This window comes from Stieleria maiorica (assembly GCF_008035925.1).
Taxonomy (GTDB): domain Bacteria; phylum Planctomycetota; class Planctomycetia; order Pirellulales; family Pirellulaceae; genus Stieleria; species Stieleria maiorica.
This window is the reverse complement of the sequence record NZ_CP036264.1, coordinates 7,258,739-7,374,081: the sequence shown is the minus strand read 5'-3', so window position 1 is coordinate 7,374,081 and position 115,343 is coordinate 7,258,739. Positions and strand designations below refer to the sequence as shown.

Genomic DNA, 115,343 nt, shown 5'->3' with positions numbered 1-115,343 from the left:
CGATCGGTTCACTCAGTGCACGCATGAACCAGGACAGATCCGATAGTCGATGTCGAATCTCTGCCAGCCTTTCCTTGTCACGTGCCAAAGTGGCGACATCGTTTTCGGTCGGTTCGGCGAGGTGTTCTTCCAGTCGCCGCCCGGGAAAGACTCTTAGCCAGCGAATCGCGACCTCCTGATCCGACCAGGCTTGAACGACGTCGGGGCGGTTGCGAAGGATCAGGTGCATGTGATTGGAGAGGATGGCGTAGGTCAGCACATCGACGCCAAAAACCGAAGCGAGGGCCTCCATCCGCCGCCGGATCCATTCACGGCGAAAGCCGTAATCCTTTCCGGTCTGCGGATCCACACCGGCCAGATAGGCCCTTCGCACGCACCGCTGCACGCAGTGCATCATCGAAATCTCCGCCGGATCAAACTGCTCCGACCGCAATGCACGCCCCATGGTTGTCCCCCCCCAAAAGTGAGTCCGGAAATTCTAGCACTCACCCCCCGGCAGTCAATCCACAGGTGGATTAGCGCACACCACCTGGGTGAAGCATGCTAGGTAGACGGCACCATTTGATCATCAATGGATGCGGTTAATCGGTGGGTGTCAGCACCTTGAAGCTTTTGGGCAAGTGGCACCATTTGGGCATCGGCGGAGGGTTTGGTGGGTGGCACCATTTAGTGGTTGGTGGGTGGCACCATTTAGTGGTTGGTGGGTGGCACCATTTATTGGTTGGTGGGTGGCACCATTTAGTGGTTGGTGGGTGGCACTATTTGGGCGGGGGGGTTATCCGGCGACGAGTTGGCCGTCGACGAGCTCTTTGCGCTGGTCCATTGCTGCGGCTAAGGCGTCGCTGTGGGTGACGCAAATCAGAATCGCGTCGTTCTCTTTCTGCAGTGCCTGCAAAACCGCGGTGACGGACTCGGCGGTCCTCCGATCAAGGTTCCCGGTCGGTTCATCCGCCAACACCAGCCCCGGGCGCATCAGCAAGGCCCGCGCGATCGCCACCCGCTCTCGCTCGCCGCCAGAAAGCTCGCCGGGCAAATGCGTCGTCCGCCCGCTGAGCCCCACCGCATCGAGCAACTCGTTCGCTCGGTCGACATGCTCCGCCGAAGCTCGCCCCACCGCCAACGATGGCACCAACACGTTCTCGATTACGGACAACTGCGGCAACAGGTGATGGTCTTGAAAAATGAAGCCCACCCGCCGATTTCGCCAATGGGCCAACCGCGTGTCGTCGAGCTCGAACGGATCCTCTCCGTCCAGCCGGACGCTGCCGCCATCCGGGCGATCAAGTGTCCCCAGAATCTGCAATAGCGTGCTCTTGCCGCTGCCGCTGGGACCCACAATCGCCAACGACTGACCGCCGGCAAGCTCCAACGTCACCCCGCGCAAAACTTCCAACGGATCCCCCGCGGTCGCAAACGATTTGGAGATGTCTTGGACAGAAAGAATCGTCATGGTGCTCAGGTCAACCGTCTTGAATAAATGGCAATCTTCACAGCAGTCTAACCGCTGCTGCAGTCTCGGTTCGCACCCTGCCTGCCCCGCAGCGCACGCACCCCATCCGTCACCCCAACCCTCAAACCGTCAACGCTAACGTCGCCAAACCATAAAACGTGTATTCGACGTCGGCAATGTGATCGAGCGCAAACCCGGTGAACCCGCCGCCGTCGGCTTGCATCGATTCGGCATATCGACGCACCGCCTCCCGATCCACCGCATCACTGGCATCCAAATCCTCCAGCGTGATCATGCCGGTGCAACTGCTGAGCAAGTCGGCGAACGGAATCCGCGTGTTGGCCGTCAAACCTCCTTCATCGGACTGCATCTCGGCCAAGAAGTCGATCGTCGTCGCACGGTCCACCCGATCCATTGCCCCGAGTGTCTTCAACGTCCCGATCGCCGCCGCCGTCGGATTCACTCCCGCCCGCTTCGCCGCACGAATCTCCAAGTACCCGCCTTCGGGATGCGCCTGCGAATCCAAAAACTCGAGCACTGTTTCAGACCGTCGCGGTTGTCGCCCCATCAATTCCAAACACAGCACCGACAGGAACGTCTGGTACGTGCTCCCCGCACGCCCCTCGGGACTCTTGGCATAACCACCGTCATCGGTCCGCAGCGATTCAAGCAACTCGGCGACGTTATCCACCCAGCCGCCATCTTCCTCTCCGATCACCTCTGCGTCGACCGCCATCTCGCAAATCGCCGCGCCAAAAATCAACGAGATCAGATCCACAATGCCTTCGCGCTGGTCCAGCCGGCCACGCAAGAACCCAGCCGCCGCCTGTCCGATCTCCGGCGTCAGCGCATCAAGAATCCACAACCCGCGCAGGGCAAACGCGGTGTAGTAGGGATCGCTGCCGCCTTCGCGCCCGGCGAACCCTCCGTCGGCACGCTGCTGCCCGGCCAACCAAGCACCATGCGTCTGACGAACCGAATCGTCCAAACGCATCGCTCCGGCGGCCAACCGCAACGTCAGATCCTGCAGATAAGTCAGCACTCAGCTGGCACCCGCAGCATTGAAGTAGTCGGGCTCGTTGCCGGACTTCCACTTGATGTTGCAGCCCAACGACGGACGCTGCTCGCTGCTCGGAGCCTGGCCGGCAAGCACCGCGTCCAACGCCGCGCGCAAGTCTTCCCCCGTGACCGGGATGTCACTGCCCGGTCGCGATGAATCCAGCTGCCCCCGATAAACCAGTTTCTGGTCGGCGTCGAACAGAAAGAAATCAGGCGTGCAGGCCGCCGCGTAGGCTCGGGCAACCGATTGATCGGCATCGTACAGGTACTCAAACGCATACCCACGCTGCACCTTCTCCCGCGACATCGCCTCCGGAGAATCATCGGGATACTCGTCCGCGTCGTTACTGCTGATCGCGACCACTGCGACTCCCTTGGCCATGTAGTCGTCGCTGAGTGATTTCAGCTGATCGGCGACATGCTTGACGTACGGGCAGTGATTGCACATGAACATCACCAGCAACGCCTTCTTGCCCGCCAAATCCGACAAACTGACGGTCCCGCCGTCACATTCGGGAAGCGAAAAATCAGGTGCCTTCGTGCCCAGCGGCAACATCGTGCTTGCGGTTCGGACCATGGAATCTCTTGCGTTGGTAGAAAAAAACAAATGGAAGAAGGAAACGGTTCTACGATTTCAAATCATCCAGCAAACGGCCGGGGCTGCCCATCGCGTTGTAGCCGCCATCGACATGCAGAATCTCACCGGTGATCCCCTGGCTCAGGTCGCTCAACAGGAATGCCCCCGTCCGCCCGACCTCCTCGTGGGTGATGTTTCGCCCCAGCGGCGCCATTCTATCGTACAGCTTCAACATGTCTTCGACGCCCGCCGCACGGCCGGCCAGCGTCCGCACCGGGCCGGCCGAAAGCGCGTTGACACGGATGTCCGACGGCCCAAGGTCATACGCGGCGTAGCGGACCGCAGCCTCCAAGGCCGCTTTGCAAATCCCCATCACGTTGTACCCCGGGACGCACTTCTCGCCACCGAAATATGTCATCGCCGCGATCGCGCCCCCCGGATTCATGATCGGTTTGGCGGCGTTGGCACAGGCCAGCAACGTGTACACGCTGACATCCATCGCCAAGGCAAATCCCGCACGGCTGGTCTCAATCGTGTCACGGGCCAAGTCCTGACGGTCGGCAAACGCGATCGAATGGAGGACAAAGTCGATTTTTCCAAATTTTTCTGTCGTCTGTTCGAATACGCTGCGGATGTCGTCATCTTTCTGCGCGTCCATGGGTAGCAGAAAAGCTGCGTTTTCATACTTGTCGGTCAACTGGGACACACGGCGTCGATTTCGCTGTCGATCATCGTCCGGCCGATCCGGCAGGTGGGTGAATCCGCACACTCCGCCGGCGTTCATGATTTCTTGAGCAATCGCCCAAGCAATCGAGTTTTCGTTGGCGACCCCTAAAATCAGCCCCTTCTTACCCTGAAATTGCATCTCGATTTGTATTCCTAATGAAAAGGGAAAAGTCACGCGCCTCGGTCGCACGCATTTGTTGCGGGGCGAACAGGATAGCGTGAAGTAGGCGACTTCGTCTATTTGCCAACGGCGATCCGGCGGCACTTGTCCTCATGAAACGTTTTTTTGGTCTGCCCGTCGACCGTCCGCCCCAATGGCGAAACATGGACACCATGACACAACACTCCTCTTCCTTTCACGCGCACGCCCCCTCCAATCCGCCTGACGAACTCGCTTTTGCCGGCGACGTCGCTCGGGCACTGAGGGCTCAGATCAGCCGCCCCGCACTGGTCAAACAACTGCTACCGAGTTTCACCGCCCTGCTGGGCCTGGAAACGGCCACCCTGGTGACCCAGCAAAAAGGCCGCTGGCACGTTGATGCCTGGTCCGATTCGTCCGGCGACACCTCCCATCGCCCGCCTCCATCCGCACTGCCGCTGGACCTGATCAGTGACGCGATCGACCACGGCGACAGCCGCAATGCCGGACGCTGGTGGGTGGTCCCCTGCCAGGTCGACATCAACGAAAACGGTACGATCGTCGCCTCGCCCATGGTCGGTTGCCTGGTGTTGGAGTCGGAAATCCAGCCCCAGGACCGCAATCGCCTGGAGCGGATCTCGCAATTGCTGGTCACGGCGATCACCCGGACCGAGCTCGACGGACGTCATCGCCATCGCATTGCCCAGCTGACCAGTGTGCTGGAGGCCGCCGCCAAGTGGCAACAAACGCAGCTGCAAGAATCGAGCAACGAGAACACGCTGCTGCGACAGATCGCCGACACCGCGACCGACTTGATCGGATGCGAACGCGCCAGCATTTTCCTGTGGGACAAGCGACGAAAAAAACTGATCGGTCGGCCGGCCCTGGGCATCGACGACCGGCCCTTGATCGTTCCGGACAATGCGGGAATCGTCGGCGAGGTGTTGGCCACCAAAGAGCCTCAGATCTGGAACGCCAACAGCGATGACGAAGCACGGATCAATCGCGACGTCGATCGGTCTCTGGAATTCCGCACCCGATCGCTGGTCGCCGTCCCGCTGATCGGCCCACGCGGTGAAACGATCGGCGTCTTCGAAGCGATCAACCATCTGGAAAACCACTTCGACAACTCCGATGTGCTGCTGCTGTCCGACTTGGCGACCCACGCCGCGGTCGCGATCCAAGCCCAGCGGGCACAACAATCGTTGACCGAGTCGCGTGACCGCCTGGTCCGCGACGCCGCGCGGAGCACACCGCTGATCGGTGAGCACCCGGCCGTCGCCGCGGTGCGAGAAAGCGGTACCAAGGTCGCCAAAACCGATTTGACGGTCATGATCCTGGGCAGCAATGGAACCGGAAAGGAAGTCGTCGCACGCCACATCCACTACGAAAGCGACCGTAAAAACGGCCCCTTCATCGCGGTCAATTGCGCGGCATTGGTTGAATCGCTACTGGAAAGCGAATTGTTCGGACACGAACGCGGCTCCTTTACCGACGCCAATGCCACACGGGTCGGAAAGTTTGAACTCGCCAACGGCGGCACGCTGTTCCTGGACGAAGTCGGCGACATGAGCCCCGGCGGCCAAGCAAAACTGTTGCGCGTGTTGGAACAGCGCGAAGTCGTGCGGGTCGGCGGCAGCGTGCCGATCCCCGTCGACGTCCGTGTGATCGCAGCGACCAATCAACCGCTGGAACAATTGATCGCCCAAAAACGGTTTCGCGAAGACCTGTTCTTTCGACTTAATGTCGTCTCGTTGACGCTGCCCGATTTGGCGGCCCGTGGTCGCGACGTGCTGCTGTTGGCCAACCACTTCCTAAATCACTTCTGTTACGAGATCGGCCGCAAAGTCCCCGCCCTGTCCGACTCCGCGCAAACCGCATTGCTGTCCCACCGCTGGCCCGGCAACGTCCGCGAGCTTCGCAACACGATCGAACGTGTTTGTTACCTGTCCACCGGTGACATGATCCATGCTCCCGACCTGGAACTGCGGCAACCACCGACGTCGCCCGAAAACGATCGCGACTCCAACCAACGCACTCTGCGCATCGATCTGCCGACATCGCTGGCCGAGTCGACGCGGCTGTTCCAAATCGATCACATCCGTCACGCGATCCACCAATGCGGCGGCAACATGACCGAAGCGGCCTCGAAGCTGGATCTGCATCGATCAAATCTGTATCGAAAGATGAAGCAACTGGGGATGCGGACCGGCGAAGAGGAAGAACCGGCGTAGTGTAGTGCCGCAGGCTGATCGGCCACGTAGCGGAACCCGCCAAGAGTTTCGTTCCCCCGGCGATTCGCCGAAAGCCTTGGCGGCTTCCGCTACCGTCCCGTGGCGGCAACGATGCGACGCCTACAGCGTTGCGACCAGCCGCCGAAGCCGGGGCAGGAAGTGCCGCAGTGCGCGGGAGCGGTGGCTGAGGGCTCGTTTGACGGTCAGGTCCAGCTCCGCGAACGTCTTGTGATACTCGCGGATTTCGAACAATGGGTCGTAGCCGAAGCCGCCGTCGCCGGACGGCTCGGTACGAATCACCCCGCCGCAAACGCCGCCGGCGGTGATTCGCACATTGCCTTGGGGATCCGACAAACAGACTTCGCAGTGGTAGCGCGCGGTGCGTTTCTCCGCCGGGACACCGGCCAATTCGGCGAGCAGTTTTGCGTTGTTGGCTTCGTCGTCGCCGTGCCGACCGGCATACCGAGCCGAATAGACACCGGGGGCGCCGCCGAGCGCGTCCACCGAAAGGCCGCTATCTTCACCGAGCACCCAACGGCCCAGATGCTTGGCTTGCTCGGTCGCCTTGAGCGCCGCGTTTTCACGAAATGTTTCCCCGGTTTCGTCGACGTCGATCGACTCGGGAATCTCCGCCAGGGAGTGCAAACTGTAATGCTCTGCCGGAAGCATCAGTCGCAATTCGACCAGCTTTTTTGCGTTGTTGGTACCGAGGACGAGATCGAACATCTGCAAGACTATGACTTTTCGACGGTTTTAGCGAGCGCGTAAATTTCGTCCGCGTTGAGCACTTGATCGTTGGATTTAAACAAGGATTGAATCGCCGCACGGTGGGTTTTCATTTTTAAACCGCCGACACCGATCGCGCCGTAACCCACGGCGTCTGAACCATCACCGATCGGCTTGGCTTTGTCCATCACGGCGATCCCACCCAGACCGGCCGGCGGGACGGCGTTCAGGTCGATCGCCACCGCCAGATCTTTGGCAGCAACCAAGTCCGACTTCTCGGCCAGTTGGATTCCCGCCGCGCCGCAGGCGATCACGATGTTGGTTTCGGACAACACGCTGCGAACCTTCGCGGGCGAATCCAATTCGGCGGCCGACAATCGGTCGGCGATCTCACCTTCGGCCTGACCGGCAACCTGGTCGCAGGCCTCCTGGGCACGGCTCAACGACCGACTGGTCAACGTGACCGACGCACCGTCACCAGCCAACAACCGTGCGACCCGCTGGCCGACCGGTCCGGTCCCGCCGAGCACCACTGCGCGAGCCCCGGGCAAATCGACATGCCGAGCGGCAGCCACAACGGCCGCCGCGGCGGTCGTATTGCAACCGTTGGCGTCCATCATCACCGAGACGCGAACGGGACCGAAAAACGCATCCGTGACGCACTGAAGTAGTTTCTCTGCGGCTGCAACATCACTGCCGCCCAAAAAGATCGCGGTGTTTTTCAGATCGTCGCCGCCGCGTGTGAACATCGCGCCGTGAACCAACGGCTCGATCGATGTCGGCTGAACACCGGCGTAGGGAACCAGATGATCCACGCCCGAATCGACCGCGACGACCGCGTCAAACGAGCTGGCTTGGGGGTCGCAATCGAACTGAAACAGAATGCGTTTGGTCATGGGAACGCCGGGAGTTGTTGTTGTCGGTGCGGGTCATCGGTAGTGGACGGCGCGAGGAGTCCTCGCAGCTGGCAAGCCGAAAGGACTCGTCGCCTCGTCCACTACCTGAAAACCAAGCTGAGATGGACCACGAACGCATCACACGAAGACACCCTCCCTGCCGGGGAGGGTGTTGTCAGGCGCTCCTTCTTCGACACGAAGGCGCGTCGTTCTAGAAGTTGCCCTTGCTAGAAGTTGCCCTTGAACGGGTGCGCCGCCGAGTCCTTTTGGGCGATCATTTCTTGCGCGGTCGGTTTGCCACCCATCGCGTTGACCAACGATTGCTTGACGGCTTCGTAGTTGTAGTTGTAGATCTTTTCGTCGTCGTCGGCTTCGGGGTGAATGAACACACCGCAAACGCACACCAAGTCTTCGGCTTGGTCGGCGGGGATCACGCCTTCGGCGACCGAATCGGCGACGGCTTTTGCGACCGCCGCTTGGGCCGGGCCGAACATTTGCACGACTTGCTTCATGCCTTTCAGCGTGACCTTGGTGATCATCACCGTCGACGGTTTAACCGCGACGTTGGGCGCCAGAACAGCCAGCAAGTTCGTGTGGCCTTCGCTTTGCGTTGACAACGCGTTGGCGAATGCCGTGCCGACCGGACCGTCTTTGCTGCCGATCATCAAGTCGATGTGTGCAACCTCGTTGCCATCGCCCACCAGGGCCTCACCAATGTAAAACTTCATTTCAGTGACCTGTTCAAAAGAAAGTTTGGCTAGAAGACCGGTGGGGAAACACATGTCCGTTGCCCCGCACGACGCCCTTCCATCGGGACGGTGAGCGCCTGGGGTGGGTCTGGAGTCGGGGAAAAGCTAACAAACCATGGCGCCGATGCAAACACCCGGTCGATTTCAAAAATCCGCGACCGCCACGCCCCCCAAATCAGGAGGCCGTGACCGCGGCCCGATCGTGCTGGTAGGTGCATCGGCCCGGGCGGCGGCGGAGTCGGCACAAATCGCCGGCTTTTCCCCGATCGTGATCGACCAGTTCGGTGATCGCGAAACCGTCGCCTCGGCACACCAGTGGCATTCGCTGGACGAAATCCGCGTTTCAGACACAACCGCGATGCTTGACCGAATCGTCGGCGACACCCCGATCGCCATCGTCGGCGGACTGCAAGGCGGTTACCAGTGGCTGGCCCCGTCTGGGCTGGCCCCGTCTGGGCTGGCCCCGTCTGGGCTGGCCCCGTCTGGGCTGGCCCGGTCTGGGCTGGCCCCGTCTGGGCGTCGTTTCTTGGGGGCCTCTCCCGCACAATTTACCAACTGTGACGATGTCGTTTTTTTGCGGGAATTGGCTGCCCGCGCGGCCGTCCGATTCCCGGAATCCCGGCGAAACGGAGGTACCAAACCGGGTTGGCTGGTCAAACACCGTGCCAGTTCCGGCGGGTTGGGCGTGTCTTACTGCGAGAGCGGCGGGCCGATTCCCGACGGCGCGATTCTGCAGCAACCGGTTCGGGGACCGATTTGCGGGGCGAGCTTTTTCGGCCTGGGAGATCGAGCGTTGCTGTTGGGGGTCTGCCGCCTGCTGAAAAAACGCATCGGCCCCTACCCGTTCGTATTCGCGGGAGCGCTCGGCCCGATTCCGATCAGCATCGAGGTGTGCAACTCGTTGCGTCGACTCGGCACGGCCTTCTGCAGCGCCGCGCCGATCTTCGGTCCGTTCAACATCGACGTCGCGATCCAACACGACTCGGTGACATTGCTGGAAGTTAATCCGCGTTGGAGTGCGTCGATGGAGCTGGTAGAGAGAGCGTGGAGCGAAGCGTCGGACGAGCCCTGTTCGATGTTCGACCGACCGGCGGACTGGGAGCGTCGCGTCGGGCAATCCTCGCAAGACCCCGGGGAATCGTTCTGCGTGGGCAAGACGACGTTTCTGAAACGTGTTCTGTTCGCACGGGCCGACCGCACGATTTCACCAGCCGACTTTGATCGCCAGACGCGATCGGGCCGTTGGGAATGGAAAGATGTCCCGCGCCGGCCGACCCAGTTGAATCGCCACGAACCGTTGGCGACGTTGATCACGCGGCTCGACCGCATGTCGCTTCGGTCCGCGTTTCGCGTTATCGTTTGAGCCATGACATCCGCGACGACCGACATGACCGATGAACCGTTAGACGTGATCGCCGTGGGCTCCCATCCCGATGACGTCGAAGTCGCCTGTGGGGGAACATTGGCGAAACTGGCCGCATCGGGATACCGCGTCGGAATCGTCGACCTGACTGACGGAGAACCGACGCCGTTTAGCGATGGTCCGGAGGCGCGGATGAAGGAAGCCCAAGCGGCCGCCGACGTGCTGGGCGTGGCCGAGCGGATTCAACTGGACCTTCCCAATCGTCGACTGTTCGATTGTTTCGAACACCGAGTCGAATTGGCCAAGGTGTTCCGCCGCTACCGGCCTCGGATCGTGATCGGATTCGGCGACAAGACGCCGATGGCATCGCCGGATCATTTCCAATCGATGCTGATCACCGATGCCGCCGTCTTCTACAGTCGACTCTCCAAGTGGGATGCGTACTTTGACGGATTGCCGGTTCATAAGATCGAGCGTCAGCTGTACTTCCGGCTGGCGATCGAACCGATGACACTGGCGGGCAATCCGTATCACTTCTTGATCGACATCAGCGAAACGTTGGACCAGAAGATCGCCTCGATGCAGTGCTACCACAGCCAATTCGCGCACAAGCATGCGATGGACGATCGGATTCGTGCCGCGGCGGTGATGACCGGTTCGATCGCCGGCATCGCCGCGGCAGAAGTTTTTGCGGCGGCGCGTCCGTTCGCGGCCGGAGACCTGTTCAGCGCCGTGGGGCTGTAACGGATCGCGCGTCCGCTTTTTCTTGGGGTAGCGGAACTCGCCAAGAGTTTCGCTCTCGGCACCCCGCCGGGCGATCGCGGTACGACAGCCCGGAACGATCGTCGGACAACAATGCGCGCGACGGCCCGGAAGGGCCATCGTACATAAGTCGCGGGACGGCCCGGAGAATCAATGCGGCGGATCGCCCTGCTATCGGTCACGCCGTGTGGATGGCGCGTTTGTCGACGGCCAAGGCGGCTTCGTGCATCGCTTCGGCCAGGGTCGGGTGGGCGTGACAGGTCCGCGCGATGTCTTCGCTGCTGGCCCCGAACTCCATCGCCGCGGCGGCTTCGGCGATCATGTCGCCGGCGCGGGCACCGATGATGTGGACACCCAACACGCGATCGGTTTTGGCGTCGGCCAAAATCTTCACGCGGCCGTCGGGTTCGCCCAGCGTCCGGGCGCGTCCGTTAGCGCCGAACGGGCAGACGCCCTTGTTGTAGGCGATCCCGGCTTCCTTCAATTCGTCTTCCATCTTTCCGACGCTGGCGATTTCCGGGTGTGTGTAAACGATCGCCGGGATGACGTCATAGTTCATATGCGTGTGCATGCCGGCCATCCGCTCGACACACACGACGGCTTCTTCCATCGCTTTGTGCGCCAGCATCGCGCCGCCGATACAATCGCCGGTGGCGAACACGTTCTCGACGGAGGTCTCATAGTTCGCGTCGACGGGGATGAATCCGTGACGGTCGGTTTCCAATCCGATCGCTTCCAACCCGATCGAATCGGTTGCCGGACGTCGGCCGGTCGCAAGCAGTACTCGATCGCAAGTGATCGGATCGCCGTCTTTGACCTCGACGACGCACTGATCGCCTTTGACGCGTGCCGATTCGACGAAGGTTTTCAGATGAAACTTGAAGCCTTGCTTTTTGAAGGTGCGCAGCGCGATGTTCGCCAGCTCCGCATCAATGCCGGGGAAGATCCGGTCAAACGCTTCCAGCACGGTGACCTCGCTGCCGAGTCGATTCCAGACGCTGCCGAGTTCCATGCCGATGTAGCCGCCGCCGATCACGACCAATCGTTCGGGCACGCTGGGAAAGCTGAGTGCGGTGGTGCTGTTACCGATCCGATCCCCGTCCTCTTCAACACCCCGCAGGGTCGCCGGAACGCTACCGGTGCACAACAGAATTCGGTCGGCTTCGATCACGACCGGCTCGTCACCTTCGACGACGATCGAATGGACATCACGCAGCTTGCCACGACCGCAGTAGGGTGTGACCTTCTGTTTCTTGAACAGCATGTCGATCCCGCCGGTCAACGTGTCGACGATCTTCGTCTTGCGATTCATCATCGCCGAGAGATCTAGATCCAGCGACCCGATTTTCAGCCCGTGCTCGCCGAATCGCTGCTTGGCCTCTTCGTACAAGTGGCTCGATTCGAGCAACGCTTTGCTGGGAATACACCCGACCCGCACGCAGGTACCGCCGTATTGAGCGTTTTCGTCGATGCACGCGGTATCGAATCCCAGTTGTGCGGCGCGAATGGCAGCCACGTAGCCGGCGGGACCACCGCCGAGGACAACTAATTCGTGTCGGACCGTCTTCATGAGCTTGCGTTTTAAAAGGGTTGCTGAGCGAACAGGATGCTTGTCGACCACTACCATAGGCCGCCGGTGATTCTTGGTAAATCACGGGGTTGCCCTCAAGCGGCCGGCGGGGACAATCTGGTTTCGACCTCAATGCCCGGCCCTCACCGCAAACCCGACGCGGCGAGGTCCATCGCACTCCCCCCGTGGCGCCGCTGCCTTGCCGAAAAAACGCATCCGAAAATATGCCGGACCGGTACTCGCGATTGCGTTATTCGCATTGGCGGTGCGATTGCTGATCCGCGAAGCCCATCAAATCACGTGGGAAGAATTCGTGCGTGGGCTGACCGGCGTACCCGCCAGCCAGATCGCCATCGCGGCGTTTTTGATCGCGCTAAACTATGGCTTGCTGATCGCCTATGACATCCTGGCGCTGCGCTATGTCGCACGTTCATTGCCGTTGCGGCGCGTCGCCTTGGTCTCGATCGCCGGCTTCTCGCTGGGCAACAACCTGGGGACGTTGCTGGCGGCGGCGCCGATTCGGTTTCGATTTTATTCCCAATGGGGGCTTTCACCGGGTCAGATCGTCGCATTGATTTCCGTGGTGGGGCTGACGTTCTGGAGCGGTTGGTGGTTTCTCGGCGGGATGGTGCTGATCTGGGTGCCGATCCAGCTGCCCCCCGACGTTTCGCTTCCCGTTGGCACGCAGACCTTCGGCATCGTGCTGATCTCGCTGGCCATAATCTATTCGCTGGTCTGTTTTTTGTGGCGCAAACCTTGGCCGATCGGCGAACTGCACCTGCGCCCCCCGCGGCCGGGATTGATGTTCGTCCAGGCGTCCGTGGCGGCGGTGGACCTGCTGATTTCCGCGACGGCGTTGTATCTGGTTTTGCCCGGCGATTCGGTGGTACCGTTTGCTCAGGTCCTGGCCGCCTACCTGGTCGCGATCGGCGTCGCCATGATGACCCAGGTCCCTGGGGGCCTGGGCGTGTTGGAGGTCATTCTGCTGACGCTACTGAAGGGAACCGTTGGCGATACGGTCCTGGCATCGGTCTTGATCTTCCGCGTGCTTTATTATTGGCTGCCGTTGTTGGCCGGAATGATCGCGCTGGTCGGTTACGAGATCGCCAGCGGTGCGGCGGCGGCCAAGCAAGCATCGGGCATCGCGGTCGCTTCTGCGGGCCCGATTGACTCTGCGCGCCCGGTCGACATCGCAGTGACAAGCGACACACGGGACGCGGTGGATCCAGCGACCCCCGCCGGAGAGGAGATCCTGCTGCCGGAGTTTCAAGAGGACCAAATGCCGAGGGAAGATTGAGCCCCGATCGGCTATAGTGGGAGGGCGACCTTCATCCCACCTCCTACCGCCCGTCATGCCTCTTACGATCCAACGTCTTTGCATCCCGTCGTTGATGCGGCACCTCCTTGCGGTGCTACTGGTTGCCGGCACCTCGAATGCCAGCACACTTGCGACCGACGACTCGCGTCCGCCCGGCTCACCCGATTCGCCCGATTCGGCGGGTCCGGATTTCAACCGCCTGGACTTCAATCGGGACGTTCGGCCGATCCTTGCCAAGCACTGCTTCACCTGCCACGGGCCGGACGAAGACGCACGCGAAGCGGGTTTGCGATTGGACACCCAATCGGGATCACGCCAAGATTTGGGTGGTTACCAAGCGGTCCAACCCGGTGCCGCCGACGAGAGCGAGCTGTTCCTCCGCGTGACCAGCGACGACGAGGACCTGCGGATGCCGCCATCGGAGGGACATCCGCCGCTAAGCGAGAGTGACATCGCAACCCTGCGCCGCTGGATCGACTCCGGCGGCCGATACGAAGTCCACTGGGCTTTCCAAGCCGCGACCGAACCGCCGCTGCCGGCCGTGGAACACCCGGATTGGTGTCGTGGTGCGATCGACCGTTTCGTGCTTCACCGGATGGAACAGCACGGACTTTCCCCCGGCGGCGATGCCGAACCGGTCGCGCTGATCCGCCGCGTCTACATGGACTTGCTGGGCACCACGCCTTCCCCGGAGGAAGTCCGGCGGTTTGTGTCCGACACACGCCCCGACGCTTACGAGGCCCTGGTCGACAGGTTGCTGTCTGCACCGGAATACGGCGAACGATTTGCCCGCCCGTGGTTGGACTTGGCCCGATACAGCGACACCAATGGCTATGAAAAAGATCGCCCCCGTACGATATGGCCGTATCGAGATTGGGTGATCGATGCGATCAATGCCGACAAACCGTTCGATGAGTTTTCGGTCGAACAACTGGCCGGCGACATGCTTCCCGACGCCACGCGATTCCAACGCATCGCCACGGGATTTCACCGCAATACGATGCTTAATGAAGAAGGCGGCATCGACCCGCTGGAATTCCGTTTCTATGCCATGGTCGATCGCGTCGCGACGACCGGCACCGTTTGGATGGGATTGACGACCGGCTGCGCCCAATGCCACACGCACAAGTACGATCCGCTGACCCACACGGATTACTACGCGATGATGGCGTTGATGGACAATGCCGATGAACCGGAGCTGAATGCGGATCCCCAAGCGGTGATCGAGCAGCGTGAATCGCTGCAACAACAGATCGAGAAAAGGGAGCAGGAGATTGTCGACGGTGTGCTGCTTTGCGACGACGCCGACGCGGCCCTACGGGGAGCGTTGGAAACGTGGCTGACCGAACGCTCGGACCGAGTTTCCAACTGGACGACGGTCGCTCCCGATCAATTGGAATCAACCATGCCCACGTTGACGGTGCTCGGCGATGGGGCGGTGCTGGCTTCGGGCGATGCGACTAAACGCGATGTGTATACATTGACGATGCCGGCGATCGACTCGGACCGGCCGGTCACGGCGATCCGAATCGAGGCACTTGCGCACCCGACGCTGCCCGCCAAAGGTCCGGGGCTGGCGTTTTATGAAGGTCGGCGCGGTGATTTCTTCCTCAGCGAACTGGACGTGTCGGTCGGCGAAACCCCGATCGCGATCGCCGCCGGGACCACCTCCGTGCCGGGCGCCAAACCGGGCAACGGAAAAACGTATCCGGGCAACGTCTTTGACGGCGACGGATCCACCGGTTGGTCGATCCCCGGCGATGCCGGCCAAACCCATCGCCTGGTCATCCCGCTCGATCCGCCGACACGACTGGACCAGACGTGGACGCTGGAAATGTTGTTCGAACGTCATTACGTCGCCGGCTTGGGGCACTTCCGCATTGATGTGACGACCGACGCCAATCCCCAGGCGATGCAGATTTCCAGCGACTTGCAACGCGAGTTGGTTCAGTCCAAAACCTCGGCCGCGATGTCACCGGATCTGAAGCGAGCATTGGCCCTGGAATTCATGCGCGGCGCGCCGGAAATGGCCGCGCATCGCAAGCCCATCGAAGCCTTGCGCAAGCAGATCCCCGACGACATTCGGACCTTGGTGATGCAGGAGCGCCCGGCAACCAACCCGCGCATCACACGGCGTCGCCACCGCGGCGAGTACCTCCAATCCAAGGAGGTGGTCCAAGGGGCAGTGCCAGAGTTTCTCGGAACCGGGGCGTACGATGCCCCGACCGATCGCTTGGAACTGGCACGTTGGTTGGTCAGCGACGCGAACCCGCTGGTCGGACGGGTGACGGCGAACCGTGCGTGGCGTGAATTTTTCGGCACCGGCATCGTGCGGACCGCGGGCGATTTCGGCACGCAAAGCGAATCGCCCTCGCACCCCGACCTGATCGACTATCTGGACGCCCGCCTGCGAGACAATTCGGCCGATGGCAACCGCTGGTCGATCAAACGATTGCACCGTGAAATCGTCCTCTCGTCGACCTACCGCCAAGCGATCGGCACCCCACCGGCGACCGACCCCGACAACCGGCTGCTGTCCGTGTTTCCCTATCGCCGCTATGACGCCGAACGGATCCGCGACGCGTTTCTGTCGGCATCGGGATTGCTGAGCCGGAAAGTCGGCGGGCCCAGCGTGTACCCGCCGCAACCCTTGGCGGTCGTTCAAATGGCCTATGGAAACGCCGCCTGGCCGACGTCCACCGGGGCAGACCGATTCCGCCGCTCGCTGTACACATACAGCAAACGCACTGCACCGTTCGCCGCGATGACGACCTTTGACGCGCCGTCGGGCGAGCTGTGCATCGCCAGGCGTGATTCCAGCACGACACCGCTGCAAGCGTTGACGCTGCTGAATGACGAGATGTACCTGGAAATCGCCGCCGGGCTGGCCGAACAAGCCGTCCGTGATGCCAACGAAAACAACGCGAACCCCACGCCTGGGCAGATCGCCAAACAATTGTTCCGTCGCATCCTGGTCCGGTCGCCCAGCGACGGAGAACTGGATGCGATCGTTGCGTTTTACCGCAGCCAAACCGAACACGGTCAACCTTGGATGTTGGTCGCCCGGGCGTTGATGAATACCGACGAAGCAATCACCACACCATGAATTTGAAAGAAGTCACACGCCGACAATTGTTCGCCGCCTGTGGAATCGGGCTGGGCAAGATCTCGCTGGCATCGCTGCTGGCGGGCGACACCGCAGCCGCATCCCCCATCGCATCCGGCAGCGCATCCGGCAGTGCAACGTCGTTGAACGGCGGCTTGCATCATCGAGCGAAGATCAAGCGGGTGATTTACCTGTTCATGGCCGGTGCCCCCAGCCAATTGGACCTGTTCGACCACAAGCCCAAGCTGGTCGAACTGGAAGGAAAACCGATCCCGCCGTCGGTGATCGCCGGCCAGCGCTACGCGTTCATCCAACCGGGCGCGGCCGTCTTGTCGCCCCGTTTCAAGTTCAATCGCTATGGTCAGTCGGGGGCAGAGATCGCTGATCCGTTGCCGCATCTGGCGGAGATTGCCGATGACGTCGCGTTCATTCGCAGCGTTCACACCGACCAGTTCAATCACGCGCCGGCACAGATCTTCGTCAACACCGGCAGTCCGATCCCGGGACGGCCGGCGATGGGATCTTGGTTGACGTATGGCCTGGGCAGCGAGGCGGATGACCTGCCCGGTTTTGTGGTTCTGAAAAGCGGCGGCAACCTGTCCGGCGGCGCGGCGATGTGGAACAACGGATTCCTGCCCGGCCAGCACCAGGGCGTTCCATTTCGCAGCAGTGGAGACCCGATCTTGCACGTCGCCAACCCGCCGGGAATCAGCCGAGAAACCCAACGGGCGACGTTGGACCTGCTGACCGATCTGAACCGCCGCCGCGAAGCCTCACTCGCCGTCGATGGAATCAATTCCCGGATCGAGTCCTACGAGATGGCGTACCGGATGCAGACGCGGGCACCAGAACTGATGGATTTCTCTGGTGAATCGGACGAAACGCTTTCGATGTACGGCACCAAACGCGACGACGCCGGATCGTTCGCCAAGAACTGCTTGCTTGCGCGACGACTGGCCGAGCGGGGTGTTCGCTTTATCCAGCTGTACCACAGCGGTTGGGACCACCACAGCAACGTCGAAGGCGGGTTGAAGTCCCAGTGCAAAGCCACCGACCAAGGCTGCGCGGCGCTCGTGAAAGACCTCAAGCAACGTGGGATGCTCGACGAAACGTTGGTGGTCTGGGGCGGCGAGTTCGGCCGCACGCCGATGGTGGAAGCCAGCGCGGCGCTGGGGCGTTCACTCGGCCGCGATCATCACCCCCAAGCCTTCACGATGTGGATGGCCGGTGGCGGCGTGCGCGCCGGGCAAACGATCGGCAAGACAGACGACCTGGGGTTCCACCCCGTCGAGGATGCCGTGCACGTCCACGACATCCAGGCGACGATTCTGCACCAATTGGGCATCGATCACGAACGATTGACGTTCACCTTCGCCGGCCGACCGTTCCGATTGACCGACGTGCATGGCCACGTGATCGAGAAGCTGGTCGGGTAGTGGGTGTATGACGTCCTTTCCAGGCCGTCGCATTGAGTCCCACGGACGACGGCCCGGAAGGGCCATCGTACACTTGGGGCAGCGACGGCCCGGAAGGGCCATCGCACACGGAAATTGAATCGATCGAGTCCGCGTGAGGCCATAAAAAAACCCGATGCTGCAGTGATGCAGCACCGGGCTTGAACCTTCTAACTCGTTATTGTCGAGCTTAGATGTTGGTGTCGGCGTCCGGAGTCGGAGCCGGCGGTGCGTCGCTTGCGCTAGCTTCGGCTTCTGCCGGGGCTGCTTCGGCTGCGGGTGCAGCTTCGACAACGACGCCGCCATCGCATGCGGCACAAGGTGCCGGTGCGGCAGCACAGCAGGGAGCCGGTGCGGCAGCACAGCAGGGAGCCGGTGCCGGCTCGCAGCAGGGAGCCGGTGCGGGCTCGCAGCAAGGTGCCGGTGCCGGTTCGCAGCAAACCGGTGCGGGTTCGCAGCAGACGGGCTCGGGAGCACAGCAGCTCTTACGGGCCTTCAACTTTGCACACAGACGTGCGAACAACTTCGGACGGCTGCTGCCACAGCATGCCGGCTCGGGTGCACAGCATGACGGTGCAGGTTCGCAACAGACAGGTTCCGGCTCGCAGCAAACGGGCTCCGGAGCACAGCAGTCGTTGCTTGCCTTCAGCTTGGCGAACAGTCCACCGCCACATGCTTTCTTTGCATGCAGCTTCGAGAACAATCCACCACCACAGTTGCCAGCGTAAGCCGACGATTCATTCATGGCGAGAGCCGCACCCACCAAAAGTGCAAACGCGGCGATCCCGCTGACCACATTCCGATTCATTGTTTTCTCCCAAGTGTTTCGGAGTTTCTGGTGCGATCCTCTACGCACACTTTGTCAAATCAGAAGCCATCTCCAGGCTCCCCCGTAGGTTCCAGCATCGGTGACCATCACCGAAACTTCCGAACACGCAAGATAGGTGCTTTACGGAATGTTTGCGGACCACGTGATTTCGTGGATAAAGTAACTTTGGCTAGAGGCGTGTCAATCGCACCAAGGCCCGAAACGAGACAGAAATTCTTGGCCGTCGTTCGTGCACCCAGATCGTTCCGGTTTTCGGCCCGCCGCCGCGTCAATCTCCGAAAACCCAGCAAAACCCAATATATCTTTCACTTAATCGCGACCTACAGAGCCCGCCCGAGCCACCCCAAGGAGTGGCGGGTAGGACAGTTTGTCACGGGCTGGGTTTGGAGAAAGCAGGCAAATAATCGCAAGAAAAGATTGCCTATTTTTCCAAAATCATGCGGACGCGGTTCGGGTTTTGCGCGTCGGACGGTGCGGTTTATCGATTGACGGAGCCTTCGGCCCCTTCCAAAGCTGCGAGCCGTGCGGCCATTTCGTCGCCATTTTCGAAGTCAAACTCCAACGGCTCCATCCCGTCACCCTGATCGATGGCGAACCCGCTGACGCGCCAGCCCTCGGATTCTTTGCGAAGCGTCCAAACGACTTCATACTGGAAGTTTTGGCCCGAGTCGCCCGGTTCGACCAAATAAGTGTGTACCCAAACGGCATCGTCCTGGTCCGGCACCGGGAACGCTTGACGCACCTCGAACACGGTGTCCGGCGACCCGGGAAACTCGAACGGACGACCGATCCGAGTCAGTTCCTGTTGGGCGAGTTTGGTCAGCAACTCGCTGGAACTGGCTTCCTGCCCGCCGCGACGCACACGATCGAGAAACTGACTGACGACCTCCGTCGGCTGCAATTGCCCCGATTCATCGGGCCCGACCGTGGCGGAATCCGAGGTCTGAGCCGCCGAGGTCTGAGCCGCCGAGGTCTGAGCCGCCGAGGTCTGGGCGACGGTGTCACTGTCGGTTTGGCTTCCGCAGCCGGTCAGCAAACAGGCGACGGCCAACACCGCCAAGAACCGCAACGATTGGACGAACAGACCGTAATCGCAGCTCGAATCAATCCGTCGCCAGGTTTTTGCGTATCCGCAGCAGATGGAGGGGGTCGAAAGGCGTGTTTTCAATACGGTCGGGTTTGAGGCTTCCATAGCGTGGTTTTACAATCCAATAGAAAACAGGGATGTTGCCAGTTCGGCATGTCGGGGAGGTGGGCGTCGTGGCGGCGTTCACTCTGGGCGAGACTGTCCTGCGGAACGCCGAGTGAAGTTGTCGTTACCACCGGACGGCCCAACGCGTCAACCTTGAATTACGTCGTGACCGACTCGGCTATCGCTGGGAAAGACTTTCCCGCAAAATGCAGCACCCAGCGAACCTCCCTTCCCACGCAAACGCAAACAATCCATGGCCGATAGCGAAAATGTGATCCAAGTCGACTCCCAACGCATCGACTTGAAGAACCGATCACTCGCGGCACTGCTCGCTTGGCTGCTTCCCGGTGCGGGGCACTTTTATCAGGGCCGGCACACCAAGGGCAGTCTGTACCTGGTCTGCATCCTGACGACCTGGATGCTTGGATTCGCGCTCGGCGGTGGGCACGTGGTCTATGCGTCCTGGCAACCCGGCGACCGACGCTGGCACTACATCTTGCAAGCCGGCGTGGGTGCGGCCGCGTTGCCGGCGCTGATCCAAGGCAACCACATGCGCAAGAATACGAACAAAGGGATCACGTCAAAGAATTACGAACCGCGTTGGGGCGGTTTCATGGCGCCGCCCCATCGACCCGTCATCGAAGACAACACGGACGAGGTTTCTGCGTGGTATGCGACCTACGGCGCCGGGTATGAAATGGGCACCTGGTACACCATGATCGCGGGGCTGCTCAACATCCTGGTGATCTACGATGCCTACGCCGGTCCATTGGCCGTACCGATCAGCGGACGGAAAAAGAAAGACGACGATTCTGACGACGACACCGATGCCCCCGAGGCGGCAGCAACCGGGGATTCAGCGACCGCCGGTTCAGTCACCACCGGCGAAACCTATCAGGAGGCAAACCAATGATTTCGATTTCACCGACCTACCTGATGTACTATATCCCGCTGATCATCTCGATCTCTTTGGTCTTCGGTGCGACACGCCACGAAGACACGCAAACGATCCTCAAGCATGCCTTTTACACCGCTCGTTGGATCACCGGTTTCATGGCGATCATTTTCGTCATCCTCTTGCTGATTAACTGGATGGTTTAGTGCGAGTATTGACGTTGGGTGCGGGAACGGTCGGACACTGGATCGCCGACATGCTGTGTCGCCGCCGGCATGACGTGACGGTCATCGACATCGATCCAGAGCGTGTCCGTCAGATCAACAGCGAATTGGACGTCCGAGCGATCCAGGGCAGTGCGTCGCAAAGCACGATTCTGTTCCAAGCCGACGTTTGCAGCGCCGACATCTGCTTGGCCGTGACCGGGGACGACGAAGCCAACGTGGTTGCCGCCAGCATGGCCAAAGCCCTCGGCGCGCGTCGCGCTCTGGCCCGCGTCTACGCTCCGGCGTTCCGTGACGCGAGTACGTTTGATTACCAAAGCCATTTCGGGATCGACGCGCTGCTTAGCCTGGAACAGCTAAGCGCGTTCGAATTGGCCCGTGCGATCCGCAATCCCGATGCGATCCCGCTGGAACACTTTGCCCGCGGGCATCTGGAAGTCTATGAAACGGAAGTCGAAGCGAAATCGCAAGCGACCGATCAGCGACTGCGCGACTTGAAAATGCCCGGATCGGTTCGAATCGGATCGATCGAACGTGACGGCGACCTGTGGTTGGCCAGCGGCGAAGATGAATTGCAAGTCGGCGACCGCGTCAGTCTGATCGGCATGCCGTCGGACGTGAACAAGAGCCGGGCGTTGTTCGCCGCGTCAACCAAACGCAGCAAACGGCGCAGCGTGCTGATCGCCGGGGGCGGTGAAATCGGGTTCCACATCGCACGGGCGCTGCCCAGCAGTGATTACCGCATCACCTTGCTGGAGTTCGACGAAGATCGTTGCGAACAGCTTGCCAAACTGTTGCCCAACTGCACCGTCGTGCACGCCAACGCCAATCGACGTAGCGTGCTGGAAGACGAAGGCGGGGGTTCGGCAGACTATTTCGTCGCCTGCACCGGCAGCGACGAAAGCAACATCATGGCCTGTGTCGAGGCCCGCGAACTGGGATCACGACGCGTGATGGCGGTGGTCGGACGTCCCGATTACGCCAACGTGGTCGGCAAGCTGGGGATCGATCACGTCGTCAGCGAACGCGACGTCGGGGCACGTCAAATCCTCGGGTTTCTCAACCAGGGTGCCGTGATCAGCCAGAGCCGATTGCCCAACGGCAAGATCGCGGTCTATGAGTTGGAAATCGTCGAAGGGGCTCGCGTGACCGAAGGCACCCTCGCCGATTTGCCGCTGGCCGGACGCTGTCTGATCACCGCGATCCAGCGTGACAGCTATATCCGCATGCCGACCGCCAGCGATCAATTGAAACCCGGTGACATCGTCGTCGCACTGGTCGACCAGCAACACATCACCGACTGCCTGGCCCTGTTTAACCGCTGATCTCTCATGTCACTCGACACGCTTTCGGTTTGCGCCGATGTCGGTGGAACGTTTACGGATTGTTTGGCCGTTTGGACCGACTCATCCGGATCGTCTCATTCCGGTTGTATCAAAGTGCTTTCGACAGGGCTGATCCGATGCCGCGTTGTCGACGTGCCGGATCGCACGACGGTCCGAATCCGAATCCCCGACGAACTTCTGGGCGGACTGTCCGGTCGCCGATTGCCCGATCAGTTTTTTCGCACGGCCAAACTTGAATGGCTGGTCGAAGGTATCAATCACTTCGTCGGCCAGATCGCCGGCCATGACTCGGACACGTCCACACTCTCGCTGGTCGACGTAGACGCCGAAGTCGCCGGACAACTCTCCGCCGGCGACATCGTTGAAATCGATTGTCGGCGTGAAGCCCCGGTCCTGGCGACGCATCTGCTGACCGGCATTCCGATCGACGCACCGATGCCGCCGATGACCGCTCGCATCGGAACCACACGCGGCACCAACGCCTTGTTGACTCGGTCCGGGGCGGCGGCCGGACTGGTGGTCACCCATGGCTTCGGCGATGTGCTGCGGATCGGCGAACAAGACCGCCCGGAACTGTTCGACCTGGCCTTGGTCAAATCACCTCCGCTGGCCGAAAGCACGCTGGAGATCCGAGCCCGGATGGACGCCGACGGCCGGGAACGGATCGCGATCGATGAAGCCGAAATCGAATCCGGTCTGCAAATCCTGCGCGATGCCGGCGTCGAAACACTGTCGATCTGTCTGATGCACGCGCACATGAATCCCGCCCATGAGATCGCGGTGGAGCAGATCGCGCGGCGCGTCGGATTCGCCGAAATCAGCCGCAGCAGCGAAGTGGCACCGCTGATCAAGCTGGTTTCGCGCGCCGAAACCACCACGCTGGACGCCTATCTGAATCCGATCCTGTCGGCCTATGTGGGCCGCGTGCGACGCCAGTTCGGCGGCGAAACGTGCCAATTACAGCTGATGACCAGCGGCGGTAATCTGGTCGGGCACGATGAGTTCCGCGGCCGAGACAGTGTGCTTTCGGGGCCGGCCGGCGGTGTGGTGGGGCTGCGTCACGTCGCCCAGCAGCATCGCTGCGTCTTGGCGATCGGCTTGGACATGGGTGGGACCAGCACGGACGTCAGCCGTTTCGACGGACAGGTCGGGCGGCGCTACTCGACCCGCATCGCCGACCTGCGGGTGATGACACCGATGATGGACATTCACACGGTGGCCGCCGGCGGGGGATCAATCTGTGAATTCGTCGGCGGACGTCTGGTCGTCGGACCGACCAGCGCCGGCGCCGCTCCCGGACCGGCCTGCTACGGACGCGGCGGGCCATTGACGGTGACCGACGCCAACCTGCTGTTGGGCCGGCTGCGCGTCGATCGGTTTCCGTTCCCGCTGCTCCCAACGGCCTCACGACAGCGGATCGACCACGTCGCTTCGCGGATGCCGTCGCCACCGGAAAGTATTGAATCGCTGGCCGAAGGCTTCTTGGACATCGCGGTCACCCACATGGCCGAAGCGGTCCGCGCGATCACCACCGCTCGCGGGGTCGACGTCCGCGATCACGCCCTGGTCGGGTTCGGCGGTGCGGCAGCCCAACTGATCTGTCGCGTCGCCGATGCGTTGGGCATTCGGCAAGTCGTCGATCATCCCCGCGCCAGCGTGCTGAGCGCCGTGGGCATGGGCGTTGCATCAAGCGGACGGATCGAAACGGTCGGCATCTATCGCCGGCTTGATCAGGTCTCGGCAGAAGAATTCCAAGCGTCGGCTGACCAGTTGACCCGCCAAACGATCGACTTGCTTCGACAGGATCAACACGGAGCGGTGAGCACACGTTTGGAATGTGACTGTCGCTACGTCGGTACCGATTCTTCGATTCCGCTGGTCGTTGACGATTCGCCCCAGCCATTTTTGAAAGCGTTGGCCGAGCGGTTTCATCGCGGACATCAAAACCGCTTCGGCTACCGCCGCGACGGTCACGGCATCGAACTGGTCTCGCTGCGCTGTGAAGCGACCGGCGATGTCTCCCCGGCGGACGGGCCTTGGCTGGAGGGGGCTCGGCTGCTGGGGGCTCGTTTGGGCGACCGATCCGGTGGCCCTGAGACGACCGAGGTGTTTCACCGCGGTCGATGGCGCTCGTTCAATCTGCTCGATCGCGATCAACTGTCCGCCGGTGATTCGATTCCACCGGGCAGCATCGTCGTCAGTGACCAGTCCACCTTGATCGTCGAACCGAACTGGCAGGGTGTCGTTTGTGACGACGGAACGATCACGCTCTCGCCAGCCGCCTTGTCTGATGGCGCCGAAACGGCCAACGAGGAACTCGGCGGCAGCGACGAAGCGGTGCAGATGGAAATCGTCGCCCGCCGGTTGCAGAGCATCGCCGATGCGATGGGCGAAGTGTTGCGCCGCACGGCGGTCAGCGTGAACGTCAAAGAACGACTCGATTTCAGCTGTGCCGTGTTCCGCGGCGACGGGACGTTGATCGCCAACGCGCCGCACGTGCCCGTGCATTTAGGTGCGATGGGACACACCGTCCGCGCCATCGCCGACGCTTTTCCCGAAATGTCCCCCGGTGATTGCTACGTCTCCAACGATCCCTATGCCGGCGGGTCTCATTTGCCCGACGTCACCGTCGTGACACCGGTCTTTTGCGAAATGGAACGTGATTCCCAACCGTCGTTCTTTGTCGCCAGCCGCGCCCACCACGCCGAAATCGGCGGTAAGACTCCCGGATCGATGCCTCCGCTGGCCCATTCGCTGGCCGAAGAAGGGGTTTTGATTCGCGGATTCGCACTCGTTCGAAACGGCGTCTCCTATGAAGACGAACTCGGCCAACTGCTTTCCAGCGGTCCCTATCCCTCACGCAACGTGGGCGAGAATCTTGCGGATATTCACGCCCAGATCGCGGCGGGTCAGGAAGGCGCACGGTCACTCAAACAGATGTCTGCGGAGCTCTCGTTGCGTCATGTGCAAAACATGATGGATCGTTTGCTGGACGTCGCGGCAGAATCCGTCGTCCGTTGGATCGACAGCTTGCCGACGTCGGAAATGCACTTTAAAGACACGTTGGATGACGGGACGGTGATCGCGGTTCAGCTGATGCGCCAGGGCGATCGGTTGGTCATCGATTTTGAAGGCACCAGCGGTGTGCATCCCAATGGTTTCAACGCGACACCATCGATCGTCAGCTCTGCCGTGCTGTATGTGATGCGTTGTTTTTGCGATTCGAATCTTCCGCTGTGTGACGGTGCCTTGCGCCCGATCGATTTGAAATTGCCGCCCGGGCTATTGTCGCCGCCGCACTCGGCTGACCCTGCCACATGTCCAGCCGTCGTCGCGGGGAACGTAGAAACCAGCCAGAGGATCGTCGACGTGTTGCTCGGCGCAATCGGTTCGGCCGACCAGAACACGCCGGTGTTTCGATCCGTGGCGGCGAGCCAGGGGACGATGAACAACGTCCTGATCGGCGATGCGTCGTTTGGTTATTACGAAACGATCGGCGGTGGCAGCGGTGCAACGGTCTTCGGCCCCGGTGCCGACGGCGTGCACACGCACATGACCAACACCCGGATCACCGATCCGGAGGTGTTGGAGTCACGGCTGCCGATCCGATTGGTGGAGTTTTCGATCCGTCGCGGCAGCGGAGGAACCGGCAAGCATCGAGGCGGCGATGGGCTGGTCCGCGAGTTTGAGTTCCTGCGTCCACTGACCGTTTCGTTGATCACCAGTCGCCGAACGACCTCGCCCTACGGTGTGTTTGGTGGCGGGGCCGGATTGCCCGGTCGCAACCGATTGATCCCGGCCGGCAAGGCCGCGGTCGATCTGCCCTCCGCAGCGACGATCGAAGTCGGCCCGGGCGATCGTCTGCGGATCGAGACGCCCGGCGGAGGCGGCTGGGGTGATCCGAAACAGTCGCACGGCAACGCCGCAGGATGATTCGGGGCAGAATGATGAAACGCCCGTAGGCTGGCGCCCAATGGCCGATCGCATGAGGGTTCAGCGGAATCGAAAACGCGAACGAGTTTGTGCAGCCCAAGCAGAGCCTGGGAACCAGTGTCAACAAGCTACTGGGCGGAACCGGCGATCGTCGGCTGACCGGTCGGGTGGCTTCCCGCCGCGTTGATCACCGCACCCATCGCCGAGGACGCGGTGATCGCGACGCAGTTGTTGCGTCCTTTGCGTTTCGCTTCGTACAAACTTTCGTCTGCTTTTTCGAACAGTGCGTTGAAGCTGTCGTGGCGTCCGCGGTCGACCCAACAGACGCCCAGACTGGTCGTCACACACAAGCTGTTGCCGCCGAAATCCACCTGCAACGTCTCGACCGCGTTTCTCAGGCGTTCGGCGACTTTCAGCGTCGCCTCGTAGTCACAATTGCCGACCAGCACAACGAATTCTTCGCCACCGAACCGATACACGCGATCGTATTGCCGGCAGTTCCGTTTCAAACAGGCCGCGACTTCGCGCAGGACGCTGTCCCCGGCCGCGTGCCCGTAAGTGTCGTTGAAAATCTTGAAGTGATCGATGTCGGCAATGATCAGCCCGAACGACTGGCATTCACGACGAAACTGGTTGGACAGCTGAAAGACTTCGGCGTCGAACGCGGAGCGGTTTTTTAGTTGCGTCAAAGAGTCCAACAACGCCATTTGACGCAGCTCATGCTGTTGCTCGGACATCTCGCGAATCGTGCGTTCCATGCTCAGCGAAATTCGGACCATCGATTCTTTGGCCCGCGTTTCCAACTCCTTGATCGAATCGAACGCGATCGATTCGAATTTGAACAGCGGCTCATAACCCTTCCATTCATTGATCATTGCATCGAACAACGTATCAAACTGATCATCGTCGATGCCCAACAACTCGTTGGCGGACTTTCGAACGCCAAAGATTTCTCGCTCGTCCGGTTCGGCCGACAGCAGCAATTTGCCGACCTGCTGGCTGACGCAAAACAGTTTGGACGGCATGACGGTGGATTCGGGATCGTAGTTCTCCAACACCTGAATCATCGCAGGCGGGAAATTCCATTTGTCCAGCAAGCACGCGCCCACTTCATATCGGCCGGCCCCGCAGATTTCACGTTCGACGTTCGTGCTGAGTTTATCCAGCAGTTCTTCGGGCTCGAACCGGCTGGCCAATTCATCGGGATAGGCGCTGCCGATGCCCATCGCACCGATGTTGAACACCAATCCCAGCAAGAAGGATTCATCCGCGTTTTGTTCGGCGCACTTGGCGATCAGCTTGGCGGCGATGGCGGTCGCCAACGACCGGCGCCAGAATTCCTGGTAGGGAAACCCCGCGTGCCCTTGAGTATCCATCACCGAGAAGGACAACGACAACAATCGAAGTGTCCTCATCCCGAGCAGCGGGATGGCTTGCTGGAGGCTGCCGACGGTTCGCGCCGAGGCGACGATCGGCGAATTGCAATAATCGATCAACTTGGCAGACAGCTTCGGATCGGCGCTGATCACTTTCGTGATGTCGGCGATCCTCGCGTCGGGCTGGTTGACCAGATCGAGAAGTTTCGCAGCGATGGTGGGCGGCGACGGCATGTTCTCGCCGTTTACGATCTTCGCTATGTCTGGATTCATCGTGCTTCTTGTTCTTTGGATCGTGATCCGTCCAGGATCAGGCTCGTCGCAACGCGTTCGATTCCACCGGCCGCCTTGGTTTTGCGGTTGTCCGCAACACAACAGGTTCTGCGAGAAACTGTGGGACGCAATCGATAGGGGGGAGTCGCTGCGGCGAGGCGAATGAGGGGAATCCGACAAACCTGCGGTCTTGGCGGGCCCCCCATCATGCACGACCGCAACCTGAAAGAGGGGGGCGCCAGTCGCCCCCAAGTTTTAGAATAGACGAAGCAGTATCCCACTGAAGACTTGATCTTCACGGCAAATCCATGGTTGAATTTGTCGGCTGGAGTCACACTTGCAATCGTTGTCGTGGGCCGAAGAGCGCCGTGTTGACTGGCACGGTAGATTGCAAAATGAACATTGCAAATTTCAAATTGTTTTGAACCCGGCCAATCAATTGTGAATCGAAGGTGCACCATGAGACCCGATGATCTGTCCGGGCGGTTGCTTGACTTGACGCTGTCAGTTGACGGCGCCTCGTTGCCATCAACACCAGCCCAAAGCGCACGCGAGTGACGTGCTCCCAGGCACGCACGCTAGCGCTGCGTGCTCGTATTCGATTCCATGCCGGACGAACGGTCGTTGCCCAACTCGGCAAGCATACTGCGGGGCAATCGCAATAACCAATTCGCAATGTTCATTTTGCAATCCCTCCCATCAGGAATGGGCGGGTGGGACTCCAGATCAACGTCGGTGATGCGCTGCATTAGACGATCTCCTCGGTCTCGATCGTCACATCGCCCAAATCATCACGCAGTGCCTCGGCGACCGCTTCGACGCTGCGGCCGACGCGGACGTAGAAGTTCATGCGGGGCACAGGCCAATCGCGTGTCCCATCACGAACGATCGATTCGATGCTGGCCCCAGCCCGTTCGGACAGCAAACGGCTGACGGCGTAGCGAGTGCCCTGATTGGACTGCGGCGAGTTGCACGAGAACTTGATGCGTCCATCCCCCAGATCGGTCAACGACGGACAGAGCGTTTCCAGGACCGGTTTCAAAATCTCCGCGGTTTGGTCGGCCAATGGTTCATTCGGGTTTTCCAGCCGCCGCTGGATCCGCCGTCGGACCTCATCTTCCCACGCTTCATTGGACACCTCGGTGGCGTCAAAGGTCAGCACGTCGACGATCAAATGTCGCTCGCCGGGCATCAACGACTCACCGTCCGTCGCCCTGCCGCTGGGGTCGGGGACTTCGTAAAGGTCGGTCGAACGGATGGCGCATCCCATTTCGTAGAGTGCTCCGGCGACCCGCCAAAACAGGCCCGGGAAATCCCATGAATAAAGCGTCAACCGATAGAAGTCGCCGTCGCGTTTCAGCTCGACTTTCGGACGCCCGGTTTGAACGACGGCGGTCAAGGCAAAGATGATGCGGTGGGCACGTTGCGGATCAAGTGTTTCGGTGCCTTCGTATGTCTGTCGAAGCGAGTTGTCGACGTGCGGGCTGGCCAACAACCGGTGCGGCAACAACGCCCCGATCCGCTGGCCCGTCGGATCAAAGTAGTGGTCTTCGAAGGGTCGGCCGCCGACGCCCAACTCGCCGTGCAGCAGATTCTGCGTCAAATTCTGAATCTTTTGCCACTGCTCGGGTTCCAGCCGAATCCGGGGCACGCCCTCGGGATTGTGATAGTCGAACGCCGCGTAAGCAAACAGCGCGAGCGCCCGGATCGTGTCGGCCGAATCACGCGAATGGAGTTGATCGATTTCGCGTCGCCAACTTTCCAACACCTGAGGACGACTTCCCGCTTCGGCCCACTTGAGCAGCTCGCGTTTCTTCAGCAACAGAAACTCGATCGTGCGCAGCGTCGGTCCGGAAAGTCCCGGGACGTCGCTCAGATACTCGCTGACGTAACGTCGGACGCTGTCGCCATAGGTCTGGGCGTCGTAGCCGGAGGGGTCAGGCGGGGCGTTGGTCGGGTACAGCGTTTGCGGAATCTCATCGGTCAGGAGCGCCAATCGCAACGCCCCGCGTCCGGAATCCCCGATGTCTTGGTACTGCCGCAAGAAATACGCTTCGTCACTGGACGTGATCTCGGACCGTTTTAACGTATCCAGGTACTCCAAGCCCTGGATCCGCTGGACCGCTCGCGCCGCACGTGTCAGCGTTGCCGCTCGGTGCCCCGGTTGATAGAGCTGGTGAAAGAGTTCGCCGAAACCGGGCACCAGTTTTTCCAGGACTCCGAATTCGAACCAATCTTTGATCGCCGGGTACACCGGTCCCGGCGAAATCATCAACTTGATCAACGCGGGATCGGGACGCAACGATTCGGAAATGTTCTTGCGGGCCGCCCGTTTGACGGCGCGATCGATGGGCAACAGAAACCGCTGTTGGGCATGGTACAGACTGAAGAACATCTCGGTCGCGTCTTTGAACAACGCGTCCGCAGAGATCCGCAACCCGTCCGATCCCCAGACGACCAAGCCGTCGGTGTCGGGAACGACCACGCCACGTTCGAGCAGCCGGTCCATGGTTTCATGGCGATACGAATCGATCACGTCGCGGGCGTTGCGCAGTTGCGTTAATCCGCCGGCGCCGAAGCGATGCAAGAACGCCTCCATATCGGAAACGTCCATGAACAGCGGCGGGGGAAGTTTCTCGCCTCCGCTGTGTTCGGCCGTCTGAGCGGCACGTCGCTGCTCGATCCAACAACGCGTCGAAAACAGCACTCCGACGGCTTCCAACACATTCGCCGACGGCGCCCCTTCGCGATCAAAGCGTCGGGTGCTTCGAACTTGCTGGTACACCTGCAGCGACGGAATCCAGCGTTCGAACGAATACAACCACATCGCCATTTGAAAGCCGCGCAATCCCCCTTTGCCGTTCTTGACGTGGAACCCGCCGATGTCGCCGGGCGACTGGGGATACAGCTGATCGAACCGGCGGAAGTCCTGGTTGATCGCGAAAATAAAATCCAGCCCCAACTCGGCCGCCCGCCCACGACACACCCGCCGAATCCGGTGGTCCAATTCCGAATCGCCGATCAACAAGTCACTATCCAGCAGCGCGACCAGCGACTTCAGGTCAAAGTGCTCGCGGTCTTTCAGGTCGGGAAAGGCGTTCGCTTTGACCACGCTTCGCAGCCCCGGCACACGACGGGCGAACGATCGCAGTCGACTGGAGAGGTGTCGCAGAAAGTGCTGGTTGTCTTCGATGTTTTCGACGATGATCCCAATATCGACATCCGATCCCGGACAGATTTCCCGTCGACCGGTGCCCCCCAGGCCATAGACGACGATCGATCCTCGCGGCGGTGCCTCGGCGATCACACGTTCATAAAAGCACTTCATCGCTTCGCGAATCACGCGTCCGCGATAATTGACCAGTGCCCACCCGTCGGCCAAACCGGCCAACCGCATGCGCTGATCACTTTGTTGCAGCCCCTCACGCAACGCCCTGACCCAAGCCAATCCTTGGAAGCCGTCGTTTTCGTTGGTGGGCGTGTTCACTGGGTCACCTTCACGGGAGCATCGCCTGGTTCGGCTAGGGGCGTCGGTCCGCCGTCTGAGGGAGATTCTATCTGCAAGCAGCCTTTTCCACCATCGCGGACCCGGCGGCGAGCGATGCCGGTTAGAATCTGTTTCCGCCGTCGGAGATTCGCGCGCGAAACACCGACAACGCCCTCCCGCCTTTTGAATCCCCGCCATGGAACTCGCCAAACTCTCTTGGCCCCAGGTCGATGCGCTCGACCGCGACACGCCGGTCATCATTCCCGTCGCCGCGCTGGAACAACACGGCCGCCACATGCCCGTCTTTACCGACAGCATGCTGCTGGGCGAAATCGTCCGCCGCGCCCACGAATCCTTCGACGGCGACACGTTACTGGCCCCGTTGATGTGGCTGGGCAATTCGCATCACCACATGGATTTTCCCGGCACGCTTTCGGCTGATCCCCGCGTCTACTTGGACCTGCTGACCGGGCTGATGGACAACTTCATCCGCCACGGGTTCCGTCGGATCCTGATCTTAAACGGACATGGCGGCAACGATGTCCCGGCGCGACAGGTCGTGTTCGAATTGCGGCAGCGCTATCGCGACCGCAAGGACCTGTTGCTGCTGGCGGCAACCTACTGGCACCTGGCCGACCCGGCGGACCGGTTGGACGAATTGCGTCAGCAGGAAATGGGGCATGCCTGTGAGTGGGAAACGTCGATGATCTTGGCGTTGACGCCGGAATTGGTCCACGACCACACCGCCGTCGATCCGGTCGAATTCGGCAATCCGTTCTTGCCGGCGTCGCGAGGTTGGACGATGAGCGACCGTTCCGGCCCCGGACACGTCGGTGACGCCGCGGCCGCGTCGGCCGACAAAGGCGAACAACTACTGCAAGTCTTTGCCGACGGTGTCGTCGCTCTGCTTGAACGTGTCACGCGATGGGACGGCCGATCCTGGGAGGGATGAATTGATTCACATGCAAGACGCAGCCCCCAACGACGAAAACACACCGACCGTCAGCCGGACCCGAATCGGGCTGATTTGTGCGCTGCTGTTACTCGCCTCGGCACTCAATTACCTCGATCGCCAAACACTGGCCAGTGCGTCGGCCCGGATCAAAGGCGAATTTGATCTGGTCAATGAACAATACGGTGATATCGAAGCGGTCTTCGGTTACGGCTTTGTGCTCGGGTCGATCGTCTTCGGCATTCTCGCCGACATCATGCCCGTCCGTTGGCTGTACCCCGTGGTTGTGATTTCATGGTCGACGGTGACCGCCGCAACGGCGCTGGCCACCGGTTATCAAGACCTGCTTTGGCTGCGGCTGTTGTTGGGGATGTTCGAAGCGGGGCATTGGCCGTGCGGCGTGCGTGTCGTCCGCAGCCTGACGCGGGCCCGCGGTCGCACGATGGGCAACGGCTTGCTGCAAAGCGGAACGTCGATCGGAGCCGTGCTCGCGCCGTTGATCATGCTGGCGTTGTTGACCGATGACATCGGCAGCTGGCGTCCGGCATTTGCGATCGTCGGCGGAATCGGTGTCTTTTGGGTGATCGCCTGGTTTTCGATCGCACGGTCGGCCGATCTGGCTGGCGATACGTTGCAACGCAAACAGGCGACGCCCTGGAGCGTGCTGCTGCAACGACGAATGATCGTGGTGCTGATCATTGTCTGTCTGATCAACACGACGTGGCAATTGTTTCGCGCCTGGCTGCACTTGTTCTTGGAAGAAGGCCGCGGCTATAGCGAAACGCAAACCTTGCTGTTCAATTCCGCCTGGTTCGCCGCCACCGATGTCGGTTGCCTCGGTGTCGGCGCCGTCGTCCTGTGGTTGTGCTCGAAAGGATTGTCGGCGACCCGTGCACGACAAATCATGTTCACCGCCTGTGCCGCACTCTGCCTGACGATGCTGTCGTTGCCCTGGTTGCCCAAGGGCTGGATCCTGTTGGCCGTGCTGCTCTTTGGCGGCGCCGGCGCACTGGGGATGTTTCCGCTGTACCACGCGTTCACACAAGACATCTCGGGCAAACACCAAGGCAAGATCACCGGGATCGCGGGGGTGACGGCCTGGTTCTTGGTCCCGCCGACGCAGAAATTGTTCGGCCGACTCGTCGATGTGACCGGGTCCTATGACCTGGGGCTGGCCGCCGCAGCGTGCTTGCCCGCCCTTGCGGCCATCATTCTTTGGATTTTTTGGAGAGACCAGCCTGATGAAACCTCACTCAGTGAAGCCTGAGCCAGTGAAACCTAAGCCAGTGCAGCTTGATCGTCGTCGTTTCTTGGCCCGATCGGGTCGGCAGACGTTGTTCGGATTGGGCGCGTTCCACTGCGCCGCCGGATTGGCACCACAGCACCGGGCCGCTGCGGATGAATCGGTCGCCGCACCCGGCAAACGTCCCAAGATCGCCTTTCTGGGCACGGTGGTTCGACGCCATTCACATGCCCAACACTTCCTCGATCGCCACACGCTGGGCTACAGCTGGAACGGCCGCTGGCAGCAACCACGGATCGACGTCGCTTCGGTCTTCATCGACCAGTTTCCCGACGATGACCTTGCCCGCGGGCGTGTCAAGCGTCACGGATTGAAGCTCTTTCCGACGATCGAAGAAGCGCTGACGCTGGGCGGGGAAACGTTAGCCGTTGATGGCGTCGTGGTCATCGGTGAACACGGCGACTACCCCCGCAACGAAAAAGGGCAGTACCTCTATCCACGCTACGACTGGTTCAAGCGAATCGTCAACGTCTTTGAACGCAGCGGACGGAGCGTGCCGGTGTTCAACGACAAACATCTGTCAACCGACTGGAACGAGTGTGTGGAGATGGTCGACGATGCCCGGCGGTTGGGGTTCCCCTTCCTGGCCGGATCGTCGCTGCCGGTGACGCGGCGGATGCCCGCGATCGAAATGCCCTATGACGCCCCGCTGCAAGAAAGCGTGTGCGTGGCCTATGGCGGTATCGACAGCTACGACATTCACGCCCTGGAAACCGCCCAGTGCATGTCCGAACGACGCGCCGGAGGCGAACGCGGCGTCAGACGGATTCACGCACTGCGAGGTGACAACCTTTGGAAACGGCTGGAATCGGAGGATTGCAAAATCACCCGACAACTGGTCGCCGCCGCGCTTTCGCGCAGTCACAATCTGCCTGTGGAAACCGGGTTCCCGACCGATGTGCCTTCGATCGACTGGATGCGTCAAACCATGCCACAGACGACCGGTTACTTGATCGAACACCTGGACGGGCTGAAGACGACCATGCTGCTGACGGGAATTCGCGACTTCAACTATGCCGGGATGCTGGCCGATGGTAGCCGGGTGTCCTGCCAAATGTACTTGCCCATGCCCGGTCACGGTTCGACCACGGCTGACTTTTTCAACCCGCTGGTCCGGCACATCGAGACGATGATCCTGGACGGTAAAGCTCCCTATCCCGTCCAACGGACCCTGCTCACCTCGGGAATGGTCATCGGAGGCGTCGACAGTCTTCACGCGGGCGAAAAACCGATTGACACCCCGCATCTGGACATCGCCTACACCGCCCCGAAGGCGTCGACGTTTTGGAGCGAGTAACGCGACCGAATTGCCTCGCGCAGGAAACAGCATCGAACGTAGCGACCGGCGTTAGAAGGTGGTCAAAAAATGAGTGGGTCAAAACATAATGCCCTCGAATCGTGCACCACACACAGCTCCCATTTTTTGACCAGCAAATTTTTTGACCACAGCCCTTTCCGCCCGCCCACGCCTATCCAGCGTGGTTCGGCACGACACGGTGCTGATCGTGTATTCTGGACAACGAAAGCTCCCTCGTCGTCCTTGTTTAGGATCTCGATTCATGCAAACACCTCTCTCCACACACTGTTTTTTTTCCGCCGCACTCACCCTCTCTCTGGCACTGGTTTCTTCACCGTCGGTCGCCGATGAACCACGGGTCTGGACGGATTCGACCGGCAAGTTTCGCGTCACGGCGAGCTTGATCGAGGTTCAAGACGACGTCGTGTTTCTGAAAACCGACGCGGGAAAAACACTCAAGATTCCGCTGACGCGACTCAGTCAGGCCGACCAAGATTTCTTGGAAGCCGGCGAGAACCCGTTCGAAATGGTCGATGCAGCCCCGCAGCCTCGCACCACGGTTCCCGCCACTGTTCCCGCCGCACAGTCAAGTGGCGCCAGCCCATCACGCTCGGCATGGGACAACCCGCCGGTGGTCAATTGGAACAACGTGCCGACGATCGACAGGGGATTCGGGGAGAGCCCATGGACTTACACGCCGCCGGCCAGCAACACGTTAGCCTTTGAACCCAAATCCGCCTCGCTGCCCGGGAAGGCCAACTTTTTCGAAGGCATGCGACGATTGAAGGTCAACCCGTTGGCGGCGCGCTGCGTGGCAGGTTACACGTGGACATTCAGCACACCGAAGCCGCTCAGCCGAATCTCATTGGTGGATCTGCCGTCGGGTAAAGCGATCAACTCCGAACCGGTCGAGTGCAACATGTGCCCGCTGGCGGTCCTGAATGACGGCCAGACGGTGTTGATGCAAGGAACCGGCGGCGACCGCGACGGGTTTGAAACCGGCGACCAGCTTCAACTCTGGAATTTGACGGGCACCAAGGTCACGCGTTCGGGAATCTGGGTGCCTTTCAAAGACGACAAAAAGGCATTCGGAAAAACCAGCAACGCCCATCCGGTCCAGGCCATCCCGATCGACGGCGACCTGCTCGTGATGCTCGGCGATAACGGCCACCTTGCCTGTTTCGACTTGGCAAGCCTCACCCCGGTTTGGCATGCCCGCCTGTCACGCAACTTTGAAGTCACGTTGACGACCGATCGAAAGCAGATGTTTGTGCTGGACGAACAAACGCTGATGTTGGTCGATCCCGCGAGCGGACAATCCAAAGGCAGCATGCAACTGGAAGGTAAACCGCGTCTCGGCTGGACCAAAATGCGGCTCAACGAAAGCGGCGACAAGATGCTGCTCTCGTTTATCAACACGCTTCGTGTCATGGACCTGACGACCGGAGAAACGATCGACGAGTATTCACGCGAAGGCGGAGCCCCGATTGCACCCAATGGGCTCAGCTATCCCGCGCCCGACTTTGCGCTGTTGAACAACCACTTGCTGTTGCACATCCCGTCACGGATCACCGTCTGTGATTACAAGGATGCGGCGGCGATCACTTCGGTCGGCGGAACGGAGTTCGTCGGACTGCTGTCCGACAAAGGCGGTTTGATCGTTCCGACTTCGATCCCGCATCCCAAGGCGACTGAGATTCTGAAGCAAGCCGTGGATGATCCCAGTGTGTTTTTGATCCACCCGGGCGTCAGCGTCGCACTTGATGTTTCAGGCGTCCCGGGGAATGACCGTGCTGAAGTCGAACAGAAACTAAAAGTAGCGATCGCCAAGGCCGGATACAATCTCAACAACAGCGCCGCGATCAAGATCAAGGCGGGGATCACGGGTCCGAAACAGGAAGCGATCTCATACATCGCCCGAGGCGCTTATATTGCCAACGTCTACAATTCGACGATCACAATCGAAAGCGGAGGTACGAAGGCGTGGTCGCGTTCGGCAGGCAACATTCCGATGATGTTACAAACCGAGCGGGGACAGTCGATTCAGGAAAAACTGGATGAACTCGGGAAACGTCCCAATCTCTCGTTCTTCGAAACCGTCGCGCTGCCCAAATTGCTGCAAGCACCAACGCAGTCGTCGGCAGGCAACACGCAAAACGCGCTGCTGGTTTCCAAGTTCACGTTGCGAGGTTTGGTCGATTCGAAATGAGAAGCGAAGCGATCATCGATCGCTTCGGCGAGATAGATTTCGTTGATCGGCTCGTCAGACCGGGAAGATCCACTCCGCGAGCAGTGAGCTCACAAACTCCGACCGCGTGGCCGATACAATCCGCTATCGAGCATGGGTTGTTCAAGCGAAGGATCCAAGTGTTCCAGGGGGTCCCGATCCTTCATCAGCGTGTCGACCGCGTCGTGCCAAGCTGCAACCGGCGGTGTGTACCTCGGGGCCGAGCCCGCAGACGGACCTGTCGAACGCGCCAGTGCGTTGATGACCTGAAGGGCGTCGAGCAACGTCACGCGTCCATCCAGGTTGACATCGTAGATACCTGTCTCGGACGCAGCCCCGTCGGCTTCGCCCTTGGCACGGTGAGTCATCGATAGACGGTTGATGATCAACAATGCGTCGAGCGCGGTTGATTCACCGTTGCCGTCAACATCGACCCACCAGATCCAGGGCTGATCGCTCGCTCCCTCGATGAACTCGTTGGCCCCTTTGCGATCGTGCAGCCGATCGTCGTCCCCGTCGTCGATGATGCCAGAAAGAGCACTCACGGCGCCGCCTGGATCCGCGGCGGCGGCCCACGACTGCAGTGCCGCATCCAAATGCCCGACCGTTGTCACCGCACTTTCGTCGGCACCGATTGCATCACCGATCAACAGGTCATCCCCATGATCGCCGTGGATCTTGTCTTCGCCGTGACCGCCGATCAGCAGGTCGTTACCGCCGTGGCCCCTGATGTCATCTTTCCCCGCCCCGCCCAGTAGCGCATCTTCGGTATCGCCGCCCTGCAAGTGGTCCAGTCCAACACCACCGAAGACGATTTGACGAATCGAGATTGATGATCCCTTCTTGCCATCGATTTTTCCGTGGTAGTGATCATCGCCACCACATAAGAATGCGACGATTCGCTGAATCGACGATGCCTGAAACGTCGCTTTGACGTGGTCTTGACCGGCGCCCTGGTTGAATTTCACATTGAGATCGAGTTCGTCCTTTTTCTCCTTGTAGTCCAACTTGACATGATCACGGCCGCCGGTGCCGATAATAAAGAGTGTGCCATCGACCAGACCTACGCCCTGGATCACCGCCGCTGTTGTGGCGATCTCCGACACGCCACCGTCGTCGTCGATCACCTTGGCGGTGATTTCATAAATCCCAGGCCCAGGATAGTCATGCTGTGCGGCGAAGCCTCGCGTCAATTGATCAACGTCGATCGTATCCGGATCGCTCCCATCCCCCCAGTCAATCACCGCGACGTGCGTGTCGAGCGATCCGATGTCGCCCACGCAGCCGCTGATGGTGACCGCCAGATCATTCGATTTGGCTTCCAGCATCGCAGCGTCGCTGACAAACTCGAGCACGTCGGGATCGACATTGGCGACCGTGATGCCGGTCGATCCTGTGTCGTCGGCGGCGGTGTTGGCAACGGTGACGTCGATGGTGTTGGAATCGGCAGGGGTGTCTGTCGGATCATCATCCAAATAAGGATGGGTCAGCGTGATCGAGCGCTCTCCGACCGGCAGTGTCTGGACCGTCGGCTCCACTCCGTCGCCCCAGTCGACCGTGATGGTATGGGTCTGATTGGGATCGGTGTCGCTGAAATCGACGGTCAACACCGCAACATCATTTTCGTTGATAGAGGCCTGGGCGAGCGTGATCGAATCTATTTCGGGAATCGAGAGGTATTGGACCGTGGTGGTTACGATCTCGCTGACATCCCCATCGTCGTCGGTAACCCGAAGGCCGATATTGAAAACTTGCCCAGGGAAGGCACCGGTTGCGTCGAAGATGGGGTTGGGTCCGGTCGCATCGCCGAAAACCCCATCGTCATCGAAATCCCATTCGAACGTGAATGTGTCTAACGGACTTTGATCGATCGCCAAGGCACTCAACGTCACTTGGGTGGCCGGGAGCAGGATCTGGTAGGGGCCTCCCGCATCGGCGACCGGGGCGACGTTGACGATTTGCACGCGGGTGGATCCCGCGTTGGGAGCCCGTCCATCCTCATCAACCAGGTCGACGTTGATGATGGTGTCAACATTGCCGGGGAACGGCGGATCATCCAGATACACGTGGGGCACCACACCGCCGAGATCGCTCACTTCCTGCGACGTCAGCTGGGTAGATGAGCCGTCACCCCAATGAATGACGTAACGCGACACCGTGTCGATGATCGCCGGGTCGATCACCGGCCCGAGGGTCAGCTGGTACTCGGTATTCTCCTCGATCGATGCCGGTCCCGAGAGCGAGATCGTGGGCGGCTGGTTGAGCACGGGGACGGTCAAGGCAGCCGGATACTGCTGGCCGACCTCGTCGATTGCAAACGCATTGACATTAATGCCACTGCCATCCCCGTCGGGAAAGACGTGAGAGAGGGTCACGTTGGTGGACGGTTCTTCCAGCGGGATCGTTTCGGCGCCAGTTCCGTCATTCCATTCGATCCGCCAGCGGACGATGTTCGTGTTGGTGCCTTCGGTACCCGGGTCGAGTGTGACAAAGAAGGGGCTGCCTTCGACGGCGGTTGTCGAACCGCCGCGGATTCTCGGCGTCGGAGGCGTGTTAGTGACTTCTCCGGTCAAGGAATTGGCCGGATGCTCACCATCTTCATCGATCATCAGCGCGGTGATCTGCAGCGGAGCGATCTCGGCGGTGTAGACGAAGGAGACATGGCGAAGGGGCGCTGTCGGGTCGCTGGGGTAGGATACGGGCGTCAGTGGTCCGTCACCGTCCCAATCGATGATCCACTCGGTTGTCGTGTCGTTACCCGGGTCGTCATTGGACAGGATCAACTCCAACGGCTGACCTTCGGCGACGGTGAAATCAATATTGCTGATGGAGGAAAATCTGTCCGGGACGCTGATCATCGGCTCGGCGACATTGGTAACCGCCACCGGGACAGCTGCGGTTGCCTGATAGGTCCCGTCTTCGTCGGTCGCCCACACGGTGATCTGGTACTCACCGCCCGGCTCCGCCGCGCTGTCGTCGAGATACGGATGAGCCGCCGAACGGATGTCGCCAACGATCGCTTCGACCGTGCCGTCGCCCCAGTCGATCGTCCAGTGGGTGATGGTGTCGTCTCCGGGATCATCGATCGCTGCGACCCCAAGCGTGTACACCTGGCCTTCGTCGATCGGCGACGCCCCCGGCTCGGTGATGATCGTCGGATCGACCGGATTGACTTCGACCGTCAGGGTTGCGGTTGCCGACTGGCTGCTCCCGTCGTTCTCCAAGACAATGGCGTTGATCGTGTAGATTCCGTCGTCAGCGTACGTATGGGTAAACTCCGTCGACGTGATTTGTTCGATCGTTCCGTCGCCAAAATCGACCATCCACGAAAGGGGCGTGGTGGTTCCGCCGGTTGCGACCAGCGTGTAATTCCCCGTCCCACCCTCATTCAAAACGGTGGTGCCCTCGAATGCCCGTACACGCGGCGGAATCTCGTTGACGACGACCGTTTCAGTGACCGCTGCATAGGGGCCACCGTCCTCATCAAACGCCGTCGCCGTGATCGTTTGGGTCCCGGATCCGTTGTAGACATGGGGCACGACGCCCGCAGCGATGAAGTAGATGTCATCGACGCTGCCGTCGCTGTCCCAATCGATTTCCCAACGCTCGATCGTATCGTCCCCTGGGTCGGTTGATCCGAGTGTCAAGCTGACCGATTCAAATTGGTGGATCGTGCCAGGACTGACGGTGGCCGAGAGGACCGGATCCGCATTGGTGATGACGATCGATGCGGACGCGATCGTGCGGAGGCCGGACGTGGCCACCTCCACGGCGATCGGGTAATTACCATCGTCGTCGATTCCCAGTGCCTGCAATGCGGACCAATCGAGCGAAAGGGTGCTGCCAGTTCGGTCCCCAAACACCCCGTCACCGTTGAGATCCCATTGATAATCGCTTTCGGCAACGATGACGCCTTCGGCGGACGCGGTAGCGGTCAAATCGACGGAGTTGCCTTCGGCGACGCTTCCCGGAGTGACGGTGATCGAGGCCGACAGAGCGGCGAGAGCCCCCAGGTTCTCGATCTCTTCCCACTTCACGATTACCTGACCGCCCACACTGATCTGGCCTTCGGGGGTCTCCAGTGCAGTCTCCGGATCGGCATCAAACGTCAGCCCGCCGACGATGTAGGTCAGCGTATCACCCAGCGGGGGATTGTTGTCGAACAGAGGGCTGTCACCGTTGATCGAGACAATCGCGTCGTCACCGGAGATGTCCAAGCCCGGCAGGTTGACGTCGATCGTGTCGTCGCCACTGCCAAGTTCGATGGTCGTCTTTTCACCCACGACCGATCTCAAACTGACGAAATCACTGCCCGGCCCGGTATCGACGGTCAGTCTGCCCGGTTGAGAGGCGATCGATACATCATCGGCACCGCCAAAGGTTTCAATGGTCAACGGGACGACGCTAACGCCAGTGGAACTGACGCTGTCGCTGAAATCACCGCCGCCTTCGGCGTCCGCAGATGCGACTGTCAGAGAAGCGAAGTGGTCATCGAATCCGACCCGGTAGCTACTCGTCCGGACAAAGTTGCTGGGGGTGATTTCGATCGCCGTCCAGCCGTTCGGGCTGGTGACATACAGCAGATCGGGCAGGTATTCGTTCTCCGAGGCGGCGAAGGTCAGTGAGGTCATCTCGACGATCCCCTCGATGCCTAGAATTCCTTCTGCCGTGCGTTGGGAGAAGGACAGCCTTCCGGTGGAATGATCGCGTCGATAACTGATGATCACGCCCTCGGCGGAACCGGCGAAGACGTATCGATCATCTCGGCTGGAGACAATATCGACGACGTCGCTCAGAGAGCCGGCACCACCCGAACCGCCGGAAACGGTCTGCAGCAGCGTCAGCTCGCCTTTGTGATTCACGTTGTAGACCTTCAGCAGACCGTCGCTCGTGCCGGCGTAGATCTGGTCGCCGATCAGTTTCACACTCGTCGCATTTGGCAGCGGTTCAAACCGGGCACCTGGTTCGTTAGCAACATCACTTTGCAGCCGCGTGGCAATGCCGCCGTCGGAACCACCGAGGGCGAGGAAAATGAAGTCCGATTCTGGATCGATGGCAAATTCACTGGTGAAATCAAGAGTCCCTGTCCCCGTTCCCTGAGTCAGGTATCCGGTCGTCTTGTCACGAGTGAACGGGGTGACGCTTCCGAGAGAAGCAGCCCACAAGGTGTCGCCGTCGGGGCTGAGCTGCAGGGTGCGGACGCCGTTGAATCGTACAAACCCGTCGATCGTTGGGTCAAATGTCAGGTCACCACTGGCGCCGTCGCGGCGATACAGCGTGATCCCGCCGCCGCCGGTTCGATCGGAGGTCGCCACGTACAGGTGTTCGTCGTCGCCGATGTCGTCGGCAAGTAACAGGTCGGTGGCAAATGCAAGGCCCTTGTCACGAAGCCGATCAAACTCCCAGTCATCCGGCGTCAGGATGCTTTCCGGATTCATTTGCGGGTCGCCGTCGACCGAACGATCAAATTCGATCAGAAATCCGTTGTCGGAAAGTCCGTAAGCGTTTCGCGGCCGATCGGTGGAATAGACCAGTTTGAGTAACGAAGAAGTGTCAAAGGTTTGTCTCACACCATCAGCCACCTGCTGAATGGCCTCAATCGAGTCCCCGCTCGTGGGTTCGGTAAAGGTGGTGAACTGTTTCTCGCCCGTGGTCGCGATCAAGCGTCCGCTACGAGGATCTCGTGCAAGTGAATCGCTGTTGAGGTCGTTCGTGACCGAGAGGGCGCCTGATGTTGCAAACGGCATTGCCGTGAGAGCCGGTCGCGAATTTGAACGCTCATCCAGAAATAGACCGTCAAAACCAAGGTGGTAAGCTTGCAATTCAGCACCGTTGTTGATGTAAACAACAGTCCCGTTACCGTTGAATTCCAGATCGTTTTCAGAATCGGAACTGGGTGCATTCTCACGGGGTAGAAATGCAACATCCTGGATTTTTTCCAGTTGATCCGTTGCACCGTTCTTGGTGAAAACCGTGATCCGGTCCCTTTGGACAAGGTAGACCTTTCGCGGCGACGAATGGCGAACCGGCTGAACCTCCAACTTCTCTCCCTGACCCGGGCCACGTCCAGTTTCGTAATCCAAAAACGGTCCCCTTAGACGGGTCTCGTTGTTGGGATCCGCTGAATAGCGATGTACCTGGAGGCGTGACCGGTGATCGGTGAGTACAAAAAGGTTCTCGCCGCTGGGGTCCCACACCGAATCGATCGGGACTCCCGTCGCTGGGCCTCCTTCGAATTTCCCCTCAATCAGTTTTCCCGTGTGACCAACGACCGAAAGCCGCTCGCGTTCGAAACGTAGGACATGTGTTTCCGGATCCGGTGCGCCGGTGTCTTCGACGGTCAAAAAGACGCGTTCCTCGATCACCTGCATGTCAACGATTGCCGGATAACCCTTCAACCGCAATGTAGCTTCGGGAAACTCGTCAATCACTTCGACCAGCGATAGAGCCCCCGACGCGGTATCACGTTGATAAACCGCAATTTTGCTCGTGCGCTCACTCGGCAAATGCTTACTGACATAAAGAAACGTCCCGAAGGGATCGAACCGCAATTGCGTGCGACTTGACAGCGATCCGAATGGGGAATCAATCTTGCCAACGGGAAAAAACTCGTATCGGGTATCAAGAGACTCTTGAAAGATACTGATTCCATGGTCGCCCGCCGCGTACAGGCTTCTTCCCGGGGCCCCTGTACTGGGAGCGAAGATCAATTGCAGCGGTCCGTCCAAAACCGGCATTTCCGGATATTCGACGACGACTTCCGACGATCGGGCTGCCGGTTTTAAAACGTCACCGCCTTGAATCACCTCGACGAGTCGATCTTCGATGCGAAAAGTTTTTGAGGACTCCGCGGCGTCGACGACTTGCAGTGTGTCCTGGGTCGTTGCTGCGGTGGTTCCCCGGAACTCGATCAAATCAATTCCTGAGGTGTTTTCGATCAGCGGCCCGGTCAAACCTGCGACCAGCACCTCGCGGTCCTTCACCGAAAATTCCAGCGCATGAATGTTCTCGCGGTTGTCAACGATCAACTTGTCGACGGTGGCCCTCAAACGGTCGCCATCGCCGAACTCGTTTCGAAGTCCGCTGGCGTCGGAATCCAGTTCCAGAATCACTTGCTCGGCCGTGATCGTCGCGACGTTGGTCAGCCGTTCCACGAAGACGTGATCGCCGCTGCCGCCTCGGATCGTCGAGTCTGCCGCCGGCGCGTCGATCCGGACGCGATCGGAACCGCTGCCGGTCGTGACGGTGATCTGTTCCAAGCCTGAAAAAACAAGTCGCTCGTTTGCAAATCCACGAATCGTTCTGCTCTGCAAGGTTGCATCGATCGGGTCGGACTGGCCGCTGCGATCGATCACCAGTTCATCTCGATCCTCGCCCGCGTCGAGTTCGACCTCGGCCGAGTTGTTGATCCACCGGATGGTGTCTTCGCCGGCCAGCGTTAAGACTTCGACTTCCACGGCGACGCCGTTGATTTCGACGGTGTCTTGACCGTTCCCCAGTCGGTATCCAGCGATCGTTTCGATACCAGCATAGGATGTACTCTCCGAGGGGAAGGGATCGTCCGTGATCGTCGAATCGTTGATCGACTGGGCGGTGTAATTGCCATCGCCGAGTGATGTTTTGATACCGACGATGCCCAGCCCGCTGATTTCAGTGCCCAGATCAACCGTCAGTTCATCCTCTCCGCCGCCCCCGCTGACCAGGATGTCGCCGTAGCCCGAAATCAACTCGTCGTTGTCGTCACCGCCTAGGATGGAGTCGGCACCGCCTCCGCCATTGAGCGTGTCCTCACCGGGTCCTCCGAAAAGTGTCTCATCGCCATCGCTGCCAACGATGACGTCGTTCTCTGCGCCACCATCGAGCGTGCCACCGGTTCCAGTTCCGCGGATGGTGTCTTCGCCCTTGCCGCCGGCGACAGACGTACCGACCAGAAAGTCGTCCATGTCCGATCCGATCACGGTATCGCCCACGTTGCGGTCCGGCAGTGGGATCGGGTCGCCTTGGCCGTCGCGTTCCAGTCTTCCCAGAGCGTCGAGTTTGTAGCCATAGACAAAACCGCCACTGGCGGTATTCGCGCTGGCATCGATCGTATCGGCACCCGGGCTTGAGAGGACCACGTTGGACCCTGCACCGGTAACAACAACGTCGTCTCCTCGACCAGGGTCGATGAAATCGCTACCGTTGCCGCCGTAGATTTCATCAAAAAAACCGTCCTGCTGGTCACCACCGATCAGCGTATCTCCGCCGCCGGCTCCTTCCATTCGAATCGACAGGGAACTGACGTCCGACAAGTCGAAGACGTCACCATGAGGTCCGCCCGTGATCACGATCAGCGGCGGCTGATCGGGTTTGTATGGAACCGTGGTCTCACCGCCAAATCCGATCACCGTAATCTCGTTACCATTCTGTTCGACTGAGATCACCGCCGGCCCGTCCTCGTCGCTGACATCGCCCTCAACACGGTCACGAGCGTAGGGGCCGGTGTGAATCCGGATCACCTCTTCGCCGTTCTCGATTCTCGGCGATGCTAGGATCGGGTTCGGTTCGTCCAGACAATCGAGATCAAAGCCCAAATCCTCAAGTAGGTCTTTCAGTTCACCTCGTTGAAAACTTAAATTGACGTCGATTTCAGTCAATCCTTCCAGGCCGATGTCGCTCAGACTACCGCCGATACCGAAAAACTCCACCTCCAGGTCGAGCTCTCCTGACAGGTTGGCCGACGCATCGACCAGACAGAACACCTTATCGGGATCACCGCCGGTAACGCTTTGTATTTCATCGAGTCGCAGTGCGCCGTCTTCATTGGGGTCAAGAACATCCAGGCCCACACTGCCACTCAACTCGGCTCGCACGCTTCCCGATGCGATCTCCACATCAACTTTTGCATTGGCCCCCGCTTCGATCTGGACATCGACTTCCTTGCCGTCCGAGTTGCGAATGTAAATCCCGTCGAGAAGATCATCCCAATTGGGGTCGTCGCCACGACGGAAGGCACCAACAATCTTGCCAAGACCGATGGTGTCGTAAACGAGCCCCAACTCGGTGTTGATCTCGGCCTCCACGTCACCGTTCAAAGTGGCGGGCCCGAAGTCGATATTGATGCTCTTGCCGAGCGTAACGTTCAGTGCGGGAATGTTCAGACTGACCAGGTCAGCATCCTCGCCGCTTAGCAGGCTGACAAAATTGGTCGGCTGCAAGAAGTCGAAACGCAAGCCGCCGACCGTGCTGGTCGCCTGATTGTAGGCGTTGATGAACTGGCTTGCCTCGGTGCTCGTCGCCGAATCGATCGCCGACGCCGCCGCACAGGGTGCGAGAACTCGGCTGTCGGCATTCTCGGGCTTGAAGTATTCGAAGCAACCCAAGGCGATTGCCTCGCCCTCGTAATCCCGGAGCAAAACCTCGACCGATTCGGCTATTCCGAGCACGGTTCCCAATGCTTCACGGAAGCGATAAATGTGGTCTTTGTTGTCACCCGCCAAGTCCAACAGCTTTTCCGGGATCGAATTCCATTTGTCGTGCAATTCGTCCAGCACCGGCAGCTTGAGATCAAGGAAGTTGTCACCTGCCAGACCTCCCACGATGACCGACGCAGGGCCAAGTGCGGTACCGACAAAATTGGCGATCGGCTGGACGAACGTTTCCAGAAGCGTTCCGATGTCAATCGAAACATTTTCGAAACTGAGCGTTTCAAGTTCGTTGGTGTATCGTTTTTCCCCCGCCTCATCGTTGTCCGGATCGGGCGTCTTCGGGTTTTTGAATTTGGCCGAAGCGGTTGCGTCGAGCACAAAGTCAAACTCGATTTGGGGAAACAGCAATCCTTGGTCGATCAGCGGCACCGTGGGGATCGAGTCGCCGGCTTCCTCAATCAACGCGTTCAAGTCGGCTGTGGTGTGCAGTTTTAATGCCAACGAGGCTTCGGCTTCGGGCTGAAATCGATCGGTGATCTTCGTCGCGTCCTGGATGTCGCCGCGGGTCACCCGATCGAGAAACGCTTGATCATTAGGATTCTGTCGCTGGTTGAACAGCGTCCAGTTCGGGTCATCAATGTCGACGGTAAACACCACCGAAATCTTGGACTGGTCGGTCGACGGGTAGTCGATGTCCATTGTCGGACCCGGGTTGGCTGCATCGCCGCGCGAAGTCAGAACAAAGAATCCTTCGTCATCGATCTGAACGTCAATCGTCTCGTATGCATTGTTCTTCTGCTGTTGACTGATCGCCTGATTGATCGTGTCGCGGAAGACCGATTCCAGACTCTTGGTGTTCAGTTGGTCTCGCAGCGACTTGATGTCGCGATTCTGTTCCTCGCTGATCGAGATCAGGATCCGCTCTTCGGATTCGGCACCCTGGCCATTGTTAAGCACCAGGGTGAATTCCGTGTCCTGTCGCAACAGCCCGCTCGCAGGGGCTGCAGCGCCGGCACGCAACCGGAACCGGCCCGGCACGACTTCGCTGCTGGCGGTTGTGAAGTCTGATTCATCGAATGGCGAGGCATCAAAACCTAACGCAGCACTCCGCCCGTCATCGAATTGACCGAAGGGACCGGGATCGAGCAAACTGCCGAGGTTGCTTTCCGCAAAACCAAGTTCTCCACCGCCAATGATCGTCATCGATGAGATTTGTGGGATTTCCGCACTGAGGACAATCGAGGGCGTGGTCGGCAAGTCCGGATTGGCAAAACCGTTTATGCTGCCAAAATCGAGCGACACGGTGACCGGGACGAACGCCGTTTGGCCCTCACCCTGTGTCGTCTCGACGTCGTTGAACTTGCCTTCCAACTTCGCAATCAATTCCGCTTGCAGATCGATCAGAAAGGTCCCCAGGTTCTCGATCGCGCCAGCCAGATCATCGTCGGCCCCGGTCGGCAGCGCGAGACCTGAGATGTCGACCTGTACCGGCTCATCGCCACCCGAGTCAATCACCAAGGTGAAGTCGGCCTCCGTCTCGCTGCCGCCGAAGTCGAATCCTCGCTCGGCGGTAATGTCGACGGCAAAGGGAATCCCATCTTCGACTTTTGCCGCCAGCAATCCGATCGTCGCTTCGGCTTGCAGTCCAGCATCGGTGCTGAGCACATCAAAGCCATCGTCGTCTTTGGCGGGGGCGGACTTGATGTCGATCGAAGCGCGAAACTCTTCCACCGGCGTTCCAGTGACATCGACCGCGCCGGAGTTCACGTAGAAGTAGTCGAGGTCGAAATTCGGGTCGATCCCATAACGTTGGCTGAGCCCGAATCCGTAGCGGAGGTCCCAGCGTAAATCGAAACGAAGTCCGTCCGACGCATCGACACTCAATCCGAGTGCTTCCAGCCCCGGCAACGCGGTGGCGGCACCGAGATTGAACTCGAACGGCAGATCTTGGATGGTGCGTTGGCCGAGATGAAAGTCGAACTGGACCCAGCTGGTGCCTGGATCCGGATTCCCGTCCCCCTCGTCGTTTGGACCGTCAAGATCGTCGGCGCCGTAGCTGAGCAGAATGTCGCTCGCCGAAATATCGGTGCCCGCATCGGGGCTGTCCATCAGGATCGGTTCGAGGATCTCGAACATCGCGTTCTGGAAGTCGGCGATCAAGTTCTCGCTGGTTGAAGTAAAGACCGTCTCGACCAACTCCGTCAAATCGGTCTGAATCGCCTCGATCTCGGTCAGCACCGGCTCGACCGCATCGGCAAGTTGCCCTCCGACGATGGGTACCCCGGAAATCTCGTCAACGGCAGTTTCGATGCCGGCAACGATTTCCGCGAAGGTGTCATCAAACCCGTCCTTGACCTGCCCGATCAGACGATCTCGCTCCTCCGTGTCGAGACTCGTCAGTAGTTCCAGAAGTTCGTTGGGCCGATCGTCATTGACGATCGTTCCCGTCGCCCGCGTATCCTCCTCGCTCGCAAACGTCACCTCACCGACAACCGACTTGAATCGCACTTCCAGTCGTTCATCGCCTTCGGGGACGACATCGGGATTCACCGTGATGGTTAACGTTTCGTTGACCGAACCGGCCGGGATCGTGACCGTCTGGAAGGCGGGAACGACGAAATCGGCATCCTTGCCTCCGGCGGCTGCCAGCCCACGTTGGGCAGCGCCTCGCTCATCGTCCGTGGGCAAATCGTCGCCGGCGGCGAAGACTTCGAACGTCACCGTCAACTCCTCGCTGGTATCCCCGGCTCGAGTGATCGGAAACTTCAACTCGGCCGGTGCCCCGCCCGGGTTGCCCTCCTCGACGGTCGCGTCCCCGATACTCAACGATGCGGCAAGCAGATCGCGGCGTTCAAGCTGTTCGGCGCGGCTGCGGCGATGGCGGGTTAGCTTTCGACGACGACGGTGTGCGGTTGACGGGAGAGTAGACATAAGAATTGGTTCGCTGATAAAAGGGCCCAGTGGTCACACCGATTCCGAAGTCATCGGGATTGTCGGCGAGTCGCATCGGGAACCGATCGACGCCGATCGTGTGAACGTCGCAGCGGTGAAGCTCGCCGGTCCCCAGTCCCTTACACGGAGAACCGCCGCCGTGATTCATCCCCCTTATCGGGCGGGGAGCGTGTTTTTTTTGCCAGAGGTCGGCATCGTGGCGTCCCGCCGGTGTTGCCCCGGCCTGTTGATTTAATCAGCCGTATGGCGCGAGCCCAACACCACCTACTGTCGATCACAAACTGAGCCGTGGGCGCTAGCCTCGGGCCTTACATGCCTCGACGGGCAATCCAAGGCCCGCGGCTAGCGCCGTCGGCTCATAAAGTAGGTGCCATTGGGCGCGAGCCTACGGGCCCCGGTGCGATCTTTCGCGGTTTCAATGCCCGTACGCTCGCTCGAAACGGCTGATCCCACGTAGGGTCGGATGATTCGGCGGCGTATCCTCGCGATGCGTCCCAGATCACGATCTTGTTATCGCGCGGCGCGATGATCTTCTCGCCGTCTTCGCTCCAGTCGGCCGCCCGCACTCCTCCGGACCCCACGGTTAACTTAAGCGTCCGTTGCCAACTGACTGGATCCCAGAGCAATAGTGTGCCCCGGGCATCGATCGTCATCAGGCGACGATCTCCCGGCCCCCACTTTAGAGCGTAGACCGTCTCGAATTGCCTGGGCAACTGAGCGATCTGGCTTAGGTCGGCCGCATCCAGGATTCGGATCAGGTTGTCAGAGGTGGAAACCGCCAGCTGCTTTCCTGAGCGACTCCAGGCGACATCGATGACCGAATCTTGCGGCTGATGCCACCGACGAGTCTGCTGAGTCTCAAAGTCCCACACTCGCAGCCCCGACCTGATTCCGCCGATTGCCAATTCTCGCGCATCGGGACGCCAGGCGAGCGACCAGATGCTGCCCGGCTCCCGTTCAATGGTCCTGGCGCATGGTTGCAAATTCGGATCGAAAATCGATACCGATCCGTCATCGCCACCGACCGCGATCCATTTGCCATCCGGGCTCCAGTCGACGGCACGGAGCGTGGCGTCAGGTCGGATCTCACGCGTCGGCCACTCGAACGTGGAATCCCAGACCCGAAGCAGTCCGGGATCGTAAACGGTGCCAACGCCGCCGACGATGGCCAACCGGCGGCCATCCGGTGAGAAATCGAACGCTTTCAAACGGCAGCGACCGTGCTTAGCCTCCGCAAGCACATGCCCGTCGTTCGTGTCACGCAGGATCAATGCTCCGACACCCGACGCCAAAGCGACACGGTCCGCATCGGGACTGAATCCGCAATAACTCACCGGGTGCGTTATCGCCGGTAACTCTCGACGACATGCCGCAGCTTCAGGTCGCCAACATTTGATCGCCCCGTCCATGCCGGTCGAAAAAAGATGCTCGCCAATGGAATCCCACTGGAGGTTAAAGACGTGACGCTCGTGTCCGTGGAGAGTGCGAAGCAGCGTTCCACTTTCCGACTGCCAGACTCGCACCGTTCCATCCCAGGAAGCCGTCGCCACACGCCGCCCGCTCGGGTGCCAGGCCGCCGCGGCGGCCGCGTGGGTATGCGCCATCATCGTCGTCACGATCTGCTGACGATTCCAATCCCAGAGTCTCACGACCCCGTCACGACCACAGACAATGATTTCGTTGGGGTTGGTCGGATGGAACTGGATTGCACGCAGTTCGCCCCATGATTTGTTAGTTTCAAATCGCAATTGTCCCGCATCGCGATCCCAAACCCTGGCCTGCTTCTTCGCCGGATATGCGAGCAGGCGACTATCTTCGGACCAGTCGATCTGAAAAGTGAACTGGACGCTCCTGTTCAAGACGCCGGGCAATTCCTGGGCAACGTCGAACGTGTCGGCATCAAGCAGACAGTAATGGGGCACGGGGCCGGCGGAAGCGGGTGCCCTGCCGATTCTTGCCAGCCAGCGGCCGTCAGGGCTCCACTGAAGCGCGTAAATCGTCAGTGGGCTTGGAGACAGATAGATCCGTTTCCATGTCGTGGTTTCGTAGACCGCGATCCCCTTCGAGCCGCCGACCGCGATGCGATTCCTGGGACCGTCCCAGCTGACGCAGTTCAACGGTCCTACGGGAGAATCAATTTGCCTGAGCACTTGACGCGATTGCAAATCCCAGATCAGTAATTGGGCGTCACGTCCCGCCGACGCCAACCGCTGTTGCGGGCCGAGCGCCAGCGCATGCACTTCGCTGTCGTGTCCGTCAAGGATGAAATCATGCTGGTTGCAAAACGCTTGGATGTAAAACCATTCCCACCCCCGTCGGTCGGGACGATGGCCTGTCGGCCGCCATTGGTCAAGCAGTTCCTGGGCACGCGCAAATCCACGGTGCTGATCCATTGCATTGGCGGCATTGATCATGCTTGCCGAATACAGACTTCGGCTCGTGCGTTCGGATTCTCGTTCCGCTGTTTGGCGAGCGTTCTCGGCGTCGACGGTCGCCTGCCGGGATCGATCGAGGGCATCTTCAAGCTCGTGCAACAATTGTTCGTTCGCGTTGGAAGCCGACCGCGCCTGCTGGAACAACCGCCGCTGCTGCTCCTCCTGATCAAAATAGTAGATGGCCGCACCGCTGCTGGCCAAAGCGATCAGCAGCAACAGCGAGGCGACCGCGGCGAGCGACGCGGCGAGACCACGATTCTGTCTTGCCCATCGGCCGCAACGCTCGCCGAGCGTCGCACGACGGGCAAGAATCGGCTCGTCGTTGAGAAACCGACGCAGATCTTCACGCATCTTGCCGGCCGAGGCATACCGGTCTTCCGGTCTGCATTCCATCGCCTTCTCGATGATGGTTGCCAGATTTCTGGGGACTTGTCGATTGACGCGGGACACGGGCAACGGTCGTCCCGTCGTCACCTGCTTGACCAGCTCCCGGCGATCCACCGCATCGAAAGCCGGGACCAAGGTTGCCATTTCGTAAAGTGTGATGCCCAACGAATAAACATCGCTTCGGCCATCCGACCGGCCACCGAACGCCTCCGGCGGCATGTACCTTATCGTGCCCAGAATATCTCCCGAACGAGTCAATTTCCCATCGTCGTCATCAGCCTTGGCCAGTCCAAAATCGGTGATCCAAACATCGTTGCGATGGTCCAGGAGCAGGTTGCTCGGTTTGATATCGCGGTGGGTGACGCCCTGCGTGTGGGCGTAATGGAGCGCATCACTGACCTGAAGTCCGATCCGCGCTACATTCCGCCAATACGGATCAATCGATGAACCGGTGCTTGAGCCGGTTCCACCCCGTGATCCCGATCTCGCTGGCGCGGCCCCGGACGAGGGCGAGCTCGGTTTCTGGTCGGTCTGCTCCGACTCCTCGCCGCCACCGACGTGCTCCCATATCGATCGGTGGCCGATTTGGTCGGCCGAACGCCGTCCGATCGACTTCAGCTGATCCAGCACGTCATCGAGCCCCTGGCCGACGATCAACTGCATCACGTAGTAGTGAACCCCCTCGGCCTGACCGACACCAAAAACGGGAACGATGTTGGTGTGGTGGAGACGTGCGGCGGCCTTGGCCTCACGCTCAAATCTTGTTCGCTGAGTCCCGCCCCAGGACGATTGCCGCGGCATCACCTTGATCGCGACGCGACGGCCGAGTGAAATTTGTTCGGCCTCGTAAACGATCCCCATTCCCCCGCGACCGATCTCACGAACGATCTGGTAATCGCCCAGTGTCCGATCGACCATCGATTCGTCCGCTGCGGGAAGGTGGTCGGAATCTTCCTCCTCGTCCGCGAGCTTGACCTGTTCCATCACCGCCAGCGTGGGAAGCAAGTCGCGAAGTTCATCGGCAAACTCAGGGTGCTTGCTGACCAGCGTTTCAATGCTCGGGATGCAACCGGCGCGACAATCACGGAGGAACTCGTCCGCGATTCGACCGATCATCTCATCCCGCCGGTCAACTTCGCTCATTTCGAAAACACCTCCATTCCGCCCGGAAACTGCTCCAGCGATTTCCGCATCCGGCGGACTGCACGTAAGTATCGGCCGTAAGTCGCCGTCGGGCTGATCCCCAGAATCTGTGCCACTTCGCCATTGGTCAGCTCTTCGAAATGACGCATCACCAACAACTCTCGGGCTCCGGGTTCCAGTTCGTTAATCGCATCCTGCACTCGTTGCCTCAATTCGACTCGCATCGCGGCCTGGCTGGCCGACGTGAGTCGTCCCAACAGACGTTCGGCAAGCGTGATCGATTCCACGGATGGTAATTTGCCTCGGTGCAGTGAAATTTCACGTCCCGCGTCTCGGGCCTGGGCACCCAAATGAAAGCGGTGGAGATCGACCAGCGTCTGCCCCGTTTCCAAACGCAGCCAGAGGAAGAATGGCAACTCCGGATTCTTCAAATACTTCGGAAACTTCTTTTGGATTATCAGAAAGGTATCCTGTAGCACGTCGCCCGGGTCGACCCTCCGCTGCAGACGCCGGTCCAAACGCAGGCGGATCATCACCAACAGCCGCTCGCGGTGAGCGTCGAACAACTTGCCGATGGCCTCCTGATCACCGCCGGCCGCAGCATCGAACAACGATTCGTGTTCCTGATCCGGTGCCATCATATAATCAAAGGGGAAACGCAGCCGACTCAGCCTTCGCGTCCGCGGCAAGTCATGCTCTTCAGTGACCATTGCGAATTCTTCCTGGTACCAGGAATCTGTCGGTGCCATTCATCTTACTTCGACGCCTACGCAAATGAACAACGTCGGTCTTGAGACGTCTTCAAAAACGCAGGACGGAACGCTGAGAGAACATCGTTATCACGATCCTTCCACAATCGGGCACGAGTACCGTGACACGGAGCACCGCTTCGCTGAGCTACGAGTAGGCGACAGACGCTCAAACGGGTTTATGTCCACAGATCTCGATCGAGGCTTCGATAGCCGATGGCTTCGGCGAGGTGCATTTCGTTGATTTGCTGATCACCGGTGACGTCGGCGATCGTTCGCGAGACACGCAAGATCTTGTCGTGAGCTCGGGCGGAGAGGCCCATTTCTTCGACGCTGTGACGCAGCATCTTCTGGCAGTTCGGTGAAAGCTTGCAGTACTGGCGGACTTGTCGACTGGTCATTTGCGCGTTGTATCGCACGCCGGATGGTCCGTCGGCGAAGCGTTGAGCTTGAATGTCGCGTGCTCGCAACACGTCAGCTCGCATCTCTTGGCTGGATGTTCCTGCTTCTGAACTGGAGGAGAGTTCCTCAAAAGGCACCGCGGGGACTTCGATGTGGATGTCGATTCTATCCATGAGCGGTCCCGAAATCCGGCTCATGTACTTTTCGACTTGCGGCGGTGTGCAGTTGCAAGCACGTCGAGGATCGCTCCGGTATCCACAGGGGCAGGGGTTCGCGGCGGCGATAAGCATGAAGTCGCTGGGGAACGTGGTCGAGCGAAGGGCACGCGAGATCGTGACCACCCCGTCTTCGAGCGGCTGACGCATCACTTCAAGCGTTTTGCGATTGAACTCAGGCAACTCGTCCAGGAAGAGAATCCCGTTGTGGGCCTTGCTGATTTCGCCGGGTGACGGAGGGCTGCCGCCGCCGACCAGCCCGGCATCGCTGATCGTGTGGTGCGGCGAACGGAACGGCCGTCGGGCCAGCAAGGGCTGCCCGGCGGGCAATTGACCGAGTGCGCTGTAAATCCGCGTCGTCTCGATCGATTCCGGGGCACTCAACTGCGGCAAGACGGTGGGCACGCGTTTGGCCAGCATCGTCTTCCCCGAACCCGGAGGCCCGATCATGATCAGATTGTGTCGGCCGGCCGCGGCCAGGGTGATCGCCCGTTTGGCGGCCTCTTGGCCTCGGACATCGCCGAAGTCGACGTCATATTGGCTGAAAGCTTCGAAGAGTTGCTCCAGACGACTCGGTGCCGGATCGATGTCGACTTCGCCGGCGAAAAAGGCGACCGCTTGGCCAAGGCTTTCCACCGGGATCACTTCCAAGCCTTCCACCACTGCCGCTTCGCTGGCGTTTTCTGCCGGCAACACGATCCCTCGCAATCCGTCGCTCTTGGCCGCCTCGATCGCGATCGACAACCCACCCTTGACCGGACGAGTGTGCCCCTCGAGTGCCAATTCGCCGATGATCGCGTACTCTTCCAGACGGTCCGGAATCAATTGCCCGCTGCCGGCCAGGACCCCGAGGGCGACGGGCAAGTCGAACGAGGCGGCTTGTTTGGGCAGATCTCCCGGGGCCAAGTTGATCACAACGCGGTCGTGTGGCCGGGTGAAGCCGCTGTTGACGATCGCCCGTTCGACGCGATGCGTGGATTCCTTGACCGCCGTATCGGGCAGCCCGACCAGAATCGTTTTGGGCATCGCCGCCGGCGAGATGTCGACCTCGACATCCACCGGCATCGCCTCGATGCCCAACAACGTAAACGTCTTCAGTCGTGCCAGCATTGCATCCCGCCCCCCGAGTCACCCATCCAGTTGCCCGAAGTATCGACGAAAAGCGGGGGCCCACGCAACGGGTGGCAAGCCCCCAGCCTCCATTTGGTGCCACCCACAAAATGTGCTGCCCCGCGCCGAGCCATCTTGACGCTAGCAAACCAGCAGCGGGCTCTAAATGGTGGGTGGCACCTTTTGCGTCGTTGTGGGTGGCACCTTTTGCGTCGTTAGCAGCGGGTTCTAAATGGTGGGTGGCACCTTTTGCGAACGGATTCGCGGTAGGAATGGTGGCAGAATGAAGTTGTGTTGCCGCCCCTACCAAAATGGGGGCTCTGAAAAGGGGACTATGGCTTTCCATGTCGGATGATTGAGAGAAGGGAATCCGCGGACGCGTCGTCGGGAATCTGAAGCGGTTCCCCAGGTTTGCCCAAACCGACTTACCCCCAGAATCTTCCTGTCCTGTCCCCGCGCCCCGCACGCTGTCCCCTCGGCTCGCGCCGTCCCCAAGGCGGGCGTCTTTGGAGCCGCTACCGTGCCCGAAGCGTACGACTCGCACGTGACAGGCACGCCTGATCCCATTCCGCCGCCAGCTTGCACAGGCCATCAAAGTCTATAGACTTTGAGACCCCCGCGCCGATCTGCAAGCTGCCCAAAGGACACATCATGATCCAATGCACCGCCCGAGCTTCGTTGTTGTTGGTCTTAGCGCTGCTGCTTACCGGCTGGTCGCACGCGGCTCCGAAAAACGTCGTGGTCTTCTTCGTCGACGACATGGGGTGGACGGACCTCGGTTGTACCGGCAGCGATTTCTATGAAACGCCCAACATCGACGCGTTAGCCAAAAGTGGTGTCCGCTTCACCAACGGATACGCCGCTTGCACGGTCTGCTCTCCGAGTCGCGCGGCACTGATGACGGGCCAATCCCCGGCCCGGCTTCACGTGACCGACTTCATTCCCGGTCACCCCTTCGTCAACACTCCGATGACGATTCCCGATTGGACGAAAGTGCTGGAGAAAAAGCACACCACCCTGCCCGAGATCCTCAAGCCGCACGGTTACACCTGCATTCACCTTGGAAAGTGGCACCTGGCTCATCGCGACGGCTACGAAACGGGACAAGAAGACAGCGCCGATCCTGACAATTACCCGCAAGCACACGGATTCGACATCAACATCGGTGGCTGCGAAAAAGGAGCCCCGCCGAGTTACTTCTGGCCCTACGGAAAAGGGCGCAGCCTGGAATCAAGGAAGGACAACACGATCTACCAAACGCTTCCCCAAGGCGACCTCTCGGACCGGCAGCGCGAAGGCGAATACTTGACCAATCGTCTGGCTGCCGAAGCGGAGACCCTCATCGATCAATTCGCGGCGTCTGAAAAACCATTCTTCATGAACTTCTGCTTCTACAACGTGCACACGCCGCTGATGGGGCGCCCCGATCTGGTGGAGAAGTACGAACGAAAGCTGAAAGAAAACCCGCAGCGGAAACACACCAACGTCCGCTATGCCGCGATGGTGGAAAGCGTCGATGAAGCGGTCGGACGCGTCGTCGACAAGCTGCAAGAACACAACTTGTGGAATGACACTTTGGTCATCTTCACCAGCGACAACGGCGGACTCAAACCGGTCGCGACCGACAACGCTCCACTCCGCCAGGGCAAGGGCGGTATCTATGAGGGCGGAGTCCGCGTCCCGCTGATCATCCGTCTTCCCGGCGCTGGAGCCACTGACGCGTTGTGCGAGCGACCGGCCATCACGATGGACATCCTGCCGACGATCTGTGACGTGCTCCAGATCGACCTGCCGGCCGAAGCCGCAAAGGTGCAAGACGGTCTCACGCTGCGACCCTACCTGACAAATCCGCAAGCCCCACCCCGTCGCGAAGATCTGTTTTGGCACTACCCGCACTATCACTCCATGGGCGCCCAGCCCTACAGCGCGATCCGATCGGGCGATTGGAAACTGATCGAAGTGTTCGGGAAAGAGTCGCTGGAACTGTACAATCTCGCCAGTGATCTCGGCGAGAACGACAACCTGGTCACGATTGAAAAGGAAAAGGCAAACGAGCTCTACGCCAAATTGGTTGCGTGGAGGGAGTCTGTCGAAGCTCAGGTACCGACCGGCAATCCCCAGTACGATCCCGAGAAAGAAACCGGAATCGTTCGAAACGGAAAACTCCGCAAGGCGTCTCCGATCCGGGCTCAATAACGCCGGGCTCGCCCTGCCAAAGCCGACCACTATGTAGCGGAAGTTCGAAAACATGATGCAATGCGTTGCCCGGATTTGGGCTGTTTGCGGCCGGCTGGTCCCCTCTCATTTACTACACCGCGCAACGCCACACGCAGCGATCATCGTCGCAGCCCTAGCGGCACAAACGCTGTGTTCACCCGTCGCAAAAGCAGATTCAGACGTTCGTCCGAACATCATCCTGATCCTGGCCGATGACTTGGGCTACGGCGATCTGGGCTGTTGCGGAAGCACGGTCCACCAAACGCCGAACATTGACGCACTGGCCGCATCCGGACTGCGATTCACGGACTTTCATTCCGCCGGTGCGATGTGCAGCCCTACGCGTGCGTCGATACTGACAGGACTTTACCCGCAACGGTTCGGCAAGATTTTCGATGGCGCCCTCTCGGGAACCACGCAAGGCGATCTCGGTCTTCCGCTGAAAGCGGAGACAATCGCCGAGCGGCTGCAGAAACAGGGATACGCCACCGCGTGCATGGGCAAATGGCACCTCGGTTACCGGCCGCCGTTTTTGCCGACGCATCAGGGGTTCGACGTGTTCCGCGGGCTGGTTTCCGGTGACGGAGACTTTCACACGCGGATCGACCGATCGGGGAACAAAGACTGGTGGCACAACCAAACGCCCGTGCGAGAAGACGGCTACACGACGGACCTGCTGACCGATCACAGCATCGAGTTTATTGAAGCCCATCGGGACAAACCGTTTTTCCTGTACCTTGCCCATCTGGCGATTCACTTCCCGTGGCAGGGACCGAATGATCCGCCGCATCGCCAAGCCGGCACGGAATACCATCGGGATAAATGGGGAGTGATCCCTGACCCGCAATACGTCGCACCGCATGTCAAGGCGATGGTCGAATCGCTGGATGAAAGCGTCGGCCGTTTGATTCGCACTTTACGAGCTCAGGGCCTGGAAAAGCAGACGCTGGTCGTGTTCACATCCGACAACGGCGGCTACCTGACCTACGGCAAACGCTTCAAGAACATCTCAAGCAACGGCCCTTACCGCGGCCAGAAAATGGACCTTTACGAAGGTGGCCATCGCGTGCCGATGATCGTATCCTGGCCCGGCCGCATTGCGGCACGGGTCTGCGACCAGACGACACACAGCAATGACCTGTTTCCGACGCTGTTGGCGCTCGGTGGTGACACGTCGGCCAGCGGAGCGAAGACAGACGGCGTCAATCTCGTCCCGTTGTGGTTGGAGAATAAGCCGCCGGCGACCCGGGTTGTGTGCTGGCGAACCTTCACTCACGCAGCCATTCGAAGTGGACCTTGGAAACTCGTCCAACCGCTTCGAAACGGTAGCAAGGCCGAACTCTATCACCTCGGCAACGATCCCGGCGAGCGGCACAACCTTGCCGACGACAAACCTGAACTGGCCGAGCAACTCCGCCAATCGTGGTCTGCGTGGGACGCCGATGTCAACGAGAGTGCCCGGCGACAGCAAGGGTGAGCGGGGCAACCTCACCTGCACCGGAGTGCGACATTATCCCAAGGGCAACGTCAAAGCGATGCGTCGGAAAATCCCCCAGGCAAGCGCATCCTGGATGTAGGCTTCGTCGCCCCCTCGATCATTTCATCGTGGTTGGGTGCCTGTCGGCCGTTGAGTCCATCGCCGGTCCATCGAACGGGCGGGAGGATCGCGCCGGAGTCCTCCGCCGATCCCCTCCGTCGCAGAGGACGCCGGGGAGATTTCTGCCCTCTCGTGCTGTTTGCGACAAAAAACTTGAGCCGCCGAATTCCACCCTGTTAGACTTGGGTTCACTTTTCCTGAATCCTCCGTTCATCCGCGGATCGATACCCTTGCTTGTCCGAACGATCTCAGCCGTGTGCCTGCTTCTTTTCGGCTGCACTGCGCACACAATGGCCGAACCGCCGACCAACGCAGACCCTGCGGTCGGATACGTTGGAACCCAGACCTGCGTGAAATGCCATGAGGCGGAGCACCTGTCTTACCTGGACACCAAGCACAGCGAGTCGATGGAACGAGTCGACCCGGACAAAGAGGTTTCCTCGGCGACCTACCATCACGACGCGTCGGGCAACGACTATGAAGTTTTCCGCCGAGGCGACGACCTGATTCACCGCGAAATCATCCGCGGGGTCAACGGGGCGGAGCTGGCCAGAACGGAACATCCCATCGTATTCACGCTCGGTTCGGGAACGCACGGCAAGAGCTACGTTTATCACGACGGATCGCATTTCGGGCAGTCGCCGTTGTCGTGGTATGAGGACACCGGAAAATGGTCCATGTCGCCCGGCTATGACGTGCCGTTTCATCCCGGCTTTGGACGCAAACTCAGCACGGAATGCTTTTTCTGTCACGTCGGCGCGGTCGATCGAAAACGCGGCAACCCGAACGAGTTTTCGATATTGGAAGAGAAGATCGGGTGCGAGCGCTGCCACGGACCGGGGGAAAAGCACGTCGCCCGCTACCGAGAGAATCCGAAGTTCACCGGAGCGGACAACACGATCGTCCACCCGTCAAAACTTTCCCGCGAACTTTCCGAAGCGATCTGCCAACAATGCCATTTACAGGCCGCCGGCAAAGCGTTGCGGGCCAACCGGGACGAATGGGACTATCGTCCGGGGCTTCCGCTGACCGACTTTCGGATCGACTACCAATATCGCCTCGGTGACGACACGATGCGTGTGGTCGGGCATGTCGAACAGTTGCACCAGAGCAAGTGTTATCAGCAGAGCGAATCGCTGACCTGCATCACCTGTCACAACCCACACCAAACCGTCCCCGCAGCGGCGGCGATCGACCACTATCGCAAGATCTGCTTGTCCTGCCACACCGATGATTCCTGCGGCAAACCACACGCCGTTCGGGTCGCGGACGCACAAAACGATTGCAGCCACTGTCACATGCCGGCCCAAGGGACGGAGGTTCCCCACACCGCATTCCATCACCACCGTATCGGCATCCACAGCGGCGCGACGACGGAGAATGAACCCGCAGTCGGGCTCAGTTCCGTCTTGGATGTCGCCCGATTGCCCGAGATCGTGCGAAAACGCTGCGAAGCACTGGCCAAGTTCCAGGTCGCCCAAGAAAATCCTGGCAATTCAAATTTTCGAGACTACGGCATCGAAGCGGCCAAGGCGTTGATCGAAGTCAAGAACACCGGCAAGTCGGACCCCGATGCGACAACCATCCTGGCCATGCTGGCGCGTTCCCAAGGCCAGGCTTCGATCGCCGGAGACCTTGCCGGAGAAGTGCTGGCGAAAGAATTGATCCCCTCGCGCCCGCGACTCGAATCGCTTCGACTACTGGCCGGTCTGGCCTATCAACGCCGCGAATTCGACAAGGCCGCCGAGTATTACCGCGAAGTCACCGAGCTCCAATCCGAACCCTTTGACTATTTTCAGCTGGGCGTCGCCGAACAGAACTCCGGCAACACAGATGCGGCGATCAATGCGCTAAAAAAGACGGTGGAGTTGGCACCGCACCATGTCAATGCACACCGCTTCTTGGCCGCGATCTACCAGTCACAGGGGCGTGTCGACGAAGCCGGCCGCCACTCGCAATTGGCCCAAGCACATGCGATGCGGCTGGAGCAACTGCAACAGAAGACGTTGAAATGATCGGGAATTCGGCCGCGAGCGATCGTCCAGCTTGGACGGTCTCTAAAGCCGTCTCAAAAAATTTAGTCCGAAACGGCCGTAATCCTGGCCGTCCACGTCGCCATCGCCGTCTGAATCCAACTGGGCATTGAAGCCTTCGGAGCCGAAGGTCGAGAGGAACGCCAGACCGAAACGTCCATAGTCCTGGCCATCGACATCTCGATCACCATCACTGTCTCCGAAAAGGCGGAAGAGCCGATCGGCCGCCTGGTCGCCAAACACTTCGTCGTCACGCATTTCAAATCCTCGCGTCGAACGGATCTTGGACGATTCAATGTGCAATCGATAATTGCCGTCAGCCAAGGAGTTGCCGAGCGCTGCGGTTCCGGCCCGCGTGATGGTGCTGTCGCCGTCGAACGTCAGGGTGACCACCGTCATGAACGGCGTGACGCTGGCCGACACATTGACCATGCCGACGGGCGTTGCAGTCGTTGTGTTGACAAGAGTGAACGCCGATTGCAAGGGCGCGATCTCCAACGCCTCGTCAAACGTCACGGCGATCGAAGTGACTTGCGATCGGCTGTTCGCCCCACCATTGACGACAACCTGATTAACCGTCGGATTTGGGGTGACCAACGTCACACTCGCATCGGTGCCCAAGACAACGGCATCAGGAGGAACCACTTCGTCCTCGCCAAACAACAACAGTGGGTCGACACCTTCGCTCGGGTTGACATCGACCACCAACGGCGACCGCAGGTAATCAGCCAGGAAGACTTCGATCCGAAACACGTCAAACGGTTCGATGAACTGCCCATTCTGACTCAGCCCGGGAATCCCTCCGGAAGCAGCCGGGACCAGTCCCGTGCCGCCGACATCGATGAACCCTGCCGTCAAGTCATAGGTGCCACGATTCAAGAGCGAATAGAAGCGTTGATTGTCATTGAATGTCCGGCTGCGCGTGTCCAGATTAAAACGCAACGCATCGCCGTTGGGCGTCACGCCATCGGTCATGAACGCGCTGACTTCTTCGACGTCCGTGGGGACACTGACATCCAAGTTGCTGGTCACGATGAAGTTGGGCAGGTCCAGATTCCCGAATGCCGGATCCACAAAACGAATCTCAAACAGTAGATCATCCGAGGGCACGCTGGTGACCTGGTATTGCGATCCCAAGTATCCAAAGTGATCGAGCGCAGCCTGGATTTCGCGGATCGGGTCCTCGGCAAAATCCGCCAAATCGACGATGTAGGCTTGCGGCATTCCCTGCATTGCAAACGTGATTGAGCCCGACGTGGCATCATAGATTTGATTGCCGAAAACAATTCGCTGGGTTTCACGCAGCACGGGACGAAGCAGATTCGGCTGGCTGAGTCCCAGGTCGACATAGACACTAAATGCCCCGACGTCGTCGCCGAAGGTTCGCAAATCCGAATACGCCACTTCCAGGAAGAAGGAGTTTTCAATCCCGACACCGACTTCCACCATGCCATCGACCACCGACAGCAGTTGATCTTGCGAATCACGTGCCGAAAGAAAGTATTCCGCCATCGCGGTGGTTGCACTGGATTGTCTCGCCGATTCCGAGATCGCAACGGGGCCGTGCTGGCAAGCCTGGGCCGGTTCCATCTCCGCCACGACGTCGAAAGCCGATAAACGAGCGGCCAGATAAACGCGGTGCTCCAATCGTTCGCAGCCCAGGCGGCGTGCCCCGACTCTCCGGCGAGACACGGTCCCGGCTTCTTGCGAGGAGATTGGCGGTCCACTGCGACGTCCAGCCTTGATCGAGCGGTTTGACCGGTTGCGATCCTGTTGCTTCAAAACTTCCCATCCCCATGTTCGGACGACATTCCTCAATCATCGCGAGGATTGTAACGTCCAAGAGATGCTTCCGCACACATCGATGGCGATGGAGAGGAATTCAGTCGCGGATGCGATCGGGATCGAGCGAATCGAGCACCCACTGGAGCATTGAAAATGAATAGGTCCGTTGCTTGGTAGCGATGTCCCATTCGCAAATCGACCCACAGGAATCCCATGAATACAGCGTCTGACCGGACGAAGCGAATCCCACGATCGGTGATTCATGTCCTGCAAACATGCATCGCTCCCTGCCCGTCCGGATGTCACGGATAAGGATCTGGTGCCCGTCGTTTCGATACACCGACGTCGCCACCCAAGAGCCCTGCCCACCGAGGGCCACCACCGGATCGGAGACGCGTTGAGTCCAAAGCCGTGCCTCTCCACCGCTTTCGTCGGCGGCACGTTTGCCTTGATCGACAGGAAAGGTGTAGACCGAGACCTCGTGCGGCGTTCCGTTGCTCGCGACGGCCAGCAATCGATCTTCTTGGAACAGATCGGCATCAAACAAGGAATGATGATCGGTCAAGTCCCGCTTGAGAACCTTGCCCGAATGGAGGTCGCGAATCGAAATCCCGCCGTCACTGTCGGCGGCAATGATGCACTGCGAATCACGGGTGAAAGCGAGCACCTTTTGGACGCTGCGTTTGGCGTTACCGCGACGTCGGTGCTCGTGCAACAGTCGGTTCTCCGACAGGCTCCAGACCCAAACGGAGTGCTCACTGATCGCCGCCAGCTTTTCACCGTCGGGTGAGAACCGCAGACGGATGGGATGATGAACGTGGGCACCGTCGATCGTCTCGATTTCAGCCATCAACCGCGCCGTCGACATCGGCGTCACATCGGTGATCAATCGGACGGTGGCGTCAGCGCCGACCACCGCGACCGTCGACGCGTCTGGAGAGAGCGCCACGGCGATCGGATTCAGGTGCGAGGCGTCGAGCGAGATCGTTCGACGGGTCACAAAATCCATCAGCACGACATCGGACTTCACGCCCTCGGCCAGCGCGTTCTGACGCAAACAGACCACGGCGGCGGCCATGCGTTTTGAGCGTTGGAACGACAGGTCTTCGAACCAGACCGACCGCGTTTGAGTATCGGGTTCGTACCGGAACCCGCTGCTCCAAATCACAACCGCTTCCGCGCCGGCGAGCAAAAAAACTCCGCCGAGGAGCAAACCCCATAGCGCAATGAAGTCGGCGACCTGCTTCCAAACCTTCCAGTGCCTTGGTGATCGCATCAATTCCAACACGATCAGGCAACCGTTAAATAACACAGGAGCGAAAGTTGGAAACAGACCAGGCTGGCCGCGACCGTCATCCCGATGCGTCGCTGGTGCTTGTACAGGGTGATCAGTACGGCACAGACCAGCGCCGTACAGACCAGCTTCACCGCCACAAACAGCCAGACTTGACCGTCTTGCAGATCAAGCAACCAGACCCCGATCGGGTTCTGTTCCATTTCATGAATCACTTCATGATTGGTGACAACCAATGCCGCATCGTGCACCGAGACGAATGCGATCAGCAGGCAACACATCCCTAGCCAGACGGCACCGCACCCGCGCAATCGCCGAAACATTGCAGGCAAACGCTGAATCGTTACAGGCAGGGAATTGAACCACGCCTCATCGATTGCCGCCCCCCGGCTGACGCGCCATCGCTTTGGCAGAAGAATTTCCATGGCTACGGTCTACTCTTACGTTTGAAGATGGATTCCGCCGTGTTCGTAGATCGATCTACGTTTCAACACGATTTAAATCGCGCTGCCAGATCAAAACAATGCGGGAATCCTGTCGTTTCGGGGACCGGCGGAATAACCGCCGTCAGTCACAGATTGCGGGCCTCGCCTGACGTGGAATCCCTGGAAAACGGCCGTTTATGAAGATCTCGCGTGCAGATCCGTGCTCTTGCCAAAGTGTCCACACGCCCTTCTCACTGCGACCGGGGCGCCTTCTCACTGCAACAGGGACACAGTTCGCTGCTCCCGCGCACTTTGCACGGCGGAATCGACGATCTGTTGCCCGATGCGGCTGACATGGGTGGAGAGCGGCCCATCGATCGGGCGGTCGTTCTGAATCACGTCCACCATGTACTGGATCGGGTTCTCCAGCGGCGGTGCCAAGGGGGCCGGCTGGATCGACCGCCCCTCGGGGCAATCGCGCGTTTGGATTCGCATCGTCGTTTCATAGTCGTAGCTGGAAATCGTTCCCTCGGTGCCGACCAGCACAAAGCCGCATTTGGGTTGGGGTTGATGGGTCCACGGGTCGGTGAACGTGCCCCAACGGGTTTCAAATTTTGACAGTCCGGTTTCGTAGCGCGCCACCACAATGCTGTGTTCATCGACCTCCAATCCGACAGGCTGATCGACCATCGCGGTCACTTCGATCGGACGCCGACCGTCCATGTACCACGTCCCCAGCGTCGTGCCGTAACCGAGGTAGTCCAACAAGGATCCGCCACCGTGACTTTGTTTGTAAAACCAGCTGGTCGGTTTCTCGCGTTGGACTTCTTCGGCAGTGCGTTCCACCTTGTCGGCCACGTGCCAGAGAGGTCCACGGTTTCCGCCGTAGTAGTGCACTTCGATGCATTGACCGATCTGGCCGTCGTCGATCAAGCGCTTGGCCATGCGATGTGACGCCACCCAGGCCAACGGCCAGTTGATCGCCAGACGCACGCCGGCGCTACGACTCGCCGCGATCATCCGATCGGCTTCGGCCAACGAACCTGCAAACGGTTTTTCGACCAACAAGTCACAACCGAACGGGGCTATCCGCTCGACCCAATCACCGTGCTTGGACGCCGCCGGGCACAGAATCGCCAGATCAGCCGAAGTCGAATCAAACAACGCTTCCGGATCGGTGTGCACCCTTTCAGCCGGAATCCCGAAGGCCTTGATCGCATCCTGCATTCGATTCGGTGTTTCGTCACAGATCCCGACCAGATCCACCTCAGGATGCTCGTGCGCCATTCGCAACAGATCGCCCATGTGAAAATGATCAAAATTGATCCCGACAACTTTCAAGCGATGGCTCATCACTCTGCTCCTGGTTGAATTCGAAAGGTCGTGTGGAGCCGGATTGTAACGCAACGCATCGACCCACCGGGGATCGAATCCACCGGCGATCCGGCACAATCCGATCGGGGAAAGACTTGACAAGCGATTTCCCCCCAACGCTAATAGTTAGCTGGCTAACGAATTGTCTCGGGTCTCCGGAGTCGGTCTGTGCTGGACTATGATTTTGACGAAAGTATCGGCTATTGGCTGACCATCACCACGCAACGATACCACCGTGCGTTCAACGACGAACTGGTCCCTTACGGCATCACGTTTCGACAGTCTCAGGTGCTCGGATGGTTGGCGCTCGAAGGCGATCTTTCGCAATCCGAGTTGGCCGGCAGAATGATGATCGAACCTCCGACGCTGGTGCGGATCCTCGACCGCATGCAGCGTGATGGTTTGATCACACGCCGCCCCTGCCCCGAGGATCGTCGGCGCAAATTGATCCACGCGACGGCAAAGAGCAAACCGGTGTGGGGCAAGATCATCCAGTGTGCCAAACGGATTCGCGCGCGGGCCACGGACGGATTGACCGATCGACAACAAGCCACACTCAAGATGCTGCTCGGCCGCGTCCACGAGAACCTGATGCCCGGCATCCCGACCGCACCGTCCGACCGTTAGCCGTTCCTCCCATTTCCCGACTTCCCCCACGACGTCCGCGTCAGGGATGACGCATCCCAGCCGTCCGAGATGCCCGATGAACCATTCCCCCTTTCGTCTCACTCCATGCGTGCTGCCGTTGATCGTCGCCACGGTCTGCGTGTCGATCACACAGGCGCAACAACAACCGCCCGCCCCGGTCGCCGTCGCCGAAACGGTCCAGATGGACGTCGCCGCCGGCCAAACCTTCGTGGCCACCGTGATGCCGCTCAAACGCTCCGTCGTGGGCAGCGCGGTGGACGGCCGGGTGGTGGAGTTGGTGGTTCACGAGGGCGAACGTGTCGCCGAGGGCGGGACGCTTGCCAAGCTGTTGACCGCCACGATCGAATTGGAACTCGCCGCCGCTCAGGCCGAATTGGACCTGCGAAATCAAGAGCTCGCCGAACTCGAGGCGGGGTCACGGCCGAACGAAATCGAACAAGCCAAGGCAAAGATGCTCGGTGCCAAAGCCGAAATGGAATTCGGACAGGCCCAACTGACCCGATTGAAACAGCTGCGCAACTCGAATTCTGCGTCCACCGAGGAATACGAGTTGGTCAAGTCACAAGCCAGCCAAAGGGAACAGGTCTACCAAGAACTCAAGGCGGCGTACGACTTGATGGTCGAGGGACCGCGTACCGAACGGATCGCCCAGGCCCGCGCCCAGGTTGCGTTCCAGCAAGCGATGGTCGATCGAATCAACGACCGAATCAAGAAGTACACGATCATGTCACGGTTTGACGGCTATGTCGTCGCCGAACATGTCGACGAAGGGACGTGGGTCCAGAGCGGCGATCCGGTGATGGAGGTGGTGGCGCTCGATGAGGTCGAAGTCTATGCGTATGTCGTCGAACAACACGCCGCGCACGTCAAACCCGGCACAACGGTTCGCGTGGATGTCCCCGCCCTACCCGACGAACTCTTCACCGGCGTGATCACCACGGTGATCCCCCAAGCCGACGCCAAGGCACGAACCTTTCCCGTCAAAATCCGCGTGCAGAATAAAATCACCGATTCCGGGCCGCTGCTCAAAGCGGGGATGTACGCTCGCGTGCAACTGCCCGTCGGTCCGCCACAAAGTGCGGTCATGGTGCCCAAGAACGCTTTGGTTCTGGGAGGCCCGCAGCCGTTGGTCTACGTCGTCGAAACGGGTGATGGCAACAGCCACAGCGTCCGTCCGGTCCCGATCGAAGTCGGGGTTGCGATGCCGAATCTGATCCAGGCGATCGGGCCACTGAAAGCTGGCCAGCTGGTCGTCGTGGAAGGGAACGAACGCTTGCGTCCCGGACAAAGCGTCGTGATCTCCAGCGTCGTCAAACCCGCATCGACGCCCCGCAGCAGCGAGCCAAACGGAGGGGCAAACCATGGCACTGATTGAAGCCTTCGTCAAAAACCCGGTCAAAGTCACTGTCGCCGTTCTGCTGGTTTCTTTGTTCGGTGTCGTCGCGCTGACGCGGATGCCGATGCAGCTGACTCCGGAAGTCCAGATCCCAACGATCACCGTGGCGACGACCTGGCCCGGCGCCAGTCCACAGGAGGTGGAGCAAGAGATCACGATGGAGCAGGAGGAACAGCTCAAGAGCGTCGAAGGTGTCACCAAGATGACGTCCGAGAGCGCCGATTCCCAAAGCACGATCACGCTGGAATTCGTCGTCGGCACGAACATGGAGGAGGCGTTGCTGAAGGTCAACAGCCGACTGCAACAGGTGCCGGAGTACCCCGAGGACTCCGACGAACCGGTGATCACGACCGCCAATGCCTCCGACCGCCCGATCGCCTGGTTCATCCTGAGCACGCGTCGGCCGACGGAGGACACGTTCACGGCGTTCCAGTCGCGACACCCCGAATTGGCGGAAAAAATCGCGCCGGCACGCAACGCCCACAACGTCGGATTGGCGATGCTGCGGCTGCGAATGCTGGCCAAAGAACACCCCGAGGTCAACGAACTGTTGCCGCCAGACGACTTGGACGTGACCAAGTTGCGGCGTTTTGCCGAAGACGAAATCGAAGCCCGCTTTGAACGTGTCCCCGGCGTTTCTCAATCCAACGTCATCGGCGGTTTGGAAGACGAACTACAGGTCATCGTCGACCCCGAGAAACTGGCCGCCAGGCAATTGACGCTGGCCGATGTCCGCAATGTGCTGCAGGGACAAAACAAGGACACGTCGGCGGGCGATTTCTGGGAAGGCAAACGTCGCTGGGTCGTGCGAGCGATGGGACAATTCCGCAGCCCCGAACAGGTCGAGCAACAATTGTTGTCGGTCAACAACGGGGCTCCCGTCTACGTCCGCGACGTCGCCAAAGTCGAATTGGGGTACAAAAAACCGGATGGATTGGTGCGGCGTTTCGGCGAATCGAGCATCGCGATCAACTGTTTGCGGGAAACCGACGCCAACGTGTTGGACGTGATGGAGGGATTGCGGATTGCCAACCGCGACATCGACGAAAACATTTTGGCCCCGCGCGGATTGCAACTGACGCAAGTTTACGACGAAACGGAATACATCTATTCGTCGATCGATCTGGTGCAACAGAACATTTTCATCGGCGGCGCGCTGACGATGATCGTGTTGATGCTGTTTTTGCACCTGGGCGTGCGGACGATTCTGACGATCCCGCTGATCATCGCCAGCTCCTTGGCGGCGGCCTATCTTTCGCCGCTTTTCTTTCTGATCTGCATCGCGATCATTTTGACCGCCGGGTTTTGGTTCGCCCGCGGCGCCTTGGTGGTGGCGCTTGCGATCCCGACCAGCATCATCGCATCGTTCCTGGTACTGGGAGTGCTGGGTCGGTCATTGAACGTGATCAGTCTGGCCGGGCTGGCGTTCGCCGTCGGCATGTTGGTCGACAACGCGGTGGTGGTGCTGGAAAACGTGTACCGCCATTTCCGATCCGGCGACTCCCCGCTTGCCGCCGCGGTTCGAGGAACGCAGGAGGTCTGGGGCGCGATCGCGGCTTCGACGATCACGACCGTCGCCGTCTTTCTGCCGATCGTCTTTGTTCAAGAAGAAGCCGGCCAACTGTTTCGTGACATCGCGTTGGCGATCAGCGCGGCGGTGGCGCTGTCGTTGGTGATCTCGATGTCGGTGATCCCGACCGCGGCGTCGCGGTTGTTCGATTCCCGGCGCGAGCGACCGGGCGTCCCGACCGACGGTCGATCACGACCTTCCGACGCGTCATCGAACCGAATCACACGATTCTTCTTGTGGCCGGTCCATGCCTTTGCCGCCGCCTTTGTCCGCGGCACCGTCGGTTTCAACGACTGGGTCCAGCGCGGCACGCTGCGCCGCATCGTCGTCGCCGCGACGCTGGTCTTGTTGGCCATCGGCATCAGTTGGACGTTCTGGCCGAAGGTGGAGTACCTGCCGACTGGAAATCGCAACTTGGTCTTCGGCATCCTGTTGCCACCGCCCGGTTACAACCTGGACCAGTTGACGGCGGCGGGGAAGACCGTGGAGAGCGAGTTGCGTCCGTACTGGGACGTGGAACCGGACAGCCCCGAAGCAGCCGCGCTGGATTTCCCCGCGATCGGTGACTTTTTCTTCGTCGCCCGCGGCCGCCAGGTGTTCATGGGCATCCGCGCCCACGACGGCCAGCGTGCCGGTGAACTGGTTCCGCTGGTGCAACAGGTCGGGGCGAAGATGCCGGGGACGTTTGCCGTCGCAAAACAATCCAGCCTGTTCGAACAGGGCTTGACCGCCGGGCGGACCATCGAGATCGAAATCACCGGCCCCGATTTGATCAAACTGGTCGGGCTGGGCGGACAAACGATCGGCAAGGTCAAACAGATCATGCCGACCGCCCAGGCTCGTCCGATTCCGAGCTTGGATTTGTCCAGTCCCGAAATCCACATCACGCCCAAATTGGTCCAAGCCGCCGAGATGGGCGTCAGCAGTCGCGACCTGGGGTTCGCCGCCAACTGTCTGATCGACGGCGCCTATGCCGGCGACTATTACTTGGACGGCAACAAGATCGATTTGACGATCGTGGGTGAGTCCGAGTATGCCGACACGACACAAGAGATTGAAGCCTTGCCGATCGCGACGCCCGGCGGTCATCTGATCCCGCTGGCGGCCTTGGCCGAAGTCGCCTTGGCTAGCGGCCCCGAACAGGTCAATCACCGCGAACGCGTCCGCGCGATCACGATCGAGGTTTCTCCGCCGCCGGAAGTCGCATTGGAAGATGCGATGGCACAAATCAGACGCGAGATCGTCCAACCGCTGATCGAAAGCGGTCAACTGGGCGGCGGATACCAAGTCAATCTGGCCGGCACGGCCGACAAACTGAGCAAGATGCAGGAGACGTTTTTGGGCCGATGGTCGGGTTGGAATCTCGACAGTTTGCTCAGCCTGTTGACCAGCCAATTCGTCCTGGTCGTCCTGATCACTTACCTATTGATGGCCGCACTGTTCGAATCGTGGCTGTATCCGCTGGTGATCATCTTGACCGTGCCGCTGGGGGCCGTCGGAGGCATCCTGGGACTGAACCTGTTGAACGTCTATTTGGGGATGACCGGTCAACTGACACAACAATTAGACATCCTGACCATGCTGGGCTTCGTGATCTTGATCGGCACGGTGGTTAATAATCCGATCTTGATCGTGCACCAATCGCTCAATCACATGCGTGAAGACTCGATGGCGCCGCGGGCGGCGATCTTGGAAAGCGTCCGCACACGGATTCGCCCGATCTTTATGACGACGATGACCACCGTGCTGGGCCTGTTTCCGTTGGTCCTGTTCCCCGGTGCCGGCAGCGAACTGTATCGCGGGCTGGGAAGCGTGGTGCTGGGCGGGTTGTTGGTCTCGACGGTTTTCACGTTAGTCTTGGTGCCCACGCTGTTCAGCCTACTGCTGGATGGCAAGGCCAGATTGACGCGGCTGATCTTCGGAACCCGGCAAGGACCGCTGCATCGGCAGGCCGAGTTGCCAAACCGACAACCAGCGGTTCAACTGGGCAGGTCGGAGGAACCGATGACGCGCGACCAGAACCCGCCGCGCGGCACGAAGACGGATGATGATGCCCCAACCCCCGCATCATCGGCTCCGGCGTCACAGGACGATTGATCGCCGTTTGCGTGGATGACATGAAAGGAAACCAATCCCCACACTGCAACGAACTGCTCGCCGACATCGACGGACGCTACCTGACCGAGCCCCGCCCGTCAGGCTGGATTTCAACGCGGTTTCCGACCTTCACCTTCTACAGCCAGTTCCTCGGCAATGTGTTTCGTTCCAGCAACGTCGCTCGTCGGGGACAGTACGACAGCCTGCGCTGGAGCCAAACCAGTTTCGAAGTGCTGCAGTCGCTGGAATCGGTCGGCGTCCGATTCGAAGTCAGCGGCCTGCAAAACCTGGCAAACCTGACGACGCCCTGCGTGCTGGTCGGCAATCACATGAGCATGCTGGAAACGATCGTGCTGCCCGCGATCATCCAACCGGTCTGCGACGTGACCTTCGTCGTCAAGCAAAGCCTGATGGACTATCCGGTGTTTCGGCACATCCTCCGCTCCCGCGATCCGATTGCCGTGTCGCGAGACAACCCGCGTGAAGATTTGAAGCAGGTGATGGGCATGGGGGCCGAGCGACTTGGCAAAGGTATCTCGGTCGTCGTGTTCCCCCAAACCACGCGCAGCGAGACCTTCGATCCCAGATCATTCAACACGATCGGGGTCAAGCTGGCGGCGCGAACCAAGGTCCCCGTGCTGCCGATCGCGCTGCAGACCGATGCCTGGGGCAACGGAAAATGGATCAAGGACCTGGGGCCGATCCGACCGGAAAAAAAGGTGCGGTTTGCGTTCGGTGAGCCGATGGAAATCGAAGGCCGTGGCAGCCAACAACAGCAAGCGATCGTCGACTTCATCGCATCCAGGTTGGATCAATGGAAGGCGGAAGATCGGGGGGCTGGAGGTGGGCTGGCGAAAATCAATGGAACTTGGAACGTTGGGTAGGTTCGGGGACGTTCAGCGATTCTGCTGGAGCCCTCGATTGCAAATTGCAATCTGTTCATTGCAAAATTCAAATTTGCCGGGAATCGTCGCTCAAATCATTTCGCAATTTGCACTGTTCATTTTGCAATTTTCAATCGTTGCCGGTTCACCAGTTTTCGACGCCACGTACTTTTCATCAGGCCAGGCTGGAGGTGGGGCGAAAAGATGGGGTGGCGAAAAGATGAAGACGTCGGTCGGGCCTTGCCTGAGCTGTGTAAGTCATCTCGGTGATCGCGAATTTTCATTCGTGGATTATTAGGATTTTGATTCCGCCGTACTCTCTTGGCGCCAGCCCACGGGCATCCAATCATTCTGCCCCGAATCATACTGCCATCCTTCTCCTGATGCCCACCGACGTGACAGGGCACGGCAGCTGGGAGAGCGGTAGGAAAATTTTGGAGGCAGGAAAATTGGGCCAATCGAACGGAGGGTGCATCTGATCATTTTCTTACCCCCAAAATCTTCTTACCCGATCCCCGCGCTGGCCAAAAATACGGGCTCGTTCGCGTGACCGGCTGATTGCGTTGAGCTTCCACCCCGGTCGGCTTCATTTTTTGCCCCCCCCATTTTTTGACCAACATTCTCTCCCCCACTTCCCCCGCTCCCGCTCGTTCGCCCGCCTGCCCGGCAGCGCACGTGCCGGGCAGGCCGATGCGTTATACTGACATCGCGGCACGCCCCTCTCGTCTTCCACTCTTCGAATCGAGCCTGTGTGATGGATGATTTCGATTCCGATCCGCCCGGTCTGTGCGATCGATGCCTGAAGGAGTTGATCGGTGGACGAGGCGAGTTCTATGAAATTGACATTCATGCCACCGTCGATTCGTCGCCTCCTATCCTGGATTCCCCCGCCACCCTTGATCCGGACGAGATGGACGCCGAATGGGGGCGGGTGATCAAACAACTCGAATCGACCCCGCAGGTCGACGCGGAAAACCAGGTGCATTGTCGCCGCAGAATCCTGCTCTGTGCGCCCTGCTTTCAGATCTGGATCGAAAACCCCGCCGGCGGAGAATGAGTCACTCCGCCGTAATCGATCTTGTCTCCAAACGCCGGCGAGCTTATCTACGTGCATGCCGAGTTTCACGGCCGGCGAAATGAATTGACAGCAAACGGAACGGAATCTGGGAATGAATCGAGTGCTGCCCTTCTTGGTGACGGGATTAATCCGACTGTTGCGCGCCACCTGTCGCGTCAACGCGATCAACGATTCACGAGACCGCTTGCGCGCCGACGGCCAGCCGTATGTTTACGCCGGCTTGCATGGGCACCAGATTGCGATGGTCATCCTGGCCGAAGAGAAAGAGGGCGCCGGCGCGATGGTTTCGCGCAGCAAGGACGGCGACCTGATCGCTCGGACGCTCAACAAGCTCGGGGTGATTCCGATTCGCGGCAGTGGTGGTGCCCGCCGCAAGGGTGGCATGACGGCGCTGCGAGCGATGGTCAATCATGTCTGCAGCGGCAAACCGGCTTGCTTGGCCGTCGACGGGCCCAAAGGACCGCGCGGGGTCGTCAATCCCGGAATCGCGATGCTGTCGCAAAAGACGGGTGCCCCGGTGCTGCCGATGTCGCTCGTCCCCCGACGCCGGATCGTGCTGTCGCGAACCTGGGACCGCACGCAAATCCCGCTTCCGTTTTGCCGCATCGACGGCGTGTTCGGCGACCCGATGTACCCGCGCGACGGAGAGTCGGTTGCGGAGTTCACACGGCGCATCCAGGACGCGTTGTTGCGGATGGAGGCCGAGTACGATCCGAAGGAAGCAGCGATCGCTCATGCCTCGATCCCGCAAGAATCAGCGACGAAGCAGGCGGCTTAAGGAGTGAGCCTCCACGCTTGCTACCCACGTAGCGGAACTCGCCAAGCGTTTCGCTTCCGGCGGCGAAGCCGGCTGCATTCCGAAAGCCTACGCGGCTTCCGCTACCGAAGGGCTCGACATTCAATTGCCGGCCAGGTCCCAAGCATTTAACCAAGTCGTCTTGCCGGCCTTCATGCCGAAATCCTTTTCCAGTCGTTCGGCCATGTCGGCCAAGTGCCCGGCACCATAGAACACGGCCAGCGTTTCCTTGCCGGCAGCTAGCTCTTCGCGAAGCACTTGGAACGCCTTTGCGTTGCGTCCCTTGATCAGCGTGTTCTCGCCGTTGGCGTCATTCAGCCCAACGGTCACCGCTTCCATGTCGATCAACTGGGTGGCCATGGCGTTTTTCATCGCGGTCGAGCGGTCGTCGCTGAACAGTGCCATCAACACGCCCAAGTCGCCGCCGTTTTTCGATTGCGTCGCCAAGCCGGCGCCCATCATCCGCGCGATCATCTTCAACACGCTATCGCCGCGTCGCTGCAGATCTTCGCTGAACTCCTCGGGGCTCATGTCCGCATGTCGAAAATTTTCGGCCATGTAGTCGACCAGTTCCAACTGGTATTCCAGTTCCAGCATGTCCTTCATGCCGGTTTGCATCGAAGCGACCAGTGACCGGCGTTTCTTCAAATCCTCCGGACGAATCCGCGTGCCGTCGGGGGCGACCAGCTCGTACAGCACCGAATCGTACTTCGACAGCCGCTGGTTCAGATCTTGGTAATACGCTTTTTCGCCGATGTGGACGACGCCGACCAGATCCACGATGGCACCGTCGTAACGTGTGCCGGGCTTGCCGTGAAACCGAACAATCGCGGTTTGCAACGCGACTTTTCTACCGTTCTCATCTTTCTTGATCCGCAGGTAGGACTCGTCGGACGCGTCCTCGGAGGGCGCTTTCGCCTCGCCCGCCGGGGCATCCGCCGTCGTCGACTGGGCCACACTGACCGCCGACTCGAGCAGCACGTTGGCCAGCGCGATGATGACGATGAAGGCGAAGAGGATCAAACGCATGGGAAAGCCCTGAATTAGACGCGACTGGTGAATCGCTCGATGCTCACAATCAACCGGCTCATCGTGGCATGCGATCTACCCCTGTAGCATAGCGCTCGATCGCGAATGCGGCAACTGTTGACTATGCTTGTCGAAGCCCCGCCGACCGCATAGAAAATGGGCGGGCGTCGATCGCATTTGTCCAGCCGCAGGCTGAGTAGGGAGCCATGGAATTCATTGAACTGACCGGAAAAACGTTGCTTGATGTGGTCAACGAGGGTGAAGTCGATTTCAAACAGCTGCATCAGGCCGGCGTGACGAGCGATTCGATCATTCGGATCAATCGATTCGGTGAGATCGAACTGCGGAAGAAAGGCGAGTGGATGCTCGTGGGGGGGTTGATCGGCAACTTCGAGGAACGCCTGCAAAAGCTGACCGGGCTGGATTGGGTCTAGGAATACGACACCCATAGGCGTAGCGGATCTCGCCGAACGACCGTTGTTTCACGTTCATGCCAGCCTGACGCGTTAGCGAGGGGCCACGCGACGCCCCTCGCTTACGCGTCGGGCTAGCAACAGTGCGCAAATTCCAACTGGCCGGGTAAAACCAACAATCCTCCGCGGTCCGCTACCGACCGACGCGCTACCGCAGGGTGCGTTGCCACTGCCGCATCTTCGCCTCGCACAACGCCCCGGTTCGATCGCCGTCGCAAACGGCTCCGCGGACCGCATAACAATCGGGGCGGTCGTCGCGTTCCGGAACCAGCTCGGCCACCCGTTGGACGTGCCCCAGCGTGATCGAACCGGCCAGCGACCACCACAAGTGTTGCCGATGGGCCAAGCGACCGAGCTGGGACAGCCGCGTCTGGCCCAACACTTCGATCGCTGAACACCCGTTCTTTTCAAACGTGTCCAGCAGCACCCGCCGAAAACCGCCCTGGGCGGCCAAGGCCATGATCCGTTCGGCCTCCATGCAACCGGCCGCGCGATGGTCGGCATAAGCGACCGCGACCAATTCGACCTCTGCCGGCATCCGCTCTCGGACCGCGTCCCACAGCCCCCTGAGCTGGGATTCGCTTTCACATCCGCTGGGGCCGGCTTTGGCGAACGCGAACCGCGGCGGCACCCGATCGGCCAGTGCGACCGCTTGCGCGGATTCACCCAGTGCTGCAGACAACTGGGCCGCAGACAACTGGGCCGCTGAAAACACTGCGGCCGACGATTGGGGGCCGCCGTCACGATGACTCGGCGGCCGCGCCACGAGATCGGCGACCTGATGCCAAACTTCGGCCGAAACCGGGGCCAGCGGGCCGCGGCGCGGTTCTTTCAGGTCTAAAATATCGACTCCGAAGCGGACCGCCAGCTCGGCTTCGGCAAGGTTGCGGACGCTGACCAGCCACTGTGGTTTGGATTTCTCGGGCCGTGCTTCCGGGGCCGCGACAGGCTCGTCGCAGGGGGCGTTGGTGGGCATGCAGGATGGTCGCGCCGGTGCCGGGCGGTTAGAGTGTGGGCCGATCACGAAAGAACGTCCGATGTTGCCGTTGGGGCAAACGAAGCCGAATCTCCCTCCAATTTTGATGCAGAGAGTCTAACGACCCTTGGAATACGAATCGATCAGTGCGATCGGCGATCTTCGTCAATTCTGCGATGAACTGGCTGATGCGCCGATCATTGCCTTCGACACCGAGTTTGTTTCCGAAGACCGCTATCGACCACAATTGTGTCTCATTCAAGTCGCCGCCGGTGATCGATTGGCGATCATCGACCCATTGGCGATGCACACGACCGCACCGTTCTGGGATCTGTTGGTCCAACCCGGACGGACGGTGATCGCACATGCGGCCCGCGAAGAGTGTCGCTTCTGTTTCCAATTCACCAACCAGCCGATCGCGGGGCTTTTTGACACCCAATTGGCGGCCGGGTTTAGCGGGATGGAGTTTCCGATCTCGCTGGGAAACCTGGTCAGTCGGCTGACCGGTAAAACGCTGGCCAAGGGCGAATCGCGAACCAACTGGCGGCACCGGCCACTGTCGCGCGACCAGCTCAATTATGCCCTGCAAGACGTGACGGACCTGCAGGCGATGTATCAGATGCAGCGCGAGGCGATCGAGAAACTCGATCGCATGGTTTGGCTGGAAGAAGAGACCGAGATCCGACAGCGCAAGGTCATCCAGCAAGAAACCAGCGAGAACTGGCGACGTGTCAGCGGCTGTGCCGGGATGACGCCGCGGCAACTGGAAATCATCCGTCACCTGTGGCGATGGCGTGACCAACGCGCCGCCACGCTGGACCGCCCCGTGCGACGGGTGATGCGGGACGATCTGATGGTCGAGCTTGCCAAACGCGGGTCGGCGGACATCAAAAAAATCCGCAACATCCGCGGCATGGATTGGAGAGGGTACAGCGCCCATTACGAGGATATTTCCGCGGCGATTCGGGAGGCTTTGCAGGTTCCCGACGACCAACTTCCCCGCCGGACACGCAAATCGCGCAGCGTGATCTCGCCAATGCTCAGCCAGTTCCTTTCGACCTCAATGGCCTGCATCAGTCGGCAAAACAAACTGGCCCCATCGATCGTCGGTAACGCCGACGACGTCAAAGAAGTGCTCGGCTATGAACTGGATCCGAAGGAAGGGGACCAGGTCCCGGCGCTGTTGACCGGATGGCGCGGTGAAATCGTTGGAAAAACCTTTCGCAAGCTACTCAGCGGTGACGCGGCCATCCGGGTTGCCAACGTTCGCAAGGAACAGCCGCTGGAATTCGTCGAGCTGGATTGACTTGAACGAAGACACGCCTCCCCACGAAGAAGCGTCCGACGAGCTCCTATTCGTCTGGGCATGCGGGTTCGAACTGGCCATCGGTCTGGCCGGCCTGCTGCTGGCCTGGGTGTTGGGGATCGACGCGCGAGCCTACCTCGGGCGGATCGACAAGTTGGCGTGGAAAAGTGTCGCGATCGAACTGGGGATCGGCGTGGTCGCGTCGATTCCGATGCTGATCGCCATCACGCTGCTGATGAAGGTCCCGCACAGCGCGATCGACGCCATCAAACAGCTCAGCGATGCGCCGACGATGAAGGCCCTCTTGTCACTGTCCCACGGCGAACTCCTGACGCTCAGCGTTTGTGCAGGGATCGGGGAAGAGCTCGCGTTTCGCGGTTGCCTGCTGCCCTGGTTGACCGCCGCCGGCGGCAGCGACGGTCCGTTCTCCAATCCGTTCCAAGTCGGAGACAGCTTCAGCGTGGCCGTCCCCGGCCTGCTGGCCGCGGCCGTTTTGGTGTCCTCGATCGGCTTCGGATTGCTGCATCCGATCACCAAACTTTACGTGTTCGTCGCCTCGCTGATGGGCGTCTACTTCGCCGCACTGATGATCGCCACCGACAGCCTGCTGGTCCCGATCGTTGCCCATGCCGCCTACGACGCAGCTCAATTCCTGATCGCCAAACGCGAACTGGATGCCGAACCAGCGGAATAGCGGGCCAGTCCGTCACTTGCCCTTGCGCCAGCGCGGCGGCACGAACACCAGATTGGCGACGACCAAGGCGCCGAACAACGTGTAGCCGACCGTGAAGACCCAGGGATCCAGTTCAAAGAACATCGCCTCGTGCATCCAGTTGGCGATGAAGTCACCCTGGTACGTCTGCTCACCGGCGGCCGAACGAAAGTCCTGTTCCAGTGTCGTCAACGGGCACGTCACTCCCACCCATGCCTCCAGCACCACCACCAAAATCATCGCCAGATGGATCCCTCGAAACCAGCGGTTGCGGACCCAATGCCAGCCCCGCATCGCGCCGATCAGCGTCGCGACCGCTCCCAGGACCACGAACGTGACGTAACCAAAGTGGACCGCCACCGTGATGTCAGCCAAAAATCGATAGATCACCACACACCTCACTTTTCCGTTCCCAGGCGGAGCCCGGGAACGAGGACTACGCCCCTAATAGAGAGACGATCCTGTGGGGCCGGCGGATTGCGTCGTTCGGATCTTCTTCCAAAAAAAGGCGTGTCCGCCGGTTCTCGGCATGCCCGCGCGTGCAATCGATGACAATGACAGTCCAGTCCGGGTCGATCACTCGGATGCCGCGAGCGACTCCAGATCCACTCCACAGCGAATGAATTCATCGTCAGGTCCCAGCGTCCCCGCCGCGCTCAACTCCATTCGACGCCGGTTAATCTGCCCCATTCGCTCGATCGCCTGTTGCTTCGTCAGTACCGCTTGCCCGTGGATCACCTGCATGCTCTGCCAGGCGAGCGATTCATCGTGTCGTTGCAATTGATCCAAGATTTGAACCAACTCGCCGATCAGATCGAACCTGTCGTTCGGTGCCCGATTCAATTCCGCCGCGATCACATGCGTCCGATGAATCCACTTCCAACGCTGCGTGGCGGTGCGTGAAGCTTCATCCAGCCCCAGTCTTTCCAGCGTACCGCTGAGCATGCGATAGGCATGGTCGTCGGTCGGATCTTGCATCACAACGCGGCAAAGGTGTCGCGTCGCTGATTCGTCGTCACCCAACTGGACGTGCTGTGCCGCCAAGACGAACTGGACATGAACGCTTCCATGTTGCGTTTGTTCGGTCTGACTCCAGCGGGACAGTGCGTCGGTGTCACCCAGCAGCACCGCCAAACGCCCCAGCAGCGCGTGCTGCAATTCGTCTGGCTGCTCGATCTCCAGCAACCGCTGCCTCGCCTCTTCAAATCGGTTCTCCCCGACCAAAGACAAGACGGCTGCCGAATCGGAAAGTGGCTCGATCGCATTGCCGCCGGGCAACGGGGATGAAATGCGAAGCAATGAGACCAGCTCCAAATCGTTGACATCACCCATGCGACAGAGTCGACGCAGATGCTCCTCCGCTTCGGCGCGGCGGCCCAATCCCAGCAACAGCCGCGCGAGCGCACGATGCGGCATCGCAATGGTCGGCACTTCGTCCAGGATCGTTCGCAGTCGCGTCTCCGCACCGGCGTAGTCGCCATGCAAAACCAGCCACTCGGACGATTGCCCCAAACCGGGCAATCGAGTCTCGGGATGCGCCTCGGCCAAGCGGTCCAGCATCCGCACCGCTTCAGGAAAACGCTGCCGCCGCCCCAGTACGCGGGCCATCAAAAACACCACCTGCGGGTCTTGGGGGGATCGAAACATCGCTTCGCGGGCATACCGATAAGCCGCATCGACATCGCCGCTTCGCAACGCTTCGGCGGCACGCTTGGCAGGATCAGCGATCGTCGATGCATCATTATCATGCACGTCCACCGCCTGAACCATCGAAGCTTCCTGATCGACCGTCTGCGGCTGCGGCGTCGGCTCCGACTGTGGCAGTGGCTCCGGCTGAGAAATCGACGGTTCTGGCGCAGCCTCCTTGACGACGGGGACCGGATCGGAGCGACTCTCGACTGTGTCGTCACCGGAGCGATCACAGCCGAGCGTCAAAACCGCCAATGCGAGCACCATGCCGCCGATCACGCCGGCACGATCCGCCCACCGCAGTGGCAGACCCCGTCCGCAATCACATCCGCCGCTGAAACCAATCACACTCATTCGGCGTCTCGGATGCGGATCCAGTGATCGTGAAACACCATCCCCTGTTCGAACTTTGTCGCCGGCATATGACATTCGACGCAGCCGCTGGTCGGGGAAACACTGCAGGCGACGTGCGCGTCCGAATCGGGTTGGTGGCAGCCGAGACAATCTTGCTCGTACGCTGCCGTCGACTTCGCCTTGGAATCCTGATGTGGATTGTGACAAGTCGAACACATGAAGTTGCCGTCCGATTCCAAATAACACTCACTTCGCAGCATGCCGACCGGCTGGAACCGAAGCAGCTCAGCAGAATACTCACGCAGCGCCACCGGATCGATATTGCGGGGCAAGCGGTGACAATCACCACACAGCTGCAACTCGGCTTCCAAGTCCCACCGATCGCGGCCGATCGAAAACGGCGGTGGCGTTTCGGATCGTCTGGCCTGTTGGACATGCTCGCTGCCGGGACCGTGGCATTTTTCGCAATTCACGTCGGCGACCAGATCGACGATTTCCGTGCCCACAATCGTCCCGGTGGTGGTGTGACAATAGACGCATTGCCGAACGCTTTTTCCCCGCACAACGTTTCCCAGCAACCCTCTTTCGTCCTGAGGCGTCATGCCGATGTGTCCCGGCGTCAATCCGAAATCGCCATGGGAACCAAACCAAGAAATGCGATGTTCGATTCCTGCCGCATCGGACTCTTTATCGTCAATCAGTGTCAACAGCGTCATCGCATTACGTCCGGACCCGACGGCATACTGAAGCGCAAATGGCGCTTGGTCCATGTCGGCCGCGCGACGCGTTCGCAACCCTTCGTTGCCCCACTCGTAATGAAACACACCGTAGGGGTTTCCGGCGTCGAGCGCCTTGCCGGCGTACTTCTTTGCGATCTCCGAATCGACGGACCGAGAAAACGTGTCCGCGTGGCCGGAATGCTGATGAAGATCAAAATTCTGCGGGTGGCATTCCCGACAGACCTGCTTTCCGACATACGTTGGCGCGCTGACTGACGCGACTGATTCAGCAACGTTCGACGGGCGAACTTCACCCTTATCATCCACGGCAACGCAGCGGGCGCATAGCGTCACCAAACAGAAACCCGAGGCCACTGCCACCATCATCGCCAAACTGCGATTTCCAAATCGATCCATATGCTTTGGTGCCACAGCAGCGACTGGAGGACAACCGTGCTGTGCGGATTGCCGGGTATCATTCTCCCCGGCAATCCGGCACAGACCGTCGGCATACTCAACGAGATCCAGCGTGAAGGCTTTTCCTATTGCTGCATCGACTTTTCCATCGCTCGGGCGTACTCTTCGTCGCTCATCCCCTCCACGGGCACATCATCGGTAGCTTCATTTTCAGGAGCCGCTACGATCGTCGTTTCGCCTGACCCTCCACAGCCGAAAACGGGACAGATGGCGAGGGCGCAGAGGAATGTCATCAAGAATTTTTTCACGGAGAAACCTTTCGATAATAATAGAGGTGATTGCTAGGACACAGAGGCGCGCACTTCATGCGCCCCCCAGATTTCACGCCAACGATCAATCGCTCGCGACGGGATCTGGTTAATCGAACGCCCCGCCCCATGAGTGAATAGAGGCGGGACGAAATGGATAATCGCGGGACAGCTGACTTTATTGGTTCAGCTGCTCTTCAATCACTTCGCTGGCGGCTTTGCTGCCGAGGGCGCCCCACAAGCCATAAGGACTTTCACCGCCCGGGCGCGATTGGTTCTGGTCATACCAGATTCCCGCAGCGTTCTGATTGCCCGCCTCGATCGAGTCGGTAATAAACGTGACCGCACCGTCGCCCATCAGGACGTGGCATCCGCCCTGGTGGAAACTACTGGGCGAGAAATTGCCCAGGTTGTCGGCCCATTGTCCGATACAAAGTTCGCTGTTGGGCGGACGAACGGTGAAGACCGCCTGGATCGACGTGCGGAACGCCGACGCCCAACTCATCCCGCGACCATTGGTTTCATTAACGACGACACTCACCGGCGGTGTACAACCGGTGCTTTGTGAATCGCACCAGAATCGCGGTCGATCCGGATCGATTTCACCCGATTCAACGCAGTGCAACGGATTGAAAAAGTGATCATCGCCGTTTCCGCCGGCGTCCCACGACAGCGAACCGTTGACCGCTTTATCGCCCTGGTCGGTGACAATCTCACCACACGCGATCGTGTTGGAAAGCCCGTCTTTTACGTCACGAAATGCGAACTTGGTGTACGGAGCAAACATGCCGCGGTGGAGTGCCTTGGCGTTTCGAGCGTTACCCGCGTTGGTTGTCGGCACCATTTGCGCCGTGTCATAGTGCGACATGATTTGGTTCTTTGGTGAATCGCCCAAACAGGCGCCATAATTCACCCGGCCACGCCCCGGCAACCCCGTTCCCCCGTCGCTCGGGCAACGAAGCGTCGGAATCTCCGATTGCCATGGGATATAACCCGGGCTGGTCGAATACGATTTGGGGCTCGGCCCCATCGCCGGCCAGTAGTTCAGCGGCGCCGGCGGCGTCGCCCCTGTCACCGTTTGGACACTTCGATTGGAAATGTGGTCCCACAATCCTTGCTGTTCAAAATAGGACGTCAACGGAACCCAAATACTCAGGCTTTTACGGTTCGCGGTGTTGCTGGCACGCCACCATGCCGGCGGTGTCTCCAACCCTTTACCTGTTCCGCCACCATAAGGAGGCAGCTGCTTGAATGCCGCGTGATAATTGTGCATTGCCAAGCCGAGTTGCTTGAAATTATTGCTGCAACTCATCCGCCGAGCCGCTTCGCGTGCCGCCTGGACGGCCGGTAATAATAGACCGACCAAAATGCCGATGATCGCAATGACCACCAATAACTCTACAAGAGTAAAACCGGCAGAACGTCCTGCCGCATGCTTTCGAACCATGGTGTGCTCCATTGAAACAAACAAGGAAGAGATAACGGAAATGACAACGATGACGACGTGAAGCAATCGAAAACATGAATTCGATTCACGAGCGATCGTCGCTCAACAATTGATCAACGCGAAGCCAGACCACCAAAACAGCGGCCGGGACAAACTAAAGGTAGGGTGCCGGCTCATTTATATGAATGAAGCGCGGTATTGATGGCATCAGGCGGGCAATGGCTTTTAATCAATCGCCTTCGTTGAACCCCGATCGCATCACCGAGTTTCGCAGTCTTTTGGCAATTATTTCGATAACTTTTGCACCCAACGTGAACGCGTCAAACTGGCGAACGAACTCACACTGCTAGCATGTAGAAGAAAAGTAACATAACCACTCACAACGCATGTGTGTGATTCAAGTACAATTGAATCCAAAATGATTTCGACACCCGATGGTGTCACATCGAACAGCTTCACAATGAAGTGAACGAGTGTCGTCCATTGTGTTTCTTGATTACGGCTTGATCCCTTGTTTCGCCGAATCCGACTGCCTTGCGTCATCGTTACACTCGCCTTCATCGCCGGTTGCAGCGACGACCTGCCCACCAATTCGCCACCTCAACACGTCACCAATGGTGAACAAACGTCGGATCCGGTCGCTGAAATGCGACGCGCGGTTTCCGAGGGCCATTGGGCGTCGGCCTGGGCACAAACAAAACATGTGCTCATCACCCACCCCAATGACGCCGACATACTGACCGAAGTAGCGACGGTCGCTGCGATGACCGGGCGTAAGCCCCAGGCCGTTGACTTGATGGTCGAAGCGGCCCAGCGCGACGACTACGACCCGTTGCGGGTCGATCAAGCCATTCGGGCGTTGATCGAAGTCGGGCGACTGTACGATGTCATCTCACTGTTGGAAAACGCGGTCGATGCGAACCCATCGGATCATTCCCTGCGCGTCAAACTGATCGGTTTCCTCAAAGAAGCTCAACTCCATCACCGGATCGATCCGCATTACGAATCATTGATTCGAACGCGAAACTTTGACCTGCAACTGTTGCTCGCTTTCACCGACGCCCAACGCCGCACGTATTCTGCTCCGATGCTCGAACTGTTGACGCAGCGGAATCCCGAGGACCGGCGGATCCAGTTGGGGCACGCGATTGATTTGATGGACAATCGTAAATTCGACGCGTCGGAAGAGGTTTGCCGCAACATTCTTAAGCGGCATGCTGATTTCACGCCCGTCCAAGCCCTCTTGGGTTACGTTCTCGCTGCGCAAGGCCGATTCTCGCAGATCGACGAATGGTCCGCCGGCACGTCGCCCCATTGTCGCGACGATGCCTACTATTGGCTTGCCTTGGGTAGTTGGGCTCAGTCCCGAACCCTCCCCGCACAAGCCGCTCGCGCGTTCTACGAAGCGACGCTGCGTGATCCGAACAACCCTGTCGCATGGACTCGCTTGGCCGGTTCGATTCACCGGATCCGAAGTCGCGACGACACGCAGACGCCGCCGCTCGACCAACCGCAATTGGAGTCAATCGAAGCGAGGATCGAAAATCTGCTGGCGATGCGTGATCACTTGACCGCGTTTGTTTGGAGCGGGCATACCAGCCAACGAAACGCGATCGACATCGCCAGCACCCTGTCGCAGCTGGGCAGAAACTGGGAGGCCGAGGCATGGGCGGCCGTTGCGACCACTTTAAAAGATGATGGCGTGCAGAATGCTGCAGAGGTTCGCGCCGACATCATCCGAAAACTGAAGCAGGACCAACAATGGCAATCGACCACATGGAACCCCGAACTGGGCATCGATCTGTCACACTTGCCGGCGCCCAATCCCGATGCCCCGGCCGGCGACGAAGGTGACGTCGTCGCTCCGGTCGTTGCCGGACCTCTCAATGGTCCATCCAACATTCCGCTGCGGTTGAGCGAAGAAAGTGCGCAGTGGGGACTGGTGGACGTTGGCGGCGGAAGCGACCCCGAGGACGATCGTCGCGGCGCGCTGACGCGTTCGACCGGTGCCGGTGGCGGCGCGTTGGATTTCGACCTTGACGGTCGCTGCGATGTCGCCGTGCTGGGTGCCGGGGGAACGATGCTGAGATCCGACTCGAATCCCAACCTGCTGATGCGCAACTTGGGCAACGAACTGAAGCTTGTCTCCGGCGATGCAAGGTTCGCCGACACGGACTTTGGCCAAGGGTGTTGCGTCGGCGATTACAACGAAGATGGTTTCCCCGATGTGTTCCTGGCCAACCTGGGGCGCAACCGACTACTTCGCAACAACGGCGACGGATCGTTTTCCGACTGCAGCCATCTCCTGGGCGATCGCTCATCGCCTCGCTGGACGACCTGCGCCGCGTTTATCGATCTCAACCGCGACGGCATCGCGGATCTGGTCACCGGCAATTACTGCACCACCGATGGTGCTCCCGATCGCCCTTGCCCCAATGAATCAGGTGAGCTTGGGACCTGCCATCCACTTCGATTCCGCGCCCAGGCCAACGAGCTGTATCTGGCCGGTCCCGACGGACAGTTCCACGATCGGACGCAACGGCTGATCGGCAACGTCACCCCCGGTCGCACGATGGGAATCTTGGCGGGCTCCCTGCTGCCTGACGAAATCGGCGTGCTACTGGCAAACGACATGTCCCCCAATGAGTTCTTGACGCCCACCGATTCTGACACGGCCAAGTTAGAACAGAGCGCCGTGGCGCGGGGCGTGGCGGTCGATGCCGGAACCCGTCCCCAGGCATCGATGGGAATCGCGGCAAGCGATTTTGATGGCGATGGCGACTTGGATTTCTACGTGACCGGTTTCGCCAACGAGCATAACATTTATTACGAACAAACCGCTCCGGGTTGCTGGAGTGATGTGACGACCACCGTCGGCTTGTTGAAACCGACACTTTCCCTCGTGGGGTTCGGGACCGAGGCGATCGACCTGGACGACGACGGAACCGTGGAGATCGCGGTGACCAATGGCCACATCGGGGAATTCGATGACGGCGACTATGCCTATGAGCAACCGTTTCAGCTGTTTCGTCGCCAAGCCGACGGGCGATTCGCCGTCGTCGACGATGACGATTGGGGCGACTACTTTGAGCGAGCACATGTTGGTCGCGCGCTGTGGACGATCGACATCAACGCCGATGACCGAAATGATTTGCTAGTGACACACACCCGTGAACAAGCACGACTGCTGGTCAACCGCACCGCTGACCAAAACCATCGCATCTCGTTTCGCTTGGTCGGAACGACCTGCTCTCGCGATGCGACCGGCGCGGTCCTGCGGTTTTCACATGCCGGGCGAAATCGGTCGCTGTGGTGTTTGTCCGGCGACGGTTACCTGTGCAGCAACGAACGGATCCTGCGGGCGGGCCTGGGACCATCGGACAAAGTGACCGAGGTGAAAGTGTTTTGGCCGGACGGTTCGACCGACTCCATCGGTACCCTGGACGCAGACGCCCGCTACCTGATCGTCCAGGGCCAGGGCTCGGCAACCAAGATGAATCTCGGTCATCAGTGAACGGCATGCATAACAGATTCTCGATTGCCCGACCGAACCCCTGGACGCTAACCGCGTGCATCGCGCTGGCGGTCGTGTTGACCAGCGGGTGCGACCGCAACGCCACCGATGACCCCCGGCGGGCGCGTCCCGAAGCCCAACAATGGCAAAACGCGCATGAACGCATGCTGAGCGTGCTGGAACAGATCAAATCAAGGATTTCCCAAGACAACGACTTCCTCGGGGATGCCGATCTGATCCAATTGAAACATCAACTGGCCGCCCAGCCGCAACATGCCTACGCGATGCGAGGGGCGTTGATGTTTGAAATCGGAACCAAGAATGTGTTCCTCGGGAATACCTCCCAAGGGATCGAAGAACAGAAGGCGGCATTCGAATTGCTTCGCCAAGCCGGCGTGCCGCAAAGCGTGTTCGACAAGCTGTTCTTTTCCATCGGTGTGTCACATCTTCGAAAAGCCGAAAACGATAACTGCATCCTGGCTCACAGCGCCGGAAGCTGTATTTTCCCGATCCGCGGCGACGGTGTGCATGCCGACCCCGAGCAAGCCACCCGCGCGATCGCCTACTTTTCGCGTGTGCTCGAATCACAACCTGGGCACCTGCCGTCGCGTTGGTTGCTAAACCTTTCCTACATGGCGCTTGGTCGCTATCCCGATGATGTCCCGCAATCGTTTTTGATTCCGCCGAAAGCCTTCGAGTCGGAACAGGCGTTTCCCAGATTCATCGACTGCGGATCGAACCTGGGCCTTGATACCGTCAGCCTTGCCGGCGGGGTCATCACCGATGACTTTGATGACGACGGCTTTCTGGACATCATGGTTTCATCCTGGAGCCCGGCAGACCAGATTCGCATGTTCCACAACGATGGCGACGGAAGATTCAGTGACTGGACGCAGCAGTCGGGGCTGACGGGTCTATACGGAGGGCTGAATCTGATCCACGCCGACTATGACAATGACGGCGACATAGACGTCCTGGTGCTGCGCGGCGGCTGGCTGGGTGATGCCGGGCGACACCCCAATTCGCTACTCCAGAACGACGGCCGCGGTCGTTTTCGTGACGTGACGTTCGACGCCGGGCTGGGCAACGAACACTTCCCCACACAAACCGCGTCCTGGGCCGACTACGACAACGACGGCGACCTTGATCTGTACGTCGGCAACGAAGGTTTTGCCAACCAGCTTTTTCAGAACCAAGCCGACGGGACGTTTATCGATGTCGCCCCAGACACCGGAGTCGCCGACGCAGGGTTTACCAAGGGCGTCATCTGGGGCGACTTCGATCACGACCGATTCCCCGATGTTTATGTGTCCAACTTGGACGGGCCGAACCGGCTATTCCGCAACTTGGGAAACGGCAGTTTTGAAGACGTCGCCAGTCGGTTGGGTGTGACCGGACCACAGGACAGTTTTCCGACCTGGTTTTGGGATTTTAATAACGACGGAGCCTTGGACTTGTTCGTCGCCAGTTTTTCGCAAAGCGTGGATCCGGTCGCCGCCGACTTCTTAAACCTGCACCACGGCACCGAAATGGACCGTCTGTACCAAGGCGACGGCAAGGGCGGGTTCGCCGACGTCGCTGAGCCGAAGAACCTGCGCCGGGTCACGCAACCGATGGGGTCGAATTTCGGTGACTTGGACAACGACGGGTTCTTGGATTTCTATCTGGGAACCGGTTTCCCCGACTTCGAAGCACTCGTCCCCAACCAAATGTTCCGAAATGACGGCGGCCGATCGTTTTTAAACGTGACAAGCGCAGGCGGATTCGGCCATCTTCAAAAAGGGCACGGTGTCGCGTTCGCAGACCTGGATAACGATGGCGACCAAGACGTCTTTCACGAACTCGGGGGCTGGTTCGCCGGAGACGCCTATGGCGACGCACTGTTCGAAAACCCCGGCTTCGAGAACCATTGGATCGTGATCAAGCTGGTCGGACAACAATCCAATGCCTGCGCGATCGGTGCCCGTATCCGAATCGATTTGAATCACGACACGGCAACACGATCGATCTACCGTTGGGTCAACAGTGGTGGAAGCTTTGGTGGCAACCCGCTGCGACAGCACATCGGGCTGGGCAAAAACGACCAAATTTCACGGCTGGAAATCCAGTGGCCGACGACCGGCACCACCCAAGTTTTCGAAAATATCAATGCCAATCAGTTCCTCCGCATCACCGAAGGCCGCTCGGATATCGAATCGCTGCCTTACAAGAAGCTAACGTTTTCCAAATCGCCAGCGGCCACGTCGGATCACTCGCACCATCACCACGCCGGCGCCGGCCGATCCATGTAGCGGAACTCGCCAAGAGTTTCGCCCCCAGCGGCAATGCCGCATTCCGAAAGCCTCCGCGGATTCCGCTACCCGAAACCGCGCCGGGATCATCCCAATCACGAGATCTTTACTCTCGCCCGGCGGCGCTAGAATAGATATTGAACCAAGATCGGTCCCTCAAGCAGCAACGCCGGTTAACCCAATGCGTGTGACTTCATCGACGCCGTCGCGTCCACGGGTGTTGATCCTGACCACAATCGTTCTCGCCGTGCTTTCGGCACGGACTTCCCCACCGGCTCGCGGCCAGGGGTTGGGCATCCACGGTGATCTGGTTCGCCAATCCGACGGCTCCAGTGCCTTTGCGGTCCGCTCGGTCGTCCGCGGAGGCCTGGCCAGCCGCCTGGGGATCCAAGCCGGTGATGTGGTGACCAACATCAATGGTCTGTCCCCTGGAGATGCCACTGTTAACCAGAAGGCCTTGGAACTGGCCGGCGGCTCGTCGACGATCGTCGTGCTTCGCAGCGGCCGGCCAATCTCGCTGCAACTTCCGCCCGATGATGTATTCCCGGATGGCCCCGTGTTGTCCCATCGTCCGCGATGGCCCGACCGTCCGGGTCGACCCGACGGGCCCTTCGTTCCTGACCGTCCGAACAAACCGATCGAGTTGATTCCCGGCCAGTCTGGTCCGAATTTACAATTGCAGCTGCAGCCTTCACAGGCCTTCGATGGGTTGACCGTCCAAAGAGTCTTACCCGGAGGCCTGGGCGCCGGTCTGCGATTTCAACTCGGCGACGTGATCACGGCCGTCAACGGCGTCACCGTCAACACGCTGGCGGAATTCAGCGGAGCCTACATCGTCTCCCAGCGCCGCGACATCGTCGTGTCGGTCCTGCGCCGCGGGCAAAGTGGGACGATCACGATCAATCAAGAAACATTGCGGAAAGCGTCGGCGCCCCGAGGCACGATTCTTCAGCCGCTAAAACTGAAGGTCTTCTTGGACTTCCGCGGTCAAGTCACCGTCGGAGGTGGAGAAGACGACGGGCTGGGGGCCAAACTGGGATTGAAGCAACGCGGCGTCCGCATCCTGGAGGTCAACGGTCGCGCGATCCGCAACGGGGGCGACTTGAGAGAGTTGGATCGCCAGATCGAAGACGGCAAGGTGCGGCGTCTGGTAATCAAGCTGATCCGGCCCGACGGCCAGCCCGACACGATCGTCTACCCCTGATAGAGTGCAACAGCGCCGGCGTCCCAGCGTTAGCCGCCGCGCTGCTTCCGGCACGACGGCCCTTCCGGACGGTCGCCTCTCGCCGCGCTGCGGCGACCGTGAATCGCCACAAGGTTAGACACCATCGAGGCTCGCAGGCCATGGCGGTCTAGAACAGCGTATAAATAAACGGCGCCGCTCCTGTTGAAGCAAATGCCAATAGCACACCAACCAAAGACAGGACCAAAAGGATAGGGATCATCCACCACGCTTTGTTTTCCGTGATCAAAACCCAGAACTCTTGCAACAGCGACAACGGTTGTCCATCGCTTGCTTCTTCAAACTCGGTTCTCGGACTGTTTCGGTCATTATCTTCGTGATTTGGCACGACATCAAACCTCATCTTTATCAACGGCTGTACGTAGCCGACCTTAGGATTGTCGAAAGTAACTCTTGACATCGCGTGATTGTTTTTTCGGTTGCCAATAGGTCGATGATTTTCGGTCCACCTTCAATTGCAAAGCGTCTCGTTTCATCACACGAAACCAGACCCCGATCGGTAGAAACACCCCGAAATAGACGATCGACATGACGATTTCTCCCAACACCATTCCGATCGGACTGGTCACCAGAGTCAACGCAAGATAAAGCGGCCTCACCGCTGCCGGCACGACAATGCTGAACCCGGCAAGAATCAAGCCGGCCAGCGTCAACCAGCTCAACGCCGCCGAACCGGCGTTCCAGAGCCAACCGAATAACGGAAACGCGAATAAACAGATCACACCAAACTGACGCAATTGCCGATCGGTCGGACTCCAATTGATTTTGACAACAGCCATTGATAGCTCGCGGTGTGATTCCCTGATTCAGTCGAGTTGAAATTGCGCGAGGTGGGCGGCACGATCGGCCTCACCTGCCTGTTTGTCCTGCTCCTCCTTGATCAGGACATACCGCCCTAATACCAAGACGTCCATGTCGGTCATCACGAAGCAGCGATAGGCATCCTCGGGAGTACAGACGATGGGTTCGCTTCTGACGTTAAAGCTTGTGTTGATCAAGACCGGGCAACCGGTTTTTTCATAGAATCGACTCAGCAGGTGATGAAGTAATGGATTGCGATGCCTATCGACGGTTTGCACTCGTGCTGAATAATCGACATGAGTCACTGCGGGAATGCTGGATCGACAGATGCGGAGCTTCTCAACTCCCCGGGCCGTCGCGTCCTCGGAAGCGACAGGCGTACGGATTGACGTCTGAACCGGCGCGACCAAAAGCATGTAGGGACTGTCCTCGCCGCGACGCATCTGAAAGTATTCGTCGACATGCTCGCGCAATACGACGGGCGCGAACGGGCGGAACGACTCACGAAACTTGATCTTTTGGTTCATCACCGATTGCATCCGGGGACTGCGAGCATCACCGAGAATGCTTCGAGCCCCGAGCGCACGAGGCCCAAACTCCATCCGCCCTTGAAACCATCCGACGACCTTTTCTTTCCCGATCAGATCCGTCACGACGTCGCAAAGTTCGTCGTCCGTTCTGTACTTCGTGTAGACGGCCGACAGGGCAGACAAGGTATCGCCGATCTGCTCGTCAGAAAATTGTGGACCGAGCAAGGAGCCCTTCTGACTATCCCCGACACGCGGGTGGCGCGGTTGCTCCAACAGTTGGTGCCAAATAAACAGCGCGACGCCAAGTGCACCACCTGCGTCACCGGCCGCAGGTTGAACCCACATGTGATCGAACGGGCCTTCCCGAAGGATCCGCCCGTTGCCGACGCAGTTGAGCGCGACGCCGCCGGCTAAGACCAGTTTTTTCATCCCTGTCTTTTTGTGGACGTGTCGAGAAATTCGAAGCATGATCTCTTCCGTGACCGCCTGAACCGACGCCGCGAGATCCATTTCGCGCCGGCCAATCTCTGTTTCTTGTCGACGTGGTCCTCCGCCGAACAAATCATGAAACTTCTTCGAGGTCATCGTCAGACCCTGGCAATAATTGAAGTAGCTCATGTCCATGCGGAACGAACCGTCTTCCTTCAAATCCAAGAGATTCTTCAGGATCGCTTCTTTGTAAACCGGGTCCCCGTAGGGCGCCAGTCCCATCAGTTTGTACTCGCCACTATTGACACGAAATCCGGTGTAGTAGGTGAATGCCGAGTAGAGCAAACCCAGTGAATGCGGAAAACGGATTTCGTCGGTGAGCTGAATTCGATTTCCGCGGCCGATTCCAAAGCAGGTCGTCGACCACTCGCCGACACCGTCCAATGTCAGAATCGCTGCTTCTTCGAAGGGTGAGGGGAAAAATGCGCTGGCGGCGTGGGATTCATGATGATCCGTGTACACATACCGCCCCGCATAACGTCCCTGCAAACCACGGCTGAGTTCTCGTGTCAGGTGCAGTTTCTGCGTCAACCAAAGTGGAATCGCCTGCCGAAACGAACGATACCCGGCAGGCGTAAACGCCAGAAAGGTTCGAAGCAGGCGTTCGAATTTAATGAGGGGTTTGTCATAAAACCCGACGTAGTCGATTTGCTCGGGCGTCAGTCCCGCTTCGTCCAGGCAGTAATCGATCGCCTTCTTCGGAAACCGATGATCGTGTTTCTCGCGAGTGAATCGTTCCTCCTGAGCCGCTGCGACCAACTCGCCATCAACGACCAGCGTCGCAGCAGAATCGTGGTAAAACGCCGAAATGCCGAGAATCGCCGTCATGGATGGCCGGCACCCCGAAGTTCTGAATCCAGCGTCTCCGCTACGATTCGATGCCCCACCGCACTCATGTGATTGTCCCACGCCAGATACGGATCGACATCGCGTTGCAAGGAGTCGACAAATGCGGGCAGGACATTCACCGCGGGCAGATCAGACTGATCGCAAAGGTTGAGTACGCGCGATGGGAAACGAGCCTCTGGAAACGACTGCTCGACCTGCACTCGGCCAGGAATGGTCACCACCAACGGTCGAAACTGGTATTCCTGTGCCATGGCGCTGAACGTAGCAAGATCCTCCGCCATGGCTTCCCAGCGTTTTTCTTCACGCTCGGTCGGACCCTCGGCAAACTGACGCAACGTATGATCGCCATGTTTCCAACCGAGATACGCTTTCTTCGTCAATTCAATCGTCGCTGACTGTTTCACCAGCAGGTACAACCAGGGGGCACGTTTGCGAAACGATGACGCAACCTGCTCCCGTTCGTTTTCATACTCCTCGGAGTAATCTCCTTCGGGACGGATGTCCAAGTCGTTGTAGTACACGGCCAGCGTCACAATGTCCGGTCGATACTTCTTGACCGCCTCTCGCAGATAGTCGATCACTTGATAGGTCGAGTAACGTTGCACCCCACAATTGATCACCTCGACACTTTGCCCCTCGTGATGCCGTTGCAACAGTTGCTCCAGCTGACGAGGATACGGAACAGCGTCGGAAACACCGACGCCAAATGTAATCGAATCCCCCAAACACATCACCCGCAGATCAACCGCGTCACGATTCCGGATCGGCGGATTTCGGAGCCCATGCGAATTGATGGTCGCCGGCTCCGCGAATGTATATCCCTGTTGATCCGGGATCATTTCAAAACCGATCCCCGGGGCGGGACGATGTTCAATTTGCGGGATTCGGAAACTAAGAAACCCGGGCTTGGCAATCCGCACAATCGCTTCAGCCATCAATCCCGACAGCACCATTGCGGCCGTCAGCAACACCAACCGGAACATCCATAACTTCTTTCTGTTGATCTTCGCAGGCTGCGCGTTGCCGGTCATGGATCATCACCTTGTCATCGCTATGGCGTTTTATTCAGTCGTCAGTGAAACCAGTCAATGGCCCACTGCGACATCCAACAAAACGCGTTTGGTCACAATGGTCGTGCAGTATAGTCGACGGCAACCCCGGCGAAACGAAAACCTGATCCGATCGCACGAGTGCGTCGGACCGTCCACCGAGAACCTTGCGATCGCGTACAACCCGAACGTCGCCAACCCGTGATCGCCCTCGGAGTGACCGCTATTGATGTACGCCAATCCCGAGGGCGGCAAGCAGCCAACGCCGCCGCACCATTTGGGAGTAAGAAACGAAATCAGGTGATCGGTGAATGTGCATCGTTGGAAATGAGGATGAATCGAATGACGGGTCCAAGCGGAAAACAGTAGCATGACCGATCGCCGCGCTGCGTTCGGGGCCTGGAGCGAATGGAGGGTCAAAGACGGAGTGGTCAAAAGATCCGCCACGGTCGTGACGGCTGTCGGAAAATCGCCGATGTATCCGTTCTGTTACATTAACGCGGCCGATCGAGTTCAGAAAGTTGTCTGTGGATGGTGAGGGTCCCGACCACGGTCGACGACCTCGAGCAATCCCGAGGCAGCGAATTGCCGACATCCGCCCGCCGAGTCGTTCCAATCGTGTCTGTTCAGCATTCATCCCGTCGCCGATCTCTCGTGAATCCCCTTCACCGCCGTCCAAGATACCGCCCCAGGCTTTCCAGGGTCGAAAGACTCGAACCCCGCTGCCTTCTCGCCGGGGATGTCGCGGACGCGTGGTTGGCTGACGATCCAGCCGACTCGGGCTTTGGTGGCCCCTTTGAAACCACGGGGCCGATGATCGTCACCGCGCCGACCAGCTCTGCCGATCCGGAGAAGGCCTCATCGGCAAACCTTTTCCCCACCGCAGCCTATCCGGTCGACGGAAACAACAACGTGATCGTCCCGCAAGCCGGCGAACCGTTCTTCGTGCGCGTCGAGTTCACCTATGACAACCCGCTCCACGATGCTTATTCGATCGGGCGAACCGTCAACAGTAATCCGCAGCATGTCTCACCGCCGATCACCTGGGGCTCTGGATTGGCCGGCCGCACGACGTGGTATCATTTTTGGGGAACCTGGGTGATGCACCAAGCGGGGACGTATCCCATCACGGTCACACTTGACGTCGGCAACACCATTGACGAGTCAAACGAATCCGACAACTCGATCACCGTCGACTTGACCGTCGGCGGAGACATCACACATGAGTGGGCGTTGGTCGAAGCCGAACAGGGTCACGCCCTGCTGGGTGACGGAACCGACGTGATCGTCGGCACCATGGACGATGCCTTCGATTTCAATCACCCCTGGTTCACCGGAACCGATTCGGTTGGACGAGACCGATTGGTGGCATCTTCGCAGAACACCGATGGGCCCGGCGACAGCCCCGTCAATGCGAATCATGCCACCGCGGTGATGGGAATCGTCTTGGCCAGCGGTGACAACGGCGGCGACGTCACCGGTTTGGCACCTGACGCCAGATACGTCACGGCGGAGTTCATCAATCGCGCTCAGGTTCCAGGATTGAACGTGCAAGACGTCTTCGATGCCGCAGGATTCCTGGTCGACAACGGCGCCGAAGTGATCAACATGAGCTGGTCCTGGTGGGCGGGCTCGGCAACGGATTCCTACCTGGGTGAAACGTCGAAAACGAATCTGCTGGTCGACTACCTCAGCTACGGCCTGGACATCGTTGCGGTCCCCGCGGTCAACCAACTGAGCAATCATTTGCGTCCGACCGCGCCGGGGTCCTCGCGGAACGTGATCACCGTCGGTGGGCTTCGAGAGACACTCGACCGCGCGTGGAGCCAACAAGATTATGGCCCCACGCTCGACGGACGTAGCAAGCCTGACTTACTCGGCAACGCCGCCGTCGATGTGGTCTCGACTCGCTCCGACTGGCGCGACGGTCGCCTTGCCGGCGGTGGATTCGGCGGCACCAGTTTCGCGGCCCCGTTCGTCACCGGCGCGGTCGCGCAAATGCTTGATTTCGGCAAACGCAATCAATTGACCACCGATCACCGGCTGATCAAAGCCATCGTGATGAACTCCGGCATAAAGACGCTTGACGCGGACGGTTCCCCCTGGAGCAACACCATCACACGACCGCTGGACAATCAGCAAGGCACCGGTGTTCTGAACCTGTCACGCGTTCACCAGATGTACTCCGCCGGCCAGCAGGCACCGGGGCAAGTCGCGGCGATCGGCTACGACTTCGGCGATCTGGCCGGAACCGTCGAGTCCGGCTCAGGAGTCGCGACCTATGACCTCGGCCATGTCACAACCGGGGGCGAGATTGACGTCACGTTGACTTGGGATCGACATACGTTCTGGAACGATGCCAATTCCAACGGACGGATCGATGCCGCGGACAGCTTTTATGTCGACCCGAATGATGCCCAAGACAATCTGGATCTTGTCCTGCTGCGCGATTCCGTTCCGGTCGCCCGCTCCGAGAGCACCGTGGACAATGTCGAACACCTGCACCTAACGAACCTGCAACCAGGCCGCTATGAATTGCAAGTGATTCGCCGCGACGTCCCAAATTCAGGCAACGACGAAACCTATGCGTTGGCCTGGCACTCAGACGCCAGCTTCACCCAACCACCCAAAGTCACCTCCGTGGATTTGGGCCAATCGCCGTCCCGCAGCCAAGTGACAGAGCTGACGGTCGAATTCGACCAGACGGTCGATCACACCGCGTTAGACAATGCGTTCGTCGTCACAAACTTGACGACCCAGACCCGAGTCGGCCAGATCCGTGTGACGGCGACCGACACCGCCAACGCGACGACTGTCAAATTGACGTTCGACGGGGCATCCACCGAGCCACGCCGTGGAACCGGCGCGCTGGGCAACTCATTGGCTGATGGCCGATATGAGCTGCGAATCCTCTCCGGCCAGATCCTCGGGCTCGGAGGGATTGCGATGTCGCAAGACTATCTTTTCACCGGTTCAGCAGAGACCGATGACTTCTTCCGCCTGTTCGGCGACACCGATGGAGACAAAGACGTCGACGGACAAGACTACGGACGCTTCGGGCTAACGTTCCTGAGAAACTCTCTCGGCCCGAACTTTAATCCCCAACTCGATTTCGACGGCGACGGAGACGTCGACGGACAAGATTACGGCCACTTCGGCGTGCGGTTCCTCACATCGCTCTAACGAGCAACGTCATGGTGAAATCCCCCATCCATTCGACGGAGCCGATTTTCTTACCTCCAAAATCTTCCTCCCTCGTCTCCCGCCAAGGCGTCCTGCCACGCCGGTGGGAATCAGGAGTGGGATGGCAGAATGATGCGGGGCAGAAGTATGAGGGACGCGAAGCCTGGCGTCCGACGGCTGAACCTACGATGGACACAAGGAACAACAGCCGTCTCACTCCCCGCTCAGCGAGACGGTTCCATCGAGGCCCGAAGGATCGACAACTCCTTTTGCAACCGCAGCGCATCGCTTGCCTCGGGCTCCAACTGCAATGCGATTCGAACCTCGCGCAAGGCGTCCTCCAATCGCTGCGAATCCATCAACAATCTTGCCAGACGCGTTCGCCATGCGACCTTCGTCGGGTCGTGGTTGAGTGCCAGTCGAAGCGATGCAATCGTCGCTTCCGATTGCCCCAACAGCCCGTAACAACGTGATTGCATCTCGTAGGCTTGACCATCATCGAGCCTTCGCTTGGTCGTCGACGGATTCGCAATCAGATGGAGCGTTCGCGTCGCATACATGCCCCGTCCTTCGGGATCGCCCGCTTGCTGGAAATACAACGCGGCCTCCAGCGTCACGACCGGGTCCGCGGGCAAGAGACGCTCCAGGAGCTCAGCGTGTCTCAATCGTGTTCCGGCCACCGCCAAGATCTCAGGAAGGTACTTCGTCGAATAGGTCAACGATTCTCTCCAGTGCTCGACCGCTTCGTCGATCCCTGATTGCTCAAGTGCCAGTTTCCCAGTCAGGTAGGCGAGATTTGGATCACCGGGATGGAGTCGTCTCGCCCAATGCAACCCGACCAGTCGCTCGCGAGCATTCTTGCGAAGGCAGCCGTAGTTTGCCAGCCAAACGCTCGGCTGCCAGGCCAGGGGGCACAGCTTCATCGCAATGATGCTGTGCTCGTTGATCAGATCCATCAATCGCCCCTGCGCCGCTGGCGATGCCGACTGCCGCATTGCTAATTGGCTTGCCCGGGCAATCTGCAAATGTCTGGAGATGTCTTCGGCGGTAACTTCCGCTGCGCGAACCATCATCTCCAGCGACTGCTCGGGCATCGATTGCCCCATCAGCTCGCCCGCGGCGATGGACCAGCGGCTCGCCTGATGGTAGCGACGCTTGGTGTGAATGGCGAAAAAAGTGAAGATGATCAGAAGCAGCGCTGTAGCAGTTAATCCCAAACGGCCGACAGTGACTGCCGCCGCCGATCCCCCGAAACGCTGGACGCTTTGCAGCCTGAATCGCCCTCCCGCCGAATCAACCGGTTGACAGCAGAAAAACCCGGCAAGAATGACTGCGAATGCACCTGTGGCCGGAACACGCAACCCAAAATCCACGAAGCTGTGCATGTGCACGGCCAGCAAACCAATGCATGCACCCGCTGAAAGCGCACTACCGCGCGCTCCGACGACCACTTGAGACAGAACGCCTCCGGCGATCAGCATCAGCGACAATAACCCCGCGATGCCGTATTCGTTCAAGACATCCAAAAACTCGTTATCCGCCCGGATCGACTGATTTGTTTCGCTGGTCCATTGGGGATCCCCCGCCACATAGATGGTTTCCCAGTAGCGATAGGTTTCGCCCCCCGATCCGAACCAGGGAAACTCTGGGACGCTCATCAACGCAGCCCTCCAAAGAATCCATCGCCCGTCGTCGGAATAACGATCGGATTCGGCGAGCATGTTCAGGCGTGATTCATAAAAATCGAATCCGACCCACACCAGGAGCAGCGTGGTGAGCGCCGCGATTCCAACGCCCAAGACCAACCAGCGTTTGATTCCGCTTACGCTTAGTCGCAGTAACAGCACCACCGTCAATGCCAACATCGCCGACAAGATACCGCCACGTGAGCCGCAGACGATCAAACTGGCGATGATAAAGATCAACGCGACGAAGAGCCAAGTCGCGATGCCATCAGCCAGAAACAGCCGGTACCAATGGCGTCCCATCTTCTCCAGTCGTTCCATCAACAAACCGAGAGCCAGACCGAGCCCCATGTTGATAAAGAATGGATAATGGTTGCGGTTGATGAATGGGCCAAAGCCCAATCCGCCGCGGATCTCGTACGTCCAATAGGCGAGCCCGTCGTGAGACCCAAAATGCTGAACGATCCCAAACAATGCGAGCGCTGCGGCGACCACAACGGCAGCGACGCTCAGATGCCGCAATCTCCGTTCGGGGGATTCAAGGCAGCACACCATGGCGAACAGGCTCGCCGCGGCAACGGCCCGAATCAGAAATTGAAAACTCCCGCCCGCGTTCAGCGCCAGCCTGGAACCGACAAACCACCCAGACGCCGCATCCACCGCGACGGACGACGATTCCGTGATCCCCGCAAGGGCAGCATGACCCTGCATCCACTTCGAGACTCCGGGGGCGAGTAGCGAAACGACTCGATCGGGAAGTGGAACCAGATGCAGTCCCGCGACCGCAGCCAGGGCAAGCATCCCGCCCAGCATCAGCCACCCCGGCCATCCACCCTGCCAAGTCGGCTTCGCACCGAACAGCAGCCAGACCGCGAATGAAAGGAGCGCGCAGCCTAAACCGCAAAACACGAAAAACTCAGGGGTCGCACCCGTGCACCCGAACGGCCAAGGCGAACAAACCACGACCCCCAGCAGCAGCACCTCGATGATGCTTTGGCAGAGCTTTCCAATTGGGTCGCTCGCGATCCGTTGGCCGTATCGGCTCACCGTCCGGCTTTCCGACATCGAACCAAAGCTCCCCACGCCCAGACATCCATGCCCCTACAGCCTGCAAATTTTATCGTATTCGATAAATAAACAGGACGACACGAGCCCGAAGCGTAAGCGAGTGGATTCGCCTTGCCCCTTGCTCGCGCCGCGGGCGAGAAAATCGACAGGCCGTTTAGTTGCCGGTGTCCGGACTGCCGATCCGACACCGGTCCTCTCGCGAACGTGCGGTGAATTCCCAATCCTCGAGTAGCTCGACATCGGTCGCCGGCTCTCCACTCGCACTTACCGGAGCCACATCGGTCAACTCCGGCGAACTCGTCGCCGTTGAGGGCGACACGGCGATTGCAACCGCGGCACCAATCAAAACTACCGCCGTCAATCCCGCAAAAACAACTTTTATCTTATTCATCATAGGTTTCTTCCTATTAAAGGTTGTGAAAGTTCCCCTAGCCGGTTCTGACTTCAATGCCAAGACCGTCGAATGAGAATCGCAGATATCAGGCCACACGCATCTTGCGAGTCGAAGTCGAACAGCGTCGTCGACGCAGCGCGATCACCAACCCCATCGAGGCGAAACACACAAAGGTGCTTGGTTCCGGCACTGCCGACACACTGAATGCATAATCGACCGAATCTTTAACCCGCGTCAATGGATCCGCGGCAAATTGCCCGATGTCTTGAAACGACACGTCGTCACCGAGGTCGCTGTACCCCAAACCCCATTCGTTGTTCAGGTAGTCCAAATTGGCGACGACCGAAAACCAGTATGTCTCGCCACCGGCAACTGCGAAAGGAGACACGTACGCACTGTACTCATAGAAACCGGGAACTCCCGCGATCTTGGTTTCGGATGCAAGCCCCACATCGAAGGAATACAGTTGCGCCCCCGGTTCGCTCATCCCTGACGTCGTGTCGTTGGCATAGACGCCGATCGTAAACGAGTCGGCCGATGCCGTCGTTGACCCGTCGGCGTTGATCAGCTCATAACCGCCTGCCCATTGGAAGCGTGTTACGGTCAGATCGTTCGCAAACGAGAAGTTGTCGAAGGACGTCGAATAGTTTTCCCGATAGATCGTCCCCGCGGCTCCAATGTCGTTTTGTGACACCCCGTAGGTCCCACCTTGATAGGATTCGGTCGCAAAGGGTTCAGGGATTTGGCTAAATACAATTCCAGCGTTTGCCGCGGAATGAGTTGTCAACGCTACACAAGCAATTACCGCAACTGGTAAGAGAGTGCGGAATGGAAGAAGTGAATATTTCATGAAGCACCATTTATTTACCTAAGAAACCACAACTGCACGGATGCTCGAACACGCCGAGCGTCTCTTGATATATGTAAAAACCATCTGCGAATGTTCAGCTCCAGGATTTGCATCCGGGGGCGTGCGAACACGTAACTCGCCGAGGTTCTGGTTAGATTCGTCCAATTAAAGACAGAGAGTCAAATACAACAAGGCCAGCGAAAGTGAAGATCCAATTGCGGCCGGTTAGGGAACCACGCCACTCTGTAGCTGTAAACAACGGCCTTTGCATACCCGCTACAGATTGCCGAGTTTGATAGACTCGCGGTGGACATTCGCGCGAACGGCTCCAGACTAGACCGACCTCGTGTCGAGCACGGGTAGACCTCGCTTGGATCGGCACCTGTATCGCGCCCAAAGCCCCACCGGGGCCCATGCTTCGCCTCATCGCGTTAGCCACTCTTCCGCGTCAGACGCGTCTCGATCTCCGCGTAAAACGCGTACTTCGCTAGGAGTAACGCGATGCACGAAATCACGCAACTTGTTCAAACCACAATAATAGGCATCTCCACCGTTGTTTCCGCTTGCCAGTCCGATCAGTCGTCCCTGAGCGTTTAACAATGCGCTGCCGGACATCCCAGGCTTGGATTGCTGATCAATTCGCCACATCTGAACAGAGCGACCTTCTTGAGGCCGCTTTGCTGTTTCCAGCATCAATCCGTCGACCTTCTGCACGTCGGGTGGCCCCAATTCAGTGCTGTCGATGACCCAAGCGGCAGGAGGCGGCGGGGCATCGACAGGTTCGGCAGCGAGAAACACGACTTCTCTCGGTCGATTCAGAGACGCGACGCGCAAATACGCAAGATCGTTTTCCCGGTCCGTATCGATCACCACGACACCCCAATGCCGCACATAAGCATCAAACGAATGTGTCGGTCCAAGCGAATCAGTCCGCGATTCGATGAATGCATCCACCCCGAAGCGATCTCGACCTTCGATCACATGAAACGCTGTCAACACATCGAAGGATCGAGCGGCGATCGACACAACCACCCCGCTGCCCACCAACTCGCCCAACGAATCTCGAATCTGGACTGCGGAGCCCTGAGCGATCAGTTTGATGTCCTCATCCGATTCGGCATGCTCTGGGTCGTCACTTGTTGGCGACATGGCAGGCTGCATCTGCGGCGAATCCGAGGAATCTAAATCCAGTTGATCCGCACGACCAACATCATTTTGGTCAGACTGCCGATCTTCACGCACATCGTTACTGTCCCGTGGGTCGTCAGATTCAGCGACGAAAAGGTACCCGATTTGCGCTGCAATCAGTAGCGCACACAATGCCGTGATCACCGCCTTCATGGGAGGAGAACGATCCGGTCTTTCGCGATCTTCAATTCCGCGACCTTGACGCGAGCGCATAGAAGCGACGCCCACCCAAAATGAACAACTCCGATGCGACAACTCCACCAATGGTGTAGATCACATCTTGCCAGCTGAACCCCCGCGTGGGAATCCATCGCTGCATCACCTCTAACGCAAGCAGAATCACCAGAACGATTGCCAGCAGAATCCGGCGTCTGAGTCGATTTTCGGTCGACGCCCACAGCAACGCCGGCACGCCGCAGACGCCGATTGCCATCAAGAATGTTCGAAAGTTGAAATACAAATCCAACCAGCTCGCAAACCGATTCGGCAAGAACACCAAATCGGCAGCCGAAGTGCCTGGCTTGACGATCGCATAGGCGGAGACCAACAAAGTGACCGTAAGCCATCCGAGAGCGGTGGCCGTTCGCCAACGACCAAAAGCATCTGCCTTCATCGGCGAGGTATCGATTGACGACAACATCTGCTTCGTGGCCGCCATCAACCCTGAGTGGCCGCACCTTCAGGCGCCGACTCCTCGGCCATCTTTCTCAAGCCGACCGGTTGATGAATCGCGCCGGCCGAATCTACCCTGATCCCACACTCCGACGTAGTCACGCCTTTCGATCGGCTCGCTTTATGGTCGAACCCCGATAGAGCGTTTAATGCGGCAATGAATTGGTTCAAAATCGACCGCCGCCCAAGTCGCTCGACTGCATAATCGCGCGCCTTTCTGCCCATGCTTTCCCGAAGCGGTTGATCTGACGTCAACCGGATGATTGCATTCCAAAACGCAACACCATCGGCAGGACGAACCACAATCCCGTGGCCGTTCACGACGTCTGCGATCTGTGTTCCCGGCGACGCACAGGCGACGATCGGTCGCCCCGTGGCCAGCATGCCGGTTAGCTTCGACGGCATCACCAAATCCGCCGCATCGGCGCGTTGCGGCAGCAAATGAATGTCCGCACAATTCATCAATTCGTTGAAGCGTTCCATCGGCTGAAGCGGCAGAAACTGCACATTCGACAAACCTTCCGCCGAATCCAGTAACGACTCATAGGCCGCGCCGCGACCACAAATGACGAAGTGCAAATCCTGACGATCGGCGGACCGGCGAGCCGCTTCGATGACGATCTCAAGCCCCTGCTTGTTACCGATGTTCCCGGCATACAGCGCGACGCATCGATCCGCCGGAATCCCAAATCTGGCACGCAACTCAGGCCCGGCCGGGATCGGTTTCATGACGTCGCAGTCGACCCAATTGGGAAACGAAACCACACGCTGTTCGGCGACACCTTTTTGAACCAGTTTCAACAGCATGTTCGGCGAAATACTTGAGACACGATCAAAGCGTCGCATCAGAAACGCTTCGGCCGCCAGCACAAGCCGCTTCAACAGCGGTTGCTTCAAGATCCCAAGTTCAAACGCCGCATCGACTTCAAAATCCTGCACGTGCAACCACGCCTTTGCGCCACAAAGCCGAGCGGCCAACCAGGTCGTCGGCATACAAAACGCAGCCGGTTCGACGGTCATGATCACGTCGGGACGAAACCGCATCGCCGTCCAAAACACCGCCGGAATACTCGACAATCCAAACGAAGCCAGGTGCACGATCCGCTTCAACCCCGTCACCTTCCCCGGCACGTATAGTGGACAACGAATCACTTTGATGGGAGGCGGGGGAGCGGGGAGTTGGGAGTGGGGAGTGGGGAGTGGGGAGCAGGGAGTTGAGAGAGAGGCGAATTGAAGAGGTGGATTGGCGTTGTGAAGAACCTCTGCTCCTTCGCGATCTCCCAAATCCCGGCTCCCAACTCCCGGCTCCCCTTCTATCCGCTGCGACTCACGTCGATACCATCGCCCGCTGAATCCTTCGGCGATTTCCCACTGCGGATAGTACGGCGGCGTGGTGACGACGACGACTTCGTGTCCCTGCTCGGCAAGTTCCCGCACCATTTCCCCGGAGTACTTCCCGATCCCGATTTCTTCGGGAGCGTAATTCAGTCCATGTAGCAGAATTTTCATCTAGTCGCGGTCCAGGGTGAGATGGCAAAACGATGGGGGCAAAACAATGAACAAGACCGACGAGTCATCCGCCGAGGCCGTCCGTGCCACGGCCCATCAGTTCGACAGCGCAAGCGAGCTCCCCACTCCGCCTGACGCCAATCACAAAACCTCAACATCCGCCCGCCGCACAGATAACCCAATGCCACCCCATCCAAGTCCCAACATTCTGCCCCGCCTCCTTCTGCCTTTCATCTTCATTTCTTGACCGGAAAACCTTTTGACCAACACCCCGGCAGCAACTGCAGCGCCCCATCATTCTGCCTCCCATCATTCTGCCTCCCATCGTTTTGCCCCCATCGTTTTGCCCCCATCGTTTTGCCCCCATCGTTTTGCCCCCATCGTTTTGCCCCCATCGTTTTGCCCCCACCCATCACCCCTGCGGCTCATGCGCCACCGCAGCATCTACAAGCAACGGCTGCGCGACCTCCGTCTCAGCTGATTCTCGTGGTTCCGCCCGCAGTTCTTGGATCTTGCAATACACCTGCGTGAAGTACCCCATCTTCAACAGGGCGAACGCAAGACCACGTTTCCCGTCCAAGAAACCACCCATCATGAAGTACGCGCCGAAGAAATAGACGATGCCCGCAAATGGTGACTCGATCAACCGGTACTTGATCCTCTGCTTCAGTGTCAGCGGATTCGCCGTCTCCCCGAGCGTCTTCATCTGCAGAAACCGCCGGGCCTCCCAACTGGAATACTCATTGTGCTTGGCGACGTAGTGGGACACATCGCGAAAATCACGGTGGTCGATTTTGCTGTTGAAATGCCCGACTTCGCCATCAATGATCGGATGCTCATGGATCTCCATGTCCAGGTGACTCCAGCGTGATTCATTAATCCTCTCGTATTCGCCCGCACCGACGCGAAACAGCGCGAGCTTTTTCAGCGGATACCCATGCTTCAACTCCCGCCCCATAAAGTAGATCGAGTAGTTCAACCAATACCCCGATGCGGTTGACCCCGGAAGCGTTTCGGCAAGTTCCCGCTTAAACGCATCGGTGAGGATTTCATCGGAATCCAAGAACAGCACCCAACGGGTCTTGGGGGTGTGATTGCGCAAAAACCAGTTCCGCTTCTTGGGGAACTTGCCGTTCCATTGAAACTGCACGAGCGTTGCATCAAATCGCGTAACCACCTCCGCCGTGTCATCCTCGCTGCCGGAATCCACGACGACAACTTCGGACGCGAACTCCTTTCCGATCGCCTGCAGACACCCCGACAGTCGTTCCGCATCGTTCTTGGTCGGGATGACGATTGTCAGGTCAAGCTGGGGCATGTTGTGTTGCCTCCTGTCGCCAGGATCGTTCTTTCACCAGTTTTGCCGGGTTACCTACATAGATGCCATTCTCGATCGCATTCTTGAAAAGGACCGCTCGGGCTCCCAAAACAGCGCCCCGTCCGACGGTCACTCCGGGGCCGACAAAGACCTCCGCAGCCACCCAGGCCCGCTCGCCGATCACAATGGGGCGTGTGATCAATTGAAAGTCGGCATCGGAGATGTCATGCGAACCGGCACAGAGTGTCGAATCTTGGGAAACGATCGCACGGTCGGCCAAGGTGATCTGGTCCATGCAATAGCAATTGACGCGTGGCCCCAAGCAACTGTGGGCTCCCATCGTTAGATTTGCCGGCAACCAAATCTTCGCACTGCCGTAAACATGCGCCGTCCAGTCCACGCGGGCGCCGAAGAATCGCAGAATCGCGACCCGGTATCGGTGTAGGGGGGCAGGCGTCCATGACGCCAATACCATCCACGCCAGGTTCCAAATCAGCCGAGTCAGTCGACTGCCAAGGGAGAAACTTGCGCCACCTTCGGACGGTTTCGTCCGGGACGCGTCGAGTAGTGATGCCGAATCCAACGGACTAGGCCCCCGACAAAGCAGTGACGAACCGAGCGGCGACCGATTCAGGCCGGTAGTGTTGTTGATAGCATCGCAGGGCCGCCTGCCCCATCTCGCGTTGCGATTCGGGGGAAAGGTGCAGCCATCGATCGATCAGACGATTCGTTCCAGCTTGTGTATCGTCATCGACCAGGCATGCCTGACATTCCTGAATCTCGTCCCAAATGTTCACTTGCTTCGAAATCAAAACCGGCTTGGCGCAGGCCAGTGCTTCAACCACGGCGATCCCGAAGTTCTCTTGATGACTGGGGAGGACGAATGCTTCGCATCCGTAGAACGCCCCCCATTTCGCATCGCCTCGAAGCATTCCGGGAAAGACCACTTGCGGCGTGGAATTGTCGTTTACCGTCGGCGTCGCGGCCAACAAATGGAGCTGTCGTGCCAGTTCCTTCATCTCCTGGGCATAGGCCGAATCACAGGGCCCGGCGACGACCAGCAGGGGAATGACGTCCGTGCCCTTCTTGCTTTTGGCGATTTCTGCGTAAGCGCGCAGCAACAGATCAACGCCCTTTTTCGGATGGATTCGGCTGATGAACAACAGGTACGGCCGGTCGACCGCCTGCGGGCACGCGTCCAGAAATGCGGACTTCATTTGCGGGCCAAACCCGGGTGGGGAGGGAACTCCGTAGCCCACGTTCACCTCCTTCTTGGGGCAATAGGGACGGAAGGGTTCCCGTGCCAACTCCAACTCTTTGCGACAAGTAAAGAGCATCCCATCGGCGTAGCGGACCGTTCGATGTTCTGCCGCTTTCCAATAAACCCAATTGCGATACGCTTTGAGACGTCGCGAAGGATGTCGTTGGAACCACGGATCAAGCATGCCATGGGGCATGACATAAACTCGCGGAAGGTTGGTGACACCTTCACGCCGAAGTTCTGAAATGACACTGGTAACGGCATAGGAGTGATAGGTCCATAGTCCGTTGATCACGACGACGTCGTAATCCGCCAGTGACTTCTTCAGCCAGCCACGAAGCTTCTTGGAATACGCCCACGGTCCGATACGCTCACCGAGACGGATGACCCGAAACGAATCGGCGACTCCGTAGGTGTCATCGACTCCGTCCAGGCACACCACATCACTGTCACAGTCGAACGACGCCATCGCAGGAAGCGTGTTCCGAATCCCTTGGCACACTCCGCCCTGATCTGGGTTCATCGACGAAACAACTTGCAGCACTTTCATTTTGTTTTCCTTCACACCAGTTTCCGTCCACCGGGGGGAACTAGTCGATGAAGCCTTGTGTTCGATTGAAATACTTCATCTCGTTGTCCAGCGTTTGAATCGGTTTTGCCGGAACTCCGCCGTACAACACCAATTCGGTGGTGTAGTTTTTGTTGAGCAGCGAAGACGCACCAAGAACGCTGTATGCCGGCAGCGCCGCCCCACCCAAGACGACCACATTCGTACCGACAAAGGTGTAGTCACCGATCTCGATCGGCGCACTTGATTGACGACCGCCGGCAAGATCGACCGAGTGCGTGAGGAATTGCGATTGATATCCCGCCACGGTCGCGAATTTGCCGATCCGAACGCGGCTGGTACAGTCCAGATGATGATTCTTGGTCACGGCGGAATCACGTTCCATCACCAACTCGGAAACGCGCTCGTTTTGGTGAGAAAAATGGCGTGAGTCGGTGCCGGTTGGGAATCCGGTGATCCAGTTTCCCCGACCGATCGTTGCGTTCTCGTCCATCACGATACGGTCAAGATGAATCGCGACATTGAACGGACCGATTCGGGCGTGGGCTGACATCTCGAGGTAACGGGGAAAGACCCATGACGCTCGAATGCGCGCCAGGGGATGGATTTTGTAACCGAACACCCATTGCAGCATCCGCCGTCGCAGAAACCACGGCATCAACACAATCACACACTTCAGTGCAAGTCGCATGACGGTCAAACGGCCGTCCTCGAATCGTTGAACAAATCCAGGTAAGACTCAACCATTCGTTCGTTATCAAAGCGATTGCAGTTGCCGAATCCCCGTTCGATGAGATCCGCCCGCGTAGTTTCGTCAGTGAGGCTGAGCAGAGCATCCGAAAAACCGGCGACATCATCGGGAGCGACATGGATGGCTGCACCGCCGCTTACTTCGGGCATGGGCGGAACGTTACTTGCAATCACCGGAGCCCCACATGCCTGGGCTTCGATGACGGGCCACCCAAAGCCTTCGGAAAACGACGGAAATACGAACGCGAAACAGCGACTGTAAAGCGCTAGCAATGTTTCGTGGTCTGGTTGCAAGACCTGAATGACTCGATCGGCTATCCCCAACTGCCTCGCGCGTGATTCGAGATCTGGGGTCAGCGGCGTGCCGGCAAAAACAATCGCTCCGTTCCATTTCGATCCCGCTTTGGCCGCCATCTCCATCAGCATCGCCCGGTTCTTTCGCTCCAGTGACGAACCGACATGCAGCAAATACGAACGTTCCGGATCAACCCCGGCGGATCGAAGCAACGGTTTCGCCTGGTGGCATGGCATCGGCGAGAAACGCGCGTTGAAACCATTGAAGATGACACGCCAGTCACGTCGATCTGGCGGGTAGGCCCCTGTGACCGATTCCGAAAGTGTCTGCAATTGCGACAGCGTGGTCGCAGAGACGGCGGCGACCTTCTGTGATCTGGCAAGGTTTCTCAGAATCCAAGCTTGCATCCATCTTCCCGGTCTCGACGCCGGACAATATGCATCCGCGTCGCCACGCGCACCACGGATCGCCAAAACGTCGTGGCACGTAATCGCAGACCCCGCGACGGGAAGTTGTCGCATGTAAAACGCGTTGGAGTGGTCGGCGACGTGGAAATGGACGCCCCGAAGCGAGTCGCTGCGACGCATCGTTGCGATTCGCCTGCGGATCACTCGTGGATAACGCACCCATTTGTCCAGGTAGCCGAGCCACTTGGCAGCACCGGACGTCGTGTTGGTGTATCTCTTTGCAAAGAACACCTCGGGCCGCCAGATTTCGGCGGTGATCCCCCGTTCCTCCGCCCCCCGACGCAACATCTGGGCGAATCGCTCCATACTCTGTTGGCAATCGGGCGGGTAATTGCCGATGACAATCAGCTTTTGCACGCCTGAATCGCATCTTGGAGTGTTCAATCGATCACCTCAATCGTCGCTCGCACCGGCGTTCTCAATGCTACGTGCTGGAAACACATGCTTCTGATTGCAAACATTCTTTGACGGCATCAACGACTTGAGTGCGATAACTCGCCCAGGTCAACTCCGCTGCCTTTTCGACTGCGGCCAAGGACATCCCCGCCAAAAGATGACGATCCTGTTCTAATTGCTCGAGCCGTTGCGCAATCGCTCGGGGATCGTTGATAGGAATCAGAAATCCGGCCTTTTCGTCTTCGACTAAATCCTCCGCGCCGGCGTTCGCCGTCACGACGATCGGCAACCCACATGCCAACGCTTCTTGCTGGACGAGCGCTCGACCTTCAACGATGGATGGAAGCACAAACACGTCCATCGAACGCATCAATTCGAGGACCTGATCGTGTGGGCGAGTTGCATGATGGATGAACAACCCGTACTGATCGGTGTAGAATTCCATCGGCACGATCGGACTCCCCAACACGTGAAGCTCAAACCGTGTCGGGTCGAGGAGCTTCATCGCTTCAAACAAGTCGGCCAAGCCTTTCCGCTGCGTCATTGACCCGACGAACAGGACCTTGAGCGGCGTGTCCTGTCCACCGAAACCCTCTTCAGCACCGCGGATCATCTGTGTCAGCATGGGGCTCCCAAATGGGGTCACGCTGACGAGCTTTTCGTCGGCTGTCCCCTCGGGAAGTGAGTCCCGCACGAAGCCACTTGGGCAAAGGATCGCGTCGGCGAGTTCCAGCTCGGAGTCCTTTCGGGCACACTTTGAACTCGAATCGCGCGTTCCGACGAGCGTCGGCTCCCAGTTCGGATAACGTTCCGCCTGCTCTTCAAGAAGCGCTCGTGACCGGCGCCAATATGCGATCGGAAGGTCATAGATACATTTTAGGCCAAGACGTTTTGCAACTCGAAACGTCTCCAGCGCCCCATCCTCGTAGCAGTAGACCGCCGTAAGTTTTGCCTCCATTGCCTCAACCCGACGAGCGACGGCTCGGTCAAATGACCGATACACCGAATCGATTCCGAAGAAGCTCGATTCCTGGGAGGTCAAGAAGTTCCACCCCATGCGTGAGGCGGTCAACCGCCCCGTTTCTCTCCACGGGTGTAGCTTCAAAAAGGATGAGAGTTTCGAATCGTAGCTGCGTCGGCGAATCTCCGATAATCCGGGGAGTCGGGCTGCTCGTGCGAAAAAATTTCCGTCGCAAGCCGCGATCCCGAGATGGAACTCCGAGAGCAACCGCGAATCAGCCAGTGAAGTTGCGGCTTCACGGACGTTATTGTTTCCGGTCGGATGTGAAATCAAAATCATCTATGTATCCAGTTCGATTGTGTCCGCAGATGCCCGGGTTCACCAAGGTCGCGATTGCCCTGATGGCTCGGCCGTTTCACTCCATCCTTCCAAAGCGAATCGATCGCTGTGGCAACGATGCTAGTTTCGGCCTGATGTAGCCTCAGCCGCCTGAACCCCGGGGGCACGATTCTGAAAATGCGGTGTCTGATCGCGACGCCGCGAAACGCGTCTCGCTGATCGCCGGTTGCGTGTTGGACTTTTCCGCCTCCTGGACCCAACGCCGGCAGGTCTTGAAGCAGCCAGACAAAACCCTCCGGTGATAATGGATGCCCCCAACGACGTCGCTTGTCCCCACTGGCCGAGCAAAATCATTTGTGCGCTCACTGCGAGAAAGGGTAGCGAGCACCAATCACGTCGTAATGCCGCTCTGCAAGTCGCCAATGCCAACACGCACAAGATAGAAATGCGATAGCCCAGAACCAGGGGGCCAAGCACCAGACCTCCTTCCATGAGGATCCGCCCCCACTCGCCTTCGGAATAGCCGAATCCCCGCGTTCCGGTTGCGAGTTTCTGCCCGACGATTGTCGAAATCCCGCTCCCATAGCCGATGACGGGCATGTTGGAAAATGGCTGTAGAAGTCCTTCGACGACGCGACCGACGATCGCCTCCTGAACGCCGCCTCGGTTGGTCGTTGACTTTTCCCATCGGTCGGCAAACGCGGCAAATGCTTCGGATGTCCCCGGGATACAACAAAACAGTGCGATCGCCACACCGCCTCCCAACAAACTGCGGAACACAAGTTTGAACGACATCGCGCCCCCGAAACCGATCGCCGCGACGCCGAAGCAGATCGCGACCAATTCGCCGATAAACAATGATCGGCTGATCGAAAAAGGGATCGCCAACAGAATCGCGCCTCCGGAAAGCCCCATCAGAAGTAGGGAAATCTTGCGGCGGCAAACCAGGTAAAACCACGCACAGCACAGCATCGGGTACAAACTCGCCGGTCCATTGATAAAGCTGAATGTTCCCGGTGGCCTGAACCTGCCCAGTGCGCCCGAAAAGCCCGCCCCCGACAAATCACCGCCGACGCCACGGTTTAGGAACGAACTCTGCGGCGAATAGAACTGCGCGATCAGCAAGAGCGTGAAGGGGATCGAAACCCAGAGTGCCGTTCGACAGATCGAATCCACATCGGAACGTGTCAGCACACGCCCCATCACAAAGATCAGCGGCACATGAAAAAAGTCACAGCGGACGCCGTACGAAGCCACGAGGGGATCCATGTGGCCGAGGGTGACCGCAAAAAACCAACTCACGGCTCCTAAAAACAGCGTTGCGGTGATCAGATTATTCTTGGGGAACATCCCAGACCTGAGCGTCAACCAATAGATGACCAGTACCACCGGATCGCGAACGACCAGAAGTGGTGTTGCCAAACTGGGAAGGATCCATCGTCGAAGTCCCCCTTCAATCAACCAGAGGACCAGATACACGCAGATCCAAAATCGAATCTGTCCCGTCCTCCCGCTCGATGACTGCGTTCCTTTGCCGGCACGCGGGCCACGCCGATCAGTTCGGGTCGGCGACGGACTCACGCGGTATCCTGTCGATCGATCATCGCGGAGCATGCGGATTACTGCCGAAGAAAACTGCGTTGGGCGAGCGGGACAACCTTGCCGACCCGGAAGTAAACCGACTTTGCATGGGATCGCAATCGCTGACGGGTCCGGGACAGAGCTTCGGCGAACCTGCCGATCCTGGAATCCCTGAACGCCAGATGTGACTCGATCACTTCACCGTCTCCCGCCAGATTCTCAAGCAGCCCGTACACCTGTTGGTAATCTTCCGTTCCCGGCGGGATCACCGTTAGCGACTCGGCGTGGGTTAATGCCAGTCGTCGTCGTGCCTTCCACAAGTCATTCGTCTCCCAGCCGCGTTGATCCCATTCGGGCTGGAGGGTTTCGTCGAAGAGACGAAGGATCCCACGGATTTCACTCGCCTTGCGCCCCGAACGATACCCGCCCGCATCACTCCAGACGCGATATTCGGCCAGAGTGTCGCTGCAATAAACATTGTTCCAACCCGCGACGGCAAGTCGGACAAAGAGATCCCAGTCTTCCGCGAAATTCATTCCGGGCCGATAGACGTAGGGAAGCTGGCGCAGGGCGGACGTCCGAAACATGCAAATGTTCGCGGCCACGCGATAGCCGGACGTCGCCCCCGCGAGTGCCGCATCGGCGGTCTGTTCACCCGGGACACGCCCCAACCGACGATGACGGTTGTGCTTTCCATGTTCGTCAATTTCCTCGACCGCACCGTGAGCAACGGCTGAATCCGGGTGCCGACGAAGCATCTCTGACAAGCTGCGACAGTAATCCGGTTTTAAGACGTCGTCGGAATCCAAACGAACGAGATAGGGAGTGTCGGGCTGCTCCATCACCCAGCCCGCGTTCGCGGCGATGCCTTGATTGGTCGCGTGCCGGTGGTAATGCACGCGCGGGTCATTTTCGAATGCCCGCATTACCGTCGGCGTCTCGTCCGTGCTCGCATCGTCCGACACCCAAACCTCGGTTTCCACCCCCGATTGCTCGAGTGCACTCTGCACCGCAATGCGGAGATACTTCGACTGGTTGAATGTCGGAATGCAGATCGCAATCTTCATTTGGTTACGCATCAACACCCTCAAGAAACTCAGCCAGCTCGCACGCGAGCCGGCGAGGACAGAACTGGGATTTCACCCTCTCCGTGACACCGGACGCACCGCGGATCGCCGTGCCGCCACCGATCGCCTCGGCGAGTG

The 115,343-nt window shown here is 59.3% G+C and carries 77 protein-coding genes (2 of these 77 running past the window's edge); 31 read left to right on the top strand and 46 right to left on the bottom strand.

Going from position 1 to position 115,343, the window contains the following annotated elements; genetic code table 11:
* The 5 genes from Mal15_RS25020 to Mal15_RS24995 all read right to left on the bottom strand — a co-directional run.
* Positions 1-445: the start of a transposase gene (locus tag Mal15_RS25020; RefSeq protein ID WP_199773673.1), read on the bottom strand. Its footprint begins 716 nt before the window's first position; the window shows 445 of its 1,161 coding nt (coding positions 1-445); its start codon is at positions 443-445; its stop codon lies beyond the left edge, outside the window.
* Between the two features lie 330 nt (positions 446-775).
* Positions 776-1,444 carry an ABC transporter ATP-binding protein gene (locus Mal15_RS25010; protein ID WP_147872491.1) on the bottom strand — a complete coding sequence of 223 codons (669 nt, stop codon included), beginning with the start codon at positions 1,442-1,444 and terminating at the stop codon, positions 776-778.
* Positions 1,445-1,571: 127 nt separating this feature from the next.
* Positions 1,572-2,492, bottom strand: a complete 921-nt coding sequence (locus Mal15_RS25005; RefSeq protein ID WP_147870247.1) for a prenyltransferase/squalene oxidase repeat-containing protein — start codon at positions 2,490-2,492, stop codon at positions 1,572-1,574.
* The gene (locus Mal15_RS25000) at positions 2,493-3,086 is read right to left on the bottom strand and encodes a thioredoxin family protein (protein WP_147870246.1); all 594 of its coding nucleotides are present in this window, start codon (positions 3,084-3,086) and stop codon (positions 2,493-2,495) included.
* 49 nt (positions 3,087-3,135) lie between these two features.
* The gene (locus tag Mal15_RS24995; protein ID WP_147870245.1) at positions 3,136-3,951 is read right to left on the bottom strand and encodes an enoyl-ACP reductase FabI; all 816 of its coding nucleotides are present in this window, start codon (positions 3,949-3,951) and stop codon (positions 3,136-3,138) included.
* A 134-nt stretch (positions 3,952-4,085) separates the two neighbouring features.
* Here Mal15_RS24995 and Mal15_RS24990 point away from each other — a divergent pair, with 134 nt between their 5' ends.
* Positions 4,086-6,185, top strand: a complete 2,100-nt coding sequence (locus tag Mal15_RS24990) for a sigma-54-dependent Fis family transcriptional regulator (protein ID WP_147870244.1) — start codon at positions 4,086-4,088, stop codon at positions 6,183-6,185.
* A 120-nt stretch (positions 6,186-6,305) separates the two neighbouring features.
* Here Mal15_RS24990 and rdgB read toward each other — a convergent pair whose 3' ends face one another.
* From rdgB to fae, 3 genes are all read right to left on the bottom strand, one after another.
* Positions 6,306-6,911, bottom strand: coding sequence for an RdgB/HAM1 family non-canonical purine NTP pyrophosphatase (gene rdgB / locus Mal15_RS24985; protein ID WP_147870243.1), 606 nt, complete (start codon positions 6,909-6,911; stop codon positions 6,306-6,308).
* 8 nt (positions 6,912-6,919) lie between these two features.
* Positions 6,920-7,807, bottom strand: a complete 888-nt coding sequence (locus tag Mal15_RS24980) for an NADP-dependent methylenetetrahydromethanopterin/methylenetetrahydrofolate dehydrogenase (RefSeq protein WP_147870242.1) — start codon at positions 7,805-7,807, stop codon at positions 6,920-6,922.
* 227 nt (positions 7,808-8,034) lie between these two features.
* A complete protein-coding gene (fae, locus tag Mal15_RS24975; RefSeq protein WP_147870241.1) occupies positions 8,035-8,535 on the bottom strand; it encodes a formaldehyde-activating enzyme in 501 nt (166 codons plus the stop codon).
* A gap of 145 nt (positions 8,536-8,680) precedes the next feature.
* Between fae and Mal15_RS24970 the strand changes: the two genes are divergently transcribed.
* Both Mal15_RS24970 and Mal15_RS24965 read left to right on the top strand, forming a co-directional pair.
* Positions 8,681-9,919 (top strand): ATP-grasp domain-containing protein, encoded by a 1,239-nt coding sequence (locus Mal15_RS24970; protein WP_147870240.1) that lies wholly within the window; start codon positions 8,681-8,683, stop codon positions 9,917-9,919.
* Positions 9,920-9,922: 3 nt separating this feature from the next.
* Complete coding sequence (locus Mal15_RS24965) at positions 9,923-10,663, top strand: PIG-L family deacetylase (RefSeq protein WP_199773732.1); 741 nt, start codon at positions 9,923-9,925, stop codon at positions 10,661-10,663.
* A 196-nt stretch (positions 10,664-10,859) separates the two neighbouring features.
* Here the strand turns inward: Mal15_RS24965 and lpdA are convergent, their stop codons facing one another.
* Positions 10,860-12,251, bottom strand: coding sequence for a dihydrolipoyl dehydrogenase (gene lpdA / locus Mal15_RS24960; RefSeq protein ID WP_147870239.1), 1,392 nt, complete (start codon positions 12,249-12,251; stop codon positions 10,860-10,862).
* 199 nt (positions 12,252-12,450) lie between these two features.
* Between lpdA and Mal15_RS24955 the strand changes: the two genes are divergently transcribed.
* The 3 genes from Mal15_RS24955 to Mal15_RS24945 are packed head-to-tail and all read left to right on the top strand — an operon-like array spanning position 12,451 to position 18,111.
* Entirely contained in the window at positions 12,451-13,548 is a 1,098-nt protein-coding gene (locus Mal15_RS24955) for a putative bifunctional lysylphosphatidylglycerol flippase/synthetase (protein WP_233903012.1), read from the top strand.
* A 55-nt stretch (positions 13,549-13,603) separates the two neighbouring features.
* On the top strand, positions 13,604-16,675 hold the full coding sequence (locus tag Mal15_RS24950; RefSeq protein ID WP_147870238.1) for a PSD1 and planctomycete cytochrome C domain-containing protein: 3,072 nt from the start codon (positions 13,604-13,606) through the stop codon (positions 16,673-16,675).
* Positions 16,672-18,111: a DUF1501 domain-containing protein gene (locus Mal15_RS24945; protein WP_147870237.1), complete on the top strand. Its 1,440-nt coding sequence runs from the start codon at positions 16,672-16,674 to the stop codon at positions 18,109-18,111. The genes Mal15_RS24950 and Mal15_RS24945 overlap by 4 nt, the downstream gene beginning before the upstream one ends.
* Positions 18,112-19,436: 1,325 nt before the next feature.
* Here Mal15_RS24945 and Mal15_RS24935 read toward each other — a convergent pair.
* Complete coding sequence (locus tag Mal15_RS24935; RefSeq protein WP_147870235.1) at positions 19,437-20,150, bottom strand: hypothetical protein; 714 nt, start codon at positions 20,148-20,150, stop codon at positions 19,437-19,439.
* A 253-nt stretch (positions 20,151-20,403) separates the two neighbouring features.
* Between Mal15_RS24935 and Mal15_RS24930 the strand changes: the two genes are divergently transcribed.
* From Mal15_RS24930 to Mal15_RS24915, 4 genes are read left to right on the top strand one after another with little or no spacing between them, the layout of a single operon-like run.
* Complete coding sequence (locus Mal15_RS24930; RefSeq protein WP_233903011.1) at positions 20,404-21,063, top strand: DUF6677 family protein; 660 nt, start codon at positions 20,404-20,406, stop codon at positions 21,061-21,063.
* Positions 21,060-21,251: a hypothetical protein gene (locus Mal15_RS24925; RefSeq protein ID WP_147870234.1), complete on the top strand. Its 192-nt coding sequence runs from the start codon at positions 21,060-21,062 to the stop codon at positions 21,249-21,251. Before Mal15_RS24930 ends, Mal15_RS24925 begins: the two co-directional genes overlap by 4 nt.
* Positions 21,251-22,594: a Trk system potassium transporter TrkA gene (gene trkA, locus Mal15_RS24920; protein WP_147870233.1), complete on the top strand. Its 1,344-nt coding sequence runs from the start codon at positions 21,251-21,253 to the stop codon at positions 22,592-22,594. The genes Mal15_RS24925 and trkA overlap by 1 nt, the downstream gene beginning before the upstream one ends.
* Before the next feature lie 6 nt (positions 22,595-22,600).
* A complete protein-coding gene (locus Mal15_RS24915; RefSeq protein WP_147870232.1) occupies positions 22,601-26,548 on the top strand; it encodes a hydantoinase B/oxoprolinase family protein in 3,948 nt (1,315 codons plus the stop codon).
* 128 nt (positions 26,549-26,676) lie between these two features.
* On the opposite strand, the gene Mal15_RS24910 is transcribed toward Mal15_RS24915, so the two are convergent.
* Positions 26,677-28,197, bottom strand: coding sequence for a sensor domain-containing diguanylate cyclase (locus Mal15_RS24910; RefSeq protein WP_147870231.1), 1,521 nt, complete (start codon positions 28,195-28,197; stop codon positions 26,677-26,679).
* 748 nt (positions 28,198-28,945) lie between these two features.
* On the bottom strand, positions 28,946-31,684 hold the full coding sequence (locus Mal15_RS24905) for a hypothetical protein (protein ID WP_147870230.1): 2,739 nt from the start codon (positions 31,682-31,684) through the stop codon (positions 28,946-28,948).
* A gap of 196 nt (positions 31,685-31,880) precedes the next feature.
* On the opposite strand from Mal15_RS24905, the gene Mal15_RS24900 reads away from it, so the two are divergent.
* The 4 genes from Mal15_RS24900 (at position 31,881) to Mal15_RS24885 (ending at position 37,445) form a co-directional block, all read left to right on the top strand.
* Positions 31,881-32,636 carry a creatininase family protein gene (locus Mal15_RS24900; RefSeq protein WP_147870229.1) on the top strand — a complete coding sequence of 252 codons (756 nt, stop codon included), beginning with the start codon at positions 31,881-31,883 and terminating at the stop codon, positions 32,634-32,636.
* Positions 32,637-32,646: 10 nt separating this feature from the next.
* Entirely contained in the window at positions 32,647-33,903 is a 1,257-nt protein-coding gene (locus tag Mal15_RS24895; RefSeq protein ID WP_147870228.1) for an MFS transporter, read from the top strand.
* Between the two features lie 4 nt (positions 33,904-33,907).
* Positions 33,908-35,236, top strand: coding sequence for a hypothetical protein (locus Mal15_RS24890; protein WP_199773731.1), 1,329 nt, complete (start codon positions 33,908-33,910; stop codon positions 35,234-35,236).
* Positions 35,237-35,498: 262 nt separating this feature from the next.
* Positions 35,499-37,445 (top strand): SHD1 domain-containing protein, encoded by a 1,947-nt coding sequence (locus tag Mal15_RS24885; RefSeq protein ID WP_147870227.1) that lies wholly within the window; start codon positions 35,499-35,501, stop codon positions 37,443-37,445.
* A gap of 89 nt (positions 37,446-37,534) precedes the next feature.
* On the opposite strand, the gene Mal15_RS24880 is transcribed toward Mal15_RS24885, so the two are convergent.
* The 4 genes from Mal15_RS24880 to Mal15_RS24865 form a co-directional block, all read right to left on the bottom strand.
* Positions 37,535-49,801: a PKD domain-containing protein gene (locus tag Mal15_RS24880; protein ID WP_147870226.1), complete on the bottom strand. Its 12,267-nt coding sequence runs from the start codon at positions 49,799-49,801 to the stop codon at positions 37,535-37,537.
* A 377-nt stretch (positions 49,802-50,178) separates the two neighbouring features.
* Positions 50,179-53,787 (bottom strand): WD40 repeat domain-containing serine/threonine protein kinase, encoded by a 3,609-nt coding sequence (locus Mal15_RS24875; RefSeq protein ID WP_147870225.1) that lies wholly within the window; start codon positions 53,785-53,787, stop codon positions 50,179-50,181.
* Positions 53,784-54,497, bottom strand: coding sequence for an RNA polymerase sigma factor (locus Mal15_RS24870; RefSeq protein ID WP_199773730.1), 714 nt, complete (start codon positions 54,495-54,497; stop codon positions 53,784-53,786). Before Mal15_RS24870 ends, Mal15_RS24875 begins: the two co-directional genes overlap by 4 nt.
* Before the next feature lie 218 nt (positions 54,498-54,715).
* The gene (locus tag Mal15_RS24865) at positions 54,716-56,263 is read right to left on the bottom strand and encodes a YifB family Mg chelatase-like AAA ATPase (protein WP_147870224.1); all 1,548 of its coding nucleotides are present in this window, start codon (positions 56,261-56,263) and stop codon (positions 54,716-54,718) included.
* Positions 56,264-56,914: 651 nt separating this feature from the next.
* Here Mal15_RS24865 and Mal15_RS24860 point away from each other — a divergent pair.
* The 3 genes from Mal15_RS24860 to Mal15_RS24850 all read left to right on the top strand — a co-directional run bounded on the left by Mal15_RS24860 (position 56,915) and on the right by Mal15_RS24850 (position 62,092).
* Positions 56,915-58,459 (top strand): sulfatase, encoded by a 1,545-nt coding sequence (locus Mal15_RS24860; RefSeq protein ID WP_147870223.1) that lies wholly within the window; start codon positions 56,915-56,917, stop codon positions 58,457-58,459.
* Positions 58,460-58,514: 55 nt separating this feature from the next.
* Entirely contained in the window at positions 58,515-59,957 is a 1,443-nt protein-coding gene (locus Mal15_RS24855) for a sulfatase (RefSeq protein WP_167547033.1), read from the top strand.
* Positions 59,958-60,427: 470 nt separating this feature from the next.
* A complete protein-coding gene (locus Mal15_RS24850; RefSeq protein WP_233903010.1) occupies positions 60,428-62,092 on the top strand; it encodes a tetratricopeptide repeat protein in 1,665 nt (554 codons plus the stop codon).
* 42 nt (positions 62,093-62,134) lie between these two features.
* Here the strand turns inward: Mal15_RS24850 and Mal15_RS24845 are convergent, their stop codons facing one another.
* The 4 genes from Mal15_RS24845 to Mal15_RS24830 all read right to left on the bottom strand — a co-directional run bounded on the left by Mal15_RS24845 (position 62,135) and on the right by Mal15_RS24830 (position 66,967).
* Positions 62,135-63,802: a hypothetical protein gene (locus tag Mal15_RS24845; RefSeq protein WP_147870220.1), complete on the bottom strand. Its 1,668-nt coding sequence runs from the start codon at positions 63,800-63,802 to the stop codon at positions 62,135-62,137.
* Positions 63,803-63,992: 190 nt separating this feature from the next.
* Positions 63,993-65,171, bottom strand: coding sequence for a WD40 repeat domain-containing protein (locus Mal15_RS24840; RefSeq protein WP_233903009.1), 1,179 nt, complete (start codon positions 65,169-65,171; stop codon positions 63,993-63,995).
* A gap of 14 nt (positions 65,172-65,185) precedes the next feature.
* The gene (locus Mal15_RS24835) at positions 65,186-65,512 is read right to left on the bottom strand and encodes a hypothetical protein (protein WP_147870218.1); all 327 of its coding nucleotides are present in this window, start codon (positions 65,510-65,512) and stop codon (positions 65,186-65,188) included.
* 375 nt (positions 65,513-65,887) lie between these two features.
* A complete protein-coding gene (locus Mal15_RS24830; RefSeq protein ID WP_147870217.1) occupies positions 65,888-66,967 on the bottom strand; it encodes a Gfo/Idh/MocA family protein in 1,080 nt (359 codons plus the stop codon).
* A gap of 189 nt (positions 66,968-67,156) precedes the next feature.
* Here Mal15_RS24830 and Mal15_RS24825 point away from each other — a divergent pair, with 189 nt between their 5' ends.
* The 7 genes from Mal15_RS24825 (at position 67,157) to Mal15_RS24795 (ending at position 75,439) form a co-directional block, all read left to right on the top strand.
* The gene (locus Mal15_RS24825; protein WP_147870216.1) at positions 67,157-67,615 is read left to right on the top strand and encodes a MarR family winged helix-turn-helix transcriptional regulator; all 459 of its coding nucleotides are present in this window, start codon (positions 67,157-67,159) and stop codon (positions 67,613-67,615) included.
* Between the two features lie 76 nt (positions 67,616-67,691).
* A complete protein-coding gene (locus Mal15_RS24820) occupies positions 67,692-69,011 on the top strand; it encodes an efflux RND transporter periplasmic adaptor subunit (RefSeq protein ID WP_147870215.1) in 1,320 nt (439 codons plus the stop codon).
* Positions 68,998-72,699, top strand: a complete 3,702-nt coding sequence (locus Mal15_RS24815; RefSeq protein ID WP_147870214.1) for an efflux RND transporter permease subunit — start codon at positions 68,998-69,000, stop codon at positions 72,697-72,699. The genes Mal15_RS24820 and Mal15_RS24815 overlap by 14 nt, the downstream gene beginning before the upstream one ends.
* A 20-nt stretch (positions 72,700-72,719) precedes the next feature.
* Entirely contained in the window at positions 72,720-73,583 is an 864-nt protein-coding gene (locus Mal15_RS24810; protein WP_147870213.1) for a lysophospholipid acyltransferase family protein, read from the top strand.
* A 37-nt stretch (positions 73,584-73,620) separates the two neighbouring features.
* Positions 73,621-73,881, top strand: a complete 261-nt coding sequence (locus Mal15_RS34750; protein ID WP_147870212.1) for a hypothetical protein — start codon at positions 73,621-73,623, stop codon at positions 73,879-73,881.
* A gap of 456 nt (positions 73,882-74,337) precedes the next feature.
* Positions 74,338-74,640: a hypothetical protein gene (locus Mal15_RS24800; RefSeq protein WP_147870211.1), complete on the top strand. Its 303-nt coding sequence runs from the start codon at positions 74,338-74,340 to the stop codon at positions 74,638-74,640.
* A 112-nt stretch (positions 74,641-74,752) separates the two neighbouring features.
* The gene (locus tag Mal15_RS24795) at positions 74,753-75,439 is read left to right on the top strand and encodes a lysophospholipid acyltransferase family protein (protein WP_147870210.1); all 687 of its coding nucleotides are present in this window, start codon (positions 74,753-74,755) and stop codon (positions 75,437-75,439) included.
* Between the two features lie 120 nt (positions 75,440-75,559).
* Here the strand turns inward: Mal15_RS24795 and Mal15_RS24790 are convergent, their stop codons facing one another.
* Positions 75,560-76,486 carry a TraB/GumN family protein gene (locus Mal15_RS24790; RefSeq protein ID WP_147870209.1) on the bottom strand — a complete coding sequence of 309 codons (927 nt, stop codon included), beginning with the start codon at positions 76,484-76,486 and terminating at the stop codon, positions 75,560-75,562.
* A 206-nt stretch (positions 76,487-76,692) separates the two neighbouring features.
* Between Mal15_RS24790 and Mal15_RS24785 the strand changes: the two genes are divergently transcribed.
* Positions 76,693-76,920, top strand: a complete 228-nt coding sequence (locus Mal15_RS24785) for a hypothetical protein (protein WP_147870208.1) — start codon at positions 76,693-76,695, stop codon at positions 76,918-76,920.
* Positions 76,921-77,107: 187 nt separating this feature from the next.
* On the opposite strand, the gene Mal15_RS24780 is transcribed toward Mal15_RS24785, so the two are convergent.
* Positions 77,108-77,935, bottom strand: a complete 828-nt coding sequence (locus Mal15_RS24780) for a (5-formylfuran-3-yl)methyl phosphate synthase (protein ID WP_147870207.1) — start codon at positions 77,933-77,935, stop codon at positions 77,108-77,110.
* 127 nt (positions 77,936-78,062) lie between these two features.
* Here Mal15_RS24780 and Mal15_RS24775 point away from each other — a divergent pair, with 127 nt between their 5' ends.
* Together Mal15_RS24775 and Mal15_RS24770 are read left to right on the top strand one after the other, a co-directional pair.
* Positions 78,063-79,241 (top strand): ribonuclease D, encoded by a 1,179-nt coding sequence (locus Mal15_RS24775; protein WP_147870206.1) that lies wholly within the window; start codon positions 78,063-78,065, stop codon positions 79,239-79,241.
* A 1-nt stretch (position 79,242) separates the two neighbouring features.
* Positions 79,243-79,935: a CPBP family intramembrane glutamic endopeptidase gene (locus Mal15_RS24770; protein ID WP_147870205.1), complete on the top strand. Its 693-nt coding sequence runs from the start codon at positions 79,243-79,245 to the stop codon at positions 79,933-79,935.
* Between the two features lie 12 nt (positions 79,936-79,947).
* Here the strand turns inward: Mal15_RS24770 and Mal15_RS24765 are convergent, their stop codons facing one another.
* From Mal15_RS24765 to Mal15_RS24745, 5 genes are all read right to left on the bottom strand, one after another.
* Positions 79,948-80,343 (bottom strand): DUF2784 domain-containing protein, encoded by a 396-nt coding sequence (locus tag Mal15_RS24765; RefSeq protein ID WP_147870204.1) that lies wholly within the window; start codon positions 80,341-80,343, stop codon positions 79,948-79,950.
* Between the two features lie 186 nt (positions 80,344-80,529).
* Positions 80,530-81,996, bottom strand: a complete 1,467-nt coding sequence (locus Mal15_RS24760) for a tetratricopeptide repeat protein (protein ID WP_167547032.1) — start codon at positions 81,994-81,996, stop codon at positions 80,530-80,532.
* Entirely contained in the window at positions 81,993-83,132 is a 1,140-nt protein-coding gene (locus Mal15_RS24755) for a multiheme c-type cytochrome (RefSeq protein WP_147870202.1), read from the bottom strand. Before Mal15_RS24755 ends, Mal15_RS24760 begins: the two co-directional genes overlap by 4 nt.
* 125 nt (positions 83,133-83,257) lie before the next feature.
* Positions 83,258-83,440, bottom strand: a complete 183-nt coding sequence (locus tag Mal15_RS24750; RefSeq protein WP_147870201.1) for a hypothetical protein — start codon at positions 83,438-83,440, stop codon at positions 83,258-83,260.
* Between the two features lie 178 nt (positions 83,441-83,618).
* The gene (locus Mal15_RS24745; RefSeq protein ID WP_147870200.1) at positions 83,619-84,887 is read right to left on the bottom strand and encodes a DUF1559 domain-containing protein; all 1,269 of its coding nucleotides are present in this window, start codon (positions 84,885-84,887) and stop codon (positions 83,619-83,621) included.
* A gap of 511 nt (positions 84,888-85,398) precedes the next feature.
* Between Mal15_RS24745 and Mal15_RS24740 the strand changes: the two genes are divergently transcribed.
* From Mal15_RS24740 to Mal15_RS24730, 3 genes are all read left to right on the top strand, one after another.
* The gene (locus tag Mal15_RS24740; RefSeq protein WP_147870199.1) at positions 85,399-88,401 is read left to right on the top strand and encodes an FG-GAP-like repeat-containing protein; all 3,003 of its coding nucleotides are present in this window, start codon (positions 85,399-85,401) and stop codon (positions 88,399-88,401) included.
* A gap of 5 nt (positions 88,402-88,406) precedes the next feature.
* Entirely contained in the window at positions 88,407-90,692 is a 2,286-nt protein-coding gene (locus tag Mal15_RS24735; protein ID WP_147870198.1) for a CRTAC1 family protein, read from the top strand.
* Positions 90,693-90,873: 181 nt separating this feature from the next.
* Positions 90,874-91,896 carry a PDZ domain-containing protein gene (locus Mal15_RS24730; RefSeq protein ID WP_147870197.1) on the top strand — a complete coding sequence of 341 codons (1,023 nt, stop codon included), beginning with the start codon at positions 90,874-90,876 and terminating at the stop codon, positions 91,894-91,896.
* A 148-nt stretch (positions 91,897-92,044) separates the two neighbouring features.
* On the opposite strand, the gene Mal15_RS24725 is transcribed toward Mal15_RS24730, so the two are convergent.
* Genes Mal15_RS24725 through Mal15_RS24710 form a run of 4 tightly spaced genes read right to left on the bottom strand, consistent with a single transcriptional unit; the run spans position 92,045 to position 95,635 of the window.
* Positions 92,045-92,263, bottom strand: coding sequence for a DUF5989 family protein (locus Mal15_RS24725; protein ID WP_233903008.1), 219 nt, complete (start codon positions 92,261-92,263; stop codon positions 92,045-92,047).
* A 43-nt stretch (positions 92,264-92,306) separates the two neighbouring features.
* Complete coding sequence (locus Mal15_RS24720; protein WP_147870195.1) at positions 92,307-92,714, bottom strand: hypothetical protein; 408 nt, start codon at positions 92,712-92,714, stop codon at positions 92,307-92,309.
* Positions 92,715-92,741: 27 nt separating this feature from the next.
* Positions 92,742-94,583, bottom strand: a complete 1,842-nt coding sequence (locus Mal15_RS24715; RefSeq protein WP_147870194.1) for a carbamoyltransferase family protein — start codon at positions 94,581-94,583, stop codon at positions 92,742-92,744.
* Positions 94,580-95,635, bottom strand: a complete 1,056-nt coding sequence (locus Mal15_RS24710) for an SGNH/GDSL hydrolase family protein (protein WP_147870193.1) — start codon at positions 95,633-95,635, stop codon at positions 94,580-94,582. The genes Mal15_RS24715 and Mal15_RS24710 overlap by 4 nt, the downstream gene beginning before the upstream one ends.
* A 774-nt stretch (positions 95,636-96,409) precedes the next feature.
* Here Mal15_RS24710 and Mal15_RS24700 point away from each other — a divergent pair.
* Positions 96,410-98,836: a S8 family serine peptidase gene (locus Mal15_RS24700; protein WP_167547030.1), complete on the top strand. Its 2,427-nt coding sequence runs from the start codon at positions 96,410-96,412 to the stop codon at positions 98,834-98,836.
* A gap of 224 nt (positions 98,837-99,060) precedes the next feature.
* On the opposite strand, the gene Mal15_RS24695 is transcribed toward Mal15_RS24700, so the two are convergent.
* The 15 genes from Mal15_RS24695 to Mal15_RS24625 all read right to left on the bottom strand — a co-directional run.
* Positions 99,061-101,430, bottom strand: coding sequence for an O-antigen ligase family protein (locus Mal15_RS24695; protein ID WP_167547029.1), 2,370 nt, complete (start codon positions 101,428-101,430; stop codon positions 99,061-99,063).
* Between the two features lie 313 nt (positions 101,431-101,743).
* Complete coding sequence (locus Mal15_RS24690; RefSeq protein ID WP_147870189.1) at positions 101,744-101,983, bottom strand: hypothetical protein; 240 nt, start codon at positions 101,981-101,983, stop codon at positions 101,744-101,746.
* Between the two features lie 85 nt (positions 101,984-102,068).
* Positions 102,069-102,770 carry a PEP-CTERM sorting domain-containing protein gene (locus Mal15_RS24685; RefSeq protein ID WP_167547028.1) on the bottom strand — a complete coding sequence of 234 codons (702 nt, stop codon included), beginning with the start codon at positions 102,768-102,770 and terminating at the stop codon, positions 102,069-102,071.
* Positions 102,771-103,256: 486 nt separating this feature from the next.
* On the bottom strand, positions 103,257-103,982 hold the full coding sequence (locus Mal15_RS24680) for a S1 family peptidase (protein ID WP_167547027.1): 726 nt from the start codon (positions 103,980-103,982) through the stop codon (positions 103,257-103,259).
* A 223-nt stretch (positions 103,983-104,205) separates the two neighbouring features.
* Complete coding sequence (locus tag Mal15_RS24675) at positions 104,206-104,634, bottom strand: hypothetical protein (RefSeq protein WP_147870186.1); 429 nt, start codon at positions 104,632-104,634, stop codon at positions 104,206-104,208.
* A gap of 44 nt (positions 104,635-104,678) precedes the next feature.
* Complete coding sequence (locus tag Mal15_RS24670) at positions 104,679-106,202, bottom strand: glycosyltransferase WbuB (RefSeq protein ID WP_147870185.1); 1,524 nt, start codon at positions 106,200-106,202, stop codon at positions 104,679-104,681.
* A 412-nt stretch (positions 106,203-106,614) separates the two neighbouring features.
* Positions 106,615-107,520: a glycosyltransferase family 2 protein gene (locus tag Mal15_RS24665; RefSeq protein ID WP_147870184.1), complete on the bottom strand. Its 906-nt coding sequence runs from the start codon at positions 107,518-107,520 to the stop codon at positions 106,615-106,617.
* Positions 107,507-107,815: an LbetaH domain-containing protein gene (locus tag Mal15_RS34745; protein WP_233903007.1), complete on the bottom strand. Its 309-nt coding sequence runs from the start codon at positions 107,813-107,815 to the stop codon at positions 107,507-107,509. The genes Mal15_RS24665 and Mal15_RS34745 overlap by 14 nt, the downstream gene beginning before the upstream one ends.
* 292 nt (positions 107,816-108,107) lie before the next feature.
* Positions 108,108-109,346 carry a glycosyltransferase gene (locus Mal15_RS24655; protein WP_233903006.1) on the bottom strand — a complete coding sequence of 413 codons (1,239 nt, stop codon included), beginning with the start codon at positions 109,344-109,346 and terminating at the stop codon, positions 108,108-108,110.
* 25 nt (positions 109,347-109,371) lie between these two features.
* Positions 109,372-110,040, bottom strand: a complete 669-nt coding sequence (locus Mal15_RS24650) for an acyltransferase (protein WP_147870183.1) — start codon at positions 110,038-110,040, stop codon at positions 109,372-109,374.
* A gap of 5 nt (positions 110,041-110,045) precedes the next feature.
* Positions 110,046-111,218 carry a glycosyltransferase family 4 protein gene (locus Mal15_RS24645; RefSeq protein ID WP_199773728.1) on the bottom strand — a complete coding sequence of 391 codons (1,173 nt, stop codon included), beginning with the start codon at positions 111,216-111,218 and terminating at the stop codon, positions 110,046-110,048.
* Between the two features lie 67 nt (positions 111,219-111,285).
* A complete protein-coding gene (locus Mal15_RS34230) occupies positions 111,286-111,882 on the bottom strand; it encodes a glycosyltransferase (RefSeq protein WP_167547026.1) in 597 nt (198 codons plus the stop codon).
* Positions 111,883-112,677: 795 nt separating this feature from the next.
* Positions 112,678-113,979: a hypothetical protein gene (locus Mal15_RS24635; protein WP_147870181.1), complete on the bottom strand. Its 1,302-nt coding sequence runs from the start codon at positions 113,977-113,979 to the stop codon at positions 112,678-112,680.
* A gap of 197 nt (positions 113,980-114,176) precedes the next feature.
* Positions 114,177-115,217: a glycosyltransferase family 2 protein gene (locus Mal15_RS24630; RefSeq protein WP_147870180.1), complete on the bottom strand. Its 1,041-nt coding sequence runs from the start codon at positions 115,215-115,217 to the stop codon at positions 114,177-114,179.
* On the bottom strand, positions 115,210-115,343 hold the 3' end of the coding sequence (locus tag Mal15_RS24625; protein ID WP_167547025.1) for a glycosyltransferase family 4 protein. Its footprint extends 766 nt past the window's final position; 134 of the gene's 900 nt are visible here — the last part of the coding sequence; its start codon lies beyond the right edge, outside the window — the gene reads right to left on this strand; the stop codon is at positions 115,210-115,212. Before Mal15_RS24625 ends, Mal15_RS24630 begins: the two co-directional genes overlap by 8 nt.

What these genes read in the sequence shown, in the direction of transcription:
- Mal15_RS25000 (WP_147870246.1), bottom strand. Translation starts at nt 3,086, where the DNA reads ATGGTCCGAACCGCAAGCACGATGTTGCCGCTGGGCACGAAGGCACCT.
- Mal15_RS24995 (WP_147870245.1), bottom strand. Translation starts at nt 3,951, where the DNA reads ATGCAATTTCAGGGTAAGAAGGGGCTGATTTTAGGGGTCGCCAACGAA.
- Mal15_RS24990 (WP_147870244.1), top strand. Translation starts at nt 4,086, where the DNA reads ATGAAACGTTTTTTTGGTCTGCCCGTCGACCGTCCGCCCCAATGGCGA.
- rdgB (WP_147870243.1), bottom strand. Translation starts at nt 6,911, where the DNA reads ATGTTCGATCTCGTCCTCGGTACCAACAACGCAAAAAAGCTGGTCGAA.
- Mal15_RS24980 (WP_147870242.1), bottom strand. Translation starts at nt 7,807, where the DNA reads ATGACCAAACGCATTCTGTTTCAGTTCGATTGCGACCCCCAAGCCAGC.
- fae (WP_147870241.1), bottom strand. Translation starts at nt 8,535, where the DNA reads ATGAAGTTTTACATTGGTGAGGCCCTGGTGGGCGATGGCAACGAGGTT.
- Mal15_RS24970 (WP_147870240.1), top strand. Translation starts at nt 8,681, where the DNA reads ATGCAAACACCCGGTCGATTTCAAAAATCCGCGACCGCCACGCCCCCC.
- Mal15_RS24965 (WP_199773732.1), top strand. Translation starts at nt 9,923, where the DNA reads ATGACATCCGCGACGACCGACATGACCGATGAACCGTTAGACGTGATC.
- lpdA (WP_147870239.1), bottom strand. Translation starts at nt 12,251, where the DNA reads ATGAAGACGGTCCGACACGAATTAGTTGTCCTCGGCGGTGGTCCCGCC.
- Mal15_RS24950 (WP_147870238.1), top strand. Translation starts at nt 13,604, where the DNA reads ATGCCTCTTACGATCCAACGTCTTTGCATCCCGTCGTTGATGCGGCAC.
- Mal15_RS24945 (WP_147870237.1), top strand. Translation starts at nt 16,672, where the DNA reads ATGAATTTGAAAGAAGTCACACGCCGACAATTGTTCGCCGCCTGTGGA.
- Mal15_RS24935 (WP_147870235.1), bottom strand. Translation starts at nt 20,150, where the DNA reads ATGGAAGCCTCAAACCCGACCGTATTGAAAACACGCCTTTCGACCCCC.
- Mal15_RS24930 (WP_233903011.1), top strand. Translation starts at nt 20,404, where the DNA reads ATGGCCGATAGCGAAAATGTGATCCAAGTCGACTCCCAACGCATCGAC.
- Mal15_RS24925 (WP_147870234.1), top strand. Translation starts at nt 21,060, where the DNA reads ATGATTTCGATTTCACCGACCTACCTGATGTACTATATCCCGCTGATC.
- Mal15_RS24915 (WP_147870232.1), top strand. Translation starts at nt 22,601, where the DNA reads ATGTCACTCGACACGCTTTCGGTTTGCGCCGATGTCGGTGGAACGTTT.
- Mal15_RS24910 (WP_147870231.1), bottom strand. Translation starts at nt 28,197, where the DNA reads ATGAATCCAGACATAGCGAAGATCGTAAACGGCGAGAACATGCCGTCG.
- Mal15_RS24900 (WP_147870229.1), top strand. Translation starts at nt 31,881, where the DNA reads ATGGAACTCGCCAAACTCTCTTGGCCCCAGGTCGATGCGCTCGACCGC.
- Mal15_RS24895 (WP_147870228.1), top strand. Translation starts at nt 32,647, where the DNA reads ATGCAAGACGCAGCCCCCAACGACGAAAACACACCGACCGTCAGCCGG.
- Mal15_RS24885 (WP_147870227.1), top strand. Translation starts at nt 35,499, where the DNA reads ATGCAAACACCTCTCTCCACACACTGTTTTTTTTCCGCCGCACTCACC.
- Mal15_RS24880 (WP_147870226.1), bottom strand. Translation starts at nt 49,801, where the DNA reads ATGTCTACTCTCCCGTCAACCGCACACCGTCGTCGTCGAAAGCTAACC.
- Mal15_RS24875 (WP_147870225.1), bottom strand. Translation starts at nt 53,787, where the DNA reads ATGAGCGAAGTTGACCGGCGGGATGAGATGATCGGTCGAATCGCGGAC.
- Mal15_RS24870 (WP_199773730.1), bottom strand. Translation starts at nt 54,497, where the DNA reads ATGGTCACTGAAGAGCATGACTTGCCGCGGACGCGAAGGCTGAGTCGG.
- Mal15_RS24865 (WP_147870224.1), bottom strand. Translation starts at nt 56,263, where the DNA reads ATGCTGGCACGACTGAAGACGTTTACGTTGTTGGGCATCGAGGCGATG.
- Mal15_RS24860 (WP_147870223.1), top strand. Translation starts at nt 56,915, where the DNA reads ATGATCCAATGCACCGCCCGAGCTTCGTTGTTGTTGGTCTTAGCGCTG.
- Mal15_RS24855 (WP_167547033.1), top strand. Translation starts at nt 58,515, where the DNA reads ATGCAATGCGTTGCCCGGATTTGGGCTGTTTGCGGCCGGCTGGTCCCC.
- Mal15_RS24840 (WP_233903009.1), bottom strand. Translation starts at nt 65,171, where the DNA reads ATGCGATCACCAAGGCACTGGAAGGTTTGGAAGCAGGTCGCCGACTTC.
- Mal15_RS24835 (WP_147870218.1), bottom strand. Translation starts at nt 65,512, where the DNA reads ATGTTTCGGCGATTGCGCGGGTGCGGTGCCGTCTGGCTAGGGATGTGT.
- Mal15_RS24830 (WP_147870217.1), bottom strand. Translation starts at nt 66,967, where the DNA reads ATGAGCCATCGCTTGAAAGTTGTCGGGATCAATTTTGATCATTTTCAC.
- Mal15_RS24820 (WP_147870215.1), top strand. Translation starts at nt 67,692, where the DNA reads ATGAACCATTCCCCCTTTCGTCTCACTCCATGCGTGCTGCCGTTGATC.
- Mal15_RS24815 (WP_147870214.1), top strand. Translation starts at nt 68,998, where the DNA reads ATGGCACTGATTGAAGCCTTCGTCAAAAACCCGGTCAAAGTCACTGTC.
- Mal15_RS24810 (WP_147870213.1), top strand. Translation starts at nt 72,720, where the DNA reads ATGAAAGGAAACCAATCCCCACACTGCAACGAACTGCTCGCCGACATC.
- Mal15_RS24800 (WP_147870211.1), top strand. Translation starts at nt 74,338, where the DNA reads ATGGATGATTTCGATTCCGATCCGCCCGGTCTGTGCGATCGATGCCTG.
- Mal15_RS24795 (WP_147870210.1), top strand. Translation starts at nt 74,753, where the DNA reads ATGAATCGAGTGCTGCCCTTCTTGGTGACGGGATTAATCCGACTGTTG.
- Mal15_RS24790 (WP_147870209.1), bottom strand. Translation starts at nt 76,486, where the DNA reads ATGCGTTTGATCCTCTTCGCCTTCATCGTCATCATCGCGCTGGCCAAC.
- Mal15_RS24785 (WP_147870208.1), top strand. Translation starts at nt 76,693, where the DNA reads ATGGAATTCATTGAACTGACCGGAAAAACGTTGCTTGATGTGGTCAAC.
- Mal15_RS24780 (WP_147870207.1), bottom strand. Translation starts at nt 77,935, where the DNA reads ATGCCCACCAACGCCCCCTGCGACGAGCCTGTCGCGGCCCCGGAAGCA.
- Mal15_RS24760 (WP_167547032.1), bottom strand. Translation starts at nt 81,996, where the DNA reads ATGAGTGTGATTGGTTTCAGCGGCGGATGTGATTGCGGACGGGGTCTG.
- Mal15_RS24755 (WP_147870202.1), bottom strand. Translation starts at nt 83,132, where the DNA reads ATGGATCGATTTGGAAATCGCAGTTTGGCGATGATGGTGGCAGTGGCC.
- Mal15_RS24745 (WP_147870200.1), bottom strand. Translation starts at nt 84,887, where the DNA reads ATGGTTCGAAAGCATGCGGCAGGACGTTCTGCCGGTTTTACTCTTGTA.
- Mal15_RS24735 (WP_147870198.1), top strand. Translation starts at nt 88,407, where the DNA reads ATGCATAACAGATTCTCGATTGCCCGACCGAACCCCTGGACGCTAACC.
- Mal15_RS24730 (WP_147870197.1), top strand. Translation starts at nt 90,874, where the DNA reads ATGCGTGTGACTTCATCGACGCCGTCGCGTCCACGGGTGTTGATCCTG.
- Mal15_RS24720 (WP_147870195.1), bottom strand. Translation starts at nt 92,714, where the DNA reads ATGGCTGTTGTCAAAATCAATTGGAGTCCGACCGATCGGCAATTGCGT.
- Mal15_RS24715 (WP_147870194.1), bottom strand. Translation starts at nt 94,583, where the DNA reads ATGACGGCGATTCTCGGCATTTCGGCGTTTTACCACGATTCTGCTGCG.
- Mal15_RS24710 (WP_147870193.1), bottom strand. Translation starts at nt 95,635, where the DNA reads ATGACCGGCAACGCGCAGCCTGCGAAGATCAACAGAAAGAAGTTATGG.
- Mal15_RS24690 (WP_147870189.1), bottom strand. Translation starts at nt 101,983, where the DNA reads ATGATGAATAAGATAAAAGTTGTTTTTGCGGGATTGACGGCGGTAGTT.
- Mal15_RS24680 (WP_167547027.1), bottom strand. Translation starts at nt 103,982, where the DNA reads ATGTCGCCAACAAGTGACGACCCAGAGCATGCCGAATCGGATGAGGAC.
- Mal15_RS24675 (WP_147870186.1), bottom strand. Translation starts at nt 104,634, where the DNA reads ATGAAGGCAGATGCTTTTGGTCGTTGGCGAACGGCCACCGCTCTCGGA.
- Mal15_RS24670 (WP_147870185.1), bottom strand. Translation starts at nt 106,202, where the DNA reads ATGAAAATTCTGCTACATGGACTGAATTACGCTCCCGAAGAAATCGGG.
- Mal15_RS24665 (WP_147870184.1), bottom strand. Translation starts at nt 107,520, where the DNA reads ATGCCCCAGCTTGACCTGACAATCGTCATCCCGACCAAGAACGATGCG.
- Mal15_RS34745 (WP_233903007.1), bottom strand. Translation starts at nt 107,815, where the DNA reads ATGGACCAGATCACCTTGGCCGACCGTGCGATCGTTTCCCAAGATTCG.
- Mal15_RS24650 (WP_147870183.1), bottom strand. Translation starts at nt 110,040, where the DNA reads ATGCGACTTGCACTGAAGTGTGTGATTGTGTTGATGCCGTGGTTTCTG.
- Mal15_RS34230 (WP_167547026.1), bottom strand. Translation starts at nt 111,882, where the DNA reads ATGCTGACACAGATGATCCGCGGTGCTGAAGAGGGTTTCGGTGGACAG.
- Mal15_RS24630 (WP_147870180.1), bottom strand. Translation starts at nt 115,217, where the DNA reads ATGCGTAACCAAATGAAGATTGCGATCTGCATTCCGACATTCAACCAG.